Genomic DNA, 114,291 nt, shown 5'->3' on the forward strand with positions numbered 1-114,291 from the left:
GGTTGCCGGGGGGGCCATGGCGTTTTTTTTGTTTCTTTCTTTTTTCCCTGGGGGGGGGGCCCCCCCCCCCCGCCCCCGGGGGGGGGGCGCGGGGGGGGGGCGGGGGCGCCCGCCCGCCCCCCACGGCCGCTGGCACGGATCATGATCGCTCCGAATACCTCCGCCACACATGTGGATCACCCCGGTCGGACGGGTAGGGTCCGTGGCATACGGTGCTTCAACTGCAATTCGGCCGTAGGCAAGTTGGGAGATGCTCCTGACGCCTAGCGCAGGGCCATCGCTTACCTGGAGGGAAACGCGTGGAAGCCAACACTCGTAGCACCGGGCGTCTACCAGCTGCCTTCCTGACGCCCGGGTCCTCTTCGTTCATGGACTTCCTGTCCGACCAGTCGCCCGGGATGCTCCCGGGCAACCGGCAGCTGCCGCCCATGAAGGGGGCCATCGAGGCGCCGCACGGCACCACGATCGTCGCGGCGTCCTTCCCCGGCGGCGTAGTCCTGGCCGGTGACCGGCGGGCGACCATGGGCAACATGATCGCGCAGCGCGACATCGAGAAGGTCTTCCCGGCCGACGAGTACTCGGCGGTGGGTATCGCCGGTACGGCTGGTCTGGCCGTGGAGATGGTCAAGCTCTTCCAGCTGGAGCTGGAGCACTTCGAGAAGGTCGAGGGGGCCCAGCTCTCCCTGGAGGGCAAGGCGAACCGGCTCTCCACGATGATCCGGAGCAATCTGGCGATGGCCATGCAGGGTCTCGCCGTGGTGCCGCTCTTCGCCGGCTACGACGTCGACCGCGAGCGGGGCCGGATCTTCAGTTACGACGTCACCGGCGGCCGTTCCGAGGAGCACGGGTACGCGTCCACCGGCTCCGGCTCGATCTTCGCCCGTGGCTCGATGAAGAAGCTCTACCGCGAGGATCTGACGGAGGAGCAGACGCTCACGCTGGTCGTGCAGGCGCTGTACGACGCCGCGGACGACGATTCGGCGACCGGTGGCCCGGACGTCGCCCGTCGTATCTATCCGATCCTCACCGTCATCACCGAAGACGGTTTCCGGAAGCTGACCGAGGCGGAATCCGCGGAGATTGCCCGCTCGATTCTGGAACGCCGGCTGGAACAGCCCGACGGCCCACGCGCCGCGCTGCTCTGACCGCCCGTTTCGAGGCTTCTTCGATGCTCCTGCCACTGACAGAAAGGGACGGATAGCCGGTGTCGACGCCGTTCTATGTCTCACCTCAGCAGGCCATGGCCGACCGGGCGGAATACGCTCGGAAGGGCATCGCCCGTGGTCGCAGCCTGGTTGTGCTGCAGTACGCCGACGGCATTGTGTTCGTCGGCGAGAACCCGTCCCGTGCGCTGCACAAGTTCAGCGAGATCTATGACCGGATCGGTTTCGCCGCCGCCGGAAAGTACAACGAGTACGAGAATCTCCGCATCGGCGGAGTGCGCTATGCCGATCTGCGCGGATACACCTATGACCGCGACGACGTGACGGCGCGTGGGCTGGCGAACGTCTACGCGCAGACGCTCGGCACCATCTTCTCCAGTGCGGCCGAGAAGCCGTACGAAGTGGAACTGGTGGTCGCCGAGGTGGGCGCAGGGCCCGAGGGTGACCAGATCTACCGGCTGCCGCACGACGGCTCGATCGTGGACGAGCACGGCTCGGTCGCGGTCGGCGGCAACGCGGAACAGATCAGCACCTTCCTGGACCAGCGCCACCGTGACGGGATGTCCCTCGCCGAGGCGCTGAAGCTGGCGGTGCAGGCGCTGTCCCGCGACCCCAACGGCAGCGAGCGGGAGATCCCCGCAGAGCGGCTGGAAGTCGCGGTCCTGGACCGTACGAGGCCGCAGCAGCGCAAGTTCAAGCGGATCATCGGCCGGCAGCTGGCCCGGCTGCTGGAAGCGGACGGCGCCGATTCGACGCCGACGGACGCCCCTTCGGACACGGAGGACGGCGAGAGCGCGGACACCTCCGCGGCAGCGGCGGACACCGGCAAGAAGAGCGGCACGAAGAAGGCCGCCCCCGATGCCGGTGATTCCACCGACTCGGGCGGCGACGTGGAGTAGTCGGCTCTGCCGGCCTCCGCGCCCCGGTCCGCCTCCTCGGCGGGCCGGGGCACTGTCATGCGGCGTGGCGGCCGGGCGGCGGCGCGGAGGAGCCGCGGACGACCAGTCGCACCGGCAGGCTGCCGGACTCGGCCGGCCTGCCGTCCAGCACGGCCAGCAGCGCGCTCATGCCGTGCCTGCCGACCTGCTCGGCGGGCAGCTGCACGGTGGTGAGCTCGGGCTCGACGGCCGTGGCCAGGGCCAGGTCGTCGAAACCCGTGACGGAGAGGTCGTCCGGAACCCGCAGGCCGAGCCGGCGAGCGGCCTTGCAGGCGCCCGCGGCCAGGATGTCGTCGTCGCAGACGATGGCGGTGGGGCGGGGCCCCGGAGCAGCCAGCGCGCGTTCCGTGGCCTCGCGACCGGCCCGTACGTCCAATGCGGCAGGGACGGTGAGGACCTCGGTGCCGGGGACACCGCTCAGGGCGTCGTGGAGCGCGCGGGCTCGGACGGCGAACGTCCAGGAGTCGACGGCCGAGGCGAGATGGATGAAACGGCGGTGGCCGAGGGCGAGCAGATGCTCCGTCACCTGCCGCATCCCGTCGGCGATGTCGAGGTTGACCCGAGCGGCGGGCCCCGGCGCCGCGGGGTCGCTGTCGAGCATGACCAGGGGGAGACCGACGCCGTGCAGGGCGCCGAGGGCGTCGGCGGCCATGGAGGAGGCGATCACCCCGTCCAGGGCGGCGCGAGCCGAGGCGAAGGGGTCCCGGGCCGGCCCCGTGCCGTCGGGCGAGGGGTAGAGGACGACGCCGAAGCCGTGCTCGGCGGCGACCGCGGCGGCACCGGTGTAGACCCGGGCGAAGAACTCGTTGGTCAGCGCGGGGACGACGAGCAGGGCGGTCCTGGTGCGGCCGAGGCGCAGATTGCGGGCGGCGAGGTTGGGCCGGTAGCCGAGGTCGCGGGCGGCGTCGCGCACCCGGCCGGCGGTGGCCTCGGAGACCCGGCCGCGCCACTTGTCACCGAGGACCAGGGAGACCGTGGCCTGGGAGACGCCTGCGGTCCGCGCGACGTCGCGGCTGGTGGGCCGGGGTGGGCCGGGCGGTGCTGGGCTGGTCACGCGGGCCTCCGGGCCGGTCTGTGCAGGCGCTGCGAGGTGGACCTGCGGACTGGGCTCATGGTACGTATGAACCCGGAAGTTATACGTAAAACCTCGGGTAGCCGCAAGGCGCTCCAAGGGGAGGGCGGGACATGGCCGCGGGATATCTGGACATCCTCCGGGCGCGGCATGCCGCCCGGCTGCTGACGGGCACCCTGGTGGGCCGGCTGCCGAACGGCACCGCCCCCATCGCGATCGTGCTGTTCGTCCGCGCGGAGGGGGGCAGCTACGCCCTCGCGGGCGCGCTCGCCGCGGTGTACGGGCTGGGCACGGCAGTCGGCCAGCCGCTGCTGGGCCGCGCCGTGGATCTCTACGGCCAGCCGCGCGTCCAGCTGCCCGCCGCCGTGCTCTCGGCTCTCGGCATGGCCCTCCTCGCCGTGGCCGGCTTCGGGTCGCTGCCGCTCGCCTATGCGGCCGTGGCCGTCGCGGGCGTGGCCACACCGCCCCTGGAGGGCGGCCTGCGGGCCCTGTGGCCGAGTGTCCTCGGCAGCGAGGACCGGGTGCACCGGGCGTACGCCATGGACGCGGTCGCGCAGGAGGTCATGTTCACGGTGGGGCCGCTGCTGGTGACCGTCCTGGTCTCGCTCTGGTCGCCGGCTGCCGCACTGCTCGTCATCAACGCGATCGGCGTCCTGGGGGCGCTCTCCGTCGTCCTGTCCGAGCCGTCCAGGGCCTGGCGCTCCGCACCGCGCGAGGCGCACTGGCTGGGGGCGCTGCGCTCGCCCGGACTGCTGGCGCTGCTCGGCTCCTTCTTCTTCATCGGGCTGGCGCTGGGTTCCATCACGGTGGCGGGCGTGGCGTACGCCGACGACCACGGCCGGGAGTCCGTCTACGGCTGGCTGATGGCCGCCCTGGGCCTCGGCGCCCTGATCGGAGGCTCGGTGTACGGGGCGCGGCAGTGGGCAGGGCCGCCCGAGCGCCGGCTCCGGGTGATCGTGGCGCTCCTCGCGCTGGGCTATCTGCCGCTGATCCTGACGCCGGGTGTGGTGGCGATGACCGTGCTGGCCGCCGTCGCCGGAGTGTTCCTTGCCCCGGCCATCGCCTGCTCGTTCATCGTCGTCGACCGGCACGCCCCGCGGGGCACGGTGACGGAGGCGTTCTCCTGGCTCGTGACGACGTTCGGGGTGGGCGCGGCGGCGGGGACGGCCGTGGCGGGCCCGGCCGTGGAGCTGGGCGGGACGGCGTGGAGTTTCGCCGTGGCGGGGGCCGGTGGAGTGGCCGCGCTGCTCGTTCTGCTGGCCACCGGAAAGGTCCTCGCAGCTCCCGGACATAGTGCTGTCGCGGTGCGAGGATCGGAAAATGATCGAAACGGTGCCGTCGAACCCGGTTTCAGCTCGGGCCATCAGGCGTAATGTTCAGTCATGGACCGCCGCATTTTCGGGCTGGAGAACGAGTACGGCGTCACGTGCACGTTCAGGGGACAGCGCCGACTGTCTCCTGATGAAGTGGCGCGCTACCTCTTCCGCCGTGTTGTGTCATGGGGCCGCAGCAGCAATGTCTTTCTGCGGAACGGCGCCCGCCTCTACCTCGACGTGGGATCGCATCCGGAATATGCAACCCCCGAATGCGACAACCTGACCGAGCTGGTCACCCACGACAAGGCCGGCGAGCGCATTCTCGAAGGCCTGCTTGTCGACGCCGAACGCCGCCTGCACGAGGAGGGAATCGCAGGCGACGTCTATCTCTTCAAGAACAACACCGACTCGGCGGGAAACTCCTACGGATGTCATGAGAACTACCTCGTGGCCCGGCACGGAGAATTCTCCCGGCTCGCGGACATCCTCATTCCCTTCCTCGTCACGAGACAGCTGATCTGCGGCGCCGGAAAGGTGCTGCAGACCCCGCGGGGCGCCGTCTACTGCGTCAGCCAGCGTGCCGAGCACATCTGGGAGGGCGTCAGCTCCGCGACGACGCGCTCCCGTCCGATCATCAACACCCGCGACGAACCGCACGCGGACGCGGAGCGGTACCGCCGCCTCCACGTCATCGTCGGTGACTCCAACATGTCCGAGACGACCATGCTCCTCAAGGTCGGCGCGACCGACCTGGTGCTCCGCATGATCGAGGCGGGCACGGTGATGCGGGATCTGACCCTGGAGAACCCGATCCGGGCGATCCGTGAGGTCAGCCACGACATCACGGGGCAGCGCAAGGTGCGTCTCGCCAGCGGCCGTGAGGCTTCCGCCATCGAGGTGCAGCGCGAGTACTACGAGAAGGCCGTGGACTTCGTGGACCGCCGTGGCATCCGCACGGGCAACGTCGAGAAGGTCCTCGAACTGTGGGGCCGTACGCTCGATGCGATCGAGGCCGAGGACCTCGACCGGATCGGCACCGAGATCGACTGGGTCATGAAGTACAAGCTCATCGAGCGGTACCGGGCCAAGCACAACATGACCATGTCGAATCCGCGGGTCGCCCAGATAGACCTCGCCTACCACGACATCCACCGCCGCCGGGGCCTGTACTACCTGCTGGAACGCAAGGGTCAGGCCGCCCGTATCTGCAACGACCTGAAGATCTTCGAGGGCAAGTCGGTGCCCCCGCAGACGACCCGGGCGCGGTTGCGGGGCGACTTCATCCGGCGGGCCCAGGAGCAGCGGCGGGACTTCACCGTCGACTGGGTCCATCTCAAGCTCAACGACCAGGCGCAGCGCACGGTGTTGTGCAAGGACCCGTTCCGATCCGTCGACGACCGAGTGGAGAAGCTGATCGCGGGTATGTGAGCCGGCGCAGGACGCGCCTCGGCTCTCGTGCGACTCGGGCCCCGTACGTTCCTCGTACGGGGCCCTGTGCACGCCCTAGAGTGTCGGGGACCCCCTGGGGCTTGCGTCCCAACAAATGTGTCGTCTGAGATCTGAGGAACCAGTGCGCCGAATTGCCGGCCTTCTCGTCGTCCCCCTGCTGCTGGTGTCAGCGGCCTGCGGCAGCGACGACAAGGGCTCCGACTCCGCTTCCGCGTCCGCCTCCGCGCCCGCCTCCGCGAAGGGCGGGTTCCCCGCCATCACCGCGGGCGCGAAGTTCGGCGAGAAGCCCACCCTGGCCAAGGGCACGGGAACCCCGCCCAAAGAGCTGAAGACCAAGGTCATCAGTGAGGGTGACGGCGCCACGCTCAAGAACGGCGACGCGATCCAGGTCAACTACCTGGGGCAGGCCTGGGACTCCGACAAGCCGTTCGACAACAGCTTCGACCGCAAGCAGCCGTTCGATCTCACGCTCGGTGCCGGCATGGTCATCCAGGGCTGGGACAAGGGCCTGGTCGGCCAGAAGGTCGGCAGCAGGGTCGAGCTCGTCATCCCGCCGGACCTCGGTTACGGCGCTCAGGGCCAGGGCGACATCAAGGCGAACGCCACGCTCGTCTTCGTCGTCGACATCCTGAAGGCGAAGCAGATCCCGGCATCGGCCAAGGGCACCCCGGTCGCCCAGGACAACGTCGACCTGCCGAAGGTGGGCACGAACACCGACGGCAAGGCGCCGACCCTCACCATCCCCAGCAAGGTCACCCCGCCGAAGAAGCTGGTCTCCAACTACGTCCTGGAGTCCAAGGGTGAGGTCGTCAAGGAGACCGACACGGTCGTCGTGAACTACGTGGCCAAGCTGTGGAAGGACGGCAAGGAGTTCGACAACACCTACACCACGGGCAAGACCGCCTCCTTCCCGCTCGCCCAGGTCACCCTCAAGGGGCTCAAGAACGGCCTGATCGGCAAGAAGATCGGCAGCCGTGTGCTGCTCGTCGTCCCGCCGGACCAGGGCCTCGGTGACAAGGCCCAGCAGTCCGTTCCCGCGAACTCGACGCTCGTCTTCGCCGTGGACATCCTGGCAAAGATGTAAGACTGTCCCGGTTGCCCAGTTCATCATTTAGAGGAGCAAGTCAGTGAGCATCGAGAAGCCCGAGATCGACTTCCCGGGTGGCGAGCCGCCGGCCGACCTGGAGATCAAGGAGATCTGGGAAGGCGACGGCGCCGAGGCCAAGGCCGGCCAGACCGTCTCCGTGCACTACGTGGGCGTGGCCTTCTCCACCGGCGAGGAGTTCGACGCCTCCTGGAACCGAGGCACCCCGCTCCAGTTCCAGCTCGGTGCCGGTCAGGTCATCAAGGGCTGGGACCAGGGCGTGCAGGGCATGAAGGTCGGCGGCCGTCGCCAGCTGACCATCCCCGCGCACCTCGGCTACGGTGACCGTGGCGCCGGCGGCGGCGCGATCGCCCCGGGCGAGACGCTGATCTTCGTCTGCGACCTGGTCGCCGTCTGATCCCGCGCCCCTGCGCTCCGAGGGCCCGTGCCGCAAGGCGCGGGCCCTCGCTTTTGTCCGGACAGTCCGGAGCGGTACGGTCGAGGGTCGTAGAGCAAACAGAGAGGGCGTCGATGGCGATTGCCAAGGCCGAGCGGCTGATGAACCTGGCACTGTGTCTGCTGGGGACCCGGCGCCCGCTCAGCAAGCGCGAACTGCGCGGTTCCATCGAGGCCTATCTCGAAGCGGGTTCCGACGACGCCTTCAACCGGATGTTCGAGCGCGACAAGGACGATCTGCGCGAGCTCGGTCTGGTCATCGAGACCGTGGAGAACCTGGACGGCGACACCGGCTACCTCGCCCGCCGCGACAGCAACCGGCTGCCCCCGATCACGCTGGACGCCGAGGAGGCCGCAGCCCTCGGGCTGGCCGCCAAGGTCTGGCAGCAGGCCCGGCTGGCCGGTGCCGCCAGCGGAGCCCTGCAGAAGCTGCGGGCCGCGGGAATGCCGGAGGCGGAGGACGCGTACGAGGTGCACAGCGCCCTCGAACCCCGTATCCCCGTCCACGAGGCCGCGTTCGAGCCGCTGATGCTGGCCTGCCGCGACCGCCGGCCCGTGACCTTCGACTACCGCAAGGCCAATGCGGCACGCCCTGAGCAGCGCCAGGTCGAGCCGTGGACGCTGGAGTGCTGGCGCGGACACTGGTACCTGGCCGGCTGGGACCGGGGGCGGGGCGCGGAGCGGGTGTTCCGGCTCTCCCGGATCGCGGGCAAGGTCCGTTCCCGGGCCGGTGCCTTCACCGCCGAGGTGCCCGACGTGGTCACCGTCCGCGAGACCGTCGAGAGCTGGGCGGGCGAGACGGCGACGCGTACCGCGCTGATCAGGCTGCGGGCCGATTCCGGCTACCCGCTGCGGGCCCGGGCCATATCGGTCCGGGAACTCGGGAACGGGTGGGAGGAGTTGGAGATTCCGTACGGACACGGTCTGGACGCCTGGCTCGTCGAGTTCGGTCCGGACGTCGTCGTACAGGAACCTGCGGATCTGCTGGCCGACGTGGTGGACCGGCTGCGCGCCGTGGCCAAGGACTGAGGGGACCGTATTCATGGCCACGAACGCCATCGACCAGACCCGCCGGATGCTCTCCCTGGTGACGTATCTGCGTGAGCGCCCCGGCGCCCATGTCCAGGACGTCGCCCGGGCCTTCGGGATCACCGAGGACGAGCTGATCTCGGACCTCGACGTGCTGCCCATGTGCGGGACGAGCTTCCGTGGCGGCGATCTGCTGGACATCGACACGGACGGCGACCGCATCTGGTGGCACAATCCGGACGATGTCGCCGAGCCCCTGCGGCTCGCGGCCGACGAGGCGACGGCGCTGCTGGTCGCCGCGCGCGCCGTAGCGACGCTGCCCGGACTGCGCGAGAGCGACCGGCAGGCGCTGCTGCGGGCCACCGCCAAGCTGGAGGCCGCCGCCGGTGAGGTCGGGGCCGCGAGCTCCCGTCTCTCGGTCACCTTCGAGTCCGAGGGCGGCGTCTTCGCCGACGTGGACCGGGCGATCTCCGAGCGCCGCAGGCTCTGGCTGCGCTACTACTCGCCCGCGCGCGACGAGCTGACCGAGCGCGAGGTGGACCCGATCCGGCTGTTCGCCGTCGGTCACACCTACATGGAGGCCTGGTGCCGGTCCTCCGAGGACCGGCGTACGTTCCGCCTCGACCGGGTTGCCGAGATCCGGCTGCTCGACGAGCCGGCCGCGCCGCCGGAGCTGGAGCTCCGGGACCTGTCGGAGGGGCTCGTCCAGCCCGCCGCCGAGGACCCGGAGGTCGTGGTCGAGGTCGGCCCGGGCGGACGCTGGGTCGCCGAGTACTACCCGCACGACAGCGCGGAGGAGCTGCCCGACGGCGGTCTGCGGATCACCCTGCGCACCCCCGACCCGGCATCGCTGCGCAGGCTCGCGCTCCGGCTCGGCGGGGAGGGGCGCATCGTCTCGCCGCCGGAGCTGGCGCGCAGCGCCCGGACCGCGGCCCGGGCGGCTCTCGCCGCTTACGACGAGCTGGCCTGAGGGGATACCTGAGGAGATATGTCCAACATGTCTGTGATGTCCGGTGTTTCCGACGTGCCGACCGTAGTCGTTCCCGAATCCGTACGGTTCAAGGCCGCCTGCCCGGAGTGCCGCGCCCGGTTCGAACTCGCGGCGGCGGAGTTCCGTCTAGCGATCGGTGCGAGCAGCCGGACCACGTTCTACTCCTTCACCTGTCCCGCGTGCGACGCGTCCGTCCGCCGGCCCGCGGGGGAGCGGATAGTGGAGCTCCTCACCGGCGGCGGCGTGCGGACGCTGCGCCTGCACGCCGGCATCTGAGACCCCGCTCCGGACCTTCGGACACGAGACACATCGAGGCTCTGCGCATGTTCTGGCCCATGCTCGCCATCGCCCTGGGATTCCTCGGCATCGCCGTCCTGGGCGTGCTGGCCGTCAAGGTCTTCATCGAGGCACAGCGCCTCGGCCACCAGGTGACAAGGACCACTGAGCGCATCAACCGGGCCGCGGAGGACCTGGAGCGCGCTGCGACGAATCTCGCAGCCACCGGCGAAACCCTGCACTGAGGCCTCTCGTTTGAATCGGGCCGGGCTCGCGGGGGCCGTACGGAAGGCCCTGGGGCCCGTTCGATCCGGACGGGCGCGGCCTCCTTTTTCACAGTGGCGGGAGGTACGCTGCTGGTGACGGCCCTGGCAGGGGGTGGGGGCCGCTGTCGAATGTATGCACAGGCATTGCCTCGCGTTTACTCCCGCGGGTTACGATCGCTCCCAGCGAAATGGTCGGACGTGTGTCCGGCCCAAGGGCAGCGAGCCCACCTCCAGCCGCCTCAGCGAGAAGGAAGCACATCATGGGCAATCTGAAGCCTCTCGAGATCGTTCTGATCATCGCTGTCATCCTGCTGTTGTTCGGCGCCAAGAAGCTTCCCGACATGGCGCGTTCCCTCGGCAAGTCGGCCCGCATCCTCAAGAGCGAGGCCAAGGCGATGAAGAAGGACGACGAGCCGGCGGCACCGACGGACACGGTCGCCGACCAGGGTGCTCAGCAGCCCGCAGCCGCGCGCACGATTCAGGCCGCTCCCGGCGACGTGACGAGCTCCCGCCCGGTGAACGAAGCGAAGCCCACCACCCAGAGCTGATAGCTGCCGGATTCCTCCGGTTGCTACCGCACGAAACGAGGGAAGTGGGTTGCTCAAGTCTGCCCGCAAGCAGGAGAAGGACGGCGAGGGGCGGATGCCTCTCGCTGATCACCTGCGTGAGTTGCGTAACCGACTGCTGATCGCGGTCGTGGCGGTCATCGTGATCACGTCGGTCACGGCCTTCTTCTACCAGGATCTGATCGACTTCCTGATCCGCCCGATCCTGGAGTCGGTCGGGTGCACCGACGGCCAGAAGAAGCAGGCGAACGGTCACCCCTGCGCCGAGATGACGGTGAACGGTCTCGTCGCTCCGTTCTCCATCGCCCTCAAGGTCTCCCTCATGGCGGGCGTGGTGTTCTCCACTCCGGTCTGGCTCTACCAGCTCTGGGCGTTCCTGGCGCCGGGTCTGCACAAGAACGAGAAGAAGTACGCGCTGAGCTTCGTCGGTGCTGGTGTGCCGCTCTTTCTCGTGGGTGCGGCACTCGCGTACATCCTGATGCCGCAGACCGCGGCGGTCCTGCTCGAATTCACCCCGGACAACACGACGAACCTGCTGCCCGTCGACGACTATCTCGACATCGTCACGCGCATGGTGATCGTGTTCGGCCTCGCCTTCGAGCTGCCGCTCCTGCTCGTCCTGCTGAACTTCACCGGAGTGCTCACGGCCAAGCGGCTCGCGTCCTGGTGGCGCGCCATGGTCATGGGCATCACGGTCTTCGCGGCAGTGGCCACCCCGACGGGCGACCCGCTCACGATGGTGTCGCTGGCGGCACCGATCGTGCTGCTCTACTTCATGGCGCTCGGCATCTGCATCGCCAACGACCGGCGGAGGCGTCGCAGCAACCCCGACGCCGAGCTGGACGACGACGAGGCCTCGGAGCTGGATCTGACCCCTGAGGACATCGGCGACATGGAGAACGTGTCGGCTTCGCTGCCCGCACAGGCCGATGGCGAACAGGACGGCGGACGATCGAGCCGGCGAGACGGTTACGACGACATCACCTGACCTTGTAAGGTCCCCCGGGTGACCAGCGAGATCACCCTTTTCGTCAATCCCACCGCAGGACGCGGCCGGGGCGCGCACGCCGCGCAGCCGGCCGCTTCCGCGTTGCGGGACGCCGGATTCTCCGTCCGTACCGTGCTCGGTGAGGACGCCGACGACGCGTTGCGCCGGGCGCGCGAGGCTGTGGCCGGGGGGACGGGCGCGCTCATAGCCGTCGGCGGGGACGGGATGATGTCCCTCGCCCTCCAGGCGGTCGCCGGGACCCTGACCCCGCTCGGTGTCGTCGCCGTCGGTACGGGCAACGACTTCGCCCGCGCTCTCGGAATGCCGATACGGGACCCCGCGGCTGCGGGCAGGCTGGCCGCCGAGGCGCTCAAGGGCGGTGCCGTACGCGAGATCGACCTCGGCCGGGTCGGTGAGCGATGGTTCGGGTCCGTGCTCGCCTCCGGCTTCGACTCCCGCGTCAACGACCGCGGAAACCGGATGCGCTGGGTCGGCGGCCGCTTCAAGTACGACCTGGCGATCCTCGCCGAACTCGCCGCCTTCAAGCCCATCCCGTACCGCATGAGTCTGGACGGCGGGCCGTTCCGGGAGATCGAGGCGACGCTCATCGCCGTCGGCAACGGGTCGACCTACGGTGGCGGCATGCGGATCTGCGCGGACGCCGTCATGGACGACGGACTCTTCGACGTGACCGTCGTCGGCGACTGCAGCCGCACCACCCTCCTCAAGGTGTTCCCCAAGGTCTACAAGGGAACGCACCTCGGCCACCCCGCCGTCACGGTGCACCGGGTCTCCACCATCGCGCTCGAAGCGGTCGGCGTCACCGCGTACGCGGACGGCGAACCGCTCGGCCCGCTGCCGCTGACCGCCACCTGTGTGCCGGCTGCGGCCCGGGTACTGGGGGCCGGTTCTCCCTCTCCCGTCTGACGGGCGGGCGCCCGGGCCCGCGGCCTCGATAAAGATCGCGTCAGTGTCAGAGGCGGCGGGTAGGCTCGTGGACAAGATGACAGAGGACCTCTCACCAGCTGAGCGATACCAGGCTTCCCGGATCCGAGCCGCCGAGCAGGCGACCGCACTCGGGCCGTTCCGCGAGATGTACGAGTTCGATCTGGACCCCTATCAGATCGAGGCCTGCATCGCGTTGGAGGCCGGCAAGGGCGTGCTCGTCGCGGCCCCGACCGGTTCGGGCAAGACGATCGTCGGCGAGTTCGCCGTGCACCTCGCCCTGGCCCAGGGCCGCAAGTGCTTCTACACCACGCCGATCAAGGCCCTGTCCAACCAGAAGTTCGCCGACCTGGTCAAGCGCTACGGCGCGGACAAGGTCGGCCTGCTGACCGGGGACAACAGCGTCAACGCCGATGCGCCGGTGGTCGTCATGACCACCGAGGTGCTGAGGAACATGCTGTATGCGGGCTCCCAGGCGCTGAACGGCCTCGGCTACGTGGTGATGGACGAGGTGCACTACCTCTCCGACCGCTTCCGGGGCGCCGTGTGGGAGGAAGTGATCATCCACCTCCCCGAATCCGTCACCCTCGTGTCGCTGTCGGCGACCGTGTCCAATGCCGAGGAGTTCGGCGACTGGCTGGACACCGTCCGCGGCGACACCCAGGTGATCGTCTCCGAGCACCGGCCGGTGCCGCTCTGGCAGCATGTGCTGGCCGGCCGCCGGATGTACGACCTCTTCGAGGAGGAGAGCGACCACGGCGGCCGCGGGTCCGGACGCCGTGAGGTCAACCCCGACCTGGTCCGGCTCGCACGCATGGAGAACCAGCGCGGATACAACCCGCGTGAGCGCCGCCGCGGGAAGATGGTGCGTGAGGCGGACCGCGAGCGCGAGCGGCGCCAGCGCACCCGGATCTGGACACCGTCGCGGGCCGAGGTCATCGACCGGCTGGACGCCGAGGGACTGCTGCCCGCCATCACGTTCATCTTCAGCCGGGCCGGCTGCGAGGCCGCCGTGCAGCAGTGCCTGCACGCCGGGCTGCGGCTCAACGACGAGGACAAGCGCCGGCTGGTCCGGGAGATCGTCGAGCGGCGCACGGCGTCCATCCCCACCGAGGACCTGCACGTTCTCGGCTACTACGAGTGGCTCGAAGGCCTGGAGCGTGGCATCGCCGCGCACCACGCCGGGATGCTTCCGACCTTCAAGGAGGTCGTCGAGGAGCTCTTCGTGCGCGGGCTCGTGAAGGCCGTCTTCGCGACGGAGACCCTCGCGCTCGGGATCAACATGCCCGCACGCTCGGTGGTTCTGGAGAAGCTCGTCAAGTGGAACGGCGAGCAGCATGCCGACATCACACCCGGCGAGTACACCCAGCTGACCGGCCGGGCCGGCCGGCGCGGCATCGACGTCGAGGGCCACGCGGTGGTGCTCTGGCAGCGCGGCATGGACCCCGGCGCGCTGGCCGGACTCGCGGGCACGCGTACGTATCCGCTGCGCTCCAGCTTCCGCCCCTCGTACAACATGGCCGTCAACCTGGTTCAGCAGTTCGGGCGGCACCGCTCTCGCGAGCTCCTGGAGACCTCCTTCGCCCAGTTCCAGGCGGACCGCTCGGTGGTCGGGATCTCCCGCCAGGTCCAGAAGAACGAGGAGGGCCTGGAGGGCTACAAGGAGGGAATGACCTGCCACCTCGGTGACTTCGAGGAGTACGCGCGGCTGCGCCGCGACCTCAAGGATCGGGAGACGGATCTCGCCAAGCAGGGAGCCTCGCAGCGGCGGGCCGCGGCGGCGGCGTCCCTGGAGAAGCTCAAGCCCGGTGACGTCATCCACGTGCCCACCGGCAAGTTCGCCGGTCTGGCGCTCGTCCTCGACCCGGGACTGCCGGCCGGGCGGACCAACGGGCACGGGCACCGCGGGCTCGAATACCACGACGGGCCGCGGCCGTTGGTGCTGACGGCGGAGCGCCAGGTGAAGCGGCTGGCATCGATCGACTTCCCGGTGCCGGTCGAGGCGCTGGAGCGGATGCGCGTCCCGAAGTCGTTCAACCCGCGCTCGCCGCAGTCACGCCGCGATCTGGCTTCCGCGCTGCGGACCAAGGCCGGGCACCTCGTGCCGGACCGGCATCGCCGTGAGCGTGCCGCCGCCGCGGACGACCGCGAGATCGCGCGCTACCGGGCCGAGTTGCGAGCCCACCCCTGCCACGGGTGCGACGAGCGCGAGGACCATGCGCGGTGGGCCGAGCGGTACCACCGGCTGCAGCGGGACACCCAGCAGCTGGAGCGCCGTATCGAGGGGCGGACGAACACGATCGCCCGCACCTTCGACCGGATCGTGGCCCTGCTCACCGAGCTCGACTATCTGCGGGGCAGCGAGGTCACCGAGCACGGGCGGCGGCTGGCCCGGCTGTACGGCGAGCTGGACCTGCTGGCGAGCGAGTGCCTGCGGGCAGGCGTGTGGGAGGGCCTCAACCCTGCCGAACTCGCCGCGTGTGTCTCGGCGTTGGTGTACGAGGCGCGGCAGTCGGATGACGCGGTGGCGCCGAAGCTGCCGTCCGGGCCGGCGAAGACCGCGATGGGCGAGATGGTCCGGATCTGGGGGCGTCTGGACGCCCTGGAGGAGGACTTCAAGATCAATCAGGCGGAGGGGGTCGGACAGCGCGAGCCCGACCTCGGATTCGCCTGGGCGGTGTACATGTGGGCGTCCGGGCGGACGCTGGACGAGGTGCTGCGTGAGGCGGAGATGCCGGCGGGGGACTTCGTCCGGTGGTGCAAGCAGGTGATCGACGTGCTGGGGCAGGTCGCTGCCGCGGCGCCGCGCGAGGGTAGTTCGGTGGGACGGAATGCGCGTAAGGCGGTTGATGAGGTGTTGCGGGGAGTGGTGGCTTACAGCTCTGTGGGGTGAGGGGTGAGGGGTGAGGGGTGAGGGGTGAGGGGTGAGGGGTGAGGGGTGAGGGGTGAGGGGTGAGGGCGTTGCCGGGTGCGGGTGGGTGCGCCTGCGGCGGACCTGTTCCCCTCCCCGCCCCTTCCCGTAACCGGGGGCTCTGCCCCCGGCCCCCCGCTCCTCAAACGCCGGAGGGGCTGGAAGGGGTACGGCGGCGGGGCTGAGGGGCCCCTGGAGGGTGTGACGCTGGAGGGGCAGGGGGAACGCCGGGGGCTCGGGGATGCTGGAGGGGCTCGGGAACACCGGAGGTGCTGTTCAGGCGGAGTGGCTTGATCTGTATGCCCGCCAGCCACCGTGCCCCGTGATGTCTTCCGCCCCCTCCACCGCGTACGGCTCGCAGAGGAAGCCCGCAGCCGCCGTGCCGTCCGACAGGTCCACCCGGCCCAGCACCATGGGGTGCGGGAGGGCTGCCGTGAGGGTGCCCAGACCCTCGGCGGGAAGTTCCCAGATCTCTGTCTCGATGGCCGCGCCCCCCTCGTCCGCGCGGACCAGGCCCGGCTTGGGCGGCGTCGTCGCCAGGGCGTGCAGTCGGTAGACGGGGGCCGTCTTCGTCGTACGGATCAGGCGGGCGCCCAGGGCCAGGAGTTGCGGGTTGAGCGGCTCGCCGGTCAGGTGGGCGCCCGCTACCGCGATGCGGACCGGCGGGGTCAGCAGGGTGGCGATCCGGGTCAGGCGTTCGTCCGTGTGGGCCGGGCCGATCAGCATGACGCCGAACGGCAGGCCGGACACCTCGCCCGCCGGGACGGCCACCGCGCACAGGTCGAACAGGTTGGTGGAGTTGGTGAACCGGCCGAGGCGGGCGTTCGTGCCCAGCGGGTCGGCCGCGACCTCGGCGAGCGTGGGGTGGCCGGGTGTGGTGGGGAGCAACAGGGCGTCCGCGTCGCCCACTGCGGCCTCGGCCGCGGCGCGGAGCCGCTCCAGCCGGTCCCGGTCCGCGAACAGGCGGTGTGCCGGGACCTCCCGGGCCGCGGTGATGATGCCCGCCACCGTGGGGTCCAGGTCCGCGGGGCCGGTGTCGACGAACGCGCCCACCGCGGTGTAGCGCTCCGCGACGAACGCGCCCTCGTACAGCATCGCCGCGGCCTCGGTGAACGGCGTCAGGTCGACCGGTCGCAGGACGGCGCCCGCCGCGCGGAGGCGGTCCGCGGCGGCCGCGTAGGCGTCCGCCCAGCCGGGGTCCAGTTCACCCAGCTGTTCCGCGGGCGGCACCGCGATCCGCCACGGCCCCGGGACACGGGCGGGGACGGGGCGGGCGATGGGTGTGGCCATCAGGGCGAGCGCCGCTTCCGCCTCGGGGAGCGTACGGGCGAAGACGGTGACACAGTCGAGGCTCGCGCAGGCGGGGACCACGCCGTCGACCGGGACGAGGCCGCGCGTCGGCTTCAGGCCCACGATGCCGTTGAACGCCGCCGGGACCCTGCCCGAACCCGCCGTGTCCGTGCCGAGCGCCAGGTCCGCGATGCCGAGCGCGACGGCGACCGCCGAACCCGAGCTGGAACCGCCGCTGATGCGATCGGGGGCGGGGGCGCTGCGGACCGCGCCGTACGGGGAGCGGGTGCCGACCAGACCCGTGGCGAACTGATCCAGATTCGTCGTACCGATCACCAGCGCCCCGGCGGCACGGAGTCGGGCCACGACGGGGGCGTCCGCGCCGGGTTCGTACGCGTAGGAGGGGCAGCCCGCCGTGGTGGGCAGGCCGGCCACGTCGATGTTGCCCTTGACGGCCAGCAGGCGGCCGGCCAGCGGCAGGAACTCACCCGCTGCCAGGCGGGTTTCGACGGCTCGGGCCTCCTCCTCCACGTCGGACCGCGGACGCAGACCGATCCAGATCTCCGGGCGGTCCACCGCCTCGATACGGGCGTACGCGGCGCGGACCCGGGTGAGCGTGGGGTCGGACATCAGAGGGCTCCTCACTTCGTGTGGGTGGGCGGGGCGAGGGTCACCAGAGCCGTGCCCGCTTCGACCTGGGCGCCCGGCCGGGTGAGGATCCTTTCCACCACACCGTCCGCCGGGGCATGGACCCGGGACTCCATCTTCATCGCCTCCAGCGCCAGCAGCGGCTGACCTGCCGTCACCGCGTCGCCCTCGGCCACATGGAGCTGCCAGACCGATGCGGCGAACTCGGCCTCCACCAGCCGGCCGCCCGGCGGCACCGTCACCTCGGCGGCGGGCGGCGCCGGTGCGTCGGCGGCGTCGGCCCGCGCGAACTCGCCCGCCACCTCCCACGCGTCCCGCTCGGCGGCGAAGGCCGTGCCCTGGCGATTACGGAACGCGGCGATCGACTCCGCGTTCCGGTCCAGGAAATCCTCGTACCGGGCCAGTGAGAACTCGCCCTCCTCGATCCGCGGGACGAAGCGGCCGGAGATGATGTCCGCGCGCAGCTCCATGAGCTCGTCCGCCTCCACCGGATACCACTTGATGCGGTCGAAGAACCGCAGCAGCCACGGCGAGCCCGGATCGAAGGCACCGCGCTGCTGCCAGCCCGACCAGACCTGGGTGGTGCGGCCGACGAACTGGTAGCCGCCCGGCCCCTCCATGCCGTAGACGCAGAGATAGGCGCCGCCGATGCCGACCGAGTTCTCCGCGGTCCAGGTCCGGGCCGGGTTGTACTTGGTGGTGACGAGGCGGTGGCGCGGGTCCAGCGGGGTGGCCACCGGAGCGCCGAGGTACACGTCTCCCAGGCCCATCACCAGATACTCGGCGTCGAACACCGTGCGGTAGACGTCGTCGACCGTGTCCAGGCCGTTGACCCGGCGGATGAACTCGATGTTCCACGGGCACCACGGCGCGTCGTCCCGTACCCCTGCCATGTACCGGGCGATGGCCTCGCGGGTCGCCGGATCGTCCCAGGACAGCGGGAGATGCACGGTGCGCGAGGGGACGGTCAGGGCGTCGGTGGGCGGGAGAGCGGCCTCGGTGCGGTGGAGCAGGTCCAGCAGTTCCGTCTGGGCGAGGACGGTGGGATCCGTCTGGATCTGGAGCGAGCGGATGCCCGGGGTCAGGCCGGTGATGCCGGGGACGGCCGCGGCCGTCAGCGCCTCCATGAGGGCGTGGACGCGCATGCGCAGGGCCAGGTCCAGCTGCATCGGCCCGTACTCGACCAGGACGTTGTCGTCGCCGCTTCGGCGGTAGGTGAGGACGTCGTCGCGGTACAGGATGCCGCCGTCGACGATCTCCGGGCGGGGCTCGCCGGTCACCGTCACCGGCATGAAGCGCACCGTGTCGCCGGGCCGCAACTGGCCCAGCTTCCAGCGTTCGGCCGTCACCACCGTCGCCGGGCAGACGAAACCGCCGAGCGAGGGGCCGTCCGGGCCCAGGAGCACGGGCATGTCGCCGGTGTAGTCGACCGCGCCCACGGAGTACGGCGTGTCATGGATGTTGGACGGGTGCAGCCCCGCCTCGCCGCCGTCCGCCCGCGCCCAGCGAGGCTTCGGGCCGATGAGGCGGACGCCGGTGCGGGCCGAGTTGAAGTGGACCTTCCAGTCGGCCGCGTAGAAGTCGTGGATGTCCTTCTCGGTGAAGAACTCCGGCGCCGCGTGCGGGCCCTCGGCCGCGGCGATGTGCCAGCTGCCCGTGAGGAGGGGCCGCTCGCCGGCCGGTACGGGGAGAGCCGCCGGCGCAAGCCCTGCGCCGTGCAGGACGTCGCCGGTGCGCAGGGCCCGGCCGCCGTGTCCGCCGAAACCGCCGAGCGTGAACGTGGCCGCGCTGCCCAGGAATTCCGGCACGTCCAGACCGCCGCCGAAGAGGACGTACGTACGCAGCCCGTGCTCCGCCGGTGCGCCGATCGCGAGCGCGGCACCGGCCGGGACGGTCAGCGGCTCCCACTGCGGTACCGCTGCGCCGTCGAGGGTCACCGGAGCCGGGGCGCCGGTGACGCACACGGTCGTGGGGTGCGTGAAGCGGAGGGTGGGGCCCTGGAGGGTGCACTCCAGGCCGGGGGCGCCCGGGGCGTTGCCGAGAGCCGTGTTGCCCAGCCGGAACGACAGATCGTCCATGGGGCCCGACGGCGGTACGCCGACCTGCCAGTAGCCGGTGCGGCCGGGCCAGTCCTGAACGGTGGTGAGGGTGCCGCCCGAGACCACCTCGATGCGGGGCGTCGGGTCGTCGATCGTGGCGAGCGTGGCCGTGGAGTGCGTCGCGGTACGGACCCGTTCGTCGGCCAGCGCGGCCCGTACCAGCCCGAGATTGGTCTCGATGCCGTCGACGCGGGTCGCCGCGAGCGCCGCGTCCAGCCGGGCCAGGGCCTCGGCGCGGTCGGTGCCGTACGCGATGACCTTGGCCAGCATCGGGTCGTACGCCGTCGTCACCTCCGTGCCCGTCTCGATCCAGCTGTCCACCCGAAGGCCCTCGCCCCGGGGGAAGTCGACCCGGGTCAGCAGACCGGCACCAGGGCGGTGGTCGCGGCTCGGATCCTCGGCGTAGACCCGTGCCTCCACGGCGTGGCCGTGCGGGGCGTCCGGCTGCCGTACGACCGCGGTGTCGCCCTGGGCCAGACGCAGCATCCACTCGACGAGGTCGACACCGTGGATCTCCTCGGTGACCGGGTGCTCGACCTGGAGGCGGGTGTTGACCTCCAGGAAGTACGCCTCGGCCCGCGCGGCGTCGTACACGAACTCGACCGTTCCGGCCGAGCGGTAGCCGACCGAGGCGCACAGCTCCCGTGCGGAGTCGGTGAGTTGTGAACGGATTCGGTCGGGCAGGCCGGGTGCCGGTGCCTCCTCCAGGACCTTCTGGTTGCGGCGCTGGAGGGAGCAGTCGCGGTCGCCGAACGTCACCACCCGGCCGCGCCCGTCGCCGAACACCTGCACCTCGACGTGGCGGGCGTCCTCCACCAGGCGTTCGAGGAAGACCCCCGCCGAGGAGAACGACGCGGCGGCGACGCGCTGCACCCGTTCCCAGGCGTCGGCGAGCTCCGGGGCCGACCGGCAGGCCGACATGCCGATGCCGCCTCCGCCGCCCGTGGCCTTCAGCATCACGGGATAGCCGATGCGCTCCGCGGCGGCCAGCGCCGACGGCAGGTCCGGGAGGAGTCCGGTCCCGGGGGCGAGCGGTACGCCCGCCGCCTCGGCCGCGGCGCGTGCGGTGTGCTTGGCGCCGAAGAGCTCCAGTTGGGCGGCGGTCGGGCCGACGAAGACGATCCCGGCGTCCTCGCAGCGCCGGGCGAACTCCGCGTCCTCGGAGAGGAACCCGTACCCGGGGTGGATGGCCCCGGCCCCGGTGTCCTTCGCGGCCCGCAGCACGAGATCGGCGTCCAGATAGGACTCCTTGGCGGGTGCCGGACCCAGCCGTACCGCCTCGTCGGCGAGCCGGACGTGCGGGGCCGAACGGTCGGGGTCGGAGAAGACGGCGACCGTACGCAGACCGAGGCGGCGGGCCGTGCGGATGATGCGGACGGCGATCTCGCCGCGGTTGGCGATCAGCAGGGTGTCGAACGCCATCGGAGGATCGAAGGAAATCGGAGGGTCGAGGGACACCGCAGGGGCGGGAGACACCGGAGGGTCGAAGGTCACCGGAGGGTCGAAGGTCATCGGCTCGTCCCGGTGAGGGTGGCCTCTACGGCCGTCGGCTCGAAACCGTTGCAGGGGTTGTTGATCTGGGGGCAGTTGGAGATCAGCACGAGCACGTCGGTCTCGGCCCGCAGGGTGAGGCTCAGCCCGGGTGCGGAGATCCCGTCGACGATGCCGAGCGTGCCGTCCTGTTCCACGGGCACGTTCATGTACCAGTTGATGTTGGACACCAGATCGCGTTTGCCGAGCCCGTGCCGGGCGCCCTCCGCCAGGAAGTTGTCCACGCAGGCGTGCTGCGACCAGGTGTGATGGCCGTAGCGCAGGGTGTTGGACTCCTTGGAGCAGGCGCCGCCGACCGTGTCGTGGCGACCGCAGGTGTCCGCGGTGACCGTCATGAGCGGCGTGTGCTCGTTCGACATCAGCACGCTGCCGGTGGTGAGGAAGATGCCGCCCTGGGCCTGGATCGTGTCGGGAGCGCTGTAGCGGACCGCCGTGTCGTGGGCGTCGTACACCAGGAAGTCCACCGCCTGGTTGCCGTGCAGATCGGTGAGCGTGAGGTGTTCGCCGGCCCCGACGGTCGCGGACCAGGCCGCGCGGGCCGGGATGACGGTGGTGGAGAGGACCGTGGCGGTCGTGGTCATGCGAGCCCCCGGGCGGTGAGGAAGTCGAGTGTGTTGAGGAAGGCGCGGCGGCCCTCCGGTGCGGCGTCCCAGAGGGCGTCGCCCGGGGCGGTCGGCCGGGCTCGCCAGGCCAGTACCTCCAGCGGGGTGCTGGTGTAGGAGGGGCGGGGGTCCAGCGGATGCGGGACGTTCGCGATCAGCACGGTCAGGTCCTGCTCGGCGCGCAGGGTCACCGCGCCGCCCGCCCCGGCCGAGCCGGTGAACTCCGTGGTGCCGTCCTCGCGGATCCGCACGCCCTGGAAGAAGGAGAGCGACGGCGGCAGGTCGCGCGGCTCCAGACCGTTTTTCAGGGCGCCGAGCTTCAGCAGTTCACGGCCGGCGGGGGAGGCCGACTGCGGGGTGCCGTCGCCGTAGCGTTCGGTGTTCCGGCGCAGGGTGGAGGTGCCGCACAGCGCGTCGTGACGGCCCGAGGAGTCGGCGGTCACCGAGGCGAGCACCCGCCCCTGGTCGGACAGGAGCAGCCGGCGGGCGCCCAGATAGGCGTTCCACTGGACCTTGACGGTGTCCGCGGTGTTGAGCCGCTCCCACGGCCGGCCGTCCGCGTACAGCAGCAGATGCGCGCAGGCGTCGCCCGCGAGGTCCGTGAGCCGCAGCTCGGTGCCGCGGGCCAGGACATGGTGCGTGTAGTTGCCGCCCGCGACCGTCTCGGCCCAGACGGGGGTGGCGGGGGCGGCGTCCGGCCAGTCGCTCGCGGGCACCACCGGCATGGACCCGGTACGGGTGCCGTCCTGCGCGCGGGCGTGATTCCGGGCCCCGTGTGTCGTCGCTGTCGCCATGGCTCAACCTCCGGCTCGACGTGTTGCCGATGCTTGTTTCTGTCGCGCGACAGAAATTAGGACGCCGGGGAGTCGTGGCCATTGCCCGTGCGTTGCGCGGGAGTTACCGAGTACTCACCAAGATCGTGGCGGGTGGGGATGTGCGACGATCGGCCCATGCCCAGCACCTCAGGAACCGGTGGCCGACGGGTCGGCCGGCCGCGTGCCACCCAGCGCCCGGACAGCGGACTGTCCGCGCGGGACGAACTTCTGGCCGCGGCGGCGGAGTTGTTCACCACCCGGGGATACGCGGCGACCACCACCCGGGCCGTCGCCGAGCGGGCGGGCATGCGGCAGGCGACGATGTACCACTACGTGGCGGGCAAGGAGGACCTGCTCGCGGCGCTCCTGGAGTCCACCGTCACCCCGTCGCTCATGCTCGCCGGGAAGCTGCTCGCGGAGGGGTCGCGGCCGGCCGAGGACCGCCTGTGGGAGCTGTGCCGGGCGGACGTCGCGCTGCTGTGCGGGGGCCCGTACAACCTCGGCGCGCTGTACGTCCTGCCGGAGGTGCGGGCCGAGCGGTTCGCGGACTTCCACCGGGTGCGGGCGGAGCTGCGGTCCGCGTACGGGGAACTGCTGGCCGCCACCGAGGCGGGCGCGGCGCTCGGTGCGGACGAGGCCCGGCTCCGCGCCGACCTGGTCTTCGGGCTGATCGAGGGCGTCATCCTGGTGCATCTCTCCGGGCCCGAGCGGGCGACGGAGGCGTTCGCGGCCGCCACCGCGGACGCGGCGCTGCGGATCGTCGGAGTGTGGGCCGGGGGGCGGCGGGTGGCCGTATCCGAGGGGTGACCGAGGTGGTACCGGCATCGGCCGGGTCCGCGTCCTGCGGATCCCGGCCGACGGAGGTGGTCCTTCCTGCCGTGCGGAAGAAAGGGGTCCAGGCCGAGGTCTAGGCCCGGTTGCCGCTGCCGCTGCCGCTGCCGCTCCTCATCGAGGCGCCGGCGCAGACCAGCCCCAGCAGGAGGGTCAGACCGCCGATGATGACGTTGTTGAGCACGACACCCACGTCCGGGCTGCTGCCCACCACCCAGGGCGAGATGATCATCCAGGCGCCCATGGCACAGATGGCCCAGCTCAGGCCGTACATCCGCTGCGGCATCACGGTGAATCCCAGTCCCAGCACGGCGATCGCGATGCCCATGATCAGGTTGTGTGTCACGAGGGGGGCCTGAGAGGTGGTGAAGTGCAGCACCCAGGGCGAGACGGCGCAGTACAGGCCGACCAGGAACACCGGCCCGTCCACGAGCGCCACGTCGCGGCCACCCATCATCCGGTCGTAGCGGTCGCGCATTTCGGTGACATCGGGATGTCCGGCCATGTCGTGGCCGGCATGCGAGACGTTTGACATGAGGGTTCGTCTCCTTCGGTCCCGCAGGCCTGGCCGCCGCCTTGTGTGACAAGCGGTTTAAGTGGCCTGCTATGCCATTCTGCCCTTATGCGCCCCTTATGTCTCGCTTCGAGGCGGCTTGAAATCCGCAGAATCCGCATCGGCCCACGGGCCGTCCAGCCGCCCGGCCAGGGCGGCCAGGTCCGGCGCACGCAGCACCCGGTCGCCGTACCCCGGCAGCGGTACGTGCAGTGCCCCGGTCCAGCGCGCCGGGATCGCCCCGGATCCGTACACCGCGCCCGCCAGGGCGCCGGTCACCGCCGCCACCGTGTCGGTGTCGCCGCCCACATCGATCGCCGAGGCCAGTGCGTCCTCGTACGACCGTGTCGTGCGCAGCGCCCACAGCGCGGTACCCAGGCAGGGCCACACCGCGCCGTTGAACTCCGTCGCCAGTTCCGGATGCCAGCCGGGTGCCAGGACGGTGGTCCAGCGCTCCCGGTGAGCCGCGTGCACTGCGGCCAGCGCGTCCGGGACGGCGGCGAGCGGATCGGTCCCGTCCAGCGCCACCCGGATCAGTTCGTGCAGTACGGCGGTGCCCTCCCACGCCGCGCGGTCGCCGTGCGTCAGGTTGGCGATCCGGCGGGCCGCGTCCATGGTCGCGGCCCGGGCGTCCGCCTCCGGCCGCCCCGGCCCGGCGAAGTACACGGCGGAGGTGGCGGCACGCATCAGCGAACCGTTGCCTGCCGCCCGGCCGTTGATCTGGAAGTGCAGCGCTGCTGCGGTGTCCCACGGGTCACCGCTGGTCAGGACGGACTCCGTCTGGAGCCCGATGTCCTTCGGCTCGGCGGCCGCCCACCGTCGGAACCGGTCGAACACATCGGGCAGGTCCAGGCCGTCGCGCTCCAGCAGGGACTCCGCGACGAGTACGGCCATCTGTGTGTCGTCCGTCGCCTCGCCCGGGTCCCAGCCACCGCCGCCGCACATCGTGCCGACACCGTCCGGGAAGCGGGCCGTGTAGACGCCCGCCGGACCGAACTCGAACGGCGCCCCGAGCGCGTCACCGACCGCCGATCCGACGACCGCACCCGCTGCCCGGTCCTGTCTGTCCAGGGAGTTCATCCGGTCAGCGTACGAAGGAGGACCGCTTCGCGTACACGCGATAAGCCGCGCCGAGCAGCACCGTGATCCCCAGGAAGAGCACCGTGAACCACTGGAAGTACCAGTGCCCGCCCGCCGGGTCGTACACCGCCGCCCGCGGCCAGGCCAGGTTGACGGTCATGACCGCTCCGTACACGAAGGCCAGCGCGTTGACCGGAAGTCCCCAACGGCCCAGCGAGAAGAGGGGTTTGCCCGTCTCGTCGTGGAGCGGTCCGGTGGCGGGGGACAGGGGGAGGCGGCGCAGGCGCCGCAGCAGCATGGGGCCCGTGACCATGGCGTACGCGAGGTAGAGCATCGCGATGCATGTGGTGCCGATCGCCAGGAACGCCTCCGGGGAAGCCAGGTTGAGCAGTCCGAGCGCCGCGGCCGCAGCGCCGACGAGCAGGGCGGGTGCGGCGGGCATTCCGGTGCGCGGGGAGACCTTGGCGAGGCGGGCGGAGAAGGGCAGTACGCCGTCGCGCGCCATCGAGAACAGCATGCGGGATCCGGCTGTCTGGATGGCGAGCGTGGCCACCGCGACGGCGACCGCCACATCGGCGAGCAGCACGCGGCCGATGCCGTCCCCGAGGCTGCTGGTCAGCACGTACGAGAGGCCTTCCGTGGCCAGCCGCCCGTCGGTCAGGTCCGGTGCGGCCAGGATGCCCGCGAGGACCAGCAGCCCGCCGAGCACCCCGGCCGAGGCCAGGGCGAGCAGGATCGTGCGCGGTGCGGTGCGGCGCGGGGAGCGGGTCTCCTCGCTCATCTCGCCCGCGCTGTCGAAGCCGATCAGGACATAGGCCGCGGTGAACGAACCGACCAGCATGGCCCCGAGCGCGCCGCCCTGGCCGCCGGTGTGCAGCGTGACGCCCGGGGTGCGTTCGGTGTGGGTGAGGAGGAGAACCAGGATGAGAACGGCCCCGATGATCTCGGCCGTCACCCCGATCCGGTTGACCGCCGACATGACCTTGTTGTCGAGGAGGTTCACCGTGGTGGTGAGGGCCAGGAGTACCACGGCGAGCAGCGCGGCGTTGGCGGCGCCCGTCGCCGTGGTGGGCGCCGGGTCCCCGCCCACCAGCTGGAAACCGGACCAGATCGCCGGCAGCACCACCTGGAGCGCGAGCGCGGCGGCGGCGACCACGACGATCTGCCCGATCACCATGATCCAGCCGGCGAACCAGCCGAAGGCGGGGGTGCTCAGCCGGGTCGACCACTGGTAGATGGCCCCGGACAGCGGGTAGCGGGCGGCGAGTTCGGCGAAGCACGCGGCGACCAGCAGCTGGCCCGTGAGCACGGCCGGCCAGGTCCAGAAGAAAGCGGCCCCGCCGAAGGAGAAGCCGAACGCGAAGAACTGGAAGACGGTCGTGAGGACGGAGATGAAGGAGAACCCGGCCGCGAACGAGGCGTAGCGCCCCATGGACCGGTGCAGCTCCTGGCGATAGCCGAAACCGGCCAGGGAGGCGTGGTCGCCCTGGCCGGTTCCGGCGGGATCCGGTCGTACGTCCGTTGGTGCGGTGGCGGTCATGTCAGCCCCTGTCGCCGATTTCCTGTCGGGCGACAGAAATTAGGGACGCGCTGTTTCGGGGGCGTGACGCAGCCGTGTCCGCGCGGGGCCGAAGTGCTCACGTCCTCCGGCGCGTTGCCGGGCGGGCGGTTGCGGAGCCCCGTGCGGGACCGCTACTTGGCGGGCATCAGCACCGTGTCGACGATGTAGACCGTCGCGTTGGCGGTCTGGACATTGCCGCAGACGATCTTCGAGGAGTTGTTGACCGTGTACGCCATGTCCGAACCGGACGTCGTCAGCTCGCTCTTCTCCAGCGTGTCGAACGAACCCTTCTCCAGCTGCTTCGGGGTCAGCTTCTGGCCCACCACGTGGTAGGTGAGGACCTTGGTGAGCGCGGCCTTGTCGGCGAGCAGCTTGTCCAGGTCGGCCTTCGGGACCTTGGCGAAGGCGTCGTTGGTCGGGGCGAACACCGTGATGTTCTGCGCGCTGTTCAGCGTGTCGACCAGGCCGGCCTTCTTGACGGCGGTGACGAGCGTGGAGAGTGCCGGGTTGTTCGAGGCGGCCGTGGCGACCGGGTCCTTCGCCATGCCGTCGAAGGAGCCCGCGCCGCCCTTCGGCACCGTCGAACAGGCCGGGCCGAAGGGCTCGTTCATGGGGGTTGTGGAGGCGGGCGCCGAGGCCGCGTCCGAGGCCTTCGCCGAAGTCGCGGAGGATCCGGACGCGCTGTCCTTGGAGTCGCTGGAGCAGGCCGTCAGGGCCAAGGGCAGGACGACCGCGGCGGAGAGTGCGACGGCGGCGCGACGGGCGAGGGTGGCCTTCATGATGTTCTCCAGATGGGATGAGTGACCGTGTGGTCGCGTTCGGTAGTTGAAATAAGGTGTGCGAGGTGGGGCCGGTGTGTACGGAACGGGTGTGAGTCCGCTCAGGACACGTCGACCACCACCGAGTGCCAGCCGGTCGCACCGTTGGGTACGGTGCCGACGCGGCGTTCGGTCTGGGTGGCGCCGGTGCGGTCCGTGGCGCGGACCTCGAGGGTGTGGTTGCCGGAGGTGGCCGGCCATTCCCACACCCACTGGCGCCAGGTGTCCCGGCTGTCCTCGGCCGCCAGCCGGGCGGTGTTCCACGGGCCGCCGTCCACCCGGACCTCGACCCGCGCGATGCCGCGGTGCTGGGCCCAGGCGACCCCGGCGACCGGGATCGTGCCGGCCTTCGGGGAGGCGAAGGGGCGGGGGGTGTCGATACGGGACTCGGTCTTGACGGGAGCCTGTTGGGACCAGGACCGCTTGACCCAGTACGCGTCGTAGTCGTCGAACGTGGTCAGCTCGATGTCCTTGATCCACTTGCAGGCCGACACGTATCCGTAGAGGCCGGGGACGACCATCCGGACCGGGAAGCCGTGCTCGAAGGGCAGCGGTTCACCGTTCATGCCGAGGGCGAGCAGGGCGTCGCGACCGTCCATGACGTCCTCGACCGGCGTGCCGATCGTCATGCCGTCCACCGAACGCGCCACGATCTGGTCGGCGGGTCCGCCCCGGGACGGGGGCTTCACCCCGGCCTCCCGCAGCAGGTCCGCCAGCCGCACGCCGATCCACCGGGCGTTGCCGACATATGGCCCGCCGACCTCGTTGGAGACGCAGGCCAGGGTGATGTCGCGCTCGATGATCTCCCGGCGCACCAGGTCCTGGAAGCTGAGCGTCAGAGGCTTCTTCACGCCTCTGCCGTGGATTCTCAGCCGCCATTCGCCCGCGTCGACACGCGGCACGACCAGAGCCGTGTCCACCCGGTAGAAGCTCTTGTTCGGGGTGACGAACGAGCTCAGTCCCCGGATCCTCAGATCGGCGCCCGCCGGTTCGGCCGGCGCCGCCGAGTCGGGTACGGGCAGCACCAGGTCGCGCCGTGAGGCGGCGGCCCCGGCCTGCACGGCGGAGGTGAGCCGCCGCCCGAGCAGGCCGGCACCGGCCGAGGCCACCGCCGCGGCGCTCGCCGCGATGACGAAGCCCCGCCGGTCGAAGGTGCCGTGGTCCGGCTCCCCGTCCCTCCCGCCAGCCGCGGGGAAGGGGCCGGAAGCCGGAGCCAGCCGTCCGACCAGGAAATACAGCACTCCTGCGGCCAGCACGGCACCCACCACCGAGGGCAGGGCGTCGGACACGCGGCCCTCCGGCCGCCCGATCGCCGCCACTGCCCCGACCACCCCGAAGACCAGAACGGCCGCCGAGCCGATCAGCCGGTGACGCAGCGCCAGCAACCCGACCGCCACGGCGAAGACCGCCAGCAGGACCAGAATGCCGAGCTGCAGAACCAGCTTGTCGTTGGTGCCGAAGTGCCGTACGGCGAAGTCCTTGAGCGCCGGGGGAGTGCGGTCGATCACCGCGCCGCCCACCGCCGCGACCGGACCCGCCTCGGGACGGACGACCGCCGCCACGAGCTCGGCGACGGCCAGGGCACAGAACCCGGCGATCACACCGCCGAGCGCGGCGAAGGCCGCACGTGCCCAGCGGGACCGCCGGGACCCGTGGGCCCCGCTCTTCGCTTCGTTCCGATCTTCGCTCACAACCGGCATTCGTCGCCGGACGCCCGGCGGATTGGTCTGTCACCCGAACGAATGAGAGTCGGTCCCGGCCAATCCGCGGCGTGACCGGTAACGAACCACAGCCGAGAGGCATCGCCGCTCCCGCGTGACAGCGCGAGGAGCGCGGGGCCACCGGTACGTGGAGGGAACGGCATGACAGGCAGGCGGCAACGCACGGCGGTGGTGGGAAGCGGGGTGGCGGGACTGACCGCCGCCCACATTCTGCGCACGGCCCACGACGTGACGCTGTTCGAGGCGGACGACCGGGTGGGCGGCCATGCCCACACCCACGACCTCCCCGCGTCGGACGGCCGCGTCCACCGCGTGGACTCCGGCTTCATCGTGCACAACCGGCGCACCTATCCGCATCTGCTGCGGCTCTTCGCGGAACTCGCCGTCCCGACGCAGGAGTCGGAGATGAGCATGTCCGTACGGTGCGAGGGATGCCGCCTGGAGTACGCGGGCGCCCGCGGCCCCGCCGGTCTGCTCGCCCGGCCGGCCGCGCTCCGCTGCCCTGCCTATCCACGGATGCTGGCCGCCGTACCCCGCTTCCACCGGGCCGCCCGCCGTCTCCTGGCCGACGGCGGGCCGGACGCGGACTCGATGACGCTCGGCGACTTCGCCGCCCGCGGCCGCTTCTCCGCGTACTTCACCGCCCACTTCCTGACCCCCGTGGTCTCCGCGGTCTGGTCCTGCGACCCGGTGACCGCGATGCGCTACCCCGCCCGCTACCTCTTCCGCTTCCTCGACCACCACGGCATGCTCGCGGTCGGCGGCTCCCCGACGTGGCGGACTGTCACCGGCGGATCGGGCGCCTACGTCGAACGGGCCACCAAACAGCTCGCCGCCGTCCGCACCGCGACCCCGGTCCGTGCCGTGCGCCGCCACGCCGACGGCGTCGACCTCGTCACCGCCGACGACACCACGGAAGCGTTCGACTCCGTCGTCATCGCCACCCACCCCGACCAGGCGCTGCGCATACTCGCCGACCCGACGGACGAGGAACGCCGCACCCTGGGCGCCTTCCGCTACTCCCGAAACCCCACCCTGCTGCACACCGACACCCGGCTGCTGCCGAGCGCCCGCCGCGCCCGGGCCTCCTGGAACTACCTGATGCCGGACTGCTCCGTCGACGCCCGGCACGTCACCGTCAGCTACGACATGAACCGGCTCCAGCGGCTCGACGCCCCCGAGACCTTCGTCGTCACACTGAACGGCGCCGGCCGCGTCGCCCCCGGCCTCGTCCGCGCCCGCATGGTCTACGAACACCCCGTCTTCACCCCGGAGTCGGTGGCCGCGCAGGCCCGGCTGCCCGCACTGTCCGGCCCGGTCACCGCCTACGCGGGGGCGTACCACGGCTGGGGCTTCCACGAGGACGGCTGCCGTTCGGGGGCCGAAGCCGCCGCCGCACTGGGGGTGGACTGGTGAACGCCCTCTACCCCTGCACCATCACCCACGTACGGTCCGCGCCCGGCAAGTACGCGTTCCGGCACCGCACCTACCTGTGGCTGATCGACCCGGACGGACCGCCGCCGCTGCCGGCCCCCCTGCGACCACTGGCCGGTTTCGACCCGCGCGACCACTTCGGCGGCACGGCCCCGACCATCCGGGCCGGACTGAGCCGCTTCCTGGCCGCGAACGGCGTCGACCTCGCCGACGGAAGCGTGCGGATGCTCACCCAGGCCCGGGTGTTCGGCCACGTCTTCAACCCGCTGACCGTCTACTGGTGCCGCCGCGCGGACGGCAGCCCGCTCTGCACGGTCGCCGAGGTGCACAACACGTACGGCGAACGCCACTGCTACCTGCTGCACCCGGACGCCGACGGCCGGGCGTCCACCGGCAAGGAGTTCTACGTGTCGCCGTTCTTCGACGTGGCCGGCTCCTACCGGATGCGGCTCCCCGAGCCGGGGCCCCGGCTCGACATGACGGTGCATCTGGAACGGGCCGGCATCCGGCCCTTCACCGCCACGGTCCGCGGAGTGCGCCGCCCGGTCACCCCGCGCGCGCTGCTCCGGCTGGCGCTGATCCACCCCTGGTCCACCGCCGTCGTCTCGGCCGCCATCCGGCTGCACGGCATCCGCCTCCTGCTGCGCGGACTGCCCGTACAGCCCCGTCCCCATCACCGCCCCCAGGAAGGAATGCAGTGAGCGTGTCCACGTCCCACTCCCCGTCCGCCTCCTCCCCGTCCGCCTCCTCCCCGTCCCCCCACTCCCCGTCCCCCCACTCCCCGTCCCCCTCCTCGCCCCCGGTGCACGCCACCGCGGACATCGACCCCGGGCGCTGGCCCGACGTCGTACGGCCGCCGCGCGGCTCCCGGCTGCGGACCGCCGTCGCCGAACGGCTCGTCCGCCATGCGCTGGACCGCCTCCCGCTCCGGGTCCGGCTGGCCGGACGCGAGGACCTCGGCCTCGGCGGCCCGCTGATGGACGTCCGCGACCCCGCCACGTTCTTCCGCAGAATCGGGGTCGACGGACTGATCGGCTTCGGAGAGTCGTACATGGCGGGGGAGTGGGACTCACCCGACCCGGTGGGTGTGCTGACCGTCCTCGCCGACCAGGTCGCCACCCTGATCCCGCAGCCGCTCCAGCGACTGCGCGGAGTCTGGGCCCGCCGCCGCCCCGCCGGACAGCTCGGCACCCGTCAGGGCGCCCGCGACAACATCAGCCACCACTACGACCTGTCCAACGAGCTCTTCGCACTCTTCCTCGACGAAACCCTCAGCTACTCTTCCGCCGTGTTCCGCGGCTTCCCCGCCGAACACGCCCTTCTGCCCGCCGCCCAGCACCGCAAGATCGACCGGCTGCTCGACCTCGCCGCAGTCGGCCCCGGCACCGAACTCCTGGAGATCGGCACCGGCTGGGGCGAACTGGCGATCCGGGCCGCCGACCGTGGCGCACGCGTCGTCTCCGTCACCCTGTCTCGGGAGCAGCAGGAGCTGGCCCGCCGCCGGATCAGGGACGCCGGATTCGAGGACCGCGTAGACGTCCGGCTCAGCGACTACCGGGATGTCGACGGGGAGTACGACGCGGTCATCAGCGTCGAGATGATCGAGGCGGTCGGCGCGGAGTTCTGGCCGGTCTACTTCCGCGCCCTGGAACAGCGGCTCGCCCCCGGCGGCCGGATCGCCCTCCAGGCCATCACCATGCCCGACGACCGGCTGCGCGCCGGCGGGAACACCTACACCTGGATCCAGAAGTACATCTTCCCCGGCGGACTCCTCCCTTCCGTCGAGGCCGTCGAACAGGTCACCGCCGAGCACACCGGCCTGCGCGTCGACCGCTGCGACGACTTCGGCACGCACTACGCCGAGACCCTGCGGCTGTGGCGGGAGCGCTTCACCGAACGGGCCGCCGACATCGACGCGCTCGGCTTCGACGCCACCTTCCGCCGGATGTGGACCCTCTACCTGGCCTACTCCGAAGCGGGCTTCCGCTCCGGTTACCTCCATGTGCAGCAGATGCTGCTGACCCGTCAGGAAACAGCGCGATGACACTCACCGCCAACCAGGCCGCCGCCCCCGGCGCGGCGCAACGCCTCGAACCCCTCGTCGAGCAGCTCCTCGGCGGCGAACTCCCGGTCAGGGTACGGATGTGGGACGGCAGCGAGACCGGGGCCCCCGACGGGCCCCTGGTCCACGTCCGCTCCCGCCGGGCGTTGCGCCGGCTCCTGTGGGCACCCGGCGAACTCGGCCTCGCCGAGGCCTACATCACCGGGGACATCGACATCGAGGGCGACCTCACCACCGGGCTGCGAGCGATGCGCCACGCGGTGCGCGAGCGCGGCCTGCGCCCGCCACGCCCTGGCGTCGGAGGCCGGCTGAGGGCCGTCGGCACCGCCCTGCGCATGGGTGCCGTCGGCCCGCGGCCACCGGTACCCGCCGCCCGCGCAGGGCTCCACGGCGTGCTGCACAGCAAGGCCCGCGACCGGGCTGCCGTCAGCCACCACTACGACCTCTCCAACGCCTTCTACGCGCTGCTCCTCGACGAGACGATGGCCTACTCCTGCGGCTACTGGACCAGTGACGCCCCCGGCTACGGCCCCGCGGACGCGCAGCGCGACAAGCTCGAACTGATCTGCCGCAAGCTGGGACTGCGCCCGGGCGCGCGACTGCTGGACATCGGCTGCGGCTGGGGATCGCTGACGCTGTACGCCGCGCAGCGGCACGGCGTCCGGGTCACCGCGGTCACCCTCGCCCGGGAACAGGCGGCATACGTCCGCCACCAGGTGACCGAACGGAACCTGGAGGACCTCGTCGAGGTCCGCTGCTGCGACTACCGCGACATCGCGCAGGCTCCGGGCCACGAGGGCGGGTACGACGCGGTGTCCACCGTGGAGATGGGCGAACACGTCGGGGACGCGCAGTACCCGGCCTTCGCCGGGACGCTGCGCACCATGGTGCGGCCGCGCGGCCGGGTACTCGTCCAGCAGATGTCCCGGGGGCGCGACGCCCCGGGCGGCGGCGCGTTCATCGAGTCGTACATCGCGCCCGACATGCACATGCGCCCACTCGGCGAGACGGTCGCACTGCTGGAGGGCGCCGGACTCGAAGTGCGTGACGTCGAGGGGCTGCGCGAGCACTACGTACGGACCGTCGACGCGTGGCGGCGCACCCTGGAAGAGCACCATCAGCAGTTCACGGACCTCGTCGGCGAGGAGACCGTGCGGGTGTGGCGGCTCTATCTGGCAGGCGGCGCCCTCGCCTTCGAGGAACGACGGATGGGCGTGGACCAGATCCTTTCTGTGCGACCGGAGGCGACCGGGGCGGCCGGGATGCCGGGCACCCGGAACGGCTGGTACGCGGCCCCGGCCGAGGTGCCGGCCGCACGCGACGGAGCGACGGCAGGGCTCACGGAATGAACGGCTTCGCATGGGCCGCGTTCGCACAGGGCCTGGTGCCCTGTGCGGGCGCCGCCCTCGCCGTCATGCTCGCCACGTTCGCCGTCAGCCTGCGCATGGGTGTGCACCGGGTAGTGGACGTCGCCTGGGGCCTGGGGTTCACGGCCGTCGCCCTTGTTTCGTACGGCATGTCGGCGGCGGACGGGGACGGCGCCCGCCGCCTCCTGGTCACCGCGCTCACGGCCCTGTGGGGGCTGCGCCTGGCCTGGCACATCGCCCGCCGGGGCCGAGGCCACGGCGAGGACCCGCGGTACGCGGCGATGCTCGCCGGGGCGCCGGGCAACCCGCAGCTGTACGCCCTGCGGAAGGTGTATCTGCTCCAGGGGGCACTGGTCTGGCTGGTCTCGCTCCCGGTGCAGGCGGCCGGGTATCTGACGGGCCCGGCAGGGGGCTGGACCTGGGCCGGTGCGGGAGTGTGGGCGGTCGGGCTGGCCTTCGAGGCGGTGGGGGACCATCAGCTGGCCCGGTTCAAGGCCGATCCGGCGCACCGCGGCAAGATCATGGACCGCGGACTGTGGGCCTGGACCCGGCATCCGAACTACTTCGGCGACTTCTGCGTGTGGTGGGGCCTGTTCCTGATCGTGTGCCAGGCGCCCGGGGCGGCCGCCGCCACGCTGGTGGCACCCGTCCTGATGAGCTTCCTGCTCATCGGCGGCAGCGGAAAGGCGCTCCTGGAGAGGCGTATGGCCGAGCGCCCCGGCTTCGCCGCGTACACGTCCCGGACCAGCGGCTTCTTCCCGCGCCCGCCGCGCAGCGGCTGAGCCGCCCGCCGGGATCGGGCCAGTGCGCCCCGTGCCCCGGCCGCCTCCCAACGGCCGGAGCACGGGGTGGACACCGCGAAATGGCCACGGCCCACCGGGACGACCCGGCCCGGGGCGAGCACGTGTGACCACTGCGTCAGGGGCCCGGACGAGCGGCTGCGCCGGTCACCACGACGGGTGCCCGGCGCAGCCGCCGCTCATGCGGCCGGGCGCTCGTTCATGCGGACGGCAGGTCTATCAGCGCCAGCGGGGCCGAGGTCGGCTGCGCCGATCCTCCCGCAGGCTCGACGGTGACGCCCATGCCGGTCGCGGGGTCCACCGGCCCGTCGAGCAGGGTCGCGTACGTCGTCGACGAGGTGCCCGACGCCTGCATCAAGCCTGCGGAGCGCATCGTGCCGCCGTCGTCGAACCACAGCTGGTAGGCCTTTCCGGCGGGGGCCTCGGCGAGTCCCGAGGCCAGGAACACGGCACGGTTCTGGCTCCTGGACACCACGACCGTGCCCTTCCCGCCGCCTTCCAGGGTCCCGGACCGCGTCTGTGCGTCGGGCGCCGCGAGGACCTGGGCGAGCTGATCGCTCCGCTGCTGGGTGGCGCGCGAGTCCTGTCGGGCTTCCTGGGCCTCCTGGTTCTGCCACACCGCGATGCCGCCGAAGCCCGCGGCGGCGGCCAGGCACGCGGCGAGCGCGAACTTCGGCCACCGGGAAGGGCGGCCCGTGGTGGAGCGGCCCATGGGGCCGGTGCGGGCGCGGCGGCCGCCGGACGGCGGCTCCTGGCGAACGGTCGCGATCTCGTGCAGCACCCGCTCGCGCAGTTCCCGCGGCGGTGTGACGGAGACGGCGAGCCCGAGCCGGGTCGCGGTCTCCGAGAGCTCGCGCACCTCGACGGAGCAGGCCTCGCAGTCGCCCAGGTGGCGTTCGAACTCCCGGCGTTCGGATTCCGGCAGCGCGTGCAGGGCGTAGGCCCCGGTCAGCGTGTGCAGTCCGGCGTCGCTCATGCGCTCACCCCGAGGCAGTCGCGCAGCCGGATCAGTCCGTCGCGCAGTCGCGTCTTGATCGTCCCGAGCGGCGTCGAGAGCAGCTCGGCCACCTCGCGATACGTCAGCCCGCGGTAGTACGCCAGGGTGACGGACTCGCGCTGCAGCTCGGACAGGGTCCGCATACAGCGGCGCACCTGCTCCCGCTCCAGCCGGCTCTCGACCTGTTCGGTGACGTCGTCGAACGCGGGGGTGCGGTCGAGCAGCGCTGCCTTGTGCTCACGGGCCGTCGTCGCCTCCACCGAGCGCACCCGGTCCACCGCCCGGTGGTGGGCCAGCGTCAGCACCCAGTTCATGGCGCTCCCGCGGGCCGCCTGGAAGCGCGGCGCCGTACGCCACACCTCGACCAGCACCTCCTGCGCGACCTCCTCCGACTGGGCGGGGTCACGCAGAACGCTGCGCACCAGCCCGAGCACCGGCCCGCAGACCGCCTCGTACACCTGCGAGAAGGCCTCCTGATCGCCCCGGGCGACCATTCCCAGAAGCTCCTGGAGATCGGGCCCCGCCGAGGCCGATCCGCTGATGTGCACGGCTACTTTCACGCGGGCTTCCTCCCAGGATGCTCATCGGTCTCCGGGGATGATTCGGAGCCGGTGGCAGCACGGATTGGTCAGGGGCCGAAATCCTTCCAGGCTCCTGGCATTACGCGATGCATCGTGATTGACGTGTTGCGGAGACTCGCGATATGTTCGGTCACGAGTATTCGGTGACGGAGTGAAGGGGTGGTGGGGGCGGTGGCCAAGAGGCGCAAGCTCGGCAATCCACTGGCGCTCACGGTGCTGGTGCTGCTCGCGGAGCGGCCCATGCATCCGTACGAGATCGCCCAGACCCTCCGCCGCCGCGGCAAGCAGCACAGCGTCAAGATCAATTTCGGCTCGCTCTACACCGTGGTCCAGAACCTGGAGAAGCACGGCTATGTGGAGGTCACGGGCGTGCAGCGGCAGGGCAACCGCCCGGAGCGCACGCTGTACGGCGTCACCGAGTCGGGGCGCGCCGAGATGCTGGACTGGCTGTCCGACCTGATCGCGGTGCCGGCTGCCGAGTTCCCCGTCTTCGACACGGCCCTGTCGCTGCTTCCGGTGCTGCCGCCGGACGAGGTGGCGGAGCTCCTGCTGGACCGGGAGCAGGCGCAGACCGTCCGGGCCGCGGCGCTCCGGGGGGTGCTCACCCAGCTGGGTGACACGCTGCCCCGGGTCTTCGTCGTGGAGAGCGAGTACCAGCTCCACATGATCGAGGCGCAGTTGGAGTGGATCAGGGGCTTCCGTAAGGAGCTCACCGACTCCACCATCAGCGGCATCGAGGAGTGGAAGTCGTTCCACGAGACCGGTGAGGTGCCCCAGGACTGGAAGGACCTGGACGAGCAGGACATCGTCCTCGACCCCGAACGCAAGGCGTGACGGGAGGGGAACCAGGAGAAGAAAAGACCCCGGCAGGAGCTGTTGGAGCAGCACCCGCCGGGGTCTCGAACCCCGGACCGGACAGACCGTGAAGCATGCCGGGCGATCGAGGTGCGGCACACCCAGGATAGCCCGGCACTTCTCACGCGGACCGGCTCGGCCCACCGGGCACTCGGAGACCCGAGTGCCCCGCCGACCACAGGAGAGCTCCGCCATGAGCACCCGTGCGCCCGCCGTCGAGGCGCGGCAGCTGATCAAGACCTATCCGGGTGACGTCACCGCGCTCAGCGGGATCGACCTCACCGTCGCCCCCGGCACCGTTTTCGGGCTCCTCGGGCCCAACGGTGCGGGGAAGTCCACCACCGTCAAGATCCTCACCACCCTCGCCCGCCCGGACTCCGGCACCGCGTCCGTCGCCGGCCACGACGTGCTGCGCCACCCCGACCGGGTCCGCCGCGCCATCGGCGTGGTCGCCCAGAAGTCCGGTGCCGACCCGGTCGCCACCGGCCGGGAGAACCTGGTGCTCCAGGGCCGGCTGTACGGAATGCGCGGCGCCGCCGTCCAGCGCCGGGCCGATGAGCTCCTGGACCGCTTCGATCTCGCCGACGCCGGAAGGCGCCAGATCAAGGGGTACTCCGGCGGAATGCAGCGCCGCCTCGACGTGGCGCTCGGCCTGGTCCACCGCCCCGAGGTGCTCTTTCTCGACGAGCCGACCACCGGGCTCGACCCGGAGGCCCGAACGGCGATGTGGGAGGAGATCTCCCGGCTGGCCGGTGAGGAGGGGCTGACCATCGTGCTCACCACGCACTATCTGGAGGAGGCCGACCGGCTCGCCGAACGCATCGCCATCGTCGACCGCGGCCGCATCGTCGTCGGCGGTACCCCCGACGAGCTCAAGGGCGAGCTGAGGGGCGACGCCGTCCACCTGGAGCTGCGCACCGACGGGGATCGCGAGGCCGCCACAGCCGCACTCGCCGGACTGCCCGGCGTGTACGAGGTGCTGGTCGACGGACGCCGGGTCAGCGTCCGCGCCGAGGACGGCGCGGCCGCCGTCCCGGTGCTGCTCACCGCCCTGGAGCGGGCCGGTGCGGCCGTGGCGGCCGCCACCGTCGCCCGCCCCTCCCTCGACGACGTCTATCTGCGGTACGCCGGCCGCCGCTTCTCCGAGGCGGAGGCCGCAGGCCCGCACAGCGCTTCCGCACCGGTCGCCGCAGGAGGCACCCGATGAGCAGTCAGGCACTCGCCCAGACCTGGTACATGACCCAGCGCCAGCTGACGGCGATCCTCAGGCAGCCGGTCTTCCTGGTGATCTCGCTGATCCAGCCGGTGATCTGGCTGTTCCTGTTCGGCAACCTCTTCAGGAAGGTCGTCGAGCTCGGCGGCTTCGGCACCACGTCGTACCTGGACTACCTGATCCCCGGCATCGTCGTGATGAGCGCCCTGGGGTCGAGCATGTGGGCCGGCATGGGGACCCTGGAGGAGATCGAGCGAGGCACGCTCAACCGCTTCCTGACGACGCCCGTCAGCCGCAACGCGCTGATGAACGCCAATGTCGTACAGAACGGCATCAGTACGGCCGTGCAGTCCGTGATCATCCTCCTGCTCGGCTGGGCGGCCGGCGCCACCTACCCGGGCGGAGCGGGCGGACTGCTGATCCTGGTCCTCGCCTCGATCCTGCTCGGCACGGTGTTCGGCGCGTTCTCCAATGCCCTGGGCATGCTGGTCCGCCAGCGGGAGTCGATCATCGGCATCAACACCTTCCTGCTCCTGCCGCTGACCTTCCTCTCGACCTCCTTCATGGCCCCGGGACAGATGCCCTCCTGGATGCGTCACATCGCGGACTTCAACCCGGTCAACTGGGCAATGGTGGCCGGCCGTTCGGCGCTCACCGCGGATCCCGACCGGGGCCTGGTGCTCAGCCGCGGGGGCGCGCTGCTGGTGCTCGCCGTGATCGCGGTCTGGCTGTCGACCCGCACCTTCCGCTCGTACCAGAAGTCCGTCTGACAGGCGGCCCCTCAGCGGTCCGCCACTGCACTGTCCACCCGGTCCGGGAGTTCGCTCCCGGGCCGGGTCCCGCGTTGCCGGACCGCGCGCAGCGCCAGGAAGACCAGCAGCCCGAACGGCGAGAGCAGAATCGTCAGTACGAGCAGCGGGCCCATCACATAGGGCGTGATGCCCAGCCGGCGGCTCTCCAGGAACATCCACTGGCCAAGCAGCAGGTCCCACGCGATGACCTGCGCCCACACCGCTCCCGCCCCGTTCGACAGCGCGGTCAGTTCGCGGAACGTGTCGATGTCCGGGCTGCTCACCGCCGTCCAGAGCTCGGGAAGGACCGGAAGGGCCATCGCCAGGTAGACGGCGAGCACCGGCAGGACCGTGAAGGGCGAGGCGGCGACCCGGGCCGTGACCGGCCGGCCCGGCAGGAAGATCATGAGCAGCCAGAACGGCGCCGCGAGCACGAACGAGATCTCGAAGAGTGCACCGGTCATGACACGAACTCCTTCTCGACGGTGGGGGAGGTGTGCGCCCCGGAGTGCGGCCGCAGCGCGCCGTACGTACCGGCGGCTGTGGCGGCCAGGACGAGCGCCGCGGCGCCGAGGGTCGCGCCGTCCGGGTGGATCAGCGGCTGGCCGCGCAGCGCCTGCCAGGCGGCGAGGCCGGTGACCGCCGCGTAGGCGCCGGAGGCGACCGTCACGAGGCGCAGCCGGACCCGGGGGTCGCGCAGCCGGGCGAAGCGCGGCGCCAGCGTGACCAGCGCCAGCAGGAACAGGGGGAGCAGCTGGAGCGCGTGCATCCCCACGAAATGCGGGACGCGCAGATCACCGCCGGTCGTCGACCAGCCGGTGAGCGGCATCGAGGGCCCGCCGTCCGGAACGCCCACGGCATGCGCACCGACGACATCGGCCGTGTCGAGGTTGCCGGCCGCTCGCTGATCCTCGGACGGCTGCGTCATGAGGAACCCGAATCCGGCGCCCACCAGGGCCAGGAGCACGCCCGAGCGGATCGCCCGGGCGGAGGCGCGGTCCGCGATACGGGCGCGCAGCAGCAGGATCGCGATGACCAGGGTGCCGGTCCACAGGATGACCACGGTGGCGCCCATGGCGGCGAACAGCGACGAGTCGAACGGTGTGGCGTTGTTGAAGTGGCTGCGCTTCCCGCGGACGACCTGCGCCGTGATGATCGCCATCTCGACGAGGCTGGAGAGCGCGACCACGGTCCCGGCCCACCAGCCGGTGCGCCGGCCCCGGGTGAGGAGCGTCAGCATCCAGGCGAGCGCGAGGGCGTACACCACGAACGAGACCGCGAACTTGAAGGGTTTGAACCAGATCGCCGAGCCTGCCAGGACCCGGTCGTCGACCAGCAGACCGATACCCGAGACGACCGTCATCACGGCCATGGCTGCGGCGAAGAGGACTAACGGGCGGTGCCAGGTACGCCATTGCGGCATGAGATCCCCCTGAGTTGATATGGATAGTGGCGCTCTCCGCTATCCGATAGTGGAACTATCTATGATGGGGTGCGGGTTGGCAAGAGGAGCAAGGGAGAACGCGCGGTGCGCATCGGCGAGTTGAGCCGCAGGTCCGGGGTTCCGGTACCGACGATCAAGTTCTACGTAAGGGAGGGGCTGCTGCCCGCCGGGCAGCTGACCAGCCCGAACCAGGCGAGTTACGACGACGGGCACGAGCGCAGGCTGCGGCTGATCCGCGCCCTGCTGGACGTCGGCGGGCTCCCGCTGTCGGCCATCGGGGAGGTGCTTCGGGTGATGGAGGACCCGCACCAGCCCCTGCATGACGTGCTGGGCACGGCGGCGAAGAGCATCGCGCCGTCGCGGGGCGACGATGCCGGGCCCGAGCTGGAGGATGCCCGCGAGGACGTGGCGGACCTGCTGGAGCGCAGGGGCTGGCTGTCCGGGGCGCGCAGCCCCGGCGGGGAGTCCCTCGCCGAGGTGCTGGTGGCGCTGCGCCGGGCGGGACACGGCGGCTTCGTCGAACTGCTCGACGACTACGCCGCTGCCGCCGAACAGGTCGCGCGGGCCGATCTCGACTACGTCGGGCGCCGGGTGGCGCGAGAGGACCTGGTGGAGAGCGTGGTCGTCGGCACGGTGCTCGGCGAGGCGATGTTCGCGGCCCTGCGACGGCTCGCGCATGTGGACGCGTCGGCAAGGGCGTTCGGCGAGGAGGCGGGCGGCTGAGCCGGCGGCCGCGGGGGCGGACGCGACCGTGCCCCGGTCCGCGGACCGGGGCACAGTGCGGTTGGTGGCCGGGAGTTACGCGGCGCTCTCCTGCTCGCGCTCCACCTGCTCGTTCCACTCGCGCTTGACCGAGCGCCAGGTGTCGTCGTTCTGGCCGAGCCGCCAGTAGCCGGAGATCGACAGCTGCGGCGCCGGGATCCCGCGGTCGAGCCTCAGGTGGCGGCGGATCTCCTTGACGAAGCCGGCCTCGCCGTGGACGAACGCCTGGACGTCGCCCGCGGGGAACTCCAGCTCCTTCACCGCGGCCGTGAGTGCCTCGCCCACCGGACGCTCGCCCCGGTGCAGCCAGGTGACCTCGACGCCGTCCGGCGACGCGATCTTCTGCTCCTCCGAGGCGTCCGTGACCTCGATGAACGCGTGCACCACCGCGCCCTCGGGCATCTGCTCCAGCGCCGCGGCGATGGCCGGCAGGGCGCTCTCGTCGCCCACCAGAAGGTGCCAGCCGGCCGAGGCGTCGGGGCCGTAACCGCCGCCGGGGCCCAGGAAGGTCACCTGGTCGCCCGCAGTCGCGCGCGCCGCCCACGGGCCTGCGAGGCCCTCGTCGCCGTGCACCACGAAGTCGATCGCCAGCTCCCGGGTGTCCGGGTCCCAGGAGCGCACCGTGTAGGTGCGCGTCGTGGGCCAGAGCTCGCGCGGGAACTCCTCGCGGATGCGGGCCATGTCGAAGGGGTGCGTGTACTCGGCGCCTTCGGGGGCGAAGCACAGCTTGACGTAGTGGTCGGTGAAGCCGGACAGCGTGAAGCCGGCGAGACCGTCACCGCCGAGCACCACCCGGATCATGTGCGGGGTGATCTGCTCGGTGCGCAGGACCTGCGCACCCTGCGCCTTGGGTGCCTGCCGCGCCGGTCGTTCTGCCACGAGGTTGTCTCCCTGCTCCGGATGCCGGGCCGGTGGCCCATACACGGGACATTGGCCTTAGGGTTACCTAACCTAACACCTCAGGTGGCGAGTGTGGAGAGCAGGCGCTGGAGTGCTCCGCCCAGACCCCACTGGTCCGCAAGCGCTTCGAGCGTCGCGGGGTCGCGCGGTTCGACCGGCAGTACGGGGTCGAAATCCGGCAGGGGTACGTCGCCGGCGACCCGGACCACGGTCGGCGCGACGGCGACGTAGTCACGGGCCTCGTCGAGCCGCTTGCGCTGCGAGGGTGTCAGCCTGGCGGCCGGATCGTCGACCGCGGCCATGATCCCGGCCAGGTCACCGAACGCGTCCAGCAGTTTCGCCGCGGTCTTCTCCCCGATGCCGGGGACGCCGGGCAGTCCGTCGCTCGGGTCGCCGCGCAGCAGGGCCAGGTCGACATATCCGGAGCCGTCCACCCCGTACTTCTCGCGGAGCCAGGCCTCGTCCGTCACCTGGAGGGTGCCGACGCCCTTCAGCGGGTAGAGCACCCGCACCCCGCGGGCGTCGTCCACCAACTGGTAGAGGTCCCGGTCACCGGTGACGATGTCGACCGGGCCGGTCGACAGGCCGGTCAGGGTGCCGATCACGTCGTCCGCCTCGTATCCCGTGACGCCGACCCGGGCGATGCCCAGGGCGTCCAGGACGTCCGCGATGACCGGCACCTGCGGGGCCAGCGTGTCGGGCGTCTCCTCCTCGTCGGGCAGCCCCTCGCCGGTCTCCACCGCGACGCGGTGCGCCTTGTACGAGGGGATCAGGTCGACCCGCCACTGGGGGCGCCAGTCCGCGTCCCAGCAGGCGACCAGATCGTCCGGCCGGTGGTCCTGTACGAGCCGGCCGATGAAGTCCAGCAGCCCGCGCACGGCGTTGACCGGTGTGCCGTCGGGTGCGCGCACCGAGTCGGGAACCCCGAAGTAGGCGCGGTAGTAGAGGGAGGCGGTGTCGAGGAGCATCAGGCGTCGCGTCACACCCCGATGATGCCGCACCCCACCGACAGCGGCCGCAGCAGACGCGGTTCCCGAACTCCGGTCGCTGTTCTGTGAGCTGGGTCACTCTCATGTTTGGCCTGTGTAAGCGGGGGCAGGCGCGGCATCGGAGCGGACCACGTCGCATTTTCAACTAGTGCACGTGCCATGCGGACCGAATCCGCACCGCTCCACGGTCTGCCGGAGGGGGTGGCAGACCGTTTTCGGTTCAACGCGTGAGGTGTATGTGTCAAGGCTGCAAGCCGAACACTTGTACAAAGTATTCGGCAGACGACCCGATCAAGCCGTGCAGAAGCTCGAGAGCGGCACGGACCGCGACGAGCTGCGCGCCGACGGAACGACCGCAGCGGTGATCGATGCATCGTTCACCGTGGAACCGGGCCAGATCTTCGTCGTGATGGGTCTGTCCGGGTCCGGCAAGTCCACGTTGCTGCGCATGCTCAACGGGCTGCTGGAGCCCACTGCCGGCAAGGTGCTCTTCGACGGCCAGGACCTGACCGCCCTGACCGCCGCCGAGCTCCGCCACGTCCGCTCCACCAAGATCAGCATGGTGTTCCAGCACTTTGCGCTCTTTCCCCACCGGAGCGTTCTGGAGAACGCGGGCTACGGCCTCGAGGTGCAGGGTGTGCCGCGCGCCGAGCGCAACCGCCGTGCCACCGAGGCACTGGAGATGACCGGCCTCGCCGGCTGGGAGAAGTCCTGGCCCGACGAGCTCTCCGGCGGTATGCAGCAGCGCGTGGGCCTCGCCCGCGCGCTCGCCACCGACGCCGACCTGCTCCTGATGGACGAGTCCTTCAGCGCGCTCGACCCGCTGATCCGCCGCGACATGCAGGACCAGCTCCTGGAACTGCAGAAGCGGCTGAAGAAGACCATCGTCTTCATCACCCACGACCTCAACGAGGCCATGCGCCTCGGCGACCGCATCGCCGTGATGCGCGACGGCGAGATAGTCCAGCTCGGCACCGCCGAGGACATCCTCGTCACCCCGGCCAACGACTACGTCGCCTCCTTCACCCAGGACGTCGACCGCTCCCGGGTGCTGACCGCGGGCGCCATCATGGCCGAACCGCACACCGTGATGGGCACCAGGACGGACGACGGCAAGGAACTGCGTACGCCCGCCGACGTCCTGCGGGAGGCACCGGCCACCGTCGTCGAGTCCACCCCGATCATCGAGCTGTTCACGCCCTGCTCGCAGAGCGGTGTCGCGGTCGCCGTGACCGACGACAAGGGCAAGCTCATCGGCGTCGTGCCGCGTGCCCGGCTGCTCGCCGTGCTCGGTGAGCCGATGACCCCCACCGAGGCTCCCGAGGGCGCCCGGGCCTCGCTGAAGAAGGTGGCCAGTGTTTAGGCTTCATCTCGGCGACTGGGTCGACTCCGCCGTCGACTGGCTCCAGACCCACCTGGCCTGGCTCTTCGACGCCATCAGCTCCGTCGTGAGCGGCATGTTCGACGGCATCGCCGCCGTACTCTCCGCCCCCGCCCCCCTGCTCTTCGCGGGCATCGTCGCCGTCATCGCCTGGTGGCTGCGCGGCCTGCTCGCCGGTGTGCTCGCGTTCGTCGGCTTCGCCCTCATCGACTCCGTCGAGTTGTGGGACGAGGCGATGGACACCCTCACCCTGGTGCTCGTCGCGACCATCGTGACGCTGGTCCTGGCCGTACCTCTCGGTATCTGGGCGTCCCGCTCGAAGACCGTCAGCGCGGTGACCCGGCCGGTCCTCGACTTCATGCAGACCATGCCCGCCATGGTCTACCTGATCCCCGGCGTCATCTTCTTCGGCGTCGGTGTCGTCCCCGGGATCATCGCCACCATCATCTTCGCGCTGCCCCCGGGCGTCCGGATGACCGAGCTCGGCATCCGCCAGGTCGACGGCGAACTCGTCGAGGCGGCGGAGGCCTTCGGCACCACGTCGCGCAACACCCTGCTGCGGGTGCAGCTGCCGCTCGCACTGCCCACGATCATGGCGGGCATCAACCAGGTCATCATGCTGGGCCTGTCCATGGTGGTCATCGCCGGCATGGTCGGCGGCGGCGGCCTCGGCGGCTCCGTCTACCGCGCCATCGGCAACGTCGACGTGGGCCTCGGCTTCGAGGCCGGCGTCTCCATCGTCGTCCTGGCGATGTACCTGGACCGCATGACCAGCGCGCTGGGCCGCGAGGTCTCCCCGCTCGCCCGCCGCGCGCTCGCCAAGGCGCAGTCGGTGACCGGCGGACTCAAGGTGTGGAACCACCGCCCGCAGCCCGTCGTCGCCGTGGTCGGCATCGTCGTCCTCGCGCTCGTCGCCGGCGGCATGGGCATGTTCGGTTCCTCGGACACGGACGACACCGCGAGCTCCGACCCGAAGAACATCGGGGCCGGCAAGAAGATCAGCATGGGCTACATCCCGTGGGACGAAGGCATCGCCTCCACCTTCCTGTGGAAGGAGCTGCTGGAGCAGCGCGGCTTCGAGGTCGACGTCAAGCAGTACGAGGCCGGCGCGCTGTACACCGGCATGGCCGGCGGTCAGATCGACTTCGAGACCGACTCCTGGCTGCCGGTCACCCACGCGTCGTACTGGGCGAAGTACAAGGACCGCCTGGAGGACATGGGCTCCTGGTACGGCCCGACCTCGCTGGAGCTCGCCGTCCCCTCGTACGTGAAGGGCGTCGACTCCCTCGACGACCTGAAGGGCAAGGCGTCCGACTTCAAGGGCCGGATCGTCGGCATCGAGCCGAGCGCCGGTGAGACGGGCCTGCTCAAGGACAAGATCCTGCCGGGCTACGGCCTGGACAAGGAGTACAAGGTCGTCGACGGTTCCACGCCGGCCATGCTGGCCGAGCTGAAGCGCGCGTACGCCAAGAAGGAACCGATCGTCGTTCCTCTCTGGTCGCCGCACTGGGCGTACAACCAGTACGACCTCACCAAGCTCAAGGACCCCAAGAACCTCTGGGGCAAGGGCGATGGCATTCACACGCTGACCCGCAAGGGCTTCGCGGGCGACAACCCCGAGGTCGGCAGCTGGCTCAAGAGCTTCGAGATGACCGAGGACCAGCTCACCAGCCTTGAGGCGCAGATCCAGAAGAGCGGCTCCGGCAAGGAGCAGGAGGCCGTCCGGACCTGGCTGAAGGCCAACCCGGGCGTCGCCGACAAGTGGACCCCGGTCAAGAAGGCCGCCACCTCCAAGGGCGCCGATGGCAAGGACGAGCGCGACCGTGCCATCGAGATGGCCTGGTTCCCGTGGGAGGAGGACATCGCCGCCACGTACCTGTGGAAGGCAGTCCTGGAGGACCGCGGTTACAAGATCAACCTCAAGCAGTTCGAGGTTGGTCCGATGTACGCCGCGATGTCCCGCGGCCAGATCGACGTGCAGTTCGACGGCTGGCTGCCGTACACCCAGAAGAACTACTGGGACAAGTACGGCTCCAAGCTGACCGACATCGGCTCGTGGTACGGCCCGACCTCACTCGAGATCGCGGTGCCCGACTACGTCAAGGACGTGAAGTCCCTGGCGGACCTCAAGGGCAAGGGCTCGCAGTTCAAGGGCCGGATCATCGGCATCGAACCGGGCACCGCCACGATGGAGAACCTCAAGAAGAACGTGCTGCCGGGCTACGGCCTGGACGACGAGTACAAGGTCGTCGACGGCTCCACTCCGGCCATGCTGGCCGAGCTGAAGCGCGCGTACGCCAAGAAGGAGCCCATCGCAGTCATGCTGTGGACCCCGCACTGGGCGTACAGCGAGTACAAGATGACCAAGCTCCAGGACCCGAAGAAGGCCTTCGGTGACGGCGACCGGCTGCACACCATCGCTTCCAAGGCGTTCCCGGAGAACTACCCGCAGCTCACCAAGTGGCTGAAGGACTTCAAGCTCAGCGAGGGCCAGCTCGCCGGCCTGGAGAACCAGATCCAGAAGCGCGGTGCGGGGCACGAGGAGGAAGCCGTGAAGGCCTGGATGGACATGAATCCGGGCATCGTGGACAAGATGGCTCCTCAGTAGTAGCAGCGGCAGTGGCCCCACCAGGGGCAACGGCACGGAAAGGGGTGGGCACCGCCGGTGGCGGTGTCCACCCCTTTCGGGCTGTCCTGACGACTCTTTCCCCGCCGTCCTCGCGTAACGGTGTGCGTAAGGTGCTGGCAACCGGAAGGATGGCGAGTCGGGAGGGAGCCGGACATGGACGACAAGGAAACACTCCGGGTGGGCGCCGCGGTCCGCCGACAGCGCAGATCGCTGGGACTCACCCTGGCCGCGGTCGCCGCGCGGAGCGGTCTGTCCGTGCCGTTTCTCAGCCAGATCGAGAACGAACGGGCCAGACCCAGCGCCCGTTCCCTGGACCGGGTCGCCGAAGCCCTGGAGACCACCACCGCACGTCTGCGCGCCGCCGCGGACTCGGCACGCGCGGTCGAGGTCGTGCGCGGCGCGCAGGAGGACGGGGTACGCAGGGTGGTGCGCGGCCGCCATCAGCTCAGTGCCCTCGAATTCTCCGGCGAGCTCGACCTCGGGCGCGAGTTCCAGCACCGCAACGACGAGGTGATGTACGTGGCGGAGGGCGCCGCCGAGGTGGAGGCCGAGGGGCAGGCCTACCGCCTGGAGCGAGGCGACACGCTGTTCCTCTCGGGCGGGGTGCGCCACCGCTGGCGGGCCACGGTCCCCGGGACCCGGCTGCTGGTCGTCGCGGTCGCCGAGCACATCGACGCCACGTTCGACCCGCGCCGCTGAGTACCCGGCGCCGCACCTCACGCGGCTCGGGCCGCCACCGGTGCGGACGCCCGCGGCGCCGCGAGCAGCACCCCGCTCAGCAGCCCGCGCACCGTGCGCGCCCCGGCAACCGCCCAGGCCGCCACCAGCAGGACGTACAGGGCTACGGCCAGCCAGGTGAACGCCGCCAGACCGGTGTGCCGGGCCAGACCGGCGGCGCCCGTCACGCACGTACCGACGGGGAAGGTGAAGCCCCACCACGTCATGGCGAAGGTCATCCCGCCCCGCACCGCCCGCACCACGAGGGAGACGGCCAGCGCCAGCCACAGCAGCGCGAACCCCATCACCGGCACCCCGTACAGCACGGCGAACACCCCGAGCGCGGAGGCGTACGGTGCCTGGATCGCACCCGGCGCCACATCCGCCAGCGCGTTGACCGCCGTCGTCGACTGGCCCAGCGGGCCGAGCACCAGGAACAGGGTGGGCGTCAGCACGAGCGGCAGCGGACCGCGGTGCACCAGCCGGGCGAAGATCAGCGGCAGCATCACCAGCGTAGCCAGCAGGCTCAGCCCGAACATCGCGTAGCAGGCGAGCAGCAGCGCCTCCCGCCACTGTCCCTCGGGCAGCTCAGGCACCAGCAGCGGCCCGAGTGCGGCCGACACCATGGGCGCCACCACCGGCAGCAGCCACACCGGGGACGCGGTGCCGGGATCGGGCCGGTGGCGCACGATCATCAGATACGGAATCGCCACGGCCGCTGCCAGCCCGGTCAGCGTGCCCGCGGTGTACAGCAGCACATCCAGCACCAGGGCCGCCTGATGGCCGATGACGTCCCTGCCCACCACCATCCCGGAACCGCCGACGGCCAGCAGCGCCATCGAGAAACACCCGTAGAACGGCGCGACCGCCGGATCCAGGAGGTGGGCGCGGGCCTGGTCGCGGTGCGCGGCCCAGTGCCCGGCCCGGGCGACGAGCACGGCGGCGAGCAGGACCGCGGAGAGCACCCACACCAGCGCGCAGGCCGTCCGCAGCCCGGGGACGTGCACGGGCAGGGCGACGCCCGCACTCGCCACGATCGCGGTGCCCATGACGGTCGCGTACCAGTTGGGGCCGAAGTGCCGCAGGGCCGGCCGCCGGGCGGCGGCGGAGTACGGAGGAGCGGTGCGGGTCTGCGGAAAGATGGCCATGCCACGATTCTCGGTGCCCGGATCGTCCCCCACCAGGGATCCCTGGCCTATGAGGTCATAAGGTGGGCTTATGACCAGCGAAGTACCCGCACTTCTGTCCCACCGGGTCCCTGATCTCGGTGCGCTGGAGCTGCTCCTCGCCGTCGCCCGGCACGGCAGTCTCGGACGCGCCGCCCGGGACGTCGGCATCACCCAGCCCGCCGCCAGCAGCCGGATCCGCTCGATGGAACGGCAGCTAGGCCTCGCCCTGCTCGACCGCTCGCCCCGCGGCTCGCGCCTCACCGACGCGGGCGCGCTCGTCACCGACTGGGCGCGCCGGGTCGTGGAGGCCGCCGAGGCGTTCGATGCGGGCGCCCAGGCGCTGCGGGACCGCCGCGACTCCCGGCTGCGGGTCGCCGCCTCCATGACCATCGCCGAGTACCTGCTCCCGGGCTGGCTGATAGCCCTGCGCGGCGAACGGCCGGACACCGCGGTGTCGCTGCTCGCCGGCAACTCCGCGGTGGTCGCACAACGGCTGCTGACCGGCGAGGCGGACCTCGGTTTCGTCGAGGGGCTGTCCGTGCCGGAGGGGCTCGACGGCACGGTCATCGCGCACGACCGGCTGGTCGTCGTGGTCGCCCCGTCGCACGCCTGGGCCCGCCGGCTCACCCCGCTGACCCCGAAGGAGCTGGCCGGGACCCCGTTGATCCTGCGCGAGCACGGCTCCGGCACCCGCCAGGTCCTGGACGCCGCCCTCGCCGTGCACGGGGGACTGGCCCAGCCGCTCCTGGAGCTCTCCTCCACCACGGCGGTGAAGGGTGCGGCGGAGAGCGGTGCCGGGCCCTGTGTCCTGAGCGAACTGGCCCTCGGCGAGGAGCTCTCGGCCCGGCGTCTGGTCAAGGTCCCGATCGCCGGCGTCCGCCTGCGCCGTCAGCTCCGCGCCGTCTGGCCCGCGGGCCACCGCCCCACGGGCCCGGCCCGCGACCTGCTCTCCCTGACGCGGTCGAACCCGTCCGGGGACTAGTCCTCCAGCAGGATTTCGCTGTCTGACCTGGTCTTTCGCCGGGCGGCCGGAGTGTAGTGCGGCTTCGGGCGTGTGGGGGCGGTCTCGCGGGACCGCCCCTCGATCGTGCGACTGCGCCGCAGGTAGTGACAGCGGCGGGCGATTGCGGGGCGCCGACGGCGCCAGTTCGACCAGCTCAGCGCGTGATGTCGTCCGCGGTGTCCGCTGGATGAAGGAACTGCTGTTCCCGTCGATCGCGGACGTGGCAGTGCTGTCGGCAGACGTGAACAACAAGGCGATACGCATCGAGGTCCGCGTGACGACGACCGGCTCGGGATGTCCGGACTGCGGGAGTCGGCCGAGCCGGGTACACAGCTCCTACCTGCGGTTTCCAGCCGACGTGCCTACTGCGGGGCGGCAGGTGGTCGTCTGTCTGCACGTCCGCCGGTTCTTCTGGCGGAGAGCGTGAGGGGGACAGCATCGGGGCGCGTCCCCGGGTGGGAAACGCGCCCCCGACGTCACAGTCTCGAAGGACGTCGGCCGTGCATCAGCTGGTGAATATGAAGTACGCCCAGCTCCCGTGCGTCGTCGAGTTGACGGTGTCTCCGGATGCGGAGTTGACGTACGAAGAGCGCACGCGGGCGCGAATGCCGGACTTGCCGGAGTGGCCCAGGTTGACGGCCGACTTTCCGTTGGTGCCGAGCTTGAAGTACTCGGTGGCCCCGTCGTACCACTTGCCCTGGTAGTACGCCTGGAGTTCGATCCGCTGTTTGCGGCCCTTGTAGTAGCTCATCGTCGTCGTGGAGATGACGTCGGTGTTCTTGTGGAAGTAGCGGTACGTCGTGGAGCCGATCTTGCCGGTCTTGTAGTGCTTGGACAGCGCCGTCGAGACCTTCACCCGGGCGTACGCGGTGGACTTGACCGATTTCGGGGCGTAGCGGGCGTCTCCCTTGAATACGGCGGTGACCGCGGTGTCCCGGGTCATAGCCAGGGTGACCGACAGGTTGCCTCTGGAGTTGACCGTGCCGGTCTTCACCCTCTTCTTCGGCTTGTCCGCCCCGAACGGGTCGGCCAAGATCTCGACCGTGCGGTTCTTGTACGTCGTGCCGAGGTGCGCCGTGAACACGACCTTCTTGGCGTAGCCGTACACCTTGCCGTTGTTGTTCAGTGTCAGTGCGGGCGTGGCGCGGGAAACGTTGACGGTGTCCGAGGCGGTGGCCGAGGTGTGCGTGGCGTCACCGGCGTACCTCACCGTGTACGTGACCTTGCTGCCGGCCGGCGGGGTGTCCGCGAAGGAGAACTTGCCACCCGTGCCGAGCCGCTTGGTGCCGAGCGGCTTCCCCTTCGGCGACTCCATGTCGGTGCGGGTGACGGCCAGCGGGGTCCCGGCGGGCAGCGCGAGGGCGGCGGTGAGCGAGCCCTTGACGGTGAGCGACTTCGCGCGGGTGGCGGTGGCGGGGGCATCGACCTTGAGCGTGCCGACGTACTTGCGTGGCTCGTCGATGGCGTGGAACTGGGTGAACTCGTAGGACCCGGTCAGCACGAACAGCTTCCGGCCATCGGCCGACCAGTTCATCGAGTGTCCGAACCAGGGCATCCATTTGTGCGACAGGTTGCGGACGCTGGCGGGCTTGCCGCTGCCGCCGGCGAAGACGTACGTGTCCCCGAGGTCGTCGGTGTCGAGGACGGTCGCCGCGACCGTGCCGTCCGGAGCGACGCTGACCGTCTCCGGCTCGTCGGGGACGGGGTAGGTGCGGACCTGTTCCAGGTCTGAGAGCCGGTACTCGGTGAGCGCCCGATTCCCGGGCCCCGCCACGACGACGTTCTGGCCGTCCGGCGTGAGGGCCGCGTCCTTGTAGAAGCCTCCCTTCTCGGCGGACACGCGGATGACCGGGGTACCGGAGGAGGTGTCGTAGACGACGATCGGGGCGGAGCTGATGTGCGAGTCGAGGGCAAGCAGCGTGCCCGGGTTGGCGGGGTTCGCGTAGAGCTCGGGCGGGCTCGCGAAGTCGTGTCCGGCCGCCAGGTCCAGTGTCACCGTGGGCGTCTCGGCCGTCAGGTCGACGGAGCCGAGCCCGGAGTCCCACTGGTCCCCGTATCCGAACCACAGCTTGCCGTCGGCGTAGGCGAGCCGGGAGGGGATGGTCTTGTCGCCGGTCGGGTACTCGGCGGTCTGCGTGAGGGTCGCGGTGTCGATGGCGACGATCTTGTCGGCGCCGTAGACCGCCGCGTACAGCGTGCCCGAGTCCGGGCTCAGTTCGAGGTCACGGACCTGGGGCAGGCCGGTGAGCGTGGCGACGGCCTTGCCGGTGTAGTCAGTGACGACGATCTTGTCGTTGTACCGGTCGCTGAAGTACAGCCGCTGGTGGACGCCGTCGACGACTGTGTCGTCGACGTCCCAGACCGCGATAGGCCTGGTGGTGTCGGCGGACGCCGGTGCGGCGGTGAGTACCGCCGAGCTGAAGAGGACCGCCAGTGCGGTGGCGGCCGGGAGAGTGCGTCTACGCACGGTGGTTCGAACCCCCGGAACGAGTGTGGGGCCACTCCATGCAGCTATCAGGTGACAGTCGATGTGCGCGACTTGTGCTGCACGTGTGACGGGTGAGCGAAGACTAGGTCATGTCACCGACAACATGCGCAGGGGCCCAAGCGTCCGTGATCCGCTGGGCCGCACTCCGCGGGAGCGCAGCGCCCTGGGGCGGGAGGTCGCACAGCCCCGCGCCCGGGAGATCCGGAATCCGGTGACCAGTGAGGTTGGGGCACGCGGTCGCAGCCGCCGGAAATTCGCTGGCCCGCCCACCAACCACGCCGGAAGGATGGGCGCATGACCGTGACCGCACCGCCCGCCACCGGCGTCCGCCACCACTGGGCCGACCTGCCCGACACCGTACGCAACGCCGTCCAGGACATCCTCGGCGCGCCGGTCGTCGAGGCCCGCAGTCAGAGCGGCGGCTTCTCGCCCGGGGTCGCCGCCCGGGTCCGGCTCGCGGACGGGAGCCGCGCCTTCGTGAAGGCCGTGAGCGCCGAGGTCAACCCCGACAGCCCGGACCAGCACCGTGCCGAGGCCAGGAACACCGCGGCGCTCCCGCCGCACGCCCCCGTACCGAAACTGCTCGGCTCGTACGACGACGGCACCTGCGTCGCCCTCGTCCTGGAGGACATTGACGGCCACCAGCCCCGCGTCCCCTGGGACCCGGCCGAGCTGGAGCGCGTCCTGGCGGCGGTCGGCGACCTGTCGCGCACCCTCACCCCGGCCCCGGTGGACGCGCCCCCGGCCGCCGCGGGCAAGACCACGCTGTTCACCGGCTGGCGAACCCTGCACGCGGCGGGTGACACCACACGGCTGGACCCCTGGGCGGCCCGCCGGCTCGGCGCACTCGCGGAACTGGAGTCCGGCTGGGCCGGACCAGCCACCGGCGACAGCCTCGCCCACGGCGACCTGCGTGCCGACAACATCCTGCTCACCGAGGACCGCGTCGTCTTCGTCGACTGGCCCCACGCGATGCGCGCCGCACCGTGGTTCGACCTGCTGGCGATGCTGCCGTGCGTCGCGGCCCAGGGCGGCCCCGACCCGGAGACCCTCTTCACCGCCCACCCGCTCGGCCGGGACGCCGACCCCGCCGGGGTCACCGCCGTACTCGCCGCACTGGCCGGCTACTTCGTCGCGCAGTCGTTGCGCCCCGACCTGCCGGGCCTGCCGACGCTCAGGGCGTTCCAGGCGGCCCAAGGTGCGGCCGCGCTGGACTGGCTGCGACGCCGGCCCGGCCACCGGCTCGACGGCTGACCGCGGGGACACCACTCAGCGCCGCGCCACGTAGTAGACGTTCAGGATGTCGCCCTCGACCCGCTGGGTGTCGATCCGGCCGAATCCGGCCTCGCCGAGCATCCTGCGGGCGGCCTGTTCACCCCACACGGTGCCCAGACCCTCACCGCCCTCGCCCAGCGAGACACTCATGCAGTAGAACACCGAGAACGTGTACAGCGCCGGGCCCAGCGGGTGGTCGATGTTCTCCTCCAGACGGCTCGACGCCGCGATGTCCCCCATCAGGAACACGCCGTCCTGTGCCAGGGCGGCGGCGACGGCGGCCAGCGTGCGCGCCGGCCGGGCCAGGTCGTGGATGACGTCGAACGCCGTGATCAGGTCGTAGGAGCCGGAGATCTCGGAGCAGTCGCCGATATCGAAGGCGGTGTTGCCCAGCCCCAGCCCGGCTGCCTCGGCGCGGGCGGCGGCGATGCCCTCCTCGGACATGTCGAGCCCCTGGAAACTGCTCGCGGGGAAGGCCCGGGCCAGGACGTTGACCGCGTGGCCGTGGCCGGTACCGATGTCCAGCACGGCGATGCCCGCGCGCAGCCGCTCCGTGAGACCGGGCACCAGCGGCACGATCCCGTTCACCAGGGCCAGGTCGAAGACCTCCCCGGACTCCTCCGCCTGAAGGCTCTGGAACCGCGGATACGCCGAGTACGGCAGCCCGCCCCCGGTACGGAACGCCTCCAGCACCTGCTGCTCGACCTCGCCCATCATGCCGAAGTCCTGCGCGATCCGGGCCAGGTTGTCCGGCCCGGCCGCCCGCGTGAGCGAAGCGGCGTGCTCGGGCGGCAGCGCGTACGTGATCTGCTCGGGCTCGTAGTCGACGATGCCCCCGACGACCATCGCGCCCAGCCACTCCCGTACGTAACGCTCGTGCAGCCCGGCGGCCTCCGCGATCTCCGCACTCGTGGCCGGCGCCATGCCGGCCATCGTGTCGAACAGACCGCTCTGGTGGCCCAGGCCCGCCATGAGACCCAGGCACGTGTCGTTCAGCACCTGAACCATGCGGCCCGCGAACGCCTCCTGCTTCACCGCATCCGGTGTGATGACGGACATCGTTCCTCCTCTCGCCATCGGGCCACGAGGGGGAGGCGGGGGAAGGCGGCCGATCGCGCTCACGGCGAGCGGCCCGACGGGACGGCGACGGAATCTCTCCTGTCCGCCACGCTACGCCGCCGGGGTGCAGGCGGCTGCCCGGAACCGTGGCCGTCACCGCGGGACCACCGGCCGCGTCGGGCGCGTACCGGACCTCAGGCGGACGACGAGGCCGCCGCCACCAGCGCCCGCATCACCCGCACGTCCTCGCCCATCTCCGGATGCCACTGCACCCCGAGGACCCACCCAGGCCCCGGCCGCTCGACCGCCTCCACCGCGCCGTCCGCCGCATGCGCCGAAGCCACCAGGCCCGCGCCGAGCCGGTCCACGGCCTGGTGGTGGTACGTGGGTACGTCGCACGGGCCGGGCGCCACCGAGGCGTACAGCGTCCCCGCGACCGGCGTCACCCGGTGCGTACCGAAAACCCCTGTCGCCCCGTCAGGACCCGCGTGCCCGGCCAGATGCTGCGTCAGCGTGCCGCCGAGCGCCACGTTCAGCACCTGCATCCCGCGGCAGATCCCGAGCAGCGGTGTGCCGGACTCCAGCGCCGCCACGGTCAGCGCCGCCTCCCAGCCGTCCCGCTCCGGCGCGGGCGGCCCGGACCGCGGGTCGCGCGCCGCCCCGTACCGAGCGGGGTCCACATCCGGCCCGCCCGCCACCACCACCGCGTCGAGCCGGGCCACCACCGACGCCGCGAGCTCCGGCGAGTCCGGCGGCAGCAGCACGGCCACCCCGCCGGCCTCCCGGACCAGCCGGGCGTAGCCGGCGGGCAGCAGCGTGGCCGGCAGGTCCCAGACACCCCAGCGCGCCGAGGCTTCCAGATAGGTACTGATCCCGATCAGCGGACGGTTCATCGGATCCCTCACTTCTGCGGCACGCGGAACGAACCGGCACCGTATCCAAATCCCTTGCCCCGCCCGTAGATTTGGATCATCTGTCGGCCCGCGAGGAGAGGATCCACCCGTGTCCGACCGAACAGCCCCGCTCGCCGTCGAGGAACTCCGCCTCCTCGTCGAAAGCGGTGAGATCGACACCGTCGTCCTGGCCTTCCCCGACATGCAGGGACGCCTCCAGGGAAAACGCTTCGCCGCCGCCTTCTTCCTCGACGAGGTCGTCGCACACGGCACCGAGGGCTGCAACTACCTCCTCGCCGTCGACACCGACATGAACACGGTCGACGGGTTCGCCATGTCCTCCTGGGACCGTGGCTACGGCGACTTCGCCATGCGCCCCGACCTCACCACGCTGCGCCGCGTGCCCTGGAACGAGGCCACCGCGATGGTCACCGCCGACCTCGCCTGGGCCGACGGGTCACCCGTCACCGCCGCGCCTCGCCAGATCCTGCGCCGGCAGCTGGAGCGCCTCACGGAGCACGGCTACTCGGCGCACGTCGGCACCGAGCTCGAGTTCATCGTCTTCAAGGACACCTACGAACAGGCCTGGGACCGCGGCTACCGCGGCCTGACCCCCGTCAACCAGTACAACGTCGACTACTCCGTCCTCGGCACCGGCCGCGTCGAGCCCCTGCTGCGCCGCATCCGCAACGAGATGGCGGGCGCGGGCCTCACCGTCGAGTCGGCCAAGGGGGAGTGCAACCCCGGCCAGCACGAGATCGTGTTCCGGTACGACGAGGCCCTGGTCACCTGCGACCAGCACGCCGTCTACAAGACGGGCGCCAAGGAGATCGCCGCGCAGGAGGGCGTCGCTCTCACCTTCATGGCCAAGTTCAACGAGCGCGAGGGCAACTCCTGCCACATCCACCTCTCACTCCGGTCCACCGGCGAACCAGGACGCAGCGTCATGACGGACACCGACGGCAGCATGTCCCCGGTGATGCGGCACTTCCTCGCCGGCCAGCTCGCGGCCCTGCGCGACTTCTCCCTCCTGTACGCGCCGAACATCAACTCCTACAAGCGCTTCCAGCCGGGCTCCTTCGCCCCGACCGCCGTCGCCTGGGGCCACGACAACCGCACCTGCGCACTCCGCGTCGTCGGTCACGGCCAGTCCCTGCGCCTGGAGAACCGCCTCCCCGGCGGCGACGTCAACCCGTACCTCGCCGTCGCCGGACTCGTCGCCGCGGGCCTGTACGGCATCGAGCACGGGCTCGAACTCCCCGAGCCGTGCGAGGGCAACGCCTACGCCGCCGCGTACGACCACGTCCCCACCACCCTGCGTGACGCCGCCGAGCTCTGGGAGCACAGCGAGATCGCCCGCGAGGCCTTCGGCGACGAAGTCGTGGCCCACTACCGCAACATGGCACGCGTCGAGCTCGACGCCTTCGACGCAGCGGTGACCGACTGGGAACTCCGACGCTCCTTCGAACGCCTGTGAGGGCCGCCTTGACCCATCAGCCGATCCCTGGCCCGACCCCTGAGCCGATCCGTGAACACCGCGTCCTGAACCCGGCGACGGAGGAACTTCTCGTCACCGTCCCCGCGACCTCGGCGGCCGAGGTGGACGCCGCCGTCACCCGTGCCGCCGCGGCCCAGCGGGTCTGGGCCGCGCTCGCCCCCGCCGACCGGGCCCGGCTGCTGCGCCGGTTCGCCGTCGCCGTCGACTCCCACACCGAGGAGCTGGCCCGGCTGGAGGTCCGCGAGGCTGGGCACACGATCGGCAACGCGCGCTGGGAGGCGGGCAATGTCCGCGACCTGCTCGACTTCGCCGCCGGGGGAGTGGAACGGCTCAGCGGCCGGCAGATCCCCGTCCCCGGCGGCATCGACCTCACCCTGCTCGAACCCCTCGGTGTCATCGGGGTGATCGTCCCGTGGAACTTCCCCATGCCCATCGCCGCCTGGGGGACCGCCCCGGCCCTCGCCGCAGGCAACGCCGTCGTCCTCAAACCCGCCGAGACCACCCCGCTGACGGCCATCCGGCTCGCGGAACTCGCCCTGGAGGCAGGCCTTCCCGAGCACCTCTTCCAGGTGCTGCCGGGCGCGGGCGACGAGGCGGGCGACGCCCTCGTCGAGCACCCGGGCGTCGCCAAGATCGTCTTCACGGGCTCCACCCGCGTCGGCAAGCAGATCATGGCCAAGTGCGCCGAGCGCGTGAAGCGGATCACCCTCGAACTCGGCGGCAAGAGCCCCAACATCGTCTTCGCCGACGCCGACATCGAAGCCGCGGCCGCCACCGCCCCGCTGTCCTTCCTGGACAACGCGGGCCAGGACTGCTGCGCCCGTACCCGGATCCTCGTCCAGCGTTCCGTGTACGACCGCTTCCTGGAACTCCTCGCCCCGGCCCTCGCGGCGGTCGTCGTCGGTGACCCGGCCGACGAGAAGACCCAGATGGGCCCGCTCATCTCGCGGACACAGCTGGACCGGGTGCGCGGTTACGTCCCCGAGGGCGCCGCCGCCCTCTGCGGCGGCGCGCCCGAGGGCCCCGGCTTCTGGTTCCCGCCGACCGTGCTCACCGATGTGCCCGCCGACGCGCCCGTCGCCACCGAGGAGGTCTTCGGGCCGGTCGCGGTCGTCCTGCCCTTCGAGGACGAGGCGGACGCCGTCCGGCTCGCCAACGCCACCGATTACGGCCTCGCCGGCTCGCTCTGGACCCGCGACGTGGGGCGCGCGCTGCGCGTCGCGCAGGCTGTCCGGGCGGGGAACCTCTCCGTCAACTCCCACTCCGCGGTCCGCTACTGGACCCCGTTCGGCGGGTTCAAGCAGTCCGGCCTCGGCCGGGAACTGGGCCCGGACGCCCTCGCAGCCTTCACCGAAACCAAGAACGTCTTCCTCAGTACGGAGGCCTGAACCGGTATGACCACGGACAACGAGAACATCTGCCGCCGCCTCGTCGGCCGCACCGCCGTCATCACCGGCGCCGGCAGCGGCATCGGCCTGGCCACCGCGCACCGGCTCGCCTCGGAGGGGGCGCACGTCGTCTGCGGTGACATCGACGAGACCGCGGGCAAGGCGGCCGCCGAAGCGGTCGGCGGCACCTTCGTACGCGTGGACGTCACCGATCCCGAACAGGTCGAGGCCCTGTTCAAGGCGGCGTACGACACCTACGGGTCCGTCGACATCGCCTTCAACAACGCCGGCATCTCACCGCCCGACGACGACTCGATCCTCACCACCGGGCTGGAGGCCTGGAAGCGCGTCCAGGACGTCAACCTCACGTCCGTGTACCTCTGCTGCAAGGCGGCCCTGCCCTATATGCGGCGCCAGGGCCGGGGTTCGATCATCAACACCGCCTCGTTCGTCGCCAGGATGGGGGCGGCCACGTCCCAGATCTCGTACACCGCGTCCAAGGGCGGGGTGCTGGCCATGTCGCGCGAACTGGGCGTCCAGTTCGCCCGCGAGGGCATCCGGGTCAACGCCCTGTGCCCGGGACCGGTCAACACCCCGCTGCTCCAGGAACTCTTCGCCAAGGACCCCGAGCGCGCGGCCCGCCGCCTCGTGCACATTCCGCTCGGCCGCTTCGCGGAGGCGACCGAGATCGCGGCCGCGGTCGCGTTCCTGGCGAGCGACGACTCCTCGTTCGTCAACGCCACCGACTTCCTCGTCGACGGCGGGATCTCCGGCGCCTACGTCACACCCCTGTAGGGGCCGGCCACCGGCTGCGGAACCTAGAGTGGAGCGATGAGCAACGCGACACCGCCCGGCTGGTACCCGGACACGGCCGCACCCGGCGACGAGCGGTGGTGGGACGGCGCGTCATGGACGGCCCACACCCGCCGCGGCGCCACCGCGCCCTCCCCGGCCGTGCCCGGCAGGGGAGGCGGCGCCAGGACCATCGCGCTCGTGGCGGCCGGCGTGGTGGTCGTCGGCGTGGCCGTGACGGGCGCGGTGCTGTTCGGCAGGGACGACGCCGCCGCACCCACCGCGACCCCGACGGGCAGTTCCGCGCCGAAGGCCGCGGACACCGCCACCGACGCGGCACCCGGAGACGAGAGCCCGTCGCCCGACGACTCACCGGCCGGCGAGGATCCCACGGTGCTCGTCGACCAGCTCAACGGCATCACCCTGCCGATCCCCGACGGCTGGGAGCGGCCCGAAAGAAACGCCGGGCAACTGCTCACGATGCGCACCACCGGCTCCTACGACTGCCCCGGGGCATCCTCCTCGTTCTGCTACCACGGCACGGTGACCACCCGTACCCCGGGCGGCACCGACGCCACCACGCCCGAGGCGCTCGCCGAGGAAGACATCGGCGCCGCCGCGGACCGTGCGTACGAGGAGGACATCGTCGGCGCGCGGATCCACGGCGGCATCGTCTCCCACCGGCAGATCGCCGCCGGCCCGGTCAGCGTGGCCGGACGCACCGGATACCAGGTGCGCTGGCGGGTCGTCACCGCCAAGGGGCCGGGCGGCTATGTGCAGTCGCTCGTCTTCCCCTCGGCCGTGGGCAGCGAGTCGCCCGTCGTCGTCCGCTACGCCTTCGACGCGGGCCCCGACGGGCCGCCGCTCGCCCTCATGGACACCCTCACCCAGGGCATCCGGCCGATCGGCGACAGCGAGACGGGCGGGGGCGTCGGCAGCTCCGTCGCACCCTGAGCGGCTGTCGGCTCAGAGGAAGGTACGGCCCTCGCCCCGGTACGTCGGCACGGTCGCCGTCACCCGGTCGCCCTCGATCAGCTGGAGCTCGTCGAACCGCTCGCACAGCTCGCCGGCCTTCGCGTGCCGGAACCACACCTTGTCGCCGATCAGCAGATCGTCGGCCGGCGCACCGAGCAGCGGGGTCTGCACCTCGCCGGGGCCCTCCTGCGGGTCGTAACGCAGACCCTCCGGCAGATACGGGACCGGCAGCCGGTCCGCCCCGGCCGCCCCGGAGGCCGGGTAGCCGCCGCCGAGCACCGTCACCACGCCCACCCCGGGCCGGCGCACCACGGGCTGGGCGAACAGGGCCGCCGGGCGCGCCGTGAACGAGGTGTAGTTGTCGAAGAGGCGCGGCACGTAGAGCCCGGAACCGGCCGCGATCTCGGTGACGGCCGGCTCCGCCGCGGTGTGCTGCACGCTGCCGGTGCCGCCGCCGTTCACGAACTCCAGATCCGGTGCCACGGCGCGGACCGCCCGCACCACCTCGGCGCGCCGGACTGCCAGCTCCCGGCGGGCCGAGGCCTGCATCAGCCGGATCGCACGGGAGCGCAGCGGCCGCCCGGCGAGTGAGTCGCCCACACCGGCGATATGCCCCTCGTACGCCATCAGCCCCACCAGCCGGAAACCGGGCCTGCGGGCGACGGACCTGGCCAGCTCGGCCAGCTGGGCGGGGGAGCGCAGCGGCGAACGCAGGGCCCCGATCCTGATCCGGCCGCCGAGCATCCGCAGCGAGGTGTCCAGCTCCAGACAGACCCGGATCTCCTCCGTGCCCCCGGCCCGCGCCGCGTCGATGAGCTCCAGCTGTGCGTGGTCGTCCACCATCACGGTCACGGCGGCGGCCAGCTTCGGGTCCGCGGCCAGCTCCGCGAAGGCCGAGCGGTCGGCCGACGGATAGGCCAGCAGGACATCCTCGAAGCCGGCCTGCGCCAGCCACAGCGACTCCGCGAGCGTGAACGACATGATTCCGGCGAATCCGGGACGGGCCAGCACCCGTTCCAGCAGGGCGCGGCAGCGCACCGATTTGCTCGCCACCCGGATGGGCTTCCCGCCCGCACGCCGGACGAGGTCGTCGGCGTTGGCGTCGAACGCCTCCAGATCGACGACGGCGATCGGGGCGTCGAGATGGGCGGTGGCCCGGTTGTAGCGGGTCCGGTCAGCGGCACGGGCAGTCATGGCCGCAGCTTGCCAGACAGCTGTACCGCTGGGTAGGGGGACGATCTGCGCAGATCGGCCGTGCACGCGGCGGCCCGCTCCCACCACGGCCTTTCCAACCCGTAGAGTGACGGGCACGCGGCGAGCAACGGGCCTGCCTGTGCAGCCGATCCGCGTACGGTACGGAACGGACCAGGGGGGCGGATGAGTACCGAGGCGCAGCGCGCTCCCGTCCCGCCACGCCCGAGCACCCCGCCACCGCTTGCTGCGACGCCTGCCGACCGGCCCGTGAACGCCACTCCGCCGCCCCGCCCCGCAATCCCGCCGTCGGCGACGGCCCCGGCAGCGGACGGCCGGAAGACCGAGGCCACGGCGACCGGGGAGATCGGTGAGGCCGGTGAGACCGGTGGTGCGATCGGCCCTGCAGCGGACGGTGCCGGAAGCGGTCCGGTGGGGACGCGGCACATGCCGGGCGGCATCGCCCAGGCCTCGGCCACCGCGGTGAGGGGCATGAGGTTCTCGGATCTGCCCAAGGCGCGGCCAGAGGAACAGGCGCGGGCACAGGCTGAGGCACAGGCGCAGGCGCAGGACTCGCCCCCGGCTCCGATCCCGGTCCCGGTCCCGGACCCCGCTCCGACGCGGTCCACGACCACCACCACCACGACCACCACCCGCCGCCCCGCCGACCCGGCGCCGGAACGGCCGCCGGCCCCGCCGCAGCCCTCGTCCGTACCCCCGGCAGCGGCCCCGGCCGGGAGCACGACCCCTTCCCCGTCCCAGGCCCCGTCCGCACCCCGGACCCAGGCCCCCGTCCCCGCCGCGCCCCCCTTCGCGTCCCCGGCCGCGCCGCCCCCCGTGGAGACGACCGCCCGGCTTCGCCCCGTGTCCCCGGCCCCGCGTTTCGAGGCGCCCGCGTCCCCGGGAGCCCCGGCCTTTCCGCCGAGGCGGCCCGGCACGCCCCCCGCGGCGACCCGGCGACGGCCCGTGGGCGCCGTGGAACTCGGCGGCCCGCCGGTCCGGCCCGGGGCAGCCGCCCCGTATGCCTACCGGCCCCCGCACCCCCGCCCCCCGGCCGAGACGCCGGCCGAGACCACCACCCGGCTCCGCCCCGTACGGACCAGGCACCCGTTCAGGGCCGCGACGGCCGCGGTCTGTGTCGTGCTCGGGCTCGGGCTGATCGGCGGGGCCGTCACCGGCAGCTGGCTCATCAGCGACTCCTCCGCCGATCCTGCGGCCCACAGCGCCTACACCGTGGGCCGCGACGCCTGGCACAGCATCCCGGTGGAAACGCTCTTCCCCCGGACCCTCAAGGGCGACGGCGCCGGGCCCGGCGGCGCCGACCGGGTCTGGACCAGGATCGCCGTGGCCCCGGACAGCGGCTGCACGGGCGCGCTCGACCCACTGCTGCTCAAGACCCTCCGGCCGGTCGGCTGCGCCCGCCTGCTCCGCGCCACGTACACCGACGCGACGAGCAGCAGCGTCACCACGGTCGGACTGGTCTTCACCGAGGCCGACACCGAGGCCATGCGGGCACTGAGCAACCGCTTCAGCACCGAGCACCTCGACGCGCGGACTGACCTGATGCCTCGTACGTATGCCGTGAAGGACACTCCCGCCGCCGGATTCGGCGACCGGCAGCGGGCCAGCTGGACCGTGCACGTGCTGACCGAGGTGCCCGTCGTCGTGTTCGCCGTCTCGGGGTTCGCCGACGGGCGCGAGGTCACCGACCCGCAGCCGGCCGGGAAGGCCGTCGCGGTGGGCGCGACGACCACGGCTGCCCAGGCCGGACTCGGGCACGAGGCCAAGGGCCTGGCCGACCGGGTGGAACGCGGACTGCGCAGAACCGTCGCCGACCTCACGGAGAAGCCCGAATGACCCGCCACGTCCGCCCCCGCAGGCTCCTCGGCGTGGTCTGCGCCGCCACCGCGTTCGCGCTGCTGCCCGCGGTCCCGGCCGGGGCGGACACGATCCGGGCCCGGCAGTGGGGTCTGGACGCCCTCCACACGGACCGGGCCTGGCAGACCACCCGCGGCAAGGGGATCACCGTCGCCGTCGTCGACACCGGGGTCGACGGCAGCCTGCCCGACCTGGCGGGCCAGGTGCTCCCGGGCAAGGACATGATCGGTTTCGGCGCCGGAAGCGGCGACCGTTCGTGGGCCAGGCACGGTACCGCGATGGCCGGGATCATCGCCGGCCGGGGCCACGGCAGCGGACGCGAGGAGGGGGTCATCGGCATCGCGCCCGAGGCGAGAATCCTCCCCGTCCGGGTCATCCTCGAAGCGAGCGATCCCGCCCGCGCCAAGGCGCGCAAGTCCCGGGGCACCGCCCTCGCCGACGGCATCCGCTGGGCCGCCGACCACGGCGCCGACGTCATCAACCTCTCACTCGGCGACGACAGCGAGTCCGCGCACCCCGAACCCGGTGAGGACGCCGCCATCCAGTACGCGCTGAAGAAGGGCGCGGTCGTCGTCGCCTCGTCGGGCAACGGGGGCGAGAAGGGCGACCACATCTCCTACCCCGCCGCCTACCCGGGAGTGATCGCGGTCGCCGCGGTCGACCGGTACGGCACCCACGCCTCGTTCTCCACCCGCCGCTGGTATGCCACCGTGAGCGCACCCGGGGACGACATCGTCGTCCCCGCACCAGACCGCAAGTACTACGTGGAGTGGGGCACCTCCGCAGCGTCGGCGTTCGTCTCCGGCGCGGTCGCGCTGGTGCGTTCCGCCCACCCGGGTCTCTCGCCCGCCCAGATCAAGAAGCTCCTCACGGACACCGCCCGCAACTCCCCGTCGACCGGCCGCGACGACGCCCGGGGCTACGGCATCGTCGACCCGGCCGCCGCCATCAAGGCCGGTGCCGCACTGCGCCCCGCCGGGCTGCGCACCGACACCGCCGCGGCCGGCTACCGCAAGCAGTACTTCGGCTCCGGACCCACCCCGCCCCGCGCGGACGAGGGTCCAGCAGGCTGGCTGGCCCCGGCGGCGGGCGGTCTCGGCGCGGTCCTGCTGGCCCTGGCCGTCGTACTGTGGCGCGGCCGGGGCGGCCGCCGGCCGGCCCCTCGCCGCTGAACAGTCCTCACCCCGCGGTCCCGGCCCGAACCACCCCGACGGCCGCCTTCGCCACCGACTCGACGAGGGCGATGCCCGTCTCCTTGGTCCGCTGGCCGCCGGACAGCACGGCCACCAGATAGGTCCGCCCGTCCGCCGTCACCTGTCCGATGCTGTTGATGTTCCACAGCCCGGTGGCGGTACGCGGCATCCAGCCGTTCTTGAGCGCCCACTCGCTGCCCGCCGCCGACACGCCCCACTGCTGGTCGGCCTCGACCTGTGTCATCAGTTCCCGCAGCGAGGTCCGTGATTCCTCGCTCAGTTCCGCGTCGGTGTCCGTGCCGAACACTGCCTCCAGCAGCGTCAGCTGATCGGCCGCCGTGGTCCGGGTCAGCCCCCACGCCTTCGCTGCCGTCGTCGAGGTGAGGCCGAACCGCTCGTTGGCGGCGTCGAGGCCGGCCGCCCCGCCCACCGCCGCCAGCAGCACGGTGGCGGAGTCGTTGTCGCTCCGCTCGATCATCGCGACCGCGCGAGCGTGTTCGCCGACGGTCAGTTCACGCTTCTCGTCCTGGGCCCGGAGCAGCAGCGCCGCGAGAATGTCGACCTTGACGATGCTCGCGGTGTCGTACACAGCGTCCGCGCCCCCGTACACCGCACGCGTCCCGCTGCCGCTGTCCAGCACGGCCACCGACACGGCTTGCGTACCGGAAGCGGCCAGCAGCGGTTCGACGGCCGCGGCCAGTTCCGCATCCGGATCCACCACCGGCTCCTCGCTCGTAGCCGCGACCGGAGCGGTCGCAGCCGGTGAGACGGACGATACGGAAGCCGCGGCGGCGGGCGCGTGATCCGGTGATCTGCCGGTCAGGTACGCACCCCCGGCGGCCGAACCGGCCAGCACGACCGTGGCCGCCACGGAAGCGGACAGGGCGGATCTGCGGATTCTGTGTCGGGGCATGGTCCGGACGCTAGGAACCGCAGCTGAGAGGAGGCTGAGCCCGACCTGTCGGCAGGATGAGAATGCCCAGGCACTACGCTCGCCCTGTGGCGCAGAAGAACATTCCGGACCCCGGATACTCCGACGACGACGGTACGGCCGACCCCGCCCTGACCGCGGCACTCGCCGCCTGGGCCGAGGACCGCAAGGCCGTCGGCCCAGTACTCGAAGCCCTCAAGGGGGCTCGTCTTCTCGTTCCCGTGGTGGCCGTCCTCGGCGAGGTGGAGGAGGACGAGAACGGGCTGCGCCGGGAGAAGACCAGCGACATGGCGGTCCCCACCCTTCAGGCCGGCGACCGCCGCGCCCTGCCCGCCTTCACCTCCACCGCCTCGCTGGCCCGCTGGGACCCGCAGGCCCGCCCCGTCGCCGTACCCCTGCACCAGGCCCTCCAGGCCGCGGTGCACGAGAAGGCCGACACGGTGGTGCTCGACCTCGCCGGACCGGTGGCCTTCGAGCTGACCGGTTCCGCCCTGCTCGCCCTCGCCGAGGGCCGTACCAGCGCCGACCCGCTGGACGACCCGGCTGTCACCGCGGCGGTACGTGACGCGGTCGCCGCCGAGCCCGCGGTGCTGCGCGCCCACCTCGGGCCGGGCCGTGCCGACGGCACTCTCGCGCTGGTGCTGGACGAAGGCGCCGACCCCGCCGAGGCGGCAGGCCGGGTCGCGCGGTCGCTGGCGGCGAACGAGGTGCTGCGCGCACGGCTGGTCCGTGGCCTGGACCTCGCGCTGCTCCCGGCCGACGCGCGCACGCCCGGTGAGGCCTTGTTCACGCGCTGATCACCTGGTCGGCCCAACGCGGCATCGCCGGTGCGGCCCTCCTGTTCCTGCTCGCCAAACAGGTGCCGGGACTGACGACGAGCGGAAAGTTCGGCAGCAACGGCTACGGCGACCGCTCGGACGTGCGCCTGAACCTCGGCGGCGCCTTCCTCACCGAGGTGATGCTCACGTTCCTCCTGGTCTTCGTCGTGCTCGCGGTGACCCACAAGGTCGCTGTCATCGGCTTTGACGGTCTCCCCATCGGCATCTCGCTCGCGGTGATCCATCTGGTCGACATCCCGCTCACCGGCACCTCGGTCAACCCGGCACGCAGTCCGGGCCCGGCGCTGTTCGCGGGCGGCGCGGCGTTGTCCCAGCTCTGGCTGTTCCTGGTGGCGCCTCTGATCGGCGGGGTGATCGCCGCACTCGCGCACCGGCTGACCCACCCCGCCCCGGTCGGCCGGAGCAGTCCGTCGGGGTCTGATCCGGCCACCGACGCAGTGAGCCCCCTGCCGGGTCGGGCAGGGGGCTCACGGGTGGAAGGAGCGGAAGGGGCGGGCGGGCTCAGCCGAAGACCGGCCCGGTGTACTTCTCGCCGGGGCCGTGGCCCGGCTCGTCCGGTACGAGCGAGGCCTCGCGGAACGCCAGCTGCAGGGACTTCAGGCCGTCGCGCAGCGGAGCCGCGTGGAAGGAGCTGATCTCCGTGGTGCTCGCGTCCAGCAGGCCGGCCAGTGCGTGGACCAGCTTGCGGGCCTCGTCGAGGTCCTTGTGCTCGTCGCCGTCCTCGGTCAGACCGAGCTTCACGGCGGCGGCACTCATCAGATTGACCGCGACCGTCACGATCACCTCGACCGCTGGCACCTCCGCGATGTCGCGGGCCATTTCGTCGAAGCCGGGGGAATCACTGGTGGGGGTCGCGTCACTCATGCGCCATACGATAGGCCCACGCCAGCGCGATCCCTTCGCCGGGAGCCGTGCCCCGGCCCCCGCGGCCGTGGTCCGGGCGCGAGGTTCGCACCACCCCGGGGGAGCTGCTAACCTTGTGTAACGACCGGCTGGGCATCTATGTGCCCGGCCCACAAGTGGAGGCTCCGATCTCCCACCTGGCCGTCCTCAGGGCGGCGGGTCACCGGTCAGGTGGCGCCCATCGTTCCGTACGGACGATGGAGCCGCCCGATGCGCCCCGCGGTTGACCGCGGCGGTGTTCCGGTTGTTGAGGAGCCCCGCCTGTGTCCCGGCGGGGCATTTTTCATGGTCCTGACCGGTTGGTCTGTTGAAACAGACGTTACGTGGCTGTCTGCCAGGCGGCCGCGTGGTGCTACCGAGGAGGATCCATCAGCGCCGAGCCCCGCATCAACGACCGGATTCGCGTGCCCGAGGTGCGACTTGTCGGTCCCAGCGGCGAGCAGGTCGGGATTGTTCCGCTTGCCAAGGCCCTGGAACTCGCACAGGAGTACGACCTCGACCTGGTCGAGGTGGCGGCTACCGCCCGTCCGCCCGTGTGCAAGCTCATGGACTACGGGAAGTTCAAGTACGAGTCGGCCATGAAGGCCCGTGAGGCGCGCAAGAACCAGGCGCACACGGTCATCAAGGAGATGAAGCTCCGGCCGAAGATCGACCCGCACGACTATGACACCAAGAAGGGTCACGTCGTCCGGTTCCTCAAGCAGGGCGACAAGGTCAAGATCACGATCATGTTCCGTGGTCGTGAGCAGTCCCGCCCCGAGCTGGGCTTCCGACTGCTCCAGCGTCTCGCTTCGGACGTGGAGGAACTCGGCTTCATCGAGTCCAACCCGAAGCAGGACGGCCGGAACATGATCATGGTTCTTGGCCCGCACAAGAAGAAGACCGAAGCCATGGCCGAGGCCCGCGAGGCCCAGGCCGCCCGCAAGGCGGAGCGTCAGGGTTACACCCACGACGACGACGCCGAGGCTGCGGACGAGGGTGTCGAGGCTCCGGCCGAGGCGACCTCCGAGGCGACCTCCGAGGCTCCGGCCGAGACACCCTCCGAGGCGTGACCTCCGGGGGCTGCCATCCAGGCGCCCCCGGGTCCCCCCGGAGTCCCACCAAGATCTGACGCCCCTGCAGTCCGGTGCTCGCACCGAGAGGGGCGCCACTGACGAGGAGAGAACGGCGCGATGCCGAAGAACAAGACGCACAGCGGTGCCAGCAAGCGCTTCAAGATCACCGGCTCCGGCAAGGTGCTCCGCGAGAGGGCCGGCAAGCGCCACCTGCTCGAGCACAAGTCGTCCAAGAAGACCCGCTCGCTGACCGGCACGGTCGTCGTGGCTCCGGCCGACGCCAAGAAGATCAAGAAGCTTCTCGGCAAGTGAGGTCGTCGTCCCCGGTGACACCGGGGACGCGCCCTCGATCCGACCGGGACCAATTCGTTTCCGGGCCGTGTGAGTACCACCACGGCCCCGCTACAAGGAGTTAACAAGTGGCACGCGTCAAGCGGGCAGTCAACGCCCACAAGAAGCGCCGGGCAATTCTCGAGGCCGCCAGCGGTTACCGCGGCCAGCGCTCGCGCCTGTACCGCAAGGCCAAGGAGCAGGTCACCCACTCCCTGGTCTACAACTACAACGACCGCAAGAAGCGCAAGGGCGACTTCCGTCGGCTGTGGATCCAGCGCATCAACGCTGCGGCCCGCCAGAACGGCATGACGTACAACCGCCTCATCCAGGGTCTGAACGCCGCCAACATCGAGGTGGACCGTAAGATCCTGGCCGAGCTCGCGGTCAACGACGCCAACGCGTTCGCCGCCCTCGTCGAGGTCGCCCAGAAGGCCCTCCCGAGCGACGTCAACGCCCCGAAGGCTGCCTGATCCAGGCCGCACTTCCTGGTTTTTGAGCCGGACCCGCAGGCGCTCGTCGTCTGCGGGTCCGGTGCGTTGCACGCCCAGGGCCTGTCCGGCCCAGCACCTTCGTACGCAGAGAGGCTCGCCGCCGACATGGGCACCCCCGAACTGATCTCCCCGCGTTCGCCACGGGTCGCCGCCGCCCGGCGGCTGGCCCGGCGCAACTTCCGCGGCAAGGAGCGCAGGTTCATCGCCGAGGGGCCGCAGGCCGTGCGCGAGGCCGCGGACCACCGCGGCAGCGACGGTGAGCCGACCCTCATCGAGCTGTTCGCCACCGTCGAGGCCGCCGAGCGGTACGAAGCCATCGTCGACGCCGCCCTCGACGCGGGCGCCCGGGTGCACCTGGCCGACAGCGAGGTCCTTGCCGACGTGTCGCAGACCGTCACCCCGCAGGGGCTGATCGGCGTCTGCCGCTTCCTCGACTCGCCCTTCGAGTCGATCCTCGCCGCGCGGCCGAAGCTCGTCGCCGTCCTGGCGAACGTCCGGGACCCCGGGAACGCCGGTACGGTGCTGCGCTGCGCGGACGCCGCGGGCGCCGACGCGGTCGTCCTCACCGACGCCTCCGTGGACCTGTACAACCCCAAGTCGGTGCGCGCCTCCGTCGGCTCGCTCTTCCACCTGCCGGTCGCCGTCGGCGTGCCCGTCGAGCAGGCCGTGCGGGGGCTGCGGGACGCGGGTGTACGGATCCTCGCCGCCGACGGCGCGGGCGAGGACGACCTCGACGACGAGCTCGACGCCGGCACGATGGGCGGGCCCACCGCCTGGGTCTTCGGCAACGAGGCCTGGGGCCTGCCCGAGGAGACCCGGGCGTTGGCCGACGCCGTCGTACGGGTACCGATCCACGGCAGGGCGGAGAGCCTCAACCTGGCCACCGCGGCCGCCGTCTGCCTGTACGCCTCCGCGCGCGCCCAGCGGCCCCGCCCCGCCGTCGGCTGAACGACCCGCGCCGTCGCCTTCCGGCCCGGCGCCCCCGCAGGGTGTCGCTCCGTCACCGACGACTAGTAGGGTGACGAACTCGGGGGCCCACTGCACCGGTTCGAGAGGTGGGGTACGGGAATATGGCTGTCGGCATGAGCGGACCGCGGGCGACACACGCGGCCGTCGTGCGCCCCGCCGAGGACCCGGACGGCGTCACCGTCGGCGGCAACGGGTCCGGGGGACAGGGGCTGGATCCGGACGACCTCCCCGACGGGCTCGTCGTCGCGGACGAGACAGGCCGGGTCATCTGCTTCAACTCCGCCGCCGCGCGGATCACCGCCGTGCCCAGGGCCGCCGCGCTCGGCCGCCCGCTGGAACACGCGCTGCCGCTGGAGGACCTCAAGGGCCGCCGCTGGTGGGAGCTGACCGACCCTTACGGTGGCCTCGCCACCCGCGTCGCCCAGCCCGAACGCAACCTGCTGCTGCCCGGCGGCCGTGAGGTCCTCGTCTCCGCCCGCTACGTACGCGAGAGCCCGACCGGCCCCGTGCGCCGGCTGGTGGTCAGCCTGCGCGGCACCGAGGCCCGCCGCCGTACCGAGCGCAGCCACGCCGAACTCATCGCGACCGTCGCCCACGAGCTGCGGTCGCCGCTGACGTCCGTGAAGGGCTTCACCGCCACGCTGCTGGCCAAGTGGGAGCGGTTCACCGACGACCAGAAGCGGCTGATGCTGGAGACCGTCTATGCCGACGCCAACCGGGTCACCCGCCTGATCACCGAGCTCCTGGACATCTCCCGGATCGACTCGGGGCGTCTGGAGCTCCGCCGGCAGCCCGTGGACCTCTCCGCCGCCGTCGAACGCCACATTCAGGCACTCACCGCCTCCGGCCAGGACCCCGGCCGGTTCCTCGTCCGTACCTGCCAGCCGCTGCCCACCGTGTGGGCCGATCCGGACAAGGTCGACCAGGTGCTCGGCAACCTGCTGGAAAATGCGGTGCGCCACGGCGAGGGAACCGTCACCATCGAGGTGGCAGCCGCACCGGCGAAGAGCGACGAGAAGGGAACGGCGGTCACCGTGAGCGACGAAGGCCCCGGCATCCCCGAGGAGTCGATGAGCCGTGTCTTCACCCGCTTCTGGCGGGGAAGCAAGCGCGGCGGCACCGGCCTGGGCCTCTACATCGTCAAGGGCATCGTCGAGGCGCACGGCGGCACGATCACGGTCGGCCGCGGCCCCGGGGGCGGCGCCGAGTTCCGATTTATTCTGCCCGTGAGCACGCCGGCCTACATGAAGTAGAAGCGGCCTGAGCGGACCACGGGCGGCCCACACATGCTGTGGCCCTTAGACTCGACCTTTGGCACCTTTGCGTCCTCCGGCCGTCGAGCGCGGCCACGGGGGTCCGGGGGTATCCCCCGGTAAGAGCAGTACCAGCCAATCGGAAGTACGGGAAGAGATGTCGGCACCGAACAAGTCGTACGACCCAGTCGAGGTCGAGGCACTGAAACCGGAAGAGATCGAGCGGATCCGCGACGAGGCGTTCGCCGCCTTCGCCGCCGCCGGCGACCTCGAAGCGCTCGCCCAGGCGAAGACCGCGCACACCGGTGGTACCTCGCCCCTGTCACTCGCCAACCGCGAGATCGGCGCGCTGCCGCCGCAGGCGAAGGCCGAGGCCGGCAAGCGCGTGGGCCAGGCCCGCGCCGCCGTGGGCAGGGCCCTCGCGGCCCGCCAGACGGAGCTGGAGGCAGAGCGGGACGCCCGGGTCCTGGTCGAGGAGGCAGTGGACGTCACGCTGCCGTACGACCGCACCCCGGCCGGTGCGCGCCACCCGCTGACGACCATCATGGAGCGCGTCGCCGACGTCTTCGTGGCCATGGGCTACGAGGTCGCCGAGGGCCCCGAGGCCGAGGCCGAGTGGTTCAACTTCGACGCCCTGAACTTCGTGCCCGACCACCCGGCCCGGCAGATGCAGGACACCTTCTTCGTCGAGGGCGCCGACGGCGCGAAGAACGACGAGTCCGGTGTCGTCCTGCGGACGCACACCTCGCCGGTCCAGGCCCGCACCCTGCTCGACCGCGAGCCCCCGGTCTACGTCGTCTGCCCCGGCCGGGTCTACCGGACCGACGAGCTCGACGCCACGCACACCCCGGTCTTCCACCAGATCGAGCTGCTCGCCGTCGACGAGGGCCTCACCATGGCCGACCTCAAGGGCACCCTCGACCACATGGTCCAGGCGCTCTTCGGCCCGGACATGAAGACGCGGCTGCGGCCGAACTTCTTCCCGTTCACCGAGCCGTCCGCCGAGATGGACATGGTCTGCTACGTCTGCCGCGGCGAGTCCGTCGGCAACCCCGACCGCCCCTGCCGCACCTGCGGCAGCGAGGGCTGGATCGAGCTCGGCGGCTGCGGCATGGTCAACCCCAAGGTGCTCATCGCCTGCGGTGTCGACCCCCAGAAGTACAGCGGATTCGCCTTCGGGTTCGGCATCGAGCGGATGCTGATGTTCCGCCACAACGTAGAAGACATGCGAGACATGGTCGAAGGCGACGTCCGGTTCACCCGGCCCTTCGGGATGGAGATCTGATGCGCGTCCCGCTTTCCTGGCTGCGGGAGTACGTCGACCTGCCGCCCACCGAGACCGGCCGTGACGTACAGGCCAAGCTCGTCGCCGTCGGCCTCGAGGTCGAGACCGTCGAGCAGATCGGCGCCGGCCTCAAGGGCCCACTGGTCGTCGGAAAGGTGCTCACCATCGAGGAGCTGGAGGGCTTCAAGAAGCCCATCCGCTTCTGCACGGTGGACGTCGGCACCGCCAACGGCACCGGCGAGCCGCAGGAGATCGTCTGCGGCGCCCGTAACTTCGCCGTCGGCGACAAGGTCGTCGTGGTCCTCCCCGGCGCCGTGCTGCCCGGTGACTTCGCGATCGCCGCGCGCAAGACGTACGGCAGGACCTCGCACGGCATGATCTGCTCCACCGACGAGCTCGGCATGGGCGACGACGGCACGCACGGCATCATCGTGCTGCCGCCGGAGCACGAGGCCGGCACCGACGCGATCGAGCTGCTCCAGCTCGTCGACGAGGTGCTCGACATCGCCGTCACGCCCGACCGCGGCTACTGCCTCTCGATGCGCGGCGTCGCCCGCGAGACCGCCATCGCCTACGGCCTGCCGCTGCGCGACCCGGCTCTCCTGGACGTGCCCGCGCCCAACGCGTACGGCTACCCGGTCAAGGTCTCCGACCCGATCGGCTGCTCCCGCTTCACCGCGCGCACCGTCGTCGGTCTGCAGCCCGAGGCCCGGTCGCCGATCTGGATGCAGCGCCGGCTCCAGAAGGCCGGCATGCGGCCGATCTCGCTCGCCGTCGACGTCACCAACTACGTGATGCTCGAACTCGGCCAGCCGCTGCACGCCTACGACCGGACCCGGATCGACGGTCCGATCGGGGTGCGCCGCGCCGAGCAGGGCGAGAAGCTCACCACCCTCGACGGCACGGTCCGTGTCCTGGACGCGGCCGACCTCGTCATCACCGACAACCGTGGGCCGATCGGCCTGGCGGGCGTCATGGGCGGTGCCAACACCGAGATCGCCGACGCGTCCGAGGACGCGCACACCACCGAGGTCGTCATCGAGGCCGCGCACTTCGACGCGATCTCGATCGCCCGCACCGCGCGCCGACACAAGCTGGCCTCCGAGGCGTCCAAGCGCTTCGAGCGCGGGGTCGACCCGCAGGCCGCGGCGGCAGCCGCGCAGCGCACCGTCGACCTGCTGGTGCTGCTCGCCGGCGGCACCGCCGAGGCGGGCGTCACCGAGGTCACCGCCCCGTCCGGCCCCCGCACCATCACGATGGCGGCCGACCACCCCGACAAGGTGGCCGGTGTCGCCTACGGGCGCGAGATCGTCGTGCGCCGCCTCCAGGAGGTCGGCTGCGACGTCTATGGGCAGGACGAGCTCCTGGTCACGGCCCCGTCCTGGCGGCCCGACCTGAACGAGCCGAACGACCTGGCCGAAGAGGTCATCCGGCTGGAGGGTTACGAGAACCTCCCGTCCACGCTCCCGACGCCGCCGTCCGGCCGCGGGCTTACCGACCGTCAGCGGCTGCACCGCCGGGTCGGCCGGGCCCTGGCCGGTGCCGGATACGTCGAGGCGCTGAACTACCCGTTCACCGGCGAGGCGGTCCTGGACCAGCTGGGCCTGGACGCGGACGACGCCCGCCGCCGTACGGTCAAGCTCGTCAACCCGATCTCCGACGAGGAGCCGTCGCTGCGCACCACGCTGCTGCCGGGCCTCCTCGGCGCGCTGCGGCGCAACGACGGCCGCGGCAGCCACGACCTCGCGCTCTTCGAGACCGGTCTGGTCTTCCGGCCGACCGGCCAGGAGACGAAGCCCGTCCGGCTGCCCGTCGACCGGCGTCCCTCGGACGAGGAGATCGCCTCGCTCAACGCCGCGCTGCCGCGTCAGCCGCGCCGCGCCGCGGTCGTCCTCGCGGGCGCCCGCGAGCAGGCCGGCTGGTGGGGCAAGGGCCGCCCGGCCGACTGGGCCGACTCCGTCGAGGCCGCCCGCACTATCGCCCGTGAGGCCGGTGTCGACCTCACGGTCCGCGCCGACCAGCACGCGCCGTGGCACCCGGGCCGCTGCGCCGCGCTGTACGTCACGGTCAACGGCGAGGAGACCCTCTTCGGTCACGCCGGCGAGCTGCACCCGCGCGTCATCAAGGAACTCCACCTGCCCGAGCGCACCTGCGCCATGGAGGTCGAGCTCGACGTCCTGGAGCAGGCCGTCGACGGCGCCCTCCAGGCGCCGCGGATCTCCACCTTCCCGGTGGCGACCCAGGATGTCGCGCTGGTGGTCGGCCAGGACGTGCCCGCCGCCGACGTGGAGCAGGCGCTCCGCGCGGGCGCGGGTGAACTCCTGGAGTCGCTGCGGCTGTTCGACGTCTTCACGGGCGAGCAGATCGGCGAGGGCCGCAAGTCCCTGGCGTACGCGCTGCGTTTCCGTGCAGCGGACCGCACGCTGACCGTCGACGAGGCGAGCGCCGCCCGGGACGCGGCCGTGGCACTGGCCGCCGAGCGTACGGGTGCGGTGCTGCGCGGCGCGTAACAGCGCACCCGCACAGTGAGGAGGGGCGTATCCGGCCACCGGATACGCCCCTCCTGTGTGCTCGCCCGGGGCGGAGGACCGCACGCGGGATCCGGCAGGACCGGGGAACCCGGTCCCGGCCGCCCCCGCAGCCACCCTCCGATCCGTGGGCAGTGGGTCGTGCGATCCGGCGCCGTCCGCGCTGCCACGGAGTGTCGGGCAGGTCGGCAGAGCGGACGGCGCGGGTGCGGGTCGTCGTGCTGTACGAGGGGGAGCAGACGACCCGGCCGCCTCTTGCGAGGGACTCATTCAAGCGATCCGCGGACCGGTACGACAGCGTGCGCAGCGGGACGGTTCGGGCATTCCGTTCACACCCCGTGTGAATCGTGCTCCACTGGGGCGACACGTCCAGGCGTGCCGACCCTTCGGAGGGGGCGATGGGGGCAATGGAGCCCAACACTCTGCTAGAGGCTCTGATCGACGAGGCGGGCTTCTCCCGGGCCGGGCTCGCCGCACAGGTGAACCAGGCCGGCCGCACCCGGGGGCTGGGTCTTCGCTACGAACACACCGCCGTCGCCCGCTGGCTGAAGGGCCAGCGGCCGCGCGGCCAGACGCCCGACCTGATCTGCGAAGTGCTGGGGAACCGGCTGCGCAGGGCCGTCTCGCTCGACGACATCGGTCTGGCGGCCCGCGGAGCCCATACGCCCGTGCAGGGTTCCTCGCTCACCGGTTTCGTCGAGCGGGCCACCGCCGTGTGGCGCTCCGACGAACAGCAGCGCCCGCATGTCGTCGCCGCCCCGGCCGTCACGGGAACCACCGCGGTGATGCCCGTCTGGGAGTGGGAGAACCCGCCGGAGGACGCCGACGTGTCCCGTACCGGCCCGCACCGCGTCGGCCCGGCCGACATAGCGACCCTGCGGGCCGCCCGCGCCCACTACGAACTGATGTACCGCAAGGCGGGCGGAATCGCGACGCGTGCACGCATCGTCGGCTTCCTCAACAGCGAGACCGCCCCGCTGCTGCGCGGCGGCTACAACGATGCGATGGGGCGTCAACTGCACCGGGCGGCGGGCGCTCTGGTGGCTGTGGCGGGCATCTGCGCGTACGACTCCGACGCACACGGGCTCGCTCAGCGCTATTTCCACCAGGCGCTGCGGCTGGCCAAGGCGAGCGGGGACCGGGGGCTCGGCGGCTATGTGATCGCCCTGCTGGTGAACCAGTCGCTGTTCCTTGCCGAGTACCGGCAGTCCGTCGCCTTCGCCGAGGCGGCGCTGCGGGCCGCCGGACGCGACATCACCCCCGCACTGGCGGCGGACCTCCATGCGATGCAGGCCAAGGCGTACGCCCATCTCGGCGACGGACCGAGCGCGTTGAGATGCATCGGGCGCGCCGAGTCCGCGGCCGAACGGATCCGGCCCGGCCGGGAGCCGGACGAGACGGGATATGTGCAGCCGGGTCTGGTCGACGTCCAGGTGGCGGAGGCCCTGCTCGGCCTCGGGGACCTGCCGGCGGCCAGGGAGCATGCCGCAGCCGCGGTGCGGACCCCCGCGCACGACCGGGGCCGGGTCCACCGGCTGGCGATGCTGACCACGATCGAGCTGCGGCAGGGCGAGGCCGACCGGGCCGCGGTCACGGCGGCGGAGATGGCGGAGCGCGCCAGGGGCATGGAGTCGCAGCGGCTGCGTGACCGGCTGCGGGCCGTGCGCGGACACCTGATCGCGAGCGGCAGCGCCGAGGCGGGACGGGCCGCCGATCTCGTCGACGGTGCGCTGCGCGTACCGCTGTGAGTCGGGGTCTGCTGCGATATGGCCACCTACTAGTCAGAAGGTGGCAGAACTGTGCAGTGGACGAATCTAAACGAGCAGACTGTGTACGAGAACCGTTGGTTCCGGGTCAATCTGGCGGATGTCGTACTCCCCGACGGTCACCACCTCGACCACTTCGTGATCCGGCTCCGTGCCGTCGCGGCGGCCACGGTCGTCAACGAGGCGAACGAGGTCCTGCTGCTCTGGCGGCACCGGTTCATCACCGACAGCTGGGGCTGGGAGCTCGCAGCCGGGGTGGTCGAGGAGGGTGAGCAGCCGGCCGCCGCGGCCGCCCGGGAGATGGAGGAGGAGACCGGCTGGCGCCCCGGCCCGCTGCACCCGCTGCTGACCGTGGAGCCGTCGAACGGGCTCACCGACGCCCGGCACCACTTCTACTGGGGCGAGGAGGCCGGCTGGACCGGTCACCCCGTCGACGACTTCGAGTCCTCGCGCCGTGAGTGGATACCGCTCAAGCTGGTGCCCGAAATGATCGCCCGGGGCGAGGTCCCGGCCGCGGGGATGGCCGCCGGGCTGATGATGCTGCACCACTTACGGCTGGGCTGACCGTTCCGCTGACGTGCGAGGGGCCGACGGCCCCTCGCACGCGAGGGGTGGGCGGGATCAGGCGTACGGGTAGAACCCCGAGCCCGTCTTGCGGCCGAGCCGGCCCGCGTCGACCATGCGCTGGAGCAGCGGGGGAGCGGCGTACAGCGGCTCCTTGTACTCGGCGTACATCGAGTCGGCGACCGAGGCCACCGTGTCGAGGCCGATCAGGTCGGCGAGCTTGAGCGGGCCCATCGGGTGGGCGCAGCCCATCTCCATGCCGTTGTCGATGTCCTCGCGGCTGGCGATGCCCGACTCGAACATCCGGATCGCGGAGAGCAGATACGGGATCAGCAGCGCGTTGACGACGAAACCGGAACGGTCCTGGGCGCGGATCGGGTGCTTGCCCAGTATGTCCTGCACCACGGCCTCGGCGCGCTTGACCGTCTCGTCCGACGTGGTCAGTGCCGGGATCAGCTCGACGAGCTTCTGGACCGGGGCCGGGTTGAAGAAGTGGATGCCGATGACCTGGTCCGGGCGGGAGGTCGCGACGGCCAGCTTCACCAGCGGGATCGAGGAGGTGTTGGAGGCGAGGATCGCGTCCTGCCGGGTCACCACCTGGTCCAGCACCTGGAAGATCTCCGTCTTGACCTGCTCGTTCTCCACGACGGCCTCGATGACGAGATCGCGGTCGGCGAACTCACCGAGGTCGGTGGTGAAGCTGAGGCGGCCGAGGGTCTCGTCGCGCTCCTCGGCCGTGATCTTGCCGCGTTCGGCGGCCTTCGAGAGGGAGTTGTGGAGCCGGGTGCGGCCGATCTCCAGCGCCTCGCCGGTGGTCTCGGCGACCTTGACGTCGAGGCCGCTGCGGGCGCACACCTCCGCGATGCCTGCGCCCATCTGGCCACATCCCACCACTCCGACGCGTGCAATGTCGGCCATAGAGTCCGTCACCTCGTGCCTTTCGCTGTTCTCCGGTCGGCGGCTTCCGTCTGATTCCGGACTCCACCACGACCCCACGACGTTACTCCGCGCCCCGGGGCGACCGGCAGATGGGGGGCGGCGTCACAGGGCTGGGTAACCACACCCGCCCCGCTCCTTCTTCCCCCGTTTGCCGGTCGCCCTTACCGGAGATCGCGGGCCGGGGCGGGCATGCTCGGTCTCACGCCCGGATTCCGGGGCTGCGGACGCGAGTGCAGGGACGGCAGGTGCGGCGATATGCGGCAGATGGAACGAAGGAAGTTCATGACGGGTGCGGCCGGTACGGTCGCGGGGGTGATGGCCTCGGCCGTCACGGCGGGTGACGCCGCCGCGGCCGTGCGGGAGGGCGTCCTCACGGGTCGGCCGGGCGGGACCCGTGATGTGCTCCGGCGTGATCTCCGGGGCATGTGGGTGGCCACGATCGAGAACGTCGACTGGCCGTCGAAGCCGGGTCTGTCGGCCGCGGCGCAACGGGCCGGGCTGATCGCGTACCTCGACGAGGCCGTTGCCCGGCGGCTGAACGCGGTGATCCTCCAGGTCCGTCCCAGCGCCGACGCGCTGTGGCCCTCACCGTACGAGCCGTGGGCCAAGTGCCTCACCGGCGTCCAGGGCAAGGACCCCGGCTGGGATCCGCTGGGCACGGCCGTGCAGGAGGCGCACAGCCGGGGGCTGGAGCTGCACGCCTGGTTCAACCCGTACCGGGTCGCCAACCACGCCGACCCCTCCCTGCTGTCCGCCCGCCATCCCGCGCGGCTGCACCCCGAATGGGTCGTGCCGTACGGCGGGAAGCTCTACTACAACCCCGGACTGCCCGAGGTCCGCGCGTTCGTCCAGGACGCGATGCTCGACGCGGTCCGCCGCTACGACATCGACGCCGTCCACTGGGACGACTACTTCTATCCGTACCCGGTGGCCGGCCAGAGCTTCGCGGACGGTGCCGCGTACGCGAAGCACGGCGCGGGCTTTCCGGACCGGGCTGCCTGGCGGCGCTCCAACACCGACAAGCTGGTGCGGGAGATGTCCGAGCGGATCAAGGCGCTCAAGCCGGGCGTCCGGTTCGGCATCAGCCCGTTCGGCGTGTGGCGCAACTCCTCCACCGACCCGCTCGGCTCCCGCACCGAGGCGGGCGTGCAGACGTACGACGACCTGTACGCCGACACCCGCGGCTGGATCAAGAAGGGATGGATCGATCACGTCTGCCCGCAGCTGTACTGGAACATCGGCTTCGCTCCCGCCGACTACGCGGCACTGGTGCCCTGGTGGGACGAGGTGGTCCGGGGCACGGGCGTGGATCTCTTCATCGGCGAGGCCCTGTACAAGGCGGGGGACCCGGCCCAGCCCGCGGCCTGGCAGGACTCCGCGGAGCTCTCGCGGCACGTCGGCTTCGCCGCGGCGTACGACCAGGTCCGCGGCCACGTCTACTTCTCGGGGAAGAGCGTGGTCACGGACCGGATCGGCGCGATGGACCGGGTGGTGGCCGACCACTACCGGACGCGGGCGCGCCCGCCCCGCTGACCGGCAGCCCCGTTCCCCCGCGGCGCCGCGCGGGGCGGTGCGGCGGCCGGCCGACAGCCCTCAGGTTCCCGGGTCCCGGGTCCGGGCGGTGTGCTGGACGACGCTGTCCGGGCCTGGGGCGATCAGGTGTTCGTGTCCGTCCTCGAAGCGGACGCGGTACGGGGGAGTCCCCCCGTCACCGAGCACTTCGACGATCTCTGCGACCCGGTCGTGCTGCCCCACGGTCCTGCCGTGCGTCAGCAGCCGGTCGCCCGTGTGTGCCTCCATCGGGAGTGACCTCCTCACGGGTGACGTTCCATGTCGACAAGTCTATGACCGGCGGGCTCCGGCGCGCTGGGTGACCGCGATGCAGACGAGGACGGCGACCGCCGCGGCCGGGGCCGCCGGGGCGACCTCCTCGCCGAGCAGCAGGAACGACCAGACGAGCGTCAGCAGCGGCTGTGCGAGCTGGAGCTGGCTGGCCCGGGCGACGCCGATCTCGGCCATGCCGCGGTACCAGACGTACAGGCCGAAGAAGGTCGACGCAACGGACACCCAGACCAGTCCGATCACCCCGTGCGCGGTCAGCCGCACCGGCTCGTACGGCAGCGCGACCACGGCGCCCGCCACCGCGAGCGGCACGGTGAGGACCAACGCCCAGCCGGTCACCTGCCAGCCCGGCATCACCCTCGCCAGCCGGCCGCCCTCGGTGTACCCGGCCGCGCAGACCAGCAGCGCGCAGAACAGGTAGAGATCCCCGGCCGACAGAGCGCCGCCGCTCTGCAGCACGGTGAAGGCGATCACCACCGCCGCCCCGGCGAGCGCCGCGATCCAGAACGCGCGGGAAGGCCGGGATCCGGTGCGTACGGAGGAGAACGCCGCGGTGGTCAGGGGCAGGAGGCCGACCACCACCGCCGCGTGCGAGGTGGTCGAGGTCTGCAGCGCCAGCGTGGTCAGCAGGGGGAACCCCACGACCACCCCGCCCGCCACGACCGCCAGACCGGCCCAGTGCCGCCGCTCGGGCAGCCGCACCCGGGCCGCGAGCATCACCGCGCCGGCGACAGCGGCGGCCAGCAGGCTGCGCAGCGCGACCAGGGACCAGGGACCGAAGCTCTCCAGGCCCCAGGCGGTGGAGGGGAAGGTCAGCGAGAAGGAGACCACTCCGAGCAGGGCGAGCAGGGTGCCGTTCCTGCTCGCCGGGAGGGAATCGGGGGATGCGAGGGGTGCGGGGCCACTCGATGCCGGCCCGGCACCCGGCGGACCGACCGCTATTGCGGGCCCGTCGGTAGCGCTATCCTGTGCTGTCATGCAAGAGCGTAGCAGTGTCGCCGAGTTGGCAGAAGTGCTCCGGAGTGAGCTGAACCGCTACTCACCTGGTGAGAAGCTGCCGTCCAGTCGGGCACTCGTCGAACGTTTCCGGGCCGGCCCCGTCACCGTCTCGCGGGCCGTGGCCCAGCTCGCCGCCGAGGGGCTCGTCGTCACCCGTCCCGGCTCCGGCGCCTTCCGTGCGCAGCCCCCCACCGGTGTACGTCCGCCCGCCGACACCTCCTGGCAGGAGGTGTCGCTGAGCGGTGACGGCGGGCCCGAGGTGGTGCCCCGTACGGTCGACGCCTCCGGTCTCCTGGTCACGTTGACCCCGCCGCCCACCGGGGTGGTCGAGTTCAACGGGGGCTATCTGCACAGCTCGCTCCAGCCCGAGCGGGCCATGGCGGCCGCCCTCGCCCGGGCCGGCCGCCGCCCCGGCGCCTGGAGCCGGCCGCCCACCGACGGGCTCACCGAACTGCGCGCCTGGTTCGCCCGTGAGATCGGCCCCGCGCTCACGGCGGCGGACGTGCTGATCACCGCGGGCGGCCAGAGCGCCCTGGCCACCGCGCTGCGGGCGCTGGCCCAGCCCGGCGCGCCCGTCCTCGTCGAGTCGCCCACGTACCCCGGCATGCTGGCGGCCGCCCGGGCCGCCGGGCTGCGGCCGGTGCCCGTCCCCGTCGACGCCGACGGTGTGCGGCCCGATCTCCTCGACGCGGCCTTCCGGGCCACCGGCGCCCGTGTCCTGGTGTGCCAGCCCCTCTTCCAGAACCCGACGGGCGCCGTCCTCGCCGGAGGCCGGCGCGCCGAGGTCGTACGGATCGCTCGCGAGGCGGGGGCGTTCGTCGTCGAGGACGACTTCGCCCGCCATCTCGTCCATGACGACGCCGGGCCGCTCCCCGCGTCGCTGGCCGCAGACGACCCCGACGGGGTCGTCGTCCACGTCTGTTCGCTGACCAAGGCCACCTCGCCCAGCTTCCGGGTGGGCGCCCTGGCGGCCCGGGGGCCGGTCCTGGAAAGGCTGCGGGCCATCCAGGTCGTCGACAGCCTCTTCGTCTCCCGGCCGCTCCAGGAGGCCGCGCTGGAACTCGTCGGCTCTCCTGCCTGGGGCCGCCATCTGCGCTCCGTATCGGCGGAACTGCGCATCCGCCGCACCGCCATGATCACCGCACTGCGCCAGGAGCTGCCGGGCCTCGCGCTCCCGCACATCCCCGCGGGCGGCGGCAGTCTCTGGGTGCGCCTGCCCGATTCCGGCGCCGGTGCGGACGAGTCGGCCATGGTCGCCGCGGCCCTGCGCGGCGGCGTCGCCATCGCGCCGGGCCGGCCCTACTTCTGCGCCGAACCGCCTTCGCCCCAGGTCAGGCTGAGCTTTGTCGCGGTCGCCGGTCTCGCCGAGATCACCGAAGGCGTACGGCGGTTGTGCTCGGCCTGGGAGGGTGTGCTCGACACCCCGGCCGATAGGGTCCGGTCATGACCGAAATGCCTCAGGAACGTTACGAGATATCGTCCGACCCCGGCCGGCTCGACGCTGCCCGGGTTCACAACTGGCTCTCCACCGATGCCTACTGGGCCATGGGGCGGACCAGGGAGCATCAGGATCGCGCCATCGCCGGGTCGCTCAACTTCGGTGTCTACGACCTCGAGTCCGGCGAACAGGCCGGATACGCCCGCGTGGTGACCGATCTCGCGACGTTCGCCTGGCTCTGTGACGTGTACGTAGACCCCGCGGCCCGCGGGCACGGTCTGGGCGGCAGGCTTGTCGCGGCGGCGCGTGAGCACCTCGCCCCGACCGGCGTCCGCAGGTTCCTGCTCGCCACGGCCGATGCCCACGGTGTGTACGAGAAGGCCGGTTTCCGGCCACTCGACAACCCGGACCAATGGATGTGCCTCCGGTTCGCCTGAGCCGGAAGCCTTTCGGCGGCACTCTTGACCTGCGCGGCGATCGGCTCCACGATCGCGCCCATGAGTGTTCGAGTCTCGCTCGTCGCGGCGGCGCGCAGCTCCTCCCTGCTCGGTGAGCGCTTCGACGACGACCGGCCGCTCGACGAGGCCGGCTGGCACGAGGTCCGTTTCGCGGCCCCCGCGCTGGTGCCCCTGGGCGCGGCCGAGCTGCGCTACTGCTCGCCGACCGCCCGCAGCCGTGCCACCGGCGACGCGCTCGGCTTCGCGCCGCTGGTCCAGCCCGCCCTGCGCGACTGCGACATGGGGCGCTGGCGCGGCTGCACGCTCTCCGATGTCACCGCGCGCGAACCGGCCGCCGTGGACGCCTGGCTGGCGGACCCGCGCTCGGCTCCGCACGGAGGCGAACCGCTGCTCGCGTTCATCTCCCGGATCGGCAACTGGCTGGACACCCGCCCCGCCTGCGACGGCTCCATCGTCGCCGTAGCCGAACCGGCCGTCGTCCGGGCCGCCCTCGTCTACGCGCTGAAGGCCCCGCCGTCGACGTACTGGAACGTCGACGTCCGCCCGCTCTCCACGGTCACGCTCACCGGCATGCCTCGCCGCTGGAGCCTCCGCCTGGAGACCGGGTCGTGACCCGGGCCCGTAGCAGGGAGGGGCGGGCGGGACGGGCGAGGGAGGTCAGGGGGCCGGCAGTGGCGGGACCGACTCGCCCTCGGTGTCGATGCGGGGGAGCACCCGGTCCAGCCACCGGGGCATCCACCATGCGCTGCGGCCCAGCAGCGTCATCACCGCGGGAACCAGCAGCAGCCGGACGATCGTGGCGTCGACGAGCACGCTGACCGCCAGTCCGAGCCCCAGCATCTTGACCACGATGTTGTCGCTGATGACGAAGGCGGCGAAGACGCTGACCATGATGAGAGCGGCGCAGGTGATCACCCGTGCGGTGATCTCCAGCCCGTGTGCCACCGCGCCCTTGCTGTCCCCGGTCCGCAGCCAGGCCTCGTGCACCCGGGAGATCAGGAACACCTCGTAGTCCATGCTCAGGCCGAAGACGATGGCGAACATCATCATCGGCACATAGCTCTCGATGGGCACGGTTCCCGAGACTCCCAGGGACGGCCCGCCCCAGCCCCACTGGAAGACCGCCACCACCACCCCGTACGACGCGGCGATCGAGAGGAGGTTGAGGACGGCCGCCTTGACCGCGACGAGGACGCCGCGGAACACGATCAGGATGATGACGAAGGCGAGCCCGACCACGACGGCGATGATCAGGGGGAGTCTGCGGGTGATGATCTCGAGGAAGTCCTCCTGGGCAGCGGTCGTACCGGTCACATAGGCGGAGGCGTCGGTGCCCGACACCCCCTGCGGCAGGACGTCGTCGGCGAGGCGGTTGAAGAGCGTCGTCGTGCCCGCGTCCTGCGGGGCCTCCTTGGACAGGGCGGTGCCGATGAGGAGCGCCCCGTCGTCGGTCGGCTGCAGCGGACTGACGCTGGCCGCACCGGGCACGTCGGTGAGCGCCTTCTGGAGACTGCTCGCCAGCGCCGAGCGGTCCGCGCTCGGTACCGACTGCTGATCGACGACCAGGGTGAAGGGACCGTTCGCGCCGGGCCCGAAACCTGTGGAGATCAGGTCGAACGCCCGCCGGTCGGTGAAGCTCGTCGGATCGGCTCCGTCGTCGATGTGCCCGAGACGGATGGAGAACAGCGGGATCGCGAGGACCCCCACCACGACCAGCCCGGTGAGCAGGAACCACCAGGGCCGCCGCTCCACCCGCTGGGCGTAGCGGTGCCAGCCGCCCGTCGCCGCGGCGCCGGGGCCGGCCCCGCCCTCGGCGACCGGGGTCCGCACCCGGTAGCGGTCGATCCGCCGGCCGACGAGACCGAGCAGGGCCGGGACCAGGGTGATCGCGCCGATGACCGCGGTGATCACGGTGACGGCGGCCGCGGCCCCCAGCTTGCCGATGAAGCTCACCCGGGAGACGTACAGACCGGCCAGCGCGACGATGACGGTGCAGCCGGACACCAGGACGGCCCGTCCGCTCGTGGCGACCGCCCGGCCGGCGGACCGGACCGGATCGGCGCCGTCCATGACGAGCTGACGGTGACGGGTGATCAGGAAGAGTGCGTAGTCGATCCCGACCCCCAGTCCGATCATGGTGGCGAGCGTGGGCGACACACTCGCGAACGTGGTGGCCGCGGCCACCAGCGACAGACAGCTCAGCCCGACGATCACACTGATCAGCGCGGTGAGCAGGGGGACGCCGGCGGCGATGATGCTGCCGAACCCGATGAGCAGCACGACCACCGCGACGGCGAAACCGACCGCCTCGCTGGTGAGGTCCTTGGTCTCGGGCCTGGCCAGCTCTCCCAGCGGGCCCCCGTACTCGACCTCCACACCGGCCGACCGCAACGGCTTCACCGCCGTGTCGACCTGGTCCAGATAGGAATCGTCCAGCGAGGTCGGGTTCACGTCGAACCGGACGGTGATGTACCCGGTCTGGCCGTCCTTGGACAACGAGGTGGATGTCGAGGAGGACGAGGGCAGCGGGTTCTGGGCGGACAGGACGTGCGGCAGCTTCTGGAGGTTCGCCACCACCTGGTCGACCTGGCTCTGCACCTCGGTCAGGGGCTTCTGCGCATCGTGCAGGACCACCTGGGCCCCGGTGCCGCCCGCCGCCGGATCGTGCGCCTTCAGCAGCTCGGCGCCGGTGTTGGACTGGGTGCCGGGCAGGTTGAAGTCGTCGGAGTACGTCCCTCCGAACGCGCTCTGGAGGGCGTGCAGCCCGCCGAGGGCGACCACCCACAGCACGATCACCACGACGAAGTGGCGCGCACACCATTCGCCCAGCCGCAGCAGCCACCCCCCGCCCGAGCGCGCCGGTGGTGTGTACGTACTGCTGCTGCTCGGCGGGGCCATGGCGCTCTCCGGAGAAGGGGACGGGCTGTCCTGCCGGGGCGCTTCGCGTCCCTTGTGTCCACTTCGAGAACGTAGAGGCGGGCACGGGATGCCGTGGCTCGCGACACGTTCGCCGGGCTGCCCGTTCCGCCGCACGGCCGGTATCCGCGGCAGACCGGAGAGACCGCGCGCCGGAGAGCGTCCGTGGCCGGTCAGCCCTTCTGCTGCGCGCCGACGATGAGCGTCAGGGCCTCGGCGATGGCGGTCTCCGCCGTCGCCTTGTCGAGCCCGAGGCCGGTCAGCAGCCCCGCACCGTCCTCGTGCTCCAGCAGGGCCAGCAGGATGTGCTCCGTGCCGATGTAGTTGTGCCCCATCCGCAGGGCCTCCCGGAAGGTGAGCTCCAGGGCCTTGCGCGCAGCGGCGTTGTACGGGATGAGCTCGGGCAGCTCGTCCTCCGCAGCCGCCGGCAGTGCCTGCTCGGCGGCCTGGCGGACGGTGTCCAGGGCCACGCCCTGCGCCTTGATGAACGCCCCCGCGAGCGCCTCCGGCTCGCTGAGCAGCCCCAGCACGATGTGCTCGGTACCGATCTCGGCGTTGCCCGCGGCGCGGGCCTCGTTCTGTGCGGCCATCACCACGTTCTTCGCGCGCGGGGTGAAGCGGCTGAAGCCCTGGCTGGGGTCGAGCCCGGACAGCTCGCCGGGGTCCTTGGCCACGAACCGCTTCTGGGCTGCCTGCCGGGTCACGCCCATGCTCCGGCCGATGTCCGTCCAGGATGCGCCGGAACGCCGCGCCTGGTCCACGAAGTGGCCGATCAGATGGTCGGCCACGTCGCCGAGGTGGTCCGCCGCGATGACGGCGTCCTGAAGCTGGTCGAGGGCGTCGGGGTGGACCTTCTTGATGGCTGCGATGAGGTCGTCGAGACGGACGGGATTCGTCATGCCCACTGGATTCGTCATGTGTCAACGGTAGGTTGACAGTGCGGCAGTGTCAACTGTCGGTTGACACTCGTCGCGTCCGGGGTGCGGCGCCGTCCCGGCATGACAGAACGCGCCGGCCGACGATGTCGTCGGCCGGCGCGTCCGGTGAGCTGTTCCGCGAGCGGTCCGGGGTCAGAGGGTCCCGGAGTCGGCGATGGTGACCTTCGCCTTGGTGCGACCGCTCTGCGAGCCGAGGCCCTCGATCTTCGTGACCAGGTCCATGCTCTGCTGGTCGGCGACCTCGCCGAAGACCACGTGCTTGCCGTCCAGCCACGAGGTCACGATGGTCGTGACGAAGAACTGCGAGCCGTTTGAGTTCGGGCCGCTGTTCGCCATGGAGAGGAGGCCGGGCTTGGTGTGCGCCAGCTTGAAGTTCTCGTCGTCGAACTTCGCACCGTAGATGCTCTTGCCGCCCGTGCCGTCGCCGCGGGTGAAGTCGCCGCCCTGCAGCATGAACTCGGGGATGACCCGGTGGAAGGACGAACCCTTGTAGCCGTAGCCCTGCTCGCCGGTGGCCAGCTGGCGGAAGTTCTCCGCGGTCTTGGGAACGACGTCGTCGTACAGGTTGAAGACGATCCGCCCGGCGGGCTCGTCGTTGATGGTGATGTCGAAGTAAACCTTGCTCGTCATGGAACCATCCTGACATCTGTTCCCGTGGCCCCGACGGGCGGGCGCGTCCAAACACCGCTCACGGGTGACCGGCCGGGGGCATGTGGTGGACAACCGGCCGTAGCCCGAGGCCCTGTCGCACCTGCTCCGTCACACCCCCGTGCTGCCGTCGATCCGCTCCCGCAGCAGGTCGGCGTGGCCGCTGTGGCGGGCGTACTCACCGATCATGTGGGTGTAGATCCACCGCAGGTTCACCTCGCCGCCCATGAAGGGGGCCGTGTCCTCCAGCGACCGCGCCGCGCAGTTGGCCCGGGAGACGGCGATCTCCTCCTGCCAGGCGGCGCAGGCTCCCGCGAAGGTCCGGCCACCGGACAGCTCGAACCCTCCGTCGTGGCCGTCAGGGCCTGCCGGTGCCCCGTCGGAGGGCGGGACGTCCTCGCCGGTCAGCACCCGGCGGAACCAGTTCCGCTCGACCTCCGTCAGGTGCTGGACCAGTCCCATCAGGGTCAGCGACGACGGCGGCACGGAGGCGTGGCGCACCTGCTCGTCGGTGAGGCCTTCACATTTCACCGCCACGGTGGCCCGGTAGAAGTCGAGCCAGGCGGCCACGTTGGTGTGCTCGTCGGCGTTCAGGGGCGGCATGGGGCGTTCGGCGCTAGTCATGATCACCGATGCTGCCAGCCGGGTCTGACAGTCAGGCCTTCCGAACGGGTCCGCCGGCCCGGCTGCCACGATCGCGGCGAGGCGGCGGCCGCTGCGTCCTACGGCCGGCGACGGGGCTTGCCGCGCTTGGCGCCCGAAGCACCCTTGGCGCCGCGCACGCCACCCTTCGCCCCCTTCGCACCACCGGAGCCGCCCCGCGGGTTCTTCCCCGCCGACGCACCCGCCGCGGTCTTATGTCGCGTACCGCCGCTCTCGGTGCGCTTCGACTTCGGCTTCGGCTGCTCCGCGGGCGCCGCGCTGCGGCCCCGGGAACTGTTCACGGTCCGTCCGCGGACGATCCCGATGAAGTCCTCCACCAGGTCGGTGGTCCGGTCCTCGGGCCAGGACAAGGCGATCCGCGACTCGGGCGCGTCCGACAGTGGACGGTAGGTGAGGTCCTTGCGGTGGTGCAGACGGGCGAGCGATTGCGGAACGACGAGGACACCCACCCCCGCGGCCACCAGCTCGACGGCGTCCTCCGTCGTGGCCGGGCGCTCGATCGCGGGTCTGCCGGGGAGCTGCTCCCAGCCGAGGGTGTCGTCGAGCGGATGCAGCACGATGTCGTCGGCCAGCTCCGCGAGGGAGACCTCGTCGACCGCCGCCGCCACGTGGTCCTTGGGGATCACGACGACGGTCTGCTCGGTGTAGAGCGGGATCGCGCTGAGGTCCGTACCGTCGACCGGCAGCCGGACGAAACCCGCGTCGGCGCCGCCGTCGCGCAGCAGGGCCGGCGCCTCGGCGGCGGGCACCGCGACGAGGGTCAGGGGGACGTCGGGCAGGCGCTCGTTCCAGATACGCACCCACTTGGTGGGCGTCACCCCCGGGACATACGCGAGCCGGAACGAAGGGGATACTTCCGAGCCTGTCACCCCGCCAGGTTAACCGGTCGTGGTCAGAGGTGGCGCACACGCTCGATACTCTTGAACCATGACGTCGCACCAGACCGCCCAGACAATGAAGCCCGCAACCGCGGCGAAGAAACTGGGTGTGTACCTCGAGGCCACCCCCACCGAGTTCCAGGAGGGTGTCGTCTCGCGCGCCGAGCTGGCGGCTCTCCAGTCCGATCCGCCCGAGTGGCTGCAGGAACTGCGACGCAACGGCCCGCACCCGCGCCCTGTGGTCGCGTCCAAGCTGGGCGTCTCCATCTCCGGCCTCGCCCGCGGAGGCGTCACTGACGCGCTCACCACGGAGCAGGTCGACGCGCTGAAGCAGGACAACCCCGAGTGGCTCCAGAAGGAGCGGGCCACGCAGGCGGAGGTCCGCAAGGAAACCGTACGCATCAAGGAGCGGAACGCGGAGCGCAAGGACGCGTCGTAGCTCGCACCCGACTTCCGAAGACCGACATGTGGGTGGTCTCCGTTCCCTCGCCGACCGGCGGGGCGGAGGCCACCCACACGCCGTTTCCGCGGAAGGGCCGCCGTTCGGCCGGCAGCCTTCGGCCCGAAAAGCGGGTGACGGCCGGCCGGACCCTGCGTACCGTGGTCCCCATGGGAACGCTGTGATCGCCCCGCCCACGACCGCGTAGAGCTCAGCTCCGCCGTCGTGGTGCCGCGTATTCGTCCTCGAATCCGTTCTGCCGGCATGCCCGGGAACAGGGGCTCATCCATGCACCCAGCACACTCCGCACAACTCTCTCTGCACGGCGTCACCAAGCGTTACGGCGACCGCACCGTGCTCCGACAGGTCTCGTTCAGCCTCGCGCCCGGGGAGAAGGCCGGCGTCATCGGCGACAACGGGGCAGGCAAGTCCACACTGCTCCGTCTCCTCGCGGGCGAGGAACGGCCCGACACGGGCGAGGTGTCCGTCGTCGCACCCGGCGGGACGGGATATCTGGCCCAGGCCATCGGCCTGACTCCGCAGGCCACGGTCCAGGACGCGGTCGACGTGGCACTGGGCGAGCTGCGCACCCTCGAGTCGGAGCTGCGCCGGGCCGGGGCCGCGCTGGCCGTGGCGTCCCCCGGCCCGGAGCTGGGGGCCGCTCTCGCCGCGTACGCGCACCTGACCGAGCGGTACGAGGCGCGCGACGGCTACGGCGCCGACACCCGGGTGGACACCGCGATGCACGGACTCGGTCTGCCCCGGCTGTCCCGGGACCGGCCGCTGGGCACGCTCTCCGGCGGCGAGCGGTCCCGGCTGGCGCTGGCCGCGACACTCGCGTCCCGCCCCGAACTGCTCCTGCTGGACGAGCCGACCAACGACCTCGACGACCGGGCGGTCGGCTGGCTGGAGGACCATCTGCGGGCCCACCGCGGAACGGTCGTCGCGGTCACCCATGACCGGGTGTTCCTGGAGCGGATCACCGCCACGGTCCTGGAGGTCGACGGCGGCCGCGTCTCCCGCCACGGCAACGGCTACGCCGGTTACCTCACCGCCAAGGCCACCGAACGCCGGCGGCGCCAGGAGCGGTACGACGAGTGGCGGGCCGAACTCGAACGCAGCCGCCGGGTGGCCGAGACCAACGCCGTCCGCCTGGACGCCATCCCGCGCAAGCTGACGAAGGCCGGTTCCGGAGCCGGCGCGTTCCGTGCGCGCGGGCGCGCCCACGGCGCGATGAGCCGTATCCGCAACGCGAAGGAGCGGGTCGACCGGCTCACCACGAACCCGGTGACACCGCCGCCGGACCCGCTGTCCTTCACGGCCCACATCGCCACCGCGAGCGGTCCCGGCGAGACCCCGGCCGCGGCCCTGGACCATGTCGTCGTCGAGGGCCGGCTGAAGGTGCCGGAGCTACGGATCGGACCGGCTGAGCGCTTGCTGGTCACCGGCCCCAACGGTGCGGGCAAGAGCACCCTGTTGCGGGTCCTGGCCGGAGAACTCCGCCCGGACACGGGCGCGGTGGTGGCGGCCGGGAAGGTGGGGCACCTGCGGCAGGAGGAGACACCGTGGCCGCCGGGCACGACCGTGCTCTCCGCGTTCGCCCACGGCCGCCCCGGCGACCGGGACGAACACGCCGACCGGCTGCTGTCGCTGGGCCTGTTCGAGCCGGCCGCCCTGCGGCTGCGCGTCGGGGACCTTTCGTACGGCCAGCGGCGCCGCATCGAACTCGCCCGGCTGGTCAGCGATCCGGTGGACCTGCTCCTGCTGGACGAGCCGACCAACCATCTCTCACCCGCCCTCGTGGAGGAACTGGAGACGGCGCTGACCGGCTACACGGGCGCGCTGGTGCTGGTCACCCACGACCGCCGGATGCGAGCACGGTTCAGCGGCACCCGGCTGGAAATGAGCGAGGGCGCCGTCACCGGCGGATCCTGAGCGGCCGGCATCCCCGCCCCGGCGCCCCGGAACGAGCGGCCGTGACACCGCCGCTCCTCCGGGGCGCTCTCATTCAATAGGGTTACGCCCATGCTGGAGCCGGAGGGGACCGACGACATCGACTGGGCGGCGCTGGAGCACGCGTACGGACCGGCGGACGACGTCCCCGCTCTGCTACGGGCGGCCGGATCGATGGACGCCCGCATCCGGGGCGAGGCGGTGGACGAGCTGTACACCTCCCTCTGCCACCAGGGCTCGGTCTACTCGGCGACAGCGCCGGCCGTGCACTTCGTCGCGCGGCTCGCGCTGGACGGGCCCGGTGACCGGCAGCCGCTGCTGTGGCTGCTGCACGGCGCGGCCGACGGGGCCGGACGCGAACGGGAGCAGGCGCGGCGGGCGGTGGCCACGGCCCTTCCGGCTCTTCTCGGGCTCGCGGCGGACCGGGACCCGGATGTCCGGCGCACCATGGTGTGGATCGTCGCTGCCTGCGAGGAGGCCTCCCTGCCGCTGCTCCCGATGCTGCGGGCCCGGCTGGAGACGGAGGAGGACGCCGAGGTGCGGGCGGATCTCGTCACCGCGCTCGGCCTGCTCGATGTCTCGCCGGACATCAGCAGGGCGCGCAACCAGGACTTGCTCTCCGCTCCGGAGCCTTCGGTGCGCAGGGCCGCGGCGACGGAGCTGCTGCGTACGGCCCCGCTGCCGCTGCCGCCCGCGCTGGTGGAATCGGCGCTCGACGCCCGGGAGGCCGCGCCCGGCGACAGCGACACGCTCCACCCGTGGCCCGCTTCCCACATCCCGCTCACGCAACGGCTGATGGATGATCCGGACGCGGCGCTGCGCGCCGTCGAGCGGGGACTGCCGATGGCCTGGGAGCTCACCGAGACCTGGCGTGACCGCGAGAGGGACGTCCTGCCGTGGCTCGCGGCCACGGCGACGGACGCCGAGGACCTGTGCCAGGTGGCCCGCGTGGGTGCCGCGATGCCGGGCGGGGAGACGGCACCGTGGCTGGACCCCCACCTGCGGGCCGACGACCCCGCGGTCCGGATCGCGGCGACCCTTGCCGCGGTGCGGCTGCGCGTGCCCGGTGCGCTCGGCCTCGTCCTGCGGCTGATGGACGAACTGCCGGAGGAGGCGGCCTCGCTGCAGTTGACCCCTCTCGGTACGCCCGGCACGGTCGTGACCGCGGCGGTGGAGGTGCTCGGCGCGGCCGCCGAACCGGTGGCCCGGCGGGTCGCGGCCCGGCCCCGTGCCGAGTGGCTCGACGCCCTGCTTCCCTTTCCCGGGCTCGCAGCCGGCTGCGTGGACGACCTGGTCCGGCTGCTGCCCGCGTCGGCCGGGGTGCTCGCCGCGCTGGGGCCTGCGGCAGGCCGGGAGGCGGCACGAGCCCTGCGGGCCCGGGCCGCGGCGGGCGACCTTTCGGCAGCGCTGGCGCTGGTGCGGGTCGACGGGCACGCTGAGCCGGCAGTGCAGGCGGTGCGCATGCTGCCGGACGCGGTGGCGCGACGTGCGGCAGCGGTCCAGGCAGCGGACGAACTCGGCCCGTCGGCAGCAGAGTTGCTGCCACTGCTGGAAGAACGGCTGAAGGCGCCGACCCGGGAGAGCCGAGCGGGTGCGGCTGCCGCGATCTGGCGTGTCACGGGCCGCACGCATGACACGGCGCCGGTCATCGCGGATCAGCTGAGCCGCCGCGGCAGCCTCCACGAACCGCACCTCGGCGCGCTGCGCGCACTCACGGCGATGCGGCTGCTCCCGGCGGCGGCCCGCCCCGCGGTCGAGTACATCGTCTCCTCACCGCGCCGCGTCGTCAGGGCTTTTCCCTGCGACGGCACCCCGCACCCGGACCTCGCGGTGAGGGAGCTGGCACGGGAGCTGCTGGTGGTGACCGGCTGAAAGGACGGGGGCGCGCCCGCGCCCCCGTTGAGCGGCAGCTCCATGGCAGCTCGGCGGCTCGGCGCTGAGCGACGGGCGGAGCTGTCGGGTGCCCAGAACACCCAGAACACCCAGAACACCCAGAACACAAAAACCCGAGTGCCGAAAGTGCCGAGAGCGCCGAAAAAGAAAGGCAAGGAGGTTTTCCCACTCCTTGCCTTTCTCAAGATATAGCGCACCGGGGGGCTTGCGGCAAGGCCCCGGGGATGCCGCAAGATGATCGACCGCAGCCGGTGCGGCAGGCCGAAGTCCGATCTCTTGAATGGGTGTTTCGATGATTGACGTGATCGTGGTCGGCGGCGGACCGACCGGTTTGATGCTGGCCGCCGAATTGCGGCTGCACGACGTGCACGTGGTCGTGCTGGAGAAGCTGACCGGACCGACGGGGGAGTCCCGCGGACAGGGTCTCCACGCCCGCAGCGTCGAGATGATGGACCAGCGCGGTCTGCTGGACCGGTTCCTGGCGGTGAGTGAGAAGTTCCAGGTGGGCGGTCTCTTCGGCGGCATCGCCACGGCGTGGCCGGACCGGCTCGACACGGCTCACCCGTACGGCGTCGCCACTCCGCAGCCGGTCACCGAGCGGCTGCTCGAAGAGCGTGCCGTCGAACTCGGTACCGAGATCCGGCGTGGCTGTGAAGTGATCGGGTTGAGCCAGTCCGAAGACGGGGCCGATGCCGGTGTGACCGTCGAGCTGGCGGACGGCACCGAGCTGCGCTCGCGCTACCTCGTCGGGTGCGACGGCGGCCGCAGCACGGTGCGCAAGCTGCTGGGCGTCGCCTTCCCCGGGGAGCCCGCCACGGTCGAGACGCTGCTGGGCGAAATGGAGGTGACCGAGGATCCGGAGAAGATCGCCGCCGTCGTCGCGGAGGTCCGCAGGACCCAGCTGCGGTTCGGTGTCGGCCCCGCCGAGAACGGGGTGTGCCGGGTCGTCGTGCCCGCCGACGGCATCGCCGAGGACCGTACGGCCCCGCCGGTGCTGGAGGACTTCAGACAGCGGTTGCGGGCAGTCGCGGGCACCGACTTCGGCGTGCACTCGCCGCGCTGGATGTCCCGGTTCGGCGACGCCACCCGGCAGGCCGAGCGTTATCGGACCGGCCGGGTGCTGCTGGCCGGCGACGCGGCGCACATCCACCCGCCGACCGGCGGACAGGGGCTGAACCTCGGCATCCAGGACGCGTTCAACCTCGGCTGGAAACTGGCCGCCGCGGTCGACGGCTGGGCACCGGAGGGGCTGCTGGACAGCTACCACACCGAACGGCACCCGGTGGGCGCCGCCGTGCTGGCCAACACCCGCGCGCAGATCACGCTGCTGGGGACCGATCCGGGTGCGACCGCGCTGCGTGCGCTGTTCGCGAAGCTGTTGGACTTCGAGGAGGTCAACCGGTACGTGACCGGGATGATCACCGCGGTCGACATCCGCTACGACTTCGGTGAGGGGCACGAACTGCTCGGCCGCCGGATGCGGGACGTGGAACTGGAAGGCGGGCGACGCCTCTACTCACTGATGCGTGAGGGGCGCGGGCTGCTCCTCGACCGGACGGGCCGGTTCTCGGTGGCGGGCTGGTCGGACCGGGTCGACCACGTCGTCGAGGGCAGCGAGGAACTGGACGTGCCCGCAGTCCTGTTGCGTCCCGACGGCCATGTGGCGTGGGCCGGTGAGGACCAGCAGGAACTGCTCGACCGGCTGCCCCGGTGGTTCGGCGCCGCCGCCCACTGAGCCCGGCGCCACCGGTCGTCGTGGCCGGCCACGCACGACCGGTGGCCCGTCCCCGGCACCCGTAGGGGCGGGGACGGGACGTGTCCGGTCGGTGCAGCGGGTCAGGAGGCGACGAAGCGCGCGATCTGGCCCAGCACGACCGTGTCCGTCAGGTACCCGATGTGGGTCTGGCAGGCCACGTTGTGGTTGGTCGCGCCGCTCAGCTTGGTGCTGGTGTACGGGAGGATGACGCCGTCGCACGCCGAGTACCAGGTGGCGTACGCGGTGTCACCCGGTGTCTCGTCGCCGGAGGAGATCTGGGAGATGAACGACGAGCCCGGGTACATCTGCTGACAGGTCGTGTAGATCAGGCAGGCACTGGCGAACGTGGTTCCGTGGTTCGCGCCCGCGATGGAGGCGAGGTGGCTGACGCTGGTGTTTCCGCCCAGGACCTTCAGGTAGTACTGGCTGACGAGGCCGCCCATCGAGTGATTGACGATCGCGACCTTGCTCGCACCGGTCTGCGACTTCACGTTGTTGACGAAGGTGGCCAGGCCCTGGGCGTTGGTGACGTTGTTGCCGTAGGAGTTGTACTCGTAGGCGAACAGCTTGGAGCTGGACCAGCCGTTGAGCTGGAAGACGCTCTTGGCGGTGACCCAGTTGGAGGCGTTGCCGGTGTACCCATGGACGAAGACGACCGGGGTGCTGGTCGACAGGGGCTGAACGGCGGCTTGGGCGGACCGTGTGGTCGACGGGGCCGTGGTCTCGGCCGCGCCGGCCGCCGACGTCGAGCCGAACAGGGTGAACGCGACTGCGGCGGCCGCGAGAACGCCGAGAAGCCGGCGGGGTGAACGACGACGCATGGAGCACTCCTGACAGGGGTGTGGGGAGGCGGGGATGCAGATGCCTGCTGGGATCAGAGTCGGGGCGCGGGGCGCGGGCGGCATCGGCGATTTCACCGGTGTCCGGCTCCGATATCCGCCGGACGGCCCTTAGCATCGGCGTCCATGGGGACCTACCTCGACGGATTGATCGAGACACGCACGGCGGGCGGGGCGTGGAAGGCGGAGGTCGATCTGCTCGGATTCGACCTGGGGAAGGCCCGGTACGCCCGCGAGTGCCTGTTCGGCTACGGCGGCAGCCTCGGGGTGGAGCGGCCGCTGTTCGACCGGCGGGGGTGGCCGGAGGACGCCTGCGAGGAGGTGCCGAAGGAGTGCGACGAACTGAACCACAGCCACTCGTACGCGACGGGGGCCGAGATCGCGGCGGTTGACTGGGACGCACCGCTCTGCGACGGCCCCGACGCAAACCGTCTGGGCGTGTGGCGACCGGGGCCGGACGGCGAGCTCGCCCTCGAAGACGTGGTCTGGGCGCCGGTTGATGTGCTCGACGCGGCGGAGGAACTCTTCGGCGAGGACCTGTTCCCGTCCGAATGGCCGGCGGGCGGTCAGGTCCTTCTGAACGGCTCCGTGTACCGGCCGGTGGTCCTCACGGCCGGGATGTTCGTTCCGCCGGACGGCCGTTGGGCCCCGGTGTGGGCGTCGGTGAAGGTGCTGGCGGCCGAGTACGGGAGTGAGAACGTTCGCCTGGTGGTCTGGTTCGGCTGAGCCGGCCCGACCTCGATTCCCGGCCGGCCGGATACGGGCTCAGTCACGGCCAGTCCGAACGGGATGGCCGGTGAAGGCCACAGGTCAGGTCGCGTTCTCCGGGCACGGGGGAGCGCCGGGAGCAATGACCTGGTGCACGGCAACGAGCGGGCTCCGCTCTTCGTCGCGCACCAGGTCGTCAGGCATCCCGCCGGCTGACCGCCGGTGCCGGGGTGCGTAGGCCGGTCTCAGGTCTCAGGAGATGTGCTCGTGGCGCATCCGCGGAAACCGGCCGTCGTGAAAGAGCAGGGGGGTCTCGGGGCCGTGCCCCACCTGGTGTATCCGGAAGGTGATGACCGTGTGGTCGCCCGCGGCGAGTTCCCCGGCGACCTCGCAGTCCATCCAGGAGCTCGCGCCTTCGACGAAGAGCGGGCCGTGTCCGGTTGCGCGGGTGCTGAGGCCGGCGAACCTGTCCGCGTCCTTCGCCGCAAGCTGGCGGCAAGCCGCGCCCTGGTGCTCGGCGAGCACCGAGGCGCCGATCCGCCCGGCCTTCTTCAGGACCGGCCACGTCGAGGAGTCGTTCCGTGCCGAGAACAGTGCCATGGGCGGGTCGTAGGAGACTCCCACCGCCAGCGATGTGGCGACCATCCCGTAAGGCGCTCCGTCGACCACCGCGCAGAGGGCCACGACCGCCGCGGGGAACCCACCGAAAACGGCGCGGACCTGGTCTGAGTGAGCAACCGCAGGCACGAGGACCGCGGCATCGGTGCCGAACCGCCGATCGAGGCCCGCGAGCGTCATATCGCGCCAGCCTTGAAACCGGAGGCGGCACGGATCTGGCGGAGCCCGACGGCATTCGCCTCGATCCAGGCACCGACCACCTCGTCCGCACGGTCCACGAGCGGGGTCTCCAGGTAGAGGCCCCTGGTCGGCACCAGTGCTCCGAGCTCGACCAGGAGTGGGCGCAGGTTCACCTCGGGGGCCATGGAGTGGCCGTTGTCGGCCCCCATCATCAGAGGGATGGCGCACACGTCCTTCAGACCGAGGGTCGGGTACCGGTCGAGGAAGCTCTTCAGCAGGCCCGTGTAGGTGGCCTTGAAGGTGGGCGAGGCAAAGATCACGAGGTCGCTTGCGGCGACCGCGTCGTTCAGCTCCGCCATGTGGACAGAGGGCCACGCGAAGATCTCCGCCACGTGCTCGGCCAGGTCGATCGTGGTGATCTCGTCACCGGGCTCGGCGATGGCCTTCGCAAGTGTCTGAGCCAGGCCGAGAGTTCGCGAACCTGCCTTGGGGTTCCCCGCGACAACGCTGATTCTCACGACAGCCTCCAATCGTCATCACGATGGCGGCGAGCAAACCCGTCAACTGCCTGCTCTGCAGCGGCATCCGGGCGCGCGCGCCGGTTCGGAAGGTGCCACCGAGGACGTATGTCCGAGGGCGAATCACGCCGCCTTGCGGCACCCCTCCGGACACGGGCCTGGTCGCCGCCCGGTCAACATTTCAACAGTGGATTGCATCAGCTCATGACGCCCGGTCGGGTGCTCGCCGCTCTCCGGCCGGGTCCAGCTGATGCCAGTAAGGTCATGTCCGTGCACAGCGCGGCGGTCTGTGCACGCAGGTTCGGCTTTCAAGCGCGACCTGCCTGGCGGACCAAGGTCTTCAGCCACGCCAGGCAGGTCGAGCGTTCACCCTGCCCCTCTACTTACGGGGCACTGCGGATCTTCGCAGAGGCTATTCCCCCCCGGCCTGCCCGGCGGGCTGTGTTCCAGGAGCAGGCGCAGGAGCAGGAGTAGGAGTAGGAGCAGGAGCAGGTGGGGCCATCTTCACCAGGCCGAAGAGCCCGATGAGCAGGAGGACGGCGATGAACGCCGCGCCGCCGCCGAGGGCGTCCCCTGCGGCATTCGCGACCGCACCATGTGCGGTGCTGCCGTCCCCGAGCGCGTCTTCCAGCCGGGAGATGTAGATCGTGCTGAGGACGGCGATACCGAGTGCACCGCCGACCTGCTGCATGGTCTGCAACATGCCCGCCGCAGCGCCGGCGTTCTGCGGTGGCAGACCGGCGAGGACGGTGAAGTTCAGCGATGTGAAGGCGATGCCGACGCCGATGCCGCAGAAGAGCGTGGGGACCACTACGAAGGAGTAGCCGGTGGACGGGGTCATCTGGCTGAGCCAGAGCAGGCCGACGATGATCAGCACCGCCGCGGCGACCACGAGGTTCTTCGGGCCGAACTTCTTCACCAACGGCGGGAAGGTCCACCGGGAGGAGAAGACGCCCAGGGTCAGCGGAACGACCGCGAAGCCGGCCTCGACCGGGCTGTATCCCAGCGAGCCCTGCGCGTACACCATCAGGAAGTAGAGACCGGCGAACATGGCCCCGGGCAACATCAGCATGCCGGCGTAGGCGGCGGCCCGATTCCGGCTGGCGAACAGTGCCAGCGGGATGATCGGCTGGGCCACACGCCGTTCGCCGAGCAGGAACACGATGAGCAGCACGACTCCCGCGACGAAGGCGGCGATCGTCTGTCCGCTGCCCCAGCCCCCGTCAGCGGCGTGGGTGAACCCGTAGACGATGCTGATCAGACCAGCCGTGCCGGTGACCGCACCGAACACGTCGAGCTTGCCCTGGGTATGCGGCAGTTGGGGAATGAACCGGAGGGCGAGCACGATGATCACGATGCCGATCGGCACGTTCACCAGCATCACCCAGCGCCAGTTGGCCCAAGAGGTGAGAACGCCGCCGACCAGCAGGCCGAGGGAGCCACCTGCCGAGGACGCGGCGGTGTAGTAGCTCAGGGCCCGGGCCCTGGCGGCCGGTGCGGTGAACGTGGTGGCGATCAGTGACAACGCGCTCGGTGCGGCGACAGCCGCGCCGATCCCCTGGATCACCCGGGTGGTGAGCAACCAGCCGGGGTTCTGGGCAAAGCCTCCTACGAGGGAGGCGATCGTGAACACGGCCACGCCGACGATGAAGACTGTGCGGCGGCCGAACACGTCGCCGAGCCTGCCGCCGAACAGCAGCAGGCCGCCGAAGGCCACCCCATAGGCGTTGATGACCCAGGTGAGGTTGGCCGAGGAGAAGCCCAGCGCCTCCTGGATGGTGGGCAGGGCGGTGGTCACGATCGTCAGGTCCAGCATGATCATGAGCTGGCAGGTCACGATCACGACGAGGGCTATCGTTAACCGGCGCTCGGCTGACCGGTCGGCCACCTGGGGTGGTGGGGTCGAGGATTTCGACATTGCGTTCCTTCGGACGAGGGGACTGACACTGTGTGATCGGCTCACCTGGCGGAGCCGATCACCAGTCAGGAGCGGTGGCCAGAGGGCCTGTGCCGATGTCAGACGGTCCAGGGGATGGGGTTGGCACCTTCGGTGCCCGGAATGCTCACCAGCGCCCCGGCCTGCATGGCGACCAGCGCCTCGAGCGGCTTGCCGGTGCTGCGGAACTGGCGCACGGACCCGGCCGGCACCACCAGGGCCTGGCCGGCCGAGACCTCCTCGGTCTCGCCGTCGACGGTGAACTCGAAGGAGCCGGCGATCGGCATCCAGATCTGGTCCTTGTCGATCACGTGGACGGGGGACTCGCCACCGTCGATCACCGAGACCTTCCAGGTTGCCACCTGCTCGCTGCCCTGGCTCGGCGCGGCGAGGCCGTACATCACGGCAGACGCAGTCTTGATTGTCCGGTCCTCGGACGGGTTGATGATGTTCATGGTGATAGCCTCCTGTGTCAAGTTGCTTGACACAGTCTAATGGGGGTGGGCGAGGATGTGTCAAGATGGAACTATGGAAAGCGCGGATGAACTGACCGACTACGAGCTCATCTACCTTGTCGGGATGACGTTCCAGCTGTTGCTCGGGGAGTTCGTGAGCAGGCTCGACGAGCGCGGTTACGAAGAGATCAGACCGATAGATGGAATGGCGCTTCAAGTACTCAAGGGCGATGGCGCCACCGGAACGGAACTGGCCGCCGAGCTAGGGATCACCAAGCAGGCGGTGAGCGGAATGGTCGCGCACCTCGAAGAGCTCGGCTACGTGATGCGCGTGGAGCACCCGTCCGGCGGTCGCCGTCAGCTGATTCAGCTGACCGAAAAAGCTTATGTGCACCTGGATGTTGCCGGTGCCGTGCTGCATGATCTCGAAGCCGAAATCATAGGCCGGACCGGGCGGATATCGATGTACACCTTGCGGATGACGCTGGCGGAGATGATCAGGACGCTGAGCGGAGGCGATATCCCTCCGCTGCGACCGACGTGGTGACCAGGGGTTTCGTTCTCTCTGGAGGGCTCTCTGGAGGACCCTTCGGAGAGCTCTGCGGGGAGATTTTCGGACGGCTTTCGGAATACTTCTCGGAAGGCCTTCGTGAGGGCTTTCCGGAGAATCGACTGTCCGTCGATTCTCCGGAAAGCCACCATGGAAATCGCTGATCGAGAGCAACCGGGGCCGGTCTCGCAGGTGGGGCAGACTATTCATTTTCGCCATCAGCCGTAGGACGTGACCAGTTCGACGTCCGTATCCTCGAATCCGACGTCGGCCGTCATTTTGCATCCCAGTCCGGTCTCGATTGCGTCGATGATCGCGGGGCGCAGCTGCGCCCCGCTGATGATTCTGTCGACCGAGCCGACCTCGACGGCCCGCTGGATCGTGTGAATTCCGTCGAACTCGGCTGCGACTTCGCTGAGTTTCGCCGCCCGGACGGCCTCGGTGACCTCGGCCAGTTCGGCATTGAACGTGGCACTGCCGGCCGTTCCGGCCCCTGCCGCCTTTGCCCGGAGGCCGGCGACGCGAGGGTCGGCGGCGGTGCGCTTGCGGACCTCGCCGGCGAACACGACCGCGGCGGCGGGGGCGCCGCCGAGCACGGAGGCGAACGAGCCCTCGACTGCGAGGATCGTCATGTTCGGGTTGAGCGCCTTGGAGAACACGGCGAACGTCCCGCCGTGGCAGCGCGAGACGATGCAGAACACGATCGGGCCGTCGAAGTTGACGACCGCGCGGCCGATCTCGGCGCCGTACTCCAACTGGAACTTGCGCATCGACTCCGGGGAGCCGTCGAACCCGGACATGTTCGCCACGACCACGAGCGGCCGGTTGCCGGAGGCGGAGTTGATCGCCCGCGCCGTCTTCTTCGACGACATGGGGAACAGCGTGCCGGCGGTGTAGGTGTCCGGGCCGTCGGAGGGCGGGAAGCCCTGCCGGGGCACGGCGTGGGACTCGACGCCGAGCAGGCAGACCGGGCGTCCGCCGATGCGGGCGTCCTGGACCACGGAGGTCTCGGCGTCGGCCATGTCCGCCCACCGCTCCAGGACCGGGTGATCCTGGTCGGACACGGCCCGCATCATCGTGCGGATGTCGAACGGCTTCTTGCGGTCCGGGTTGGACGCGGCGGAGAAGATCTCCCCGACCGTGGTGAAGTCGCTCCCATCGGCCGGATGCGGGTAGCCGCTGATGTCCCGGTCGGCCGGGTCGGTCGTCGGGGCCGGGCGCTGCGACCGCTCGCCGGGCGCGATGTACGCGTGGTCGTAGTGGGTCATGAGGAGCGCGGCCGCGGCGGTGAGGTCCGGCGCCCAGTACTGGGCCTGGCCGTTGGGGCCCATGACCCGGTCGTAGCCGCCGATGCCGAAGTTGTCCTCGGCGGACACACCGCCGGAGAAGTCGAGGGACTGCTTGCCGGTGAGGACCATCGCCGAGTCCGGCGTCATGACCAGGATGCCCTTGGTGTGCATGAGCATGGTCGCCTCGGCGTTCCAGTACGGCTGGCCGCCGACGGTGATCCCGGCGATGACGATGTTGATCTCGCCGCCGGCCTGGGTGAACTCGACGATCCGCTTGAGCGCGGCGGCGACCCAGTCCATGTTCTCCGAGCCCGAGGTCATGGAGATCTGCGCCCCGGCGGAGATGGCGAACCACTCGACCGGGACCCGCATCTCCTCGGCCAGGCCGAGGGCGGCGATGACGCGGGCGCACTCGGGCTCGGACAGGGAACCGAGGGACTTCGTCGGGTCGCCGAGCAGCGCCACGCGGGTGATGCCCTCGGGGTACACGGCGGTGGGCGTGGTGATGACGCCGGCGACGATACCCGCGGTGTTGTTCCCCCTCGGCCGGTCCGTCGGGACGAGGCGCCTGTGCCCGGCGCCGGGCCCCACGGCGCGGACCGCCTCGCCGGGTTCGAGGTCGTACTCGGTGAACGTGCCCTTCTCTCCGGTGAGCAGGCCGATGAGTTCGTAGGGGTAGACGGTGCCCCGGCGGGCCGCGGACAGGACCTTCTGCCGGTAGTCGTCCAGCGGCAGGATGACGTCAGTGGGTGGCGGGCCGGCGTGCAGCACCGGGGCGCCCACCGCGTCGCCGGTGATCCGCACCGATGTCTCGGTCGGTTCCCCGGCCACCCGGCGCTGCCGGAGGACGAGTTGGACCTCTTCCAGACCGGCGCCCGACACGGACGGGCGGATCCGGCGGATGAGCGGGGCCAGTTCCTGCGCGCTGAAGTCGCTGGAGGGCCACATGTACATGAGGATCCGGTTGGTTCCTGTGACCTTGCTGCCCGGCCGCTGTGACCGGGCGGTGCGGATCGCGTCGAGGCATGCGGCGAGGGTGTTCTCCACCTCGGGCAGGGCGACGAGCCGGCCGTCGGCGTCGCGCAGCGGGGTCAGGTCCCGGACCTGGCCCATCGCGATCAGCCGCTCGTCCCTGCCGTTGGTCTTCGCGACGGCCCGCAGCAGGTGCAGGTCCTCGTCCGCGGACGGCAGCCGGGTGAGGCTGAACTCGCGGAGCCGGCCGAGCCGCAGGCGCTCGGCGATCTGCGGGTGCAGACCGCGGACCGGCAGGTCCTCGGCCAGGCAGCCGTCGTCGTCCGGCCGGAAGGTGAAGTGATGCTGCATGACGGTGGCCGCGGCGCAGGCGACCGTGACGGTGATCCGTACGACCCCGGCAGGCGCCGGCCGCGACGTGACGGCGCTGGTGACCGCCGCGGCGATCTCGTCGGCGGTCGCCCGGCCGGCCCCGGCGACGTAGATGTCGGCGGCCAGGCCACCGCCGGGCGTCCGGCCGGACAGGGCCTCGGTGGCCGCGACAGCCTCCGGCAGGCCGGCGATGTCCGTGGTGGTGGCCGCGACACGGGTCACGGAGCCCGACGGGTCGGCGGCGAGGGTACCGGCGCGCTCCGCGGTGACGAACCGGTGCCCGGCGATGTCGGTGACGGTGACGTTCACCAGGCGGCGGTTGCCGTAACAGCGGCGGGTCAGGACCTCCAGCAGCGGCGCGTGATCCGGGCCGGGCCGGCCGGCACCGGCCAGTCGCGCGGAGCGGATGATCCGTTGTCCGAGCAGCCGGACGAGGGGTGCGGGGGCGGCGACCATCGCCTGGATGCGGTCGCCGCGGTCAGTGGCCGCCGGGTTCGCGTCGAGACAGCGCAGGTGCGTGCGGACCGCGGCGTACACGCGGGCCCGGCTGCGGCGCAGCAGCGGCTGGGTGAACCAGCGGAGCACGACGCCGCGGGCGAGGTCGGACACGGTGGGGAACTGCGCCCGGGTCGCCTCGATGAGGTGTTCCAGGGTCGATCTCACCTGCTCACGGGCGGACTCCGCGGGCGGTGCACTCGTCTGCCACCGCCGCAGCAGCTCGCAGATGATCACGGCGCCGCCGGTCATCTGCTGCTGGGCCAGGAAGATCCGGAAGACCGCCGTCTCCAGCTCGGGCGTCCGGTCCAGTCCGCTGACGCCGTAGTGGGCCAGGACCCGGCACAGCCGGGCCCGGACCGCATCGGGAACCCTGGCACGGTCCGCGTCGAGGCTGCGCAGGTAGGAGCGGAAGTATTCGCGCGGGCTGTGCGCGAAGCTTGCTGGGCCCGTCGCGGCCGGGTCCGAGCCCGCCGCCCCGGCCTGGTGCACCGGCCTCTTACGGCTCAGCTCCGAAAGGTCGGCGAAGACGGTGAGCAGGGCCAGTTCCGCGGGGACCAGCTCGTCGCCCAGGTCGGCGCGGGCGTCCAGATACCCGTCGAGCAGGAACGTGCGGTCGTCGGCGTCACCGTCGAACCCGAGTAGCAGGCCGCGCAGGTCCCGCAGACAGGCGTCGGCCAGGTCCGCAGCCGCCCCGCCGGCCGCTACCGCGGGCAGGTCGATGGCCTGCTGCCCCGGGGCCACGGCGCCGGCGACCACTGCGTCCCCGCTGGACGCGACGTCCTCGTCGGGCAGCGGCTCCAGGCGCAGCAGCGGCGCACCGGACTCGACCTGGGTGCCGACCGGGGCCGAGCACTCGCGGACCAGGGCACGGAACGGGGCACGCAGCACCGTCTCCATCTTCATCGATTCCAGCACCAGGACCGGGGCGCCCTCGGCGACCTCGTCCCCTGCGGCGACCGGCGTCGCGACCACCAGGGCCGGGGCGGGAGAGCGGACCACGCCGCCCTCGTCGCGGCTGACCCGGTGCGCGATGCCGTCGACCTCGACCTGGTGCACGGGCCCGTGCACGGAGGCCGTCAGCCGGAACCGCTGCCCGTTGACCGTGATGGCGCCGCTGTAGCCGTCGAACCGCTCCAGCACGGCTTCGGCCACGGCGACGTCGCCACCGGCCGCGATCTCGACCCGGAACCGGTCCGGGCCGCGGCGTGCGACCCGCACCCGGTAGGAGACGTCGCGGAGCTTGTAGTCGAGGGGCTGCCCGTGGTCGTGGCGGACCTGGGGCCGCCCGGCGCGGGCGGCGGCCAGCAGCGCCTGCCGGCCGGCCTCCTCCTCGTCCTCGTACGCCCCGACCGCCGCGGCGACGAGGGCGACGCCGGAGTGGGCGTGGGCGGCCAGGCGGCCCTGCGCGCGGACCCGGTCGATCCAGCCGGTGTCGGCCCAGCCGGCCTCGGTGCTGCCGTGGGTGACCTCGGGCTGGTCCAGCAGGTCCAGGACGAAGCTCTTGTTGGTGGCGCCGCCCTCGATGACGACGCTGGTCTCGGTCATGGCGCGGCGCAAGCGGGCCAGGGCCTCTTCGCGGTCGCGGCCGTAGGCGATGACCTTGGCGATCATCGAGTCGAAGTCCGCGGGGATCGTGTCGCCCTCGCTGACGCCGGTGTCGACACGTATCCCCGGCCCGGCCGGCAGGACCAGGCGGGCGATGCGGCCGGGCGCGGGCGCGAAGTCGCGGTCCGGGTCCTCGGCGTTCAGCCGTGCCTCGACGGCATGCCCGGACTCGGTGGGCCGGTCCCCGGAAAGGAGCCCGCCGGACGCGACGTGCAACTGCATCCGCACCAGGTCGGTGCCGGTGGTCAGTTCGGTGACGGGGTGCTCGACCTGCAGGCGCGTGTTCACCTCGAGGAACGAGAACTGCTTCTCGTCCGGGTGGTAGAGGAACTCCACGGTCGCTGCGCCCCGGTATCCGACCGAGAGGGCGAGCCGCTCCGCGGACGTCTTCAGGTCCGTGACCTGCTCCGGGGACAGCAGCGGAGAGGCGGACTCCTCGATGACCTTCTGGTTGCGGCGCTGCACCGAGCAGTCCCGCACGCCCAGGGCCCAGGCCGTGCCCTGCCCGTCCGCGATGACCTGGACCTCGACGTGCCGCGCGCCGGTCACGAGCCGCTCGAGGAACACCGTGCCGTTGCCGAACGCCCGCAGCGCCTCGGAACTGGTCCGCTCCCACGCCCCGGTGAGGTCGGCGGCCGAGGTGATGACGCGGATGCCGCGCCCGCCGCCGCCGGCGGTGGCCTTCAGCATCAGCGGGTAGCCGATCCGCTCCGCGGCCCGGTGTGCCTCCTCCAGGGTGGCGACCGGGCCGCGGCTCCACGGAGCAACCGGGACGCCGACCCTCTCGGCTATGAGCTTCGCGCCGATCTTGTCGCCCAGCCGGCGCATCGCCTCCGCGGACGGGCCGATGAACGTGACCCCGGCCTTCTCGCACAGCTCCGCGAACGCCGGGTCCTCCGCGACGAATCCCCAGCCCGGCCACGCCGCGTCCGCGCCCGACTCCGCCAGGGCGTTCTCCAGGACCGCCATGTCGAGATAGGGGCGGTCCGCGGCCGCGCCGAGGCAGACCGTCCGGTCGGCCTCCCGCACGAACGTGGCGCCGCGGTCGGCGTCGGTGTACAGCGCTACCGTCTCGATGACCGCCCCGGTCTGCGCGGACAGGTCACGGACAGCGTGGATCAGCCGCATCGCGGCCTCTCCGCGGTTGACAATGGCAATACGGCTGAACACCGGCCAGGCCCCCTTCTGAGTATTCATGCGGCGCCGGAAATGCTGTGGGACATCAACAGGGAAGGAAGACCCTAGGGACGCTCGAAGACGCCGAACTTCCACTCGACGTTGTAGCCGAGACCCGTACCGGCCGGCCCTGCCGAGATTTCGGGGAAGACGTATTCGCGCACGATGTGGCGGATGGCCGCCTCGCGAATCGTCCGGTCAGTGATCTCGGCGAGGTACTCCGCCTGATTCGACGGGACGAGGGCCGTCGACAGGTTTTCCTCGGCCAACAGCTCGAACGTCTGACTGGTTGTCGTGCCGGTCATGAATTGCTCGAGAGCCGTGACGACGCCTTCGATGGACTGCGGTGTGGGCAGTATCCGGCGGTCCGCACGCTCCTGGGCGTTCAGGCTCTGGGCTGAACGCGCGTGGGCAACGGCCTCGCGCAGTGGCGTGGGCAGAACGGACGGGTCGGCTGCGTCCAGCGCATTCAGCCAGTGCCGCCTGAGCAGGCGGTTGGGGTCGTGGAAGAGAACGGAGTTCCTGGTGGCGGGCGCGAGGTCGGGCGCATTGAAGACCAGTTTGCCGCCGGGAGCCAGCACGGCCGCGATCGAGGCGGCCGCGTGCCGCATGGGACCTTCGCGGAGCAGGTGGAACACCATGTTGGCCATCACCACGTCAACGTGATCGCCGTCCATGACGTCGAGAAGATCACGGAACTGACCGCCGTCTCCTCGCAGGGAATGGAATCTGGCCCACGGGACGTCCTTCAGGAGTTCGTAGCCCTGAGCGAACCATCCGTGCGGCAAGTCGACGAGGTGGAGCTCGAAACCTATGCCGAGACCGGCAAGGCGCTCAGGAAGATCTTGCGCGATACAGATCTTGGAGAGTTCGATGGATGCCAGGCCGGTACCTGCCCCGTAATCCAGAACCCGGATGACGTCGCCCCTGCGGGCCTGCTCGGCGCGCGCATTGATCGCAGCCATGACTTCGCGGACCACGACTCCGGTTGCTCCGGAGGACCATCTGCGGGGCTGGGAAAGGTCGCCGTCGAAGTAGAGCAGTTCGTGCAGGCCGCGCCCGTCGTCCAGGTCGGAGCCCGGTTCCGGGTGCCAGTCGTTCGCCTGCGGGGTCGTCGCGAGGTCCTGCCCCGCAGCCGCAGCCGCCGGGGGCTGCTCATTCCGGCCGCGCAGCTGGACCACCTCAAGGGGATTCGGCTGCGCGCACACGAATCGGTTGACCGAGACCGCGACAAAAGGCAGCGTGCTCGGGTAGCGGCGTTCGAGGTGGCTCACCGCGGTCAGGCCGGCTCGCCGGCTGCAGTCCATGAACGTCGAATACTCGACCGGGTACTGGTGAGCCAGGCCGCGGTAGGTATCGAAGGCGACTGAGTGCAGCGTGCCGAGATGCTGGGACGCGACTTGCGGAGGCACGCAGTGTGCCTCAAGAAGCACCATGCCGTGCTTGCCGATATGCGTCTTCCAGCGCTCAAGGTGCGCGATGAGATCCGCCTCGACCTCAGTGGCCGACAGCGGCGTGCCGTCGGGCGCCACATACGCGCCGGACGCCGAGCCGGGGACGTCGGAAGACGAACCGCCGCGGTAGGTCCGGCCGTGATCGGCGAACGAGCGGATGTGCAGGCCGTCCTCGATCGACAGCCCGTGCCCGGCCAGTTGGGCCCGCAGTTCCTGTGGCGACGCGACGTCACCAAGCAGGAGAAGCGGGTCGGGTACGCCGGCGGCCTGCAGCTTCTGCCGTGCGTCGTCGAGAGCGATCTGACTGGAGTCGATTCCGACGTAGCGGACGCTGTCGCCGAGCATGGAATGCAGGTGGGCGAGCCAACTGCCGTCGCCGCAGCCCATGTCGGCGATGAACGCCGGGGGCCGGCCGTGTGCGAACATCTCTCGGAATATCGGGTCTGCATCGGCGAAGTACCGGCTGCGTGCAGCCGATCCGGTCTGCACATTGAGCTCTTGCTCGCGATGCCATTCATCGCCGCCGGGGCTTACCACGAGCTCGCCGCGAAGCAGCTCTTCCAGACGGGCCAGCATGGGAAGGTAGGAGGCCGCCAGGCCGAACTCATCGCTGAAATTCCGGAAGGCCCGGCCTTTCGAGGTCCAGCCGCACTCGGAGTCGACCCAGCCGAGCAGGCCAAGGAGACGCTCGACGTCCTGCGGGAGCCGCTCGCTGCCTTCGTGAGCGCGCAGTGACAGCATGGCCGGTACGAGCAGCGTTCCTTCCAGACAGGCCCCTACGAACTCGTCCTGCTCGCTGCCTGCGTGCCATTCTTCGAGGCGCCCGACTGCGGCCGAGAAGGCATCCGAGGTCTCGGTATCCCACGGGGTCTTCCACGAGCCGGGTGCGCTGCCGCTGAACCGGGCAAGGAACCGGCCCGCCTCGACGAGGTGATCGCGATGACGCAGGGCCGCTCGCCCGGACGGCGTCCACGCCGCAGGCCCTGCGTTTCCGTCGAACCAGCCGACGCTCGCGAGGCAGCGCCGAACCACTCCCAGATATCCGGTTTCGGGAAGTCCGCATTCCCTGCCGGGGCCGGATTCCAGCAGGCCGAGCGAGTCGAGCGCGCGGATGATTGAGGAGATGACCACGCCATCTTGGTAGAGGAAATTACGGCGGCGTGCAGAGGCCTTGTGATCTGCCGGCGCCTCACTGTCGGTTGACTGGAACGTGGCGGTTATTGTCGTCTCAGAAGGCACTGAATACCCCTCAACCATCCGTGGTCAGCTGATAACGCGAGCCTGGTAGCCGCATTGAGTCTTCTGCTTGGTGCGTCAGCAGGAAGGGCCGGCCGGAGCCCTCCCCGGGCCCGAACCTGTCGGCCGCGAAGCGGTCCGCGCCCGGGGTGACGAAGATCTGGACCAGCGCGCGGTGCCGCTGGGAAAGGAAGTCGCCGGCACACCCTTCGGCGGCACACCCTTCGGCCTTCGTCATCACGCCGTGGCAGCGCGGGACACGCGGGATGCGTACCGGCACCGGCATCGGCGCGGGGTCGAGCGAGACCGAGGTCAGGCACAAGGCGCTGAAGCCCCAGGGTGTGCCGTCGACTTCCCCGGTGGCGGCGATGACCAGTGGCGCCGCCACCCTTGACATGGTTTCGAAGGAGTCCCCGGCGGCCACGGCCGCGGGGGCCCTGCTCATCCGACGCGCAGGAGGTTTCTCACCCGCACCTGTTCCCGGTCCTCGGTGCGGGTCGTCTGCTCGATCGGTTCGTTCTCACCCGGCCGTCGGCCGGTGAGTTTCTGTCATGCCCCGCCGTTGGCCGAGGACCGGGCCGCCTCGCGGACCTGCGCGGAGAAGTCGTCGCGGAGCGACGCCTCCCAGGCCTGCGAATCGCGCAGGCCCTGCACGGAACCGGTGAAGTGCGGCGCGACCTCCGAGGCGAACAGTTCGAAACTGTCCATGGTCTGCCGGCGGTTGGCCCAGTTCTGCACGGTCAGCAGCAGGCTGCCGAAGCCACCGCTCTGCTCGTTCAGGTACTCGATCGCCTCTATCGCGTCCTCCGGGGACCCGATGATCGCGGTGCGCGTCTCCACCATGTGCTCGACCTCGCGGCCCTCCGGCAGGTCGCCCACGGCGCCGAGAGTGCCCTTGACATAGCTGCGGAACCACTCCGCCGCCCCCTGGCGCACCTGCCGGTACGCCTCCTCGCGGGTCTCCGCGATGTGGGTGCAGATCGCCACACGCCACTTGCTCCGGTCCACCGTGGTGCCGTTCTTCGCGGCCTCGTCCTCGGTGGTCTCCCACAGCTTGCCGAGCGGCGGGGCTTCCCGTCCGGCCAGTCCGGCGAAGGTCAACGGGTTGATGCCGTACTTGCCGGCCAGCCGCATGCTGCGCTCGGTGCCCGTGCCTGCTGCCATCATCTCGAAGCAGGGCTGGGTGTACGGCCGCATCTGCAGCCGGGCCTCACGCAGTTCGAACCAGTCGGTCTTGCGGGTCAACGGCTCGGTGCTGGTGAGCAGGTGGTGGATCGCGTCCAGCGACTCGGCCATCATCCGCCGCTGGTCGCTGGCGGCGATCCCCATCATGTACGCGTCCGAGGGGTGCACCCCGGCGCCCATGCCGAACATGATCCGGCCGCGGGTCTGGTGGTCGAGCTGGACCATCCGGTCGGCTGCGGTGAGCGGGTGGTGGTAGGGCAGGCTGACAACGCCGGTGCCCAGCATGATGCGCCGGGTGCGCTCGGCCGCGGCGGCCAGCAGCAGCTCCGGAGAGGCGACCGTGGACCAGCCGCCGGAGTGGTGCTCGCCGACCCAGGCCTCGTTGAAGCCGAGCTGGTCCAGGCGGGTGATCAGCTCCAGGTCATGCTGCAGGTTCGCGGTCGGGTCCTGGCCGAGCCGGTGGAAGGGAGGAAGAAACGCGCCGAATCGCATGGTGGGGTGTCCTATCGTCTTTCGTCAGGAGTTTGCTTGCCGGTGTGGTCAGGAGTTCATGGCTCGGCGGATCGCGTCTGCGACGACGTCCACGGCGGGCGGCGCCACGACGGAGTAGTGATCGCCGGGCACGGCTTCGACGCTTGCGTCTTCGTCGCCCAGCAGTTCCACCCAGGCCGCGGCGGTTTTCTCGTCCGCCCCGCCGTCCGCCGCGCGCAGCAGCAGGGTGCGGACCCCGGACGGGGCCGGGCAGTGGGCCTCCAGGAGGCGCGAGTTGGCCATGAATCGCTCGATGATGCGGTGGAAGGCCTCGGCGCCGATGTCCGACGGCAACACGCCGGCGCTCACCAGGGACCGGCGCAGGGACTGGATGCGGTCGGGGTGCGCGGACGGCACCTCGCCGCCGTCCCCGTCCCCGCCGGTGTCCGCCGCGGAGCGCGGCGTCCAGTCGCTGCCCGACAGTCCGGCCAGGTCGCGGGCGAACCATTCGAGCAGGTCCTCGTCGCCGAGCGGACCGCTGTACGACGGGCCCGGCGGTTCGAGCAGGTCCACCGCGACGACCAGGTCCGCCATTCGGCCCGACGCGGCCAGCAGCCGGGACATCTCGATCGCGACCACACCGCCCATCGACCAGCCGCCGAGCATCCAGGGGCCGTCCGGCTGGACCGAGACGACCTCCTCGACGTAGTGGGCGGCCAGGTCGGTCAGCGTCGGCGCGTCCAGGTCGTCAGGGGTCTGCAGCGCATAGAACGGGCGGTCGCCACCGACCCGCGCGGCCAGTTCCGCGTAGCAGAGCACGTCGCCGCCGACCGGGTGCACGAAGAACAGCGGCGGCAGTTCGCCTTCCGTGCGCACCTGCACCAGAGCCTCGCGACGGTGTGTGCTGCCGAGGTCGGCCAGCGCCTCTGCCAGCTGGGCGATGGTCGGCCGGGCGAACAGCAGGGAGACCGGCAGCACCCGCTCCCACTCGGCCTCGATGCGGGCCATCAGCCGCACCGCGGTGAGTGAATCGCCGCCCAGGGCGAAGAACCCGGCGTCCGCGGTGACCAGCGTCGGGTCGAAGAACTCGGCCCAGATCGCGGCCAGTCGGGTCTCGGTCTCGCCTTCGGGTGCCCGGCCGGCAGCCTCGCCGAGGGCCAGGGACGGGTCGGGCAGCGCACCGCGGTTCACCTTGCCGTTGGCGGTGAGCGGCATCTCGTCGAGCTGCACGAACTGCTTCGGCACCATGTACTCCGGCAGCACGGCGCGCAACGCCGACTCGATCTTGCCGGTGTCCGGGTCGGCGTCGGGCTGGTGGACCACGTAGGCAACCAGCCGCTTGGGACCCTGCCGCTCGCCGAGCGCCTGCACCACGGTGGCGCGCACGCCGTCGCAGTGCGAGATCGCTGCTTCGATCTCACCCAGCTCGATGCGGTACCCCTGCACCTTGACCTGGTCGTCCTCGCGGCCGAGGAACTCGATCACGCCGTCGGGCCGGTACCGGCCCAGGTCACCGGTGCGGTAGAGCCGTTCACCGGTGGCCGGGTGCCGGACGAACGAGGCGCGCGTCTTCTCCCCGTCGGCGTGGTACCCGCGGGCCAGGCCCTCGCCGCCGATGTAGAGCTGGCCGGGCACCAAGGCCGGGCGCGGGCGCAGCTGCTCGTCGAGCACGTGGAACTGCTGATTGCGCATCGGCACGCCGTACGGGACGCTCGTCCACTGCGGGTCGACGCTTTCGATCGGGTACCAGATCGACCAGATCGACGCCTCGGTCGCACCGCCCAGGCTCCATATCGCCGCGCCGGGCAGCCCGCGCCGGATCAGATCCGGCAGGGTCACCGGTATCCAGTCGCCGCTCATCATCACGACGCGGACCAGCTCCGGCGCCTGCGCGGTAGGCGAGGCGAGGTGCTGGGCGAACAGCTCCATCAGGGCAGGGGCGCTGTTCCAGATCGTCACGCCGTGTTTCCTGGCGAGTTCGGCCCACCGGGACGGTTCGTGCGCGGAGTCCGGATCAGGAAGCACGATCGCGCCGCCGGCGGACAGCATGCCGAACACGTCGTACACGGACAGGTCGAAGTTGAACGCCGACAGGGCGAGCACACGATCCTGGTCGGTCACGGCGAACCGGTCGTTGACGTCCGCGATGGTGTTGCCGGCCGCCCGGTGCTCGATCATCACCCCCTTGGGGGTTCCGGTGCTGCCGGAGGTGAAGATGACGTACGCCAGGTCGCCCGGGTCCGCGGAGGACGGGGGAGCCGGCGCGTCGGAGAGCGCGGCGAGCGTCTCGTCGTCGACCACGAGCCGTTCCACGCCTTCGGGCCACGACTCGTCCGTCGGCCCGCCGGGCTGGGTGAGCGCCAAGGTGATGCCGGAGGTCCCGCACAGTGTGCGCAACCGTTCGGCCGGGACCGAGGCGTCGATCGGCACGTAGGCGGCACCCGCCTTGAGGATGCCGAGTGCTCCGGCGACCTGCTCCCAGCCCTTGTGCATCACCACGCCGATCAACTGCTCGGGGGCGGTGCCGCGTTCGCGCAGCCAGTTCCCTATCCGATTCGACAGCGCGTCGAGCTCACCGTAGGTGAGGCTCCGGTCGGGCGTGATCACGGCTGTCCGCTCGGGCCGTTCGGCCGCGTTGGCCATGAACCCGTCGTGCAGCAGCCCCTCGGGCCGCGGGCCGGCGGTGGCGTTGACGCGCTGCCGTACAGCGAGCTCCTTCTGCCCCAGGAGCGGGGCGATCGGGCTGTTCCAGGCCGCAGGCGAGGCGGCCAGCTCGTTGAGGAGGCTGACATAAGCGGCATGCATCGCG

At 71.3% G+C, this 114,291-nt stretch carries 97 protein-coding genes and 2 pseudogenes (1 of these 99 only partly in view); 58 read left to right on the top strand and 41 right to left on the bottom strand.

From position 1 onward, the window contains the following. Positions 1–162 precede the first annotated feature (162 nt). The 3 genes and pseudogenes from ACIOEW_RS33190 to prcA all read left to right on the top strand — a co-directional run. Positions 163–348 (top strand): annotated as a pseudogene (locus ACIOEW_RS33190) (endonuclease domain-containing protein); the annotation flags it as partial. Beyond that, a complete protein-coding gene (prcB, locus tag ACIOEW_RS33195) occupies positions 300–1,145 on the top strand; it encodes a proteasome subunit beta (protein WP_401968501.1) in 846 nt (281 codons plus the stop codon). The pseudogene ACIOEW_RS33190 and the gene prcB, both read left to right, overlap by 49 nt. Positions 1,146–1,204: 59 nt before the next feature. After that, entirely contained in the window at positions 1,205–2,062 is an 858-nt protein-coding gene (prcA, locus tag ACIOEW_RS33200) for a proteasome subunit alpha (RefSeq protein ID WP_362556489.1), read from the top strand. Between the two features lie 55 nt (positions 2,063–2,117). Here prcA and ACIOEW_RS33205 read toward each other — a convergent pair whose 3' ends face one another. Continuing rightward, positions 2,118–3,155, bottom strand: a complete 1,038-nt coding sequence (locus ACIOEW_RS33205) for a LacI family DNA-binding transcriptional regulator (RefSeq protein ID WP_401968504.1) — start codon at positions 3,153–3,155, stop codon at positions 2,118–2,120. A gap of 131 nt (positions 3,156–3,286) precedes the next feature. On the opposite strand from ACIOEW_RS33205, the gene ACIOEW_RS33210 reads away from it, so the two are divergent. The 12 genes from ACIOEW_RS33210 to ACIOEW_RS33265 all read left to right on the top strand — a co-directional run bounded on the left by ACIOEW_RS33210 (position 3,287) and on the right by ACIOEW_RS33265 (position 15,432). After that, the gene (locus ACIOEW_RS33210; protein WP_362556493.1) at positions 3,287–4,546 is read left to right on the top strand and encodes an MFS transporter; all 1,260 of its coding nucleotides are present in this window, start codon (positions 3,287–3,289) and stop codon (positions 4,544–4,546) included. Positions 4,547–4,555: 9 nt separating this feature from the next. Further along, positions 4,556–5,917, top strand: a complete 1,362-nt coding sequence (gene pafA, locus ACIOEW_RS33215) for a Pup--protein ligase (protein WP_123468669.1) — start codon at positions 4,556–4,558, stop codon at positions 5,915–5,917. Positions 5,918–6,059: 142 nt separating this feature from the next. Beyond that, the gene (locus tag ACIOEW_RS33220; RefSeq protein ID WP_362556495.1) at positions 6,060–7,022 is read left to right on the top strand and encodes an FKBP-type peptidyl-prolyl cis-trans isomerase; all 963 of its coding nucleotides are present in this window, start codon (positions 6,060–6,062) and stop codon (positions 7,020–7,022) included. A 43-nt stretch (positions 7,023–7,065) separates the two neighbouring features. Next, on the top strand, positions 7,066–7,440 hold the full coding sequence (locus tag ACIOEW_RS33225) for an FKBP-type peptidyl-prolyl cis-trans isomerase (protein ID WP_350997226.1): 375 nt from the start codon (positions 7,066–7,068) through the stop codon (positions 7,438–7,440). A gap of 113 nt (positions 7,441–7,553) precedes the next feature. Further along, positions 7,554–8,507 carry a helix-turn-helix transcriptional regulator gene (locus ACIOEW_RS33230; protein ID WP_401968509.1) on the top strand — a complete coding sequence of 318 codons (954 nt, stop codon included), beginning with the start codon at positions 7,554–7,556 and terminating at the stop codon, positions 8,505–8,507. 13 nt (positions 8,508–8,520) lie between these two features. Further along, on the top strand, positions 8,521–9,477 hold the full coding sequence (locus tag ACIOEW_RS33235) for a WYL domain-containing protein (protein ID WP_362556499.1): 957 nt from the start codon (positions 8,521–8,523) through the stop codon (positions 9,475–9,477). A gap of 18 nt (positions 9,478–9,495) precedes the next feature. After that, on the top strand, positions 9,496–9,774 hold the full coding sequence (locus ACIOEW_RS33240; RefSeq protein ID WP_401968512.1) for a hypothetical protein: 279 nt from the start codon (positions 9,496–9,498) through the stop codon (positions 9,772–9,774). Positions 9,775–9,821: 47 nt separating this feature from the next. After that, the gene (locus ACIOEW_RS33245; protein ID WP_401968515.1) at positions 9,822–10,019 is read left to right on the top strand and encodes a hypothetical protein; all 198 of its coding nucleotides are present in this window, start codon (positions 9,822–9,824) and stop codon (positions 10,017–10,019) included. Positions 10,020–10,297: 278 nt separating this feature from the next. After that, a complete protein-coding gene (gene tatA, locus ACIOEW_RS33250; protein ID WP_326740533.1) occupies positions 10,298–10,588 on the top strand; it encodes a Sec-independent protein translocase subunit TatA in 291 nt (96 codons plus the stop codon). A 49-nt stretch (positions 10,589–10,637) separates the two neighbouring features. Then, the gene (gene tatC, locus ACIOEW_RS33255; RefSeq protein ID WP_401968518.1) at positions 10,638–11,594 is read left to right on the top strand and encodes a twin-arginine translocase subunit TatC; all 957 of its coding nucleotides are present in this window, start codon (positions 10,638–10,640) and stop codon (positions 11,592–11,594) included. A gap of 18 nt (positions 11,595–11,612) precedes the next feature. Then, positions 11,613–12,521, top strand: a complete 909-nt coding sequence (locus ACIOEW_RS33260; protein ID WP_362556507.1) for a diacylglycerol kinase — start codon at positions 11,613–11,615, stop codon at positions 12,519–12,521. 76 nt (positions 12,522–12,597) lie between these two features. Then, entirely contained in the window at positions 12,598–15,432 is a 2,835-nt protein-coding gene (locus ACIOEW_RS33265; protein ID WP_362556562.1) for a DEAD/DEAH box helicase, read from the top strand. Between the two features lie 294 nt (positions 15,433–15,726). Here ACIOEW_RS33265 and atzF read toward each other — a convergent pair whose 3' ends face one another. The 4 genes from atzF to ACIOEW_RS33285 all read right to left on the bottom strand — a co-directional run bounded on the left by atzF (position 15,727) and on the right by ACIOEW_RS33285 (position 22,434). Next, entirely contained in the window at positions 15,727–17,370 is a 1,644-nt protein-coding gene (gene atzF / locus ACIOEW_RS33270; protein ID WP_401968522.1) for an allophanate hydrolase, read from the bottom strand. 11 nt (positions 17,371–17,381) lie between these two features. Next, complete coding sequence (locus ACIOEW_RS33275) at positions 17,382–20,909, bottom strand: 5-oxoprolinase/urea amidolyase family protein (protein ID WP_401968524.1); 3,528 nt, start codon at positions 20,907–20,909, stop codon at positions 17,382–17,384. Between the two features lie 86 nt (positions 20,910–20,995). Beyond that, positions 20,996–21,619 carry an urea amidolyase associated protein UAAP2 gene (locus ACIOEW_RS33280; protein ID WP_401968526.1) on the bottom strand — a complete coding sequence of 208 codons (624 nt, stop codon included), beginning with the start codon at positions 21,617–21,619 and terminating at the stop codon, positions 20,996–20,998. Continuing rightward, on the bottom strand, positions 21,616–22,434 hold the full coding sequence (locus ACIOEW_RS33285; protein ID WP_401968529.1) for an urea amidolyase associated protein UAAP1: 819 nt from the start codon (positions 22,432–22,434) through the stop codon (positions 21,616–21,618). The genes ACIOEW_RS33280 and ACIOEW_RS33285 overlap by 4 nt, the downstream gene beginning before the upstream one ends. A gap of 156 nt (positions 22,435–22,590) precedes the next feature. Here ACIOEW_RS33285 and ACIOEW_RS33290 point away from each other — a divergent pair, with 156 nt between their 5' ends. After that, positions 22,591–23,262: a TetR/AcrR family transcriptional regulator gene (locus tag ACIOEW_RS33290; RefSeq protein WP_401968531.1), complete on the top strand. Its 672-nt coding sequence runs from the start codon at positions 22,591–22,593 to the stop codon at positions 23,260–23,262. 100 nt (positions 23,263–23,362) lie between these two features. On the opposite strand, the gene ACIOEW_RS33295 is transcribed toward ACIOEW_RS33290, so the two are convergent. The 5 genes from ACIOEW_RS33295 to ACIOEW_RS33315 all read right to left on the bottom strand — a co-directional run bounded on the left by ACIOEW_RS33295 (position 23,363) and on the right by ACIOEW_RS33315 (position 28,998). Then, positions 23,363–23,821 carry an SPW repeat protein gene (locus tag ACIOEW_RS33295; protein ID WP_362556518.1) on the bottom strand — a complete coding sequence of 153 codons (459 nt, stop codon included), beginning with the start codon at positions 23,819–23,821 and terminating at the stop codon, positions 23,363–23,365. 96 nt (positions 23,822–23,917) lie between these two features. Next, the gene (locus ACIOEW_RS33300; RefSeq protein ID WP_401968533.1) at positions 23,918–24,919 is read right to left on the bottom strand and encodes an ADP-ribosylglycohydrolase family protein; all 1,002 of its coding nucleotides are present in this window, start codon (positions 24,917–24,919) and stop codon (positions 23,918–23,920) included. 4 nt (positions 24,920–24,923) lie between these two features. Continuing rightward, positions 24,924–26,459, bottom strand: a complete 1,536-nt coding sequence (locus tag ACIOEW_RS33305) for an amino acid permease (RefSeq protein ID WP_401968535.1) — start codon at positions 26,457–26,459, stop codon at positions 24,924–24,926. A 152-nt stretch (positions 26,460–26,611) separates the two neighbouring features. Further along, a complete protein-coding gene (locus ACIOEW_RS33310; protein ID WP_401968537.1) occupies positions 26,612–27,259 on the bottom strand; it encodes a fasciclin domain-containing protein in 648 nt (215 codons plus the stop codon). Between the two features lie 101 nt (positions 27,260–27,360). Continuing rightward, the gene (locus ACIOEW_RS33315; protein WP_401968540.1) at positions 27,361–28,998 is read right to left on the bottom strand and encodes a molybdopterin-dependent oxidoreductase; all 1,638 of its coding nucleotides are present in this window, start codon (positions 28,996–28,998) and stop codon (positions 27,361–27,363) included. 162 nt (positions 28,999–29,160) lie between these two features. Between ACIOEW_RS33315 and ACIOEW_RS33320 the strand changes: the two genes are divergently transcribed. From ACIOEW_RS33320 to ACIOEW_RS33340, 5 genes are all read left to right on the top strand, one after another. Then, positions 29,161–30,435 (top strand): NAD(P)/FAD-dependent oxidoreductase, encoded by a 1,275-nt coding sequence (locus ACIOEW_RS33320; protein WP_401968542.1) that lies wholly within the window; start codon positions 29,161–29,163, stop codon positions 30,433–30,435. Continuing rightward, entirely contained in the window at positions 30,429–31,154 is a 726-nt protein-coding gene (locus ACIOEW_RS33325) for a DUF1365 domain-containing protein (RefSeq protein ID WP_401968746.1), read from the top strand. Before ACIOEW_RS33320 ends, ACIOEW_RS33325 begins: the two co-directional genes overlap by 7 nt. Before the next feature lie 101 nt (positions 31,155–31,255). Further along, positions 31,256–32,497: a class I SAM-dependent methyltransferase gene (locus tag ACIOEW_RS33330; protein ID WP_401968749.1), complete on the top strand. Its 1,242-nt coding sequence runs from the start codon at positions 31,256–31,258 to the stop codon at positions 32,495–32,497. Further along, entirely contained in the window at positions 32,494–33,864 is a 1,371-nt protein-coding gene (locus tag ACIOEW_RS33335; RefSeq protein WP_401968544.1) for a class I SAM-dependent methyltransferase, read from the top strand. Before ACIOEW_RS33330 ends, ACIOEW_RS33335 begins: the two co-directional genes overlap by 4 nt. After that, positions 33,861–34,664 (top strand): DUF1295 domain-containing protein, encoded by an 804-nt coding sequence (locus ACIOEW_RS33340; protein ID WP_401968546.1) that lies wholly within the window; start codon positions 33,861–33,863, stop codon positions 34,662–34,664. Before ACIOEW_RS33335 ends, ACIOEW_RS33340 begins: the two co-directional genes overlap by 4 nt. A gap of 217 nt (positions 34,665–34,881) precedes the next feature. Here ACIOEW_RS33340 and ACIOEW_RS33345 read toward each other — a convergent pair whose 3' ends face one another. Together ACIOEW_RS33345 and ACIOEW_RS33350 are read right to left on the bottom strand one after the other, a co-directional pair. Continuing rightward, on the bottom strand, positions 34,882–35,658 hold the full coding sequence (locus ACIOEW_RS33345) for an anti-sigma factor (RefSeq protein WP_362556535.1): 777 nt from the start codon (positions 35,656–35,658) through the stop codon (positions 34,882–34,884). Further along, positions 35,655–36,239 carry a sigma-70 family RNA polymerase sigma factor gene (locus tag ACIOEW_RS33350; RefSeq protein WP_401968549.1) on the bottom strand — a complete coding sequence of 195 codons (585 nt, stop codon included), beginning with the start codon at positions 36,237–36,239 and terminating at the stop codon, positions 35,655–35,657. The genes ACIOEW_RS33345 and ACIOEW_RS33350 overlap by 4 nt, the downstream gene beginning before the upstream one ends. 192 nt (positions 36,240–36,431) lie before the next feature. Between ACIOEW_RS33350 and ACIOEW_RS33355 the strand changes: the two genes are divergently transcribed. The 3 genes from ACIOEW_RS33355 (at position 36,432) to ACIOEW_RS33365 (ending at position 39,098) form a co-directional block, all read left to right on the top strand. Beyond that, complete coding sequence (locus tag ACIOEW_RS33355) at positions 36,432–37,094, top strand: helix-turn-helix transcriptional regulator (protein ID WP_362556539.1); 663 nt, start codon at positions 36,432–36,434, stop codon at positions 37,092–37,094. Positions 37,095–37,308: 214 nt separating this feature from the next. Then, entirely contained in the window at positions 37,309–38,322 is a 1,014-nt protein-coding gene (locus tag ACIOEW_RS33360; RefSeq protein ID WP_401968552.1) for an ATP-binding cassette domain-containing protein, read from the top strand. Next, positions 38,319–39,098, top strand: coding sequence for an ABC transporter permease (locus tag ACIOEW_RS33365; RefSeq protein WP_362556543.1), 780 nt, complete (start codon positions 38,319–38,321; stop codon positions 39,096–39,098). Before ACIOEW_RS33360 ends, ACIOEW_RS33365 begins: the two co-directional genes overlap by 4 nt. A gap of 11 nt (positions 39,099–39,109) precedes the next feature. Here ACIOEW_RS33365 and ACIOEW_RS33370 read toward each other — a convergent pair whose 3' ends face one another. Both ACIOEW_RS33370 and ACIOEW_RS33375 read right to left on the bottom strand, forming a co-directional pair. Then, positions 39,110–39,583, bottom strand: a complete 474-nt coding sequence (locus tag ACIOEW_RS33370; RefSeq protein ID WP_362556545.1) for an ABA4-like family protein — start codon at positions 39,581–39,583, stop codon at positions 39,110–39,112. Continuing rightward, positions 39,580–40,542 carry a hypothetical protein gene (locus tag ACIOEW_RS33375; protein WP_401968554.1) on the bottom strand — a complete coding sequence of 321 codons (963 nt, stop codon included), beginning with the start codon at positions 40,540–40,542 and terminating at the stop codon, positions 39,580–39,582. The genes ACIOEW_RS33370 and ACIOEW_RS33375 overlap by 4 nt, the downstream gene beginning before the upstream one ends. Before the next feature lie 105 nt (positions 40,543–40,647). Between ACIOEW_RS33375 and ACIOEW_RS33380 the strand changes: the two genes are divergently transcribed. Continuing rightward, the gene (locus ACIOEW_RS33380; protein ID WP_362556549.1) at positions 40,648–41,286 is read left to right on the top strand and encodes a MerR family transcriptional regulator; all 639 of its coding nucleotides are present in this window, start codon (positions 40,648–40,650) and stop codon (positions 41,284–41,286) included. Between the two features lie 75 nt (positions 41,287–41,361). Here the strand turns inward: ACIOEW_RS33380 and ACIOEW_RS33385 are convergent, their stop codons facing one another. Then, the gene (locus ACIOEW_RS33385; protein WP_362556551.1) at positions 41,362–42,204 is read right to left on the bottom strand and encodes a siderophore-interacting protein; all 843 of its coding nucleotides are present in this window, start codon (positions 42,202–42,204) and stop codon (positions 41,362–41,364) included. A gap of 80 nt (positions 42,205–42,284) precedes the next feature. Continuing rightward, a complete protein-coding gene (locus ACIOEW_RS33390; RefSeq protein ID WP_401968752.1) occupies positions 42,285–43,193 on the bottom strand; it encodes a 5'-3' exonuclease H3TH domain-containing protein in 909 nt (302 codons plus the stop codon). 319 nt (positions 43,194–43,512) lie between these two features. On the opposite strand from ACIOEW_RS33390, the gene ACIOEW_RS33395 reads away from it, so the two are divergent. The 3 genes from ACIOEW_RS33395 to ACIOEW_RS33405 all read left to right on the top strand — a co-directional run bounded on the left by ACIOEW_RS33395 (position 43,513) and on the right by ACIOEW_RS33405 (position 47,923). Further along, the gene (locus tag ACIOEW_RS33395; RefSeq protein WP_401968556.1) at positions 43,513–44,577 is read left to right on the top strand and encodes a glycine betaine/L-proline ABC transporter ATP-binding protein; all 1,065 of its coding nucleotides are present in this window, start codon (positions 43,513–43,515) and stop codon (positions 44,575–44,577) included. After that, positions 44,570–47,203, top strand: coding sequence for an ABC transporter permease/substrate binding protein (locus ACIOEW_RS33400; RefSeq protein WP_401968558.1), 2,634 nt, complete (start codon positions 44,570–44,572; stop codon positions 47,201–47,203). The genes ACIOEW_RS33395 and ACIOEW_RS33400 overlap by 8 nt, the downstream gene beginning before the upstream one ends. Before the next feature lie 174 nt (positions 47,204–47,377). Next, on the top strand, positions 47,378–47,923 hold the full coding sequence (locus ACIOEW_RS33405) for a helix-turn-helix domain-containing protein (protein WP_362556556.1): 546 nt from the start codon (positions 47,378–47,380) through the stop codon (positions 47,921–47,923). A gap of 17 nt (positions 47,924–47,940) precedes the next feature. Here the strand turns inward: ACIOEW_RS33405 and ACIOEW_RS33410 are convergent, their stop codons facing one another. Beyond that, entirely contained in the window at positions 47,941–49,089 is a 1,149-nt protein-coding gene (locus ACIOEW_RS33410; protein WP_401968560.1) for a TDT family transporter, read from the bottom strand. Between the two features lie 70 nt (positions 49,090–49,159). Between ACIOEW_RS33410 and ACIOEW_RS33415 the strand changes: the two genes are divergently transcribed. Together ACIOEW_RS33415 and ACIOEW_RS33420 are read left to right on the top strand one after the other, a co-directional pair. Further along, entirely contained in the window at positions 49,160–50,092 is a 933-nt protein-coding gene (locus ACIOEW_RS33415) for a LysR family transcriptional regulator (RefSeq protein ID WP_401968563.1), read from the top strand. A gap of 208 nt (positions 50,093–50,300) precedes the next feature. Next, on the top strand, positions 50,301–50,540 hold the full coding sequence (locus ACIOEW_RS33420) for a transposase family protein (RefSeq protein ID WP_401968565.1): 240 nt from the start codon (positions 50,301–50,303) through the stop codon (positions 50,538–50,540). 78 nt (positions 50,541–50,618) lie between these two features. Here ACIOEW_RS33420 and ACIOEW_RS33425 read toward each other — a convergent pair whose 3' ends face one another. Beyond that, positions 50,619–52,580, bottom strand: a complete 1,962-nt coding sequence (locus ACIOEW_RS33425) for a YncE family protein (protein ID WP_401968567.1) — start codon at positions 52,578–52,580, stop codon at positions 50,619–50,621. Positions 52,581–52,895: 315 nt separating this feature from the next. Here ACIOEW_RS33425 and ACIOEW_RS33430 point away from each other — a divergent pair, with 315 nt between their 5' ends. Further along, positions 52,896–53,855, top strand: coding sequence for a phosphotransferase family protein (locus ACIOEW_RS33430; protein ID WP_401968569.1), 960 nt, complete (start codon positions 52,896–52,898; stop codon positions 53,853–53,855). A gap of 15 nt (positions 53,856–53,870) precedes the next feature. Here the strand turns inward: ACIOEW_RS33430 and ACIOEW_RS33435 are convergent, their stop codons facing one another. Continuing rightward, positions 53,871–54,935, bottom strand: a complete 1,065-nt coding sequence (locus tag ACIOEW_RS33435; RefSeq protein WP_401968571.1) for a class I SAM-dependent methyltransferase — start codon at positions 54,933–54,935, stop codon at positions 53,871–53,873. Between the two features lie 194 nt (positions 54,936–55,129). Continuing rightward, entirely contained in the window at positions 55,130–55,828 is a 699-nt protein-coding gene (locus tag ACIOEW_RS33440) for a gamma-glutamyl-gamma-aminobutyrate hydrolase family protein (protein ID WP_401968573.1), read from the bottom strand. Positions 55,829–55,937: 109 nt separating this feature from the next. Between ACIOEW_RS33440 and ACIOEW_RS33445 the strand changes: the two genes are divergently transcribed. From ACIOEW_RS33445 to ACIOEW_RS33460, 4 genes are read left to right on the top strand one after another with little or no spacing between them, the layout of a single operon-like run. Beyond that, a complete protein-coding gene (locus ACIOEW_RS33445; protein WP_401968576.1) occupies positions 55,938–57,305 on the top strand; it encodes a glutamine synthetase family protein in 1,368 nt (455 codons plus the stop codon). An 8-nt stretch (positions 57,306–57,313) separates the two neighbouring features. Then, positions 57,314–58,714 carry an aldehyde dehydrogenase family protein gene (locus ACIOEW_RS33450; protein WP_401968579.1) on the top strand — a complete coding sequence of 467 codons (1,401 nt, stop codon included), beginning with the start codon at positions 57,314–57,316 and terminating at the stop codon, positions 58,712–58,714. Between the two features lie 6 nt (positions 58,715–58,720). Then, positions 58,721–59,509, top strand: a complete 789-nt coding sequence (locus ACIOEW_RS33455) for a 3-oxoacyl-ACP reductase (RefSeq protein ID WP_362549811.1) — start codon at positions 58,721–58,723, stop codon at positions 59,507–59,509. A gap of 36 nt (positions 59,510–59,545) precedes the next feature. Next, positions 59,546–60,460 carry a DUF2510 domain-containing protein gene (locus tag ACIOEW_RS33460; RefSeq protein WP_401968581.1) on the top strand — a complete coding sequence of 305 codons (915 nt, stop codon included), beginning with the start codon at positions 59,546–59,548 and terminating at the stop codon, positions 60,458–60,460. Between the two features lie 12 nt (positions 60,461–60,472). Here ACIOEW_RS33460 and ACIOEW_RS33465 read toward each other — a convergent pair whose 3' ends face one another. Beyond that, positions 60,473–61,675 (bottom strand): amino acid deaminase/aldolase, encoded by a 1,203-nt coding sequence (locus tag ACIOEW_RS33465; RefSeq protein WP_362549805.1) that lies wholly within the window; start codon positions 61,673–61,675, stop codon positions 60,473–60,475. Positions 61,676–61,942: 267 nt separating this feature from the next. Between ACIOEW_RS33465 and ACIOEW_RS33470 the strand changes: the two genes are divergently transcribed. Both ACIOEW_RS33470 and mycP read left to right on the top strand, forming a co-directional pair. Beyond that, on the top strand, positions 61,943–63,529 hold the full coding sequence (locus ACIOEW_RS33470) for a hypothetical protein (RefSeq protein WP_401968584.1): 1,587 nt from the start codon (positions 61,943–61,945) through the stop codon (positions 63,527–63,529). Further along, positions 63,526–64,722: a type VII secretion-associated serine protease mycosin gene (gene mycP / locus ACIOEW_RS33475; RefSeq protein WP_401968586.1), complete on the top strand. Its 1,197-nt coding sequence runs from the start codon at positions 63,526–63,528 to the stop codon at positions 64,720–64,722. Before ACIOEW_RS33470 ends, mycP begins: the two co-directional genes overlap by 4 nt. A gap of 7 nt (positions 64,723–64,729) precedes the next feature. On the opposite strand, the gene ACIOEW_RS33480 is transcribed toward mycP, so the two are convergent. Beyond that, entirely contained in the window at positions 64,730–65,656 is a 927-nt protein-coding gene (locus ACIOEW_RS33480; protein ID WP_401968589.1) for a serine hydrolase, read from the bottom strand. Positions 65,657–65,742: 86 nt separating this feature from the next. On the opposite strand from ACIOEW_RS33480, the gene ACIOEW_RS33485 reads away from it, so the two are divergent. Then, a complete protein-coding gene (locus tag ACIOEW_RS33485) occupies positions 65,743–66,471 on the top strand; it encodes an SseB family protein (RefSeq protein WP_401968591.1) in 729 nt (242 codons plus the stop codon). A gap of 23 nt (positions 66,472–66,494) precedes the next feature. Continuing rightward, a pseudogene (locus ACIOEW_RS33490) lies at positions 66,495–66,905 on the top strand (aquaporin); the annotation flags it as partial. Between the two features lie 109 nt (positions 66,906–67,014). Here ACIOEW_RS33490 and ACIOEW_RS33495 read toward each other — a convergent pair. Continuing rightward, positions 67,015–67,377, bottom strand: coding sequence for a DUF1844 domain-containing protein (locus ACIOEW_RS33495; protein WP_219572976.1), 363 nt, complete (start codon positions 67,375–67,377; stop codon positions 67,015–67,017). A 362-nt stretch (positions 67,378–67,739) separates the two neighbouring features. Between ACIOEW_RS33495 and infC the strand changes: the two genes are divergently transcribed. From infC to ACIOEW_RS33540, 9 genes are all read left to right on the top strand, one after another. Further along, complete coding sequence (gene infC, locus ACIOEW_RS33500; protein ID WP_401968594.1) at positions 67,740–68,468, top strand: translation initiation factor IF-3; 729 nt, start codon at positions 67,740–67,742, stop codon at positions 68,466–68,468. 120 nt (positions 68,469–68,588) lie between these two features. Next, entirely contained in the window at positions 68,589–68,783 is a 195-nt protein-coding gene (rpmI, locus tag ACIOEW_RS33505; protein ID WP_003970213.1) for a 50S ribosomal protein L35, read from the top strand. A gap of 107 nt (positions 68,784–68,890) precedes the next feature. After that, complete coding sequence (gene rplT, locus ACIOEW_RS33510) at positions 68,891–69,274, top strand: 50S ribosomal protein L20 (RefSeq protein ID WP_024494113.1); 384 nt, start codon at positions 68,891–68,893, stop codon at positions 69,272–69,274. Between the two features lie 126 nt (positions 69,275–69,400). Further along, the gene (locus ACIOEW_RS33515; RefSeq protein ID WP_401968597.1) at positions 69,401–70,243 is read left to right on the top strand and encodes a TrmH family RNA methyltransferase; all 843 of its coding nucleotides are present in this window, start codon (positions 69,401–69,403) and stop codon (positions 70,241–70,243) included. A gap of 122 nt (positions 70,244–70,365) precedes the next feature. Beyond that, entirely contained in the window at positions 70,366–71,517 is a 1,152-nt protein-coding gene (locus tag ACIOEW_RS33520; protein ID WP_362549787.1) for a PAS domain-containing sensor histidine kinase, read from the top strand. A 157-nt stretch (positions 71,518–71,674) separates the two neighbouring features. Next, entirely contained in the window at positions 71,675–72,802 is a 1,128-nt protein-coding gene (gene pheS, locus ACIOEW_RS33525) for a phenylalanine--tRNA ligase subunit alpha (protein WP_350997104.1), read from the top strand. After that, positions 72,802–75,312 carry a phenylalanine--tRNA ligase subunit beta gene (pheT, locus tag ACIOEW_RS33530; protein WP_362549784.1) on the top strand — a complete coding sequence of 837 codons (2,511 nt, stop codon included), beginning with the start codon at positions 72,802–72,804 and terminating at the stop codon, positions 75,310–75,312. The genes pheS and pheT overlap by 1 nt, the downstream gene beginning before the upstream one ends. A gap of 425 nt (positions 75,313–75,737) precedes the next feature. After that, positions 75,738–77,078, top strand: a complete 1,341-nt coding sequence (locus tag ACIOEW_RS33535) for a transcriptional regulator (protein WP_362549781.1) — start codon at positions 75,738–75,740, stop codon at positions 77,076–77,078. A gap of 51 nt (positions 77,079–77,129) precedes the next feature. Then, positions 77,130–77,660, top strand: coding sequence for an NUDIX domain-containing protein (locus ACIOEW_RS33540; RefSeq protein ID WP_401968601.1), 531 nt, complete (start codon positions 77,130–77,132; stop codon positions 77,658–77,660). Between the two features lie 57 nt (positions 77,661–77,717). Here ACIOEW_RS33540 and ACIOEW_RS33545 read toward each other — a convergent pair whose 3' ends face one another. Further along, a complete protein-coding gene (locus tag ACIOEW_RS33545) occupies positions 77,718–78,578 on the bottom strand; it encodes a 3-hydroxybutyryl-CoA dehydrogenase (protein WP_362549776.1) in 861 nt (286 codons plus the stop codon). Positions 78,579–78,881: 303 nt separating this feature from the next. Here ACIOEW_RS33545 and ACIOEW_RS33550 point away from each other — a divergent pair, with 303 nt between their 5' ends. Further along, entirely contained in the window at positions 78,882–80,132 is a 1,251-nt protein-coding gene (locus tag ACIOEW_RS33550; RefSeq protein WP_362549846.1) for a family 10 glycosylhydrolase, read from the top strand. Between the two features lie 60 nt (positions 80,133–80,192). Here ACIOEW_RS33550 and ACIOEW_RS33555 read toward each other — a convergent pair whose 3' ends face one another. Both ACIOEW_RS33555 and ACIOEW_RS33560 read right to left on the bottom strand, forming a co-directional pair. Then, entirely contained in the window at positions 80,193–80,399 is a 207-nt protein-coding gene (locus ACIOEW_RS33555; RefSeq protein WP_362549773.1) for a DUF1918 domain-containing protein, read from the bottom strand. Between the two features lie 42 nt (positions 80,400–80,441). After that, the gene (locus tag ACIOEW_RS33560; protein WP_401968604.1) at positions 80,442–81,419 is read right to left on the bottom strand and encodes a DMT family transporter; all 978 of its coding nucleotides are present in this window, start codon (positions 81,417–81,419) and stop codon (positions 80,442–80,444) included. Between ACIOEW_RS33560 and ACIOEW_RS33565 the strand changes: the two genes are divergently transcribed. Genes ACIOEW_RS33565 through ACIOEW_RS33575 form a run of 3 tightly spaced genes read left to right on the top strand, consistent with a single transcriptional unit; the run spans position 81,418 to position 83,948 of the window. Continuing rightward, complete coding sequence (locus ACIOEW_RS33565) at positions 81,418–82,887, top strand: PLP-dependent aminotransferase family protein (RefSeq protein WP_401968607.1); 1,470 nt, start codon at positions 81,418–81,420, stop codon at positions 82,885–82,887. The two genes, ACIOEW_RS33560 and ACIOEW_RS33565, sit on opposite strands and share 2 nt — an antisense overlap. Beyond that, a complete protein-coding gene (locus tag ACIOEW_RS33570) occupies positions 82,884–83,315 on the top strand; it encodes a GNAT family N-acetyltransferase (RefSeq protein ID WP_362549764.1) in 432 nt (143 codons plus the stop codon). Before ACIOEW_RS33565 ends, ACIOEW_RS33570 begins: the two co-directional genes overlap by 4 nt. 60 nt (positions 83,316–83,375) lie before the next feature. Continuing rightward, on the top strand, positions 83,376–83,948 hold the full coding sequence (locus ACIOEW_RS33575; protein WP_401968609.1) for a histidine phosphatase family protein: 573 nt from the start codon (positions 83,376–83,378) through the stop codon (positions 83,946–83,948). Positions 83,949–83,993: 45 nt separating this feature from the next. On the opposite strand, the gene ACIOEW_RS33580 is transcribed toward ACIOEW_RS33575, so the two are convergent. The 5 genes from ACIOEW_RS33580 to ACIOEW_RS33600 all read right to left on the bottom strand — a co-directional run bounded on the left by ACIOEW_RS33580 (position 83,994) and on the right by ACIOEW_RS33600 (position 89,370). After that, positions 83,994–86,234: an MMPL family transporter gene (locus ACIOEW_RS33580; RefSeq protein ID WP_401968612.1), complete on the bottom strand. Its 2,241-nt coding sequence runs from the start codon at positions 86,232–86,234 to the stop codon at positions 83,994–83,996. 191 nt (positions 86,235–86,425) lie between these two features. After that, complete coding sequence (locus tag ACIOEW_RS33585) at positions 86,426–87,169, bottom strand: Clp protease N-terminal domain-containing protein (protein WP_401968615.1); 744 nt, start codon at positions 87,167–87,169, stop codon at positions 86,426–86,428. 153 nt (positions 87,170–87,322) lie between these two features. Further along, on the bottom strand, positions 87,323–87,820 hold the full coding sequence (locus tag ACIOEW_RS33590; protein ID WP_362549755.1) for a peptidylprolyl isomerase: 498 nt from the start codon (positions 87,818–87,820) through the stop codon (positions 87,323–87,325). Between the two features lie 129 nt (positions 87,821–87,949). Beyond that, a complete protein-coding gene (locus tag ACIOEW_RS33595) occupies positions 87,950–88,462 on the bottom strand; it encodes a DinB family protein (RefSeq protein WP_401968618.1) in 513 nt (170 codons plus the stop codon). Positions 88,463–88,560: 98 nt separating this feature from the next. Then, the gene (locus ACIOEW_RS33600; protein ID WP_401968620.1) at positions 88,561–89,370 is read right to left on the bottom strand and encodes a LysR substrate-binding domain-containing protein; all 810 of its coding nucleotides are present in this window, start codon (positions 89,368–89,370) and stop codon (positions 88,561–88,563) included. Positions 89,371–89,428: 58 nt separating this feature from the next. Between ACIOEW_RS33600 and ACIOEW_RS33605 the strand changes: the two genes are divergently transcribed. From ACIOEW_RS33605 to rox, 4 genes are all read left to right on the top strand, one after another. Continuing rightward, a complete protein-coding gene (locus ACIOEW_RS33605; RefSeq protein WP_362549746.1) occupies positions 89,429–89,818 on the top strand; it encodes a DUF5997 family protein in 390 nt (129 codons plus the stop codon). A 288-nt stretch (positions 89,819–90,106) separates the two neighbouring features. Continuing rightward, a complete protein-coding gene (locus ACIOEW_RS33610) occupies positions 90,107–91,753 on the top strand; it encodes a TlrC/CarA/OleB/SrmB family ABC-F type ribosomal protection protein (protein WP_401968622.1) in 1,647 nt (548 codons plus the stop codon). 90 nt (positions 91,754–91,843) lie between these two features. Further along, positions 91,844–93,643: a hypothetical protein gene (locus ACIOEW_RS33615; protein ID WP_401968624.1), complete on the top strand. Its 1,800-nt coding sequence runs from the start codon at positions 91,844–91,846 to the stop codon at positions 93,641–93,643. 313 nt (positions 93,644–93,956) lie between these two features. Further along, entirely contained in the window at positions 93,957–95,399 is a 1,443-nt protein-coding gene (gene rox / locus ACIOEW_RS33620) for a rifampin monooxygenase (protein WP_401968627.1), read from the top strand. 101 nt (positions 95,400–95,500) lie between these two features. Here rox and ACIOEW_RS33625 read toward each other — a convergent pair whose 3' ends face one another. Then, positions 95,501–96,241: an esterase/lipase family protein gene (locus tag ACIOEW_RS33625; RefSeq protein WP_401968629.1), complete on the bottom strand. Its 741-nt coding sequence runs from the start codon at positions 96,239–96,241 to the stop codon at positions 95,501–95,503. 144 nt (positions 96,242–96,385) lie between these two features. Between ACIOEW_RS33625 and ACIOEW_RS33630 the strand changes: the two genes are divergently transcribed. Next, positions 96,386–96,985, top strand: a complete 600-nt coding sequence (locus tag ACIOEW_RS33630) for a hypothetical protein (RefSeq protein ID WP_401968632.1) — start codon at positions 96,386–96,388, stop codon at positions 96,983–96,985. Positions 96,986–97,219: 234 nt separating this feature from the next. Here the strand turns inward: ACIOEW_RS33630 and ACIOEW_RS33635 are convergent, their stop codons facing one another. The 4 genes from ACIOEW_RS33635 to ACIOEW_RS33650 form a co-directional block, all read right to left on the bottom strand. Further along, complete coding sequence (locus ACIOEW_RS33635) at positions 97,220–97,765, bottom strand: flavin reductase family protein (RefSeq protein WP_401968634.1); 546 nt, start codon at positions 97,763–97,765, stop codon at positions 97,220–97,222. Next, positions 97,762–98,283 carry an NAD(P)H-dependent oxidoreductase gene (locus tag ACIOEW_RS33640; protein WP_362549727.1) on the bottom strand — a complete coding sequence of 174 codons (522 nt, stop codon included), beginning with the start codon at positions 98,281–98,283 and terminating at the stop codon, positions 97,762–97,764. The genes ACIOEW_RS33635 and ACIOEW_RS33640 overlap by 4 nt, the downstream gene beginning before the upstream one ends. Positions 98,284–98,695: 412 nt before the next feature. Next, positions 98,696–100,201 (bottom strand): MFS transporter, encoded by a 1,506-nt coding sequence (locus ACIOEW_RS33645; protein ID WP_401968637.1) that lies wholly within the window; start codon positions 100,199–100,201, stop codon positions 98,696–98,698. 98 nt (positions 100,202–100,299) lie between these two features. Further along, positions 100,300–100,674 (bottom strand): cupin domain-containing protein, encoded by a 375-nt coding sequence (locus ACIOEW_RS33650; RefSeq protein WP_362549721.1) that lies wholly within the window; start codon positions 100,672–100,674, stop codon positions 100,300–100,302. A gap of 73 nt (positions 100,675–100,747) precedes the next feature. Between ACIOEW_RS33650 and ACIOEW_RS33655 the strand changes: the two genes are divergently transcribed. After that, on the top strand, positions 100,748–101,221 hold the full coding sequence (locus tag ACIOEW_RS33655; protein ID WP_401968640.1) for a MarR family winged helix-turn-helix transcriptional regulator: 474 nt from the start codon (positions 100,748–100,750) through the stop codon (positions 101,219–101,221). Positions 101,222–101,442: 221 nt separating this feature from the next. On the opposite strand, the gene ACIOEW_RS33660 is transcribed toward ACIOEW_RS33655, so the two are convergent. The 5 genes from ACIOEW_RS33660 to ACIOEW_RS33680 form a co-directional block, all read right to left on the bottom strand. Beyond that, positions 101,443–107,130, bottom strand: coding sequence for a biotin carboxylase N-terminal domain-containing protein (locus ACIOEW_RS33660; RefSeq protein ID WP_401968641.1), 5,688 nt, complete (start codon positions 107,128–107,130; stop codon positions 101,443–101,445). A 71-nt stretch (positions 107,131–107,201) separates the two neighbouring features. Further along, positions 107,202–109,829, bottom strand: coding sequence for a class I SAM-dependent methyltransferase (locus tag ACIOEW_RS33665; protein WP_401968644.1), 2,628 nt, complete (start codon positions 109,827–109,829; stop codon positions 107,202–107,204). Positions 109,830–109,839: 10 nt separating this feature from the next. After that, the gene (locus tag ACIOEW_RS33670) at positions 109,840–110,214 is read right to left on the bottom strand and encodes a hypothetical protein (protein ID WP_401968646.1); all 375 of its coding nucleotides are present in this window, start codon (positions 110,212–110,214) and stop codon (positions 109,840–109,842) included. Positions 110,215–110,375: 161 nt separating this feature from the next. Further along, positions 110,376–111,503, bottom strand: coding sequence for an LLM class flavin-dependent oxidoreductase (locus ACIOEW_RS33675; protein ID WP_362549706.1), 1,128 nt, complete (start codon positions 111,501–111,503; stop codon positions 110,376–110,378). Between the two features lie 48 nt (positions 111,504–111,551). Then, positions 111,552–114,291, bottom strand: partial view of an amino acid adenylation domain-containing protein gene (locus tag ACIOEW_RS33680; RefSeq protein WP_401968649.1) — the final stretch only. The gene runs 5,420 nt beyond the window's last position; 2,740 of the gene's 8,160 nt are visible here — the last part of the coding sequence; the start codon falls outside the window, past its right edge — the gene reads right to left on this strand; its stop codon occupies positions 111,552–111,554.

It is taken from the genome of Streptomyces sp. NPDC087901 (assembly GCF_044742205.1).
In the GTDB taxonomy this organism is placed as follows: domain Bacteria; phylum Actinomycetota; class Actinomycetes; order Streptomycetales; family Streptomycetaceae; genus Streptomyces.

Excerpts from the sequence above, each read along its gene's own strand:
- ACIOEW_RS33210 (WP_362556493.1), top strand. The coding sequence starts at position 3,287 with ATGGCCGCGGGATATCTGGACATCCTCCGGGCGCGGCATGCCGCCCGG.
- pafA (WP_123468669.1), top strand. The coding sequence starts at position 4,556 with ATGGACCGCCGCATTTTCGGGCTGGAGAACGAGTACGGCGTCACGTGC.
- ACIOEW_RS33230 (WP_401968509.1), top strand. The coding sequence starts at position 7,554 with ATGGCGATTGCCAAGGCCGAGCGGCTGATGAACCTGGCACTGTGTCTG.
- ACIOEW_RS33235 (WP_362556499.1), top strand. The coding sequence starts at position 8,521 with ATGGCCACGAACGCCATCGACCAGACCCGCCGGATGCTCTCCCTGGTG.
- ACIOEW_RS33240 (WP_401968512.1), top strand. The coding sequence starts at position 9,496 with ATGTCCAACATGTCTGTGATGTCCGGTGTTTCCGACGTGCCGACCGTA.
- ACIOEW_RS33245 (WP_401968515.1), top strand. The coding sequence starts at position 9,822 with ATGTTCTGGCCCATGCTCGCCATCGCCCTGGGATTCCTCGGCATCGCC.
- ACIOEW_RS33265 (WP_362556562.1), top strand. The coding sequence starts at position 12,598 with ATGACAGAGGACCTCTCACCAGCTGAGCGATACCAGGCTTCCCGGATC.
- atzF (WP_401968522.1), bottom strand. The coding sequence starts at position 17,370 with ATGTCCGACCCCACGCTCACCCGGGTCCGCGCCGCGTACGCCCGTATC.
- ACIOEW_RS33275 (WP_401968524.1), bottom strand. The coding sequence starts at position 20,909 with ATGGCGTTCGACACCCTGCTGATCGCCAACCGCGGCGAGATCGCCGTC.
- ACIOEW_RS33280 (WP_401968526.1), bottom strand. The coding sequence starts at position 21,619 with ATGACCACGACCGCCACGGTCCTCTCCACCACCGTCATCCCGGCCCGC.
- ACIOEW_RS33285 (WP_401968529.1), bottom strand. The coding sequence starts at position 22,434 with ATGGCGACAGCGACGACACACGGGGCCCGGAATCACGCCCGCGCGCAG.
- ACIOEW_RS33290 (WP_401968531.1), top strand. The coding sequence starts at position 22,591 with ATGCCCAGCACCTCAGGAACCGGTGGCCGACGGGTCGGCCGGCCGCGT.
- ACIOEW_RS33295 (WP_362556518.1), bottom strand. The coding sequence starts at position 23,821 with ATGTCAAACGTCTCGCATGCCGGCCACGACATGGCCGGACATCCCGAT.
- ACIOEW_RS33300 (WP_401968533.1), bottom strand. The coding sequence starts at position 24,919 with ATGAACTCCCTGGACAGACAGGACCGGGCAGCGGGTGCGGTCGTCGGA.
- ACIOEW_RS33305 (WP_401968535.1), bottom strand. The coding sequence starts at position 26,459 with ATGACCGCCACCGCACCAACGGACGTACGACCGGATCCCGCCGGAACC.
- ACIOEW_RS33310 (WP_401968537.1), bottom strand. The coding sequence starts at position 27,259 with ATGAAGGCCACCCTCGCCCGTCGCGCCGCCGTCGCACTCTCCGCCGCG.
- ACIOEW_RS33315 (WP_401968540.1), bottom strand. The coding sequence starts at position 28,998 with ATGCCGGTTGTGAGCGAAGATCGGAACGAAGCGAAGAGCGGGGCCCAC.
- ACIOEW_RS33320 (WP_401968542.1), top strand. The coding sequence starts at position 29,161 with ATGACAGGCAGGCGGCAACGCACGGCGGTGGTGGGAAGCGGGGTGGCG.
- ACIOEW_RS33335 (WP_401968544.1), top strand. The coding sequence starts at position 32,494 with ATGACACTCACCGCCAACCAGGCCGCCGCCCCCGGCGCGGCGCAACGC.
- ACIOEW_RS33340 (WP_401968546.1), top strand. The coding sequence starts at position 33,861 with ATGAACGGCTTCGCATGGGCCGCGTTCGCACAGGGCCTGGTGCCCTGT.
- ACIOEW_RS33345 (WP_362556535.1), bottom strand. The coding sequence starts at position 35,658 with ATGAGCGACGCCGGACTGCACACGCTGACCGGGGCCTACGCCCTGCAC.
- ACIOEW_RS33360 (WP_401968552.1), top strand. The coding sequence starts at position 37,309 with ATGAGCACCCGTGCGCCCGCCGTCGAGGCGCGGCAGCTGATCAAGACC.
- ACIOEW_RS33365 (WP_362556543.1), top strand. The coding sequence starts at position 38,319 with ATGAGCAGTCAGGCACTCGCCCAGACCTGGTACATGACCCAGCGCCAG.
- ACIOEW_RS33370 (WP_362556545.1), bottom strand. The coding sequence starts at position 39,583 with ATGACCGGTGCACTCTTCGAGATCTCGTTCGTGCTCGCGGCGCCGTTC.
- ACIOEW_RS33375 (WP_401968554.1), bottom strand. The coding sequence starts at position 40,542 with ATGCCGCAATGGCGTACCTGGCACCGCCCGTTAGTCCTCTTCGCCGCA.
- ACIOEW_RS33390 (WP_401968752.1), bottom strand. The coding sequence starts at position 43,193 with ATGCTCCTCGACACCGCCTCCCTCTACTACCGCGCCTACTTCGGGGTT.
- ACIOEW_RS33405 (WP_362556556.1), top strand. The coding sequence starts at position 47,378 with ATGGACGACAAGGAAACACTCCGGGTGGGCGCCGCGGTCCGCCGACAG.
- ACIOEW_RS33410 (WP_401968560.1), bottom strand. The coding sequence starts at position 49,089 with ATGGCCATCTTTCCGCAGACCCGCACCGCTCCTCCGTACTCCGCCGCC.
- ACIOEW_RS33415 (WP_401968563.1), top strand. The coding sequence starts at position 49,160 with ATGACCAGCGAAGTACCCGCACTTCTGTCCCACCGGGTCCCTGATCTC.
- ACIOEW_RS33420 (WP_401968565.1), top strand. The coding sequence starts at position 50,301 with ATGAAGGAACTGCTGTTCCCGTCGATCGCGGACGTGGCAGTGCTGTCG.
- ACIOEW_RS33430 (WP_401968569.1), top strand. The coding sequence starts at position 52,896 with ATGACCGTGACCGCACCGCCCGCCACCGGCGTCCGCCACCACTGGGCC.
- ACIOEW_RS33435 (WP_401968571.1), bottom strand. The coding sequence starts at position 54,935 with ATGTCCGTCATCACACCGGATGCGGTGAAGCAGGAGGCGTTCGCGGGC.
- ACIOEW_RS33440 (WP_401968573.1), bottom strand. The coding sequence starts at position 55,828 with ATGAACCGTCCGCTGATCGGGATCAGTACCTATCTGGAAGCCTCGGCG.
- ACIOEW_RS33455 (WP_362549811.1), top strand. The coding sequence starts at position 58,721 with ATGACCACGGACAACGAGAACATCTGCCGCCGCCTCGTCGGCCGCACC.
- ACIOEW_RS33460 (WP_401968581.1), top strand. The coding sequence starts at position 59,546 with ATGAGCAACGCGACACCGCCCGGCTGGTACCCGGACACGGCCGCACCC.
- ACIOEW_RS33465 (WP_362549805.1), bottom strand. The coding sequence starts at position 61,675 with ATGACTGCCCGTGCCGCTGACCGGACCCGCTACAACCGGGCCACCGCC.
- mycP (WP_401968586.1), top strand. The coding sequence starts at position 63,526 with ATGACCCGCCACGTCCGCCCCCGCAGGCTCCTCGGCGTGGTCTGCGCC.
- ACIOEW_RS33480 (WP_401968589.1), bottom strand. The coding sequence starts at position 65,656 with ATGCCCCGACACAGAATCCGCAGATCCGCCCTGTCCGCTTCCGTGGCG.
- ACIOEW_RS33495 (WP_219572976.1), bottom strand. The coding sequence starts at position 67,377 with ATGAGTGACGCGACCCCCACCAGTGATTCCCCCGGCTTCGACGAAATG.
- rpmI (WP_003970213.1), top strand. The coding sequence starts at position 68,589 with ATGCCGAAGAACAAGACGCACAGCGGTGCCAGCAAGCGCTTCAAGATC.
- ACIOEW_RS33515 (WP_401968597.1), top strand. The coding sequence starts at position 69,401 with ATGGGCACCCCCGAACTGATCTCCCCGCGTTCGCCACGGGTCGCCGCC.
- ACIOEW_RS33520 (WP_362549787.1), top strand. The coding sequence starts at position 70,366 with ATGGCTGTCGGCATGAGCGGACCGCGGGCGACACACGCGGCCGTCGTG.
- pheS (WP_350997104.1), top strand. The coding sequence starts at position 71,675 with ATGTCGGCACCGAACAAGTCGTACGACCCAGTCGAGGTCGAGGCACTG.
- pheT (WP_362549784.1), top strand. The coding sequence starts at position 72,802 with ATGCGCGTCCCGCTTTCCTGGCTGCGGGAGTACGTCGACCTGCCGCCC.
- ACIOEW_RS33535 (WP_362549781.1), top strand. The coding sequence starts at position 75,738 with ATGGAGCCCAACACTCTGCTAGAGGCTCTGATCGACGAGGCGGGCTTC.
- ACIOEW_RS33545 (WP_362549776.1), bottom strand. The coding sequence starts at position 78,578 with ATGGCCGACATTGCACGCGTCGGAGTGGTGGGATGTGGCCAGATGGGC.
- ACIOEW_RS33550 (WP_362549846.1), top strand. The coding sequence starts at position 78,882 with ATGACGGGTGCGGCCGGTACGGTCGCGGGGGTGATGGCCTCGGCCGTC.
- ACIOEW_RS33555 (WP_362549773.1), bottom strand. The coding sequence starts at position 80,399 with ATGGAGGCACACACGGGCGACCGGCTGCTGACGCACGGCAGGACCGTG.
- ACIOEW_RS33565 (WP_401968607.1), top strand. The coding sequence starts at position 81,418 with ATGCAAGAGCGTAGCAGTGTCGCCGAGTTGGCAGAAGTGCTCCGGAGT.
- ACIOEW_RS33560 (WP_401968604.1), bottom strand. The coding sequence starts at position 81,419 with ATGACAGCACAGGATAGCGCTACCGACGGGCCCGCAATAGCGGTCGGT.
- ACIOEW_RS33570 (WP_362549764.1), top strand. The coding sequence starts at position 82,884 with ATGACCGAAATGCCTCAGGAACGTTACGAGATATCGTCCGACCCCGGC.
- ACIOEW_RS33575 (WP_401968609.1), top strand. The coding sequence starts at position 83,376 with ATGAGTGTTCGAGTCTCGCTCGTCGCGGCGGCGCGCAGCTCCTCCCTG.
- ACIOEW_RS33580 (WP_401968612.1), bottom strand. The coding sequence starts at position 86,234 with ATGGCCCCGCCGAGCAGCAGCAGTACGTACACACCACCGGCGCGCTCG.
- ACIOEW_RS33585 (WP_401968615.1), bottom strand. The coding sequence starts at position 87,169 with ATGACGAATCCAGTGGGCATGACGAATCCCGTCCGTCTCGACGACCTC.
- ACIOEW_RS33590 (WP_362549755.1), bottom strand. The coding sequence starts at position 87,820 with ATGACGAGCAAGGTTTACTTCGACATCACCATCAACGACGAGCCCGCC.
- ACIOEW_RS33595 (WP_401968618.1), bottom strand. The coding sequence starts at position 88,462 with ATGACTAGCGCCGAACGCCCCATGCCGCCCCTGAACGCCGACGAGCAC.
- ACIOEW_RS33605 (WP_362549746.1), top strand. The coding sequence starts at position 89,429 with ATGACGTCGCACCAGACCGCCCAGACAATGAAGCCCGCAACCGCGGCG.
- ACIOEW_RS33610 (WP_401968622.1), top strand. The coding sequence starts at position 90,107 with ATGCACCCAGCACACTCCGCACAACTCTCTCTGCACGGCGTCACCAAG.
- ACIOEW_RS33615 (WP_401968624.1), top strand. The coding sequence starts at position 91,844 with ATGCTGGAGCCGGAGGGGACCGACGACATCGACTGGGCGGCGCTGGAG.
- rox (WP_401968627.1), top strand. The coding sequence starts at position 93,957 with ATGATTGACGTGATCGTGGTCGGCGGCGGACCGACCGGTTTGATGCTG.
- ACIOEW_RS33625 (WP_401968629.1), bottom strand. The coding sequence starts at position 96,241 with ATGCGTCGTCGTTCACCCCGCCGGCTTCTCGGCGTTCTCGCGGCCGCC.
- ACIOEW_RS33630 (WP_401968632.1), top strand. The coding sequence starts at position 96,386 with ATGGGGACCTACCTCGACGGATTGATCGAGACACGCACGGCGGGCGGG.
- ACIOEW_RS33635 (WP_401968634.1), bottom strand. The coding sequence starts at position 97,765 with ATGACGCTCGCGGGCCTCGATCGGCGGTTCGGCACCGATGCCGCGGTC.
- ACIOEW_RS33645 (WP_401968637.1), bottom strand. The coding sequence starts at position 100,201 with ATGTCGAAATCCTCGACCCCACCACCCCAGGTGGCCGACCGGTCAGCC.
- ACIOEW_RS33650 (WP_362549721.1), bottom strand. The coding sequence starts at position 100,674 with ATGAACATCATCAACCCGTCCGAGGACCGGACAATCAAGACTGCGTCT.
- ACIOEW_RS33655 (WP_401968640.1), top strand. The coding sequence starts at position 100,748 with ATGGAAAGCGCGGATGAACTGACCGACTACGAGCTCATCTACCTTGTC.
- ACIOEW_RS33675 (WP_362549706.1), bottom strand. The coding sequence starts at position 111,503 with ATGCGATTCGGCGCGTTTCTTCCTCCCTTCCACCGGCTCGGCCAGGAC.